The organism is Allobosea sp. 67-29, assembly GCF_001898115.1.
In the GTDB taxonomy this organism is placed as follows: Bacteria; Pseudomonadota; Alphaproteobacteria; order Rhizobiales; family Beijerinckiaceae; genus Allobosea.
Genome location: NZ_MKSQ01000014.1, coordinates 134,109 through 244,705, shown reverse-complemented (window position 1 = coordinate 244,705; position 110,597 = coordinate 134,109). Strand labels below are relative to the sequence as shown.

At 66.7% G+C, this 110,597-nt stretch carries 110 protein-coding genes, 3 tRNA genes, 1 pseudogene and 1 riboswitch (1 of these 115 only partly in view); of the genes and pseudogenes, 43 read left to right on the top strand and 71 right to left on the bottom strand.

Annotation, left to right across the window (positions count from 1 at the left end; all coding sequences use genetic code 11):
- The 6 genes from BGO20_RS12460 to BGO20_RS12435 form a co-directional block, all read left to right on the top strand.
- Window positions 1–850, top strand: the 3' portion of a protein-coding gene (locus BGO20_RS12460) for an aldehyde dehydrogenase family protein (protein ID WP_291663675.1). The gene continues 644 nt to the left of window position 1, outside the view; the window shows 850 of its 1,494 coding nt (coding positions 645–1,494); the start codon falls outside the window, past its left edge; it ends in the stop codon at window positions 848–850.
- A 21-nt stretch (window positions 851–871) separates the two neighbouring features.
- Window positions 872–2,170 carry an NAD(P)/FAD-dependent oxidoreductase gene (locus BGO20_RS12455; RefSeq protein WP_291663677.1) on the top strand — a complete coding sequence of 433 codons (1,299 nt, stop codon included), beginning with the start codon at window positions 872–874 and terminating at the stop codon, window positions 2,168–2,170.
- A 157-nt stretch (window positions 2,171–2,327) separates the two neighbouring features.
- On the top strand, window positions 2,328–3,389 hold the full coding sequence (locus BGO20_RS12450; RefSeq protein ID WP_291663678.1) for an ABC transporter substrate-binding protein: 1,062 nt from the start codon (window positions 2,328–2,330) through the stop codon (window positions 3,387–3,389).
- On the top strand, window positions 3,386–4,528 hold the full coding sequence (locus BGO20_RS12445; RefSeq protein ID WP_291663679.1) for an ABC transporter ATP-binding protein: 1,143 nt from the start codon (window positions 3,386–3,388) through the stop codon (window positions 4,526–4,528). The genes BGO20_RS12450 and BGO20_RS12445 overlap by 4 nt, the downstream gene beginning before the upstream one ends.
- Window positions 4,525–5,439 carry an ABC transporter permease gene (locus BGO20_RS12440; RefSeq protein WP_291663680.1) on the top strand — a complete coding sequence of 305 codons (915 nt, stop codon included), beginning with the start codon at window positions 4,525–4,527 and terminating at the stop codon, window positions 5,437–5,439. The genes BGO20_RS12445 and BGO20_RS12440 overlap by 4 nt, the downstream gene beginning before the upstream one ends.
- Window position 5,440: 1 nt before the next feature.
- Window positions 5,441–6,256, top strand: a complete 816-nt coding sequence (locus tag BGO20_RS12435) for an ABC transporter permease (RefSeq protein ID WP_291663681.1) — start codon at window positions 5,441–5,443, stop codon at window positions 6,254–6,256.
- 59 nt (window positions 6,257–6,315) lie between these two features.
- Here BGO20_RS12435 and ureG read toward each other — a convergent pair whose 3' ends face one another.
- From ureG to urtA, 13 genes are all read right to left on the bottom strand, one after another.
- Window positions 6,316–6,933 (bottom strand): urease accessory protein UreG, encoded by a 618-nt coding sequence (ureG, locus tag BGO20_RS12430; protein ID WP_291663682.1) that lies wholly within the window; start codon window positions 6,931–6,933, stop codon window positions 6,316–6,318.
- Window positions 6,930–7,640: an urease accessory protein UreF gene (locus BGO20_RS12425; protein ID WP_465246032.1), complete on the bottom strand. Its 711-nt coding sequence runs from the start codon at window positions 7,638–7,640 to the stop codon at window positions 6,930–6,932. The genes ureG and BGO20_RS12425 overlap by 4 nt, the downstream gene beginning before the upstream one ends.
- Window positions 7,585–8,085 (bottom strand): urease accessory protein UreE, encoded by a 501-nt coding sequence (locus BGO20_RS12420; RefSeq protein WP_291663683.1) that lies wholly within the window; start codon window positions 8,083–8,085, stop codon window positions 7,585–7,587. The genes BGO20_RS12425 and BGO20_RS12420 overlap by 56 nt, the downstream gene beginning before the upstream one ends.
- A gap of 8 nt (window positions 8,086–8,093) precedes the next feature.
- Window positions 8,094–9,806, bottom strand: a complete 1,713-nt coding sequence (ureC, locus tag BGO20_RS12415; RefSeq protein ID WP_291663684.1) for an urease subunit alpha — start codon at window positions 9,804–9,806, stop codon at window positions 8,094–8,096.
- Entirely contained in the window at window positions 9,806–10,111 is a 306-nt protein-coding gene (locus BGO20_RS12410; protein ID WP_291663686.1) for an urease subunit beta, read from the bottom strand. The genes ureC and BGO20_RS12410 overlap by 1 nt, the downstream gene beginning before the upstream one ends.
- A gap of 4 nt (window positions 10,112–10,115) precedes the next feature.
- A complete protein-coding gene (locus BGO20_RS12405; RefSeq protein WP_291663688.1) occupies window positions 10,116–10,697 on the bottom strand; it encodes a HupE/UreJ family protein in 582 nt (193 codons plus the stop codon).
- Between the two features lie 21 nt (window positions 10,698–10,718).
- Window positions 10,719–11,021, bottom strand: coding sequence for an urease subunit gamma (locus tag BGO20_RS12400; protein WP_047579581.1), 303 nt, complete (start codon window positions 11,019–11,021; stop codon window positions 10,719–10,721).
- An 11-nt stretch (window positions 11,022–11,032) separates the two neighbouring features.
- The gene (locus BGO20_RS12395; RefSeq protein ID WP_291663691.1) at window positions 11,033–11,869 is read right to left on the bottom strand and encodes an urease accessory protein UreD; all 837 of its coding nucleotides are present in this window, start codon (window positions 11,867–11,869) and stop codon (window positions 11,033–11,035) included.
- 47 nt (window positions 11,870–11,916) lie between these two features.
- Entirely contained in the window at window positions 11,917–12,612 is a 696-nt protein-coding gene (gene urtE, locus BGO20_RS12390; protein WP_291663692.1) for an urea ABC transporter ATP-binding subunit UrtE, read from the bottom strand.
- A 2-nt stretch (window positions 12,613–12,614) separates the two neighbouring features.
- The gene (gene urtD / locus BGO20_RS12385) at window positions 12,615–13,379 is read right to left on the bottom strand and encodes an urea ABC transporter ATP-binding protein UrtD (protein WP_291663694.1); all 765 of its coding nucleotides are present in this window, start codon (window positions 13,377–13,379) and stop codon (window positions 12,615–12,617) included.
- Window positions 13,380–13,384: 5 nt separating this feature from the next.
- Window positions 13,385–14,524, bottom strand: a complete 1,140-nt coding sequence (urtC, locus tag BGO20_RS12380) for an urea ABC transporter permease subunit UrtC (protein ID WP_291663695.1) — start codon at window positions 14,522–14,524, stop codon at window positions 13,385–13,387.
- On the bottom strand, window positions 14,521–16,122 hold the full coding sequence (urtB, locus tag BGO20_RS12375) for an urea ABC transporter permease subunit UrtB (RefSeq protein ID WP_291663697.1): 1,602 nt from the start codon (window positions 16,120–16,122) through the stop codon (window positions 14,521–14,523). The genes urtC and urtB overlap by 4 nt, the downstream gene beginning before the upstream one ends.
- Before the next feature lie 172 nt (window positions 16,123–16,294).
- Window positions 16,295–17,584, bottom strand: a complete 1,290-nt coding sequence (gene urtA / locus BGO20_RS12370) for an urea ABC transporter substrate-binding protein (RefSeq protein WP_465246031.1) — start codon at window positions 17,582–17,584, stop codon at window positions 16,295–16,297.
- A gap of 485 nt (window positions 17,585–18,069) precedes the next feature.
- Here urtA and ku point away from each other — a divergent pair, with 485 nt between their 5' ends.
- Together ku and ligD are read left to right on the top strand one after the other, a co-directional pair.
- Window positions 18,070–18,927: a non-homologous end joining protein Ku gene (gene ku, locus BGO20_RS12365; RefSeq protein WP_291663701.1), complete on the top strand. Its 858-nt coding sequence runs from the start codon at window positions 18,070–18,072 to the stop codon at window positions 18,925–18,927.
- A gap of 27 nt (window positions 18,928–18,954) precedes the next feature.
- Window positions 18,955–21,459 (top strand): DNA ligase D, encoded by a 2,505-nt coding sequence (ligD, locus tag BGO20_RS12360; RefSeq protein WP_291663703.1) that lies wholly within the window; start codon window positions 18,955–18,957, stop codon window positions 21,457–21,459.
- Between the two features lie 187 nt (window positions 21,460–21,646).
- Here the strand turns inward: ligD and BGO20_RS12355 are convergent.
- Together BGO20_RS12355 and BGO20_RS12350 are read right to left on the bottom strand one after the other, a co-directional pair.
- A tRNA-Asp gene (locus BGO20_RS12355) sits at window positions 21,647–21,723 on the bottom strand.
- A gap of 149 nt (window positions 21,724–21,872) precedes the next feature.
- Complete coding sequence (locus BGO20_RS12350; RefSeq protein ID WP_291663704.1) at window positions 21,873–22,340, bottom strand: hypothetical protein; 468 nt, start codon at window positions 22,338–22,340, stop codon at window positions 21,873–21,875.
- A gap of 74 nt (window positions 22,341–22,414) precedes the next feature.
- On the opposite strand from BGO20_RS12350, the gene BGO20_RS12345 reads away from it, so the two are divergent.
- Window positions 22,415–22,490: transfer RNA gene (locus BGO20_RS12345), tRNA-Val, on the top strand.
- Between the two features lie 212 nt (window positions 22,491–22,702).
- Here the strand turns inward: BGO20_RS12345 and lon are convergent.
- The 5 genes from lon to BGO20_RS12320 form a co-directional block, all read right to left on the bottom strand.
- Window positions 22,703–25,126, bottom strand: coding sequence for an endopeptidase La (gene lon / locus BGO20_RS12340; protein ID WP_291663705.1), 2,424 nt, complete (start codon window positions 25,124–25,126; stop codon window positions 22,703–22,705).
- Window positions 25,127–25,488: 362 nt separating this feature from the next.
- The gene (clpX, locus tag BGO20_RS12335; protein ID WP_291663707.1) at window positions 25,489–26,760 is read right to left on the bottom strand and encodes an ATP-dependent Clp protease ATP-binding subunit ClpX; all 1,272 of its coding nucleotides are present in this window, start codon (window positions 26,758–26,760) and stop codon (window positions 25,489–25,491) included.
- Window positions 26,761–27,032: 272 nt separating this feature from the next.
- On the bottom strand, window positions 27,033–27,656 hold the full coding sequence (locus tag BGO20_RS12330; protein ID WP_291663709.1) for an ATP-dependent Clp protease proteolytic subunit: 624 nt from the start codon (window positions 27,654–27,656) through the stop codon (window positions 27,033–27,035).
- A 163-nt stretch (window positions 27,657–27,819) separates the two neighbouring features.
- Window positions 27,820–29,265 carry a trigger factor gene (tig, locus tag BGO20_RS12325; RefSeq protein WP_291663711.1) on the bottom strand — a complete coding sequence of 482 codons (1,446 nt, stop codon included), beginning with the start codon at window positions 29,263–29,265 and terminating at the stop codon, window positions 27,820–27,822.
- Between the two features lie 196 nt (window positions 29,266–29,461).
- Window positions 29,462–29,546 (bottom strand) — tRNA-Leu (locus tag BGO20_RS12320).
- A gap of 188 nt (window positions 29,547–29,734) precedes the next feature.
- Between BGO20_RS12320 and BGO20_RS12315 the strand changes: the two genes are divergently transcribed.
- A complete protein-coding gene (locus tag BGO20_RS12315; RefSeq protein ID WP_291663712.1) occupies window positions 29,735–31,195 on the top strand; it encodes a multicopper oxidase family protein in 1,461 nt (486 codons plus the stop codon).
- 111 nt (window positions 31,196–31,306) lie between these two features.
- Here the strand turns inward: BGO20_RS12315 and BGO20_RS12310 are convergent, their stop codons facing one another.
- From BGO20_RS12310 to BGO20_RS12300, 3 genes are all read right to left on the bottom strand, one after another.
- Window positions 31,307–31,831 (bottom strand): gluconokinase, encoded by a 525-nt coding sequence (locus BGO20_RS12310; protein WP_291663714.1) that lies wholly within the window; start codon window positions 31,829–31,831, stop codon window positions 31,307–31,309.
- Between the two features lie 5 nt (window positions 31,832–31,836).
- Window positions 31,837–32,823, bottom strand: a complete 987-nt coding sequence (gene gnd / locus BGO20_RS12305; RefSeq protein ID WP_291663716.1) for a phosphogluconate dehydrogenase (NAD(+)-dependent, decarboxylating) — start codon at window positions 32,821–32,823, stop codon at window positions 31,837–31,839.
- 80 nt (window positions 32,824–32,903) lie between these two features.
- Window positions 32,904–33,782 (bottom strand): helix-turn-helix domain-containing protein, encoded by an 879-nt coding sequence (locus BGO20_RS12300; protein ID WP_291663718.1) that lies wholly within the window; start codon window positions 33,780–33,782, stop codon window positions 32,904–32,906.
- Here BGO20_RS12300 and BGO20_RS12295 point away from each other — a divergent pair.
- A complete protein-coding gene (locus tag BGO20_RS12295) occupies window positions 33,781–34,191 on the top strand; it encodes a DUF2000 domain-containing protein (RefSeq protein WP_291663720.1) in 411 nt (136 codons plus the stop codon). The two genes, BGO20_RS12300 and BGO20_RS12295, sit on opposite strands and share 2 nt — an antisense overlap.
- Window positions 34,192–34,600: 409 nt before the next feature.
- Here BGO20_RS12295 and BGO20_RS12290 read toward each other — a convergent pair whose 3' ends face one another.
- Window positions 34,601–35,251 carry a flavin reductase family protein gene (locus BGO20_RS12290; RefSeq protein ID WP_291663721.1) on the bottom strand — a complete coding sequence of 217 codons (651 nt, stop codon included), beginning with the start codon at window positions 35,249–35,251 and terminating at the stop codon, window positions 34,601–34,603.
- Between the two features lie 182 nt (window positions 35,252–35,433).
- Between BGO20_RS12290 and rnr the strand changes: the two genes are divergently transcribed.
- The 5 genes from rnr to BGO20_RS12265 all read left to right on the top strand — a co-directional run bounded on the left by rnr (window position 35,434) and on the right by BGO20_RS12265 (window position 39,701).
- The gene (rnr, locus tag BGO20_RS12285; protein ID WP_291663722.1) at window positions 35,434–37,788 is read left to right on the top strand and encodes a ribonuclease R; all 2,355 of its coding nucleotides are present in this window, start codon (window positions 35,434–35,436) and stop codon (window positions 37,786–37,788) included.
- Window positions 37,788–38,234 carry a DUF983 domain-containing protein gene (locus BGO20_RS12280; protein ID WP_299857923.1) on the top strand — a complete coding sequence of 149 codons (447 nt, stop codon included), beginning with the start codon at window positions 37,788–37,790 and terminating at the stop codon, window positions 38,232–38,234. Before rnr ends, BGO20_RS12280 begins: the two co-directional genes overlap by 1 nt.
- Window positions 38,231–38,965 (top strand): NUDIX hydrolase, encoded by a 735-nt coding sequence (locus BGO20_RS12275; protein ID WP_291663724.1) that lies wholly within the window; start codon window positions 38,231–38,233, stop codon window positions 38,963–38,965. The genes BGO20_RS12280 and BGO20_RS12275 overlap by 4 nt, the downstream gene beginning before the upstream one ends.
- Window positions 38,966–39,121: 156 nt before the next feature.
- Window positions 39,122–39,289: a 50S ribosomal protein L33 gene (gene rpmG / locus BGO20_RS12270; protein WP_038367996.1), complete on the top strand. Its 168-nt coding sequence runs from the start codon at window positions 39,122–39,124 to the stop codon at window positions 39,287–39,289.
- 208 nt (window positions 39,290–39,497) lie between these two features.
- Window positions 39,498–39,701: a hypothetical protein gene (locus tag BGO20_RS12265; protein WP_291663725.1), complete on the top strand. Its 204-nt coding sequence runs from the start codon at window positions 39,498–39,500 to the stop codon at window positions 39,699–39,701.
- A 330-nt stretch (window positions 39,702–40,031) separates the two neighbouring features.
- On the opposite strand, the gene BGO20_RS12260 is transcribed toward BGO20_RS12265, so the two are convergent.
- Window positions 40,032–41,408: a PleD family two-component system response regulator gene (locus tag BGO20_RS12260; protein WP_291663726.1), complete on the bottom strand. Its 1,377-nt coding sequence runs from the start codon at window positions 41,406–41,408 to the stop codon at window positions 40,032–40,034.
- Window positions 41,409–41,423: 15 nt separating this feature from the next.
- A complete protein-coding gene (locus BGO20_RS12255; RefSeq protein WP_291663727.1) occupies window positions 41,424–41,792 on the bottom strand; it encodes a response regulator in 369 nt (122 codons plus the stop codon).
- A 135-nt stretch (window positions 41,793–41,927) separates the two neighbouring features.
- Here BGO20_RS12255 and BGO20_RS12250 point away from each other — a divergent pair, with 135 nt between their 5' ends.
- Together BGO20_RS12250 and BGO20_RS12245 are read left to right on the top strand one after the other, a co-directional pair.
- Window positions 41,928–42,224, top strand: a complete 297-nt coding sequence (locus BGO20_RS12250) for a DUF3572 domain-containing protein (protein WP_291663728.1) — start codon at window positions 41,928–41,930, stop codon at window positions 42,222–42,224.
- A 19-nt stretch (window positions 42,225–42,243) separates the two neighbouring features.
- Window positions 42,244–43,572 (top strand): DNA polymerase IV, encoded by a 1,329-nt coding sequence (locus BGO20_RS12245; protein WP_291663729.1) that lies wholly within the window; start codon window positions 42,244–42,246, stop codon window positions 43,570–43,572.
- Here the strand turns inward: BGO20_RS12245 and BGO20_RS12240 are convergent.
- Window positions 43,529–44,377 (bottom strand): cell envelope integrity EipB family protein, encoded by an 849-nt coding sequence (locus tag BGO20_RS12240; protein WP_291663731.1) that lies wholly within the window; start codon window positions 44,375–44,377, stop codon window positions 43,529–43,531. The genes BGO20_RS12245 and BGO20_RS12240 overlap by 44 nt on opposite strands.
- A 193-nt stretch (window positions 44,378–44,570) precedes the next feature.
- On the opposite strand from BGO20_RS12240, the gene BGO20_RS12235 reads away from it, so the two are divergent.
- The 7 genes from BGO20_RS12235 (at window position 44,571) to BGO20_RS12205 (ending at window position 49,764) form a co-directional block, all read left to right on the top strand.
- Window positions 44,571–45,044: a RidA family protein gene (locus tag BGO20_RS12235; RefSeq protein ID WP_291663733.1), complete on the top strand. Its 474-nt coding sequence runs from the start codon at window positions 44,571–44,573 to the stop codon at window positions 45,042–45,044.
- On the top strand, window positions 45,044–45,796 hold the full coding sequence (locus BGO20_RS12230; protein ID WP_291663735.1) for a glycerophosphodiester phosphodiesterase family protein: 753 nt from the start codon (window positions 45,044–45,046) through the stop codon (window positions 45,794–45,796). The genes BGO20_RS12235 and BGO20_RS12230 overlap by 1 nt, the downstream gene beginning before the upstream one ends.
- A complete protein-coding gene (locus tag BGO20_RS12225; protein WP_291663737.1) occupies window positions 45,793–47,028 on the top strand; it encodes a GNAT family N-acetyltransferase in 1,236 nt (411 codons plus the stop codon). Before BGO20_RS12230 ends, BGO20_RS12225 begins: the two co-directional genes overlap by 4 nt.
- Complete coding sequence (locus BGO20_RS12220) at window positions 47,018–47,794, top strand: hypothetical protein (RefSeq protein WP_291663738.1); 777 nt, start codon at window positions 47,018–47,020, stop codon at window positions 47,792–47,794. The genes BGO20_RS12225 and BGO20_RS12220 overlap by 11 nt, the downstream gene beginning before the upstream one ends.
- Window positions 47,795–47,882: 88 nt before the next feature.
- A complete protein-coding gene (locus BGO20_RS12215) occupies window positions 47,883–48,311 on the top strand; it encodes an HIT family protein (RefSeq protein ID WP_291663739.1) in 429 nt (142 codons plus the stop codon).
- Window positions 48,312–48,372: 61 nt separating this feature from the next.
- On the top strand, window positions 48,373–48,840 hold the full coding sequence (locus BGO20_RS12210; protein ID WP_291663741.1) for a carboxymuconolactone decarboxylase family protein: 468 nt from the start codon (window positions 48,373–48,375) through the stop codon (window positions 48,838–48,840).
- A 27-nt stretch (window positions 48,841–48,867) separates the two neighbouring features.
- A complete protein-coding gene (locus BGO20_RS12205; RefSeq protein ID WP_291663742.1) occupies window positions 48,868–49,764 on the top strand; it encodes a sigma-70 family RNA polymerase sigma factor in 897 nt (298 codons plus the stop codon).
- Here BGO20_RS12205 and BGO20_RS12200 read toward each other — a convergent pair.
- The 5 genes from BGO20_RS12200 to clpS all read right to left on the bottom strand — a co-directional run bounded on the left by BGO20_RS12200 (window position 49,761) and on the right by clpS (window position 54,236).
- Window positions 49,761–50,123, bottom strand: coding sequence for an AzlD domain-containing protein (locus BGO20_RS12200; protein WP_291663744.1), 363 nt, complete (start codon window positions 50,121–50,123; stop codon window positions 49,761–49,763). The genes BGO20_RS12205 and BGO20_RS12200 overlap by 4 nt on opposite strands.
- On the bottom strand, window positions 50,120–50,842 hold the full coding sequence (locus tag BGO20_RS12195; protein ID WP_291663746.1) for an AzlC family ABC transporter permease: 723 nt from the start codon (window positions 50,840–50,842) through the stop codon (window positions 50,120–50,122). Before BGO20_RS12195 ends, BGO20_RS12200 begins: the two co-directional genes overlap by 4 nt.
- 152 nt (window positions 50,843–50,994) lie before the next feature.
- A complete protein-coding gene (locus BGO20_RS12190) occupies window positions 50,995–51,288 on the bottom strand; it encodes a hypothetical protein (protein WP_291663747.1) in 294 nt (97 codons plus the stop codon).
- A 7-nt stretch (window positions 51,289–51,295) separates the two neighbouring features.
- Entirely contained in the window at window positions 51,296–53,848 is a 2,553-nt protein-coding gene (gene clpA / locus BGO20_RS12185; protein WP_291663748.1) for an ATP-dependent Clp protease ATP-binding subunit ClpA, read from the bottom strand.
- Between the two features lie 46 nt (window positions 53,849–53,894).
- Complete coding sequence (clpS, locus tag BGO20_RS12180) at window positions 53,895–54,236, bottom strand: ATP-dependent Clp protease adapter ClpS (protein ID WP_158446059.1); 342 nt, start codon at window positions 54,234–54,236, stop codon at window positions 53,895–53,897.
- 323 nt (window positions 54,237–54,559) lie between these two features.
- Here clpS and kdsA point away from each other — a divergent pair, with 323 nt between their 5' ends.
- Together kdsA and BGO20_RS12170 are read left to right on the top strand one after the other, a co-directional pair.
- Window positions 54,560–55,429 (top strand): 3-deoxy-8-phosphooctulonate synthase, encoded by an 870-nt coding sequence (gene kdsA / locus BGO20_RS12175; protein WP_291663749.1) that lies wholly within the window; start codon window positions 54,560–54,562, stop codon window positions 55,427–55,429.
- A complete protein-coding gene (locus BGO20_RS12170) occupies window positions 55,422–56,618 on the top strand; it encodes an MFS transporter (protein ID WP_291663750.1) in 1,197 nt (398 codons plus the stop codon). The genes kdsA and BGO20_RS12170 overlap by 8 nt, the downstream gene beginning before the upstream one ends.
- A gap of 13 nt (window positions 56,619–56,631) precedes the next feature.
- Here BGO20_RS12170 and queF read toward each other — a convergent pair whose 3' ends face one another.
- Complete coding sequence (gene queF, locus BGO20_RS12165; RefSeq protein ID WP_291663751.1) at window positions 56,632–57,087, bottom strand: preQ(1) synthase; 456 nt, start codon at window positions 57,085–57,087, stop codon at window positions 56,632–56,634.
- A 242-nt stretch (window positions 57,088–57,329) separates the two neighbouring features.
- On the opposite strand from queF, the gene BGO20_RS12160 reads away from it, so the two are divergent.
- Complete coding sequence (locus tag BGO20_RS12160) at window positions 57,330–57,560, top strand: hypothetical protein (protein WP_291663752.1); 231 nt, start codon at window positions 57,330–57,332, stop codon at window positions 57,558–57,560.
- Here BGO20_RS12160 and BGO20_RS12155 read toward each other — a convergent pair whose 3' ends face one another.
- Complete coding sequence (locus BGO20_RS12155; RefSeq protein WP_291663753.1) at window positions 57,561–57,686, bottom strand: hypothetical protein; 126 nt, start codon at window positions 57,684–57,686, stop codon at window positions 57,561–57,563.
- Between the two features lie 183 nt (window positions 57,687–57,869).
- On the opposite strand from BGO20_RS12155, the gene eno reads away from it, so the two are divergent.
- The gene (gene eno / locus BGO20_RS12150) at window positions 57,870–59,153 is read left to right on the top strand and encodes a phosphopyruvate hydratase (protein WP_291663754.1); all 1,284 of its coding nucleotides are present in this window, start codon (window positions 57,870–57,872) and stop codon (window positions 59,151–59,153) included.
- 21 nt (window positions 59,154–59,174) lie between these two features.
- Here the strand turns inward: eno and BGO20_RS12145 are convergent, their stop codons facing one another.
- Complete coding sequence (locus BGO20_RS12145) at window positions 59,175–59,798, bottom strand: hypothetical protein (RefSeq protein ID WP_291663755.1); 624 nt, start codon at window positions 59,796–59,798, stop codon at window positions 59,175–59,177.
- Window positions 59,799–59,978: 180 nt separating this feature from the next.
- Between BGO20_RS12145 and BGO20_RS12140 the strand changes: the two genes are divergently transcribed.
- The gene (locus BGO20_RS12140) at window positions 59,979–60,968 is read left to right on the top strand and encodes a DMT family transporter (RefSeq protein WP_291663757.1); all 990 of its coding nucleotides are present in this window, start codon (window positions 59,979–59,981) and stop codon (window positions 60,966–60,968) included.
- On the opposite strand, the gene BGO20_RS12135 is transcribed toward BGO20_RS12140, so the two are convergent.
- The 3 genes from BGO20_RS12135 to BGO20_RS12125 form a co-directional block, all read right to left on the bottom strand.
- Window positions 60,882–61,670 (bottom strand): hypothetical protein, encoded by a 789-nt coding sequence (locus BGO20_RS12135; RefSeq protein ID WP_291663760.1) that lies wholly within the window; start codon window positions 61,668–61,670, stop codon window positions 60,882–60,884. The genes BGO20_RS12140 and BGO20_RS12135 overlap by 87 nt on opposite strands.
- On the bottom strand, window positions 61,667–62,842 hold the full coding sequence (gene tgt, locus BGO20_RS12130; protein WP_291663762.1) for a tRNA guanosine(34) transglycosylase Tgt: 1,176 nt from the start codon (window positions 62,840–62,842) through the stop codon (window positions 61,667–61,669). The genes BGO20_RS12135 and tgt overlap by 4 nt, the downstream gene beginning before the upstream one ends.
- A gap of 237 nt (window positions 62,843–63,079) precedes the next feature.
- Entirely contained in the window at window positions 63,080–63,433 is a 354-nt protein-coding gene (locus BGO20_RS12125) for an ArsC family reductase (protein ID WP_291663764.1), read from the bottom strand.
- A 124-nt stretch (window positions 63,434–63,557) separates the two neighbouring features.
- On the opposite strand from BGO20_RS12125, the gene BGO20_RS12120 reads away from it, so the two are divergent.
- Complete coding sequence (locus tag BGO20_RS12120) at window positions 63,558–64,142, top strand: phosphoribosyltransferase family protein (RefSeq protein ID WP_291663765.1); 585 nt, start codon at window positions 63,558–63,560, stop codon at window positions 64,140–64,142.
- A 17-nt stretch (window positions 64,143–64,159) separates the two neighbouring features.
- On the opposite strand, the gene BGO20_RS12115 is transcribed toward BGO20_RS12120, so the two are convergent.
- The 4 genes from BGO20_RS12115 to BGO20_RS12100 form a co-directional block, all read right to left on the bottom strand.
- Window positions 64,160–64,867, bottom strand: a complete 708-nt coding sequence (locus tag BGO20_RS12115) for a glutathione S-transferase N-terminal domain-containing protein (protein WP_291663767.1) — start codon at window positions 64,865–64,867, stop codon at window positions 64,160–64,162.
- 114 nt (window positions 64,868–64,981) lie between these two features.
- Window positions 64,982–65,626 carry a 2'-5' RNA ligase family protein gene (locus tag BGO20_RS12110; protein WP_291663768.1) on the bottom strand — a complete coding sequence of 215 codons (645 nt, stop codon included), beginning with the start codon at window positions 65,624–65,626 and terminating at the stop codon, window positions 64,982–64,984.
- A gap of 67 nt (window positions 65,627–65,693) precedes the next feature.
- Complete coding sequence (gene guaA / locus BGO20_RS12105) at window positions 65,694–67,262, bottom strand: glutamine-hydrolyzing GMP synthase (RefSeq protein WP_291663769.1); 1,569 nt, start codon at window positions 67,260–67,262, stop codon at window positions 65,694–65,696.
- Between the two features lie 49 nt (window positions 67,263–67,311).
- Window positions 67,312–68,610 (bottom strand): RsmB/NOP family class I SAM-dependent RNA methyltransferase, encoded by a 1,299-nt coding sequence (locus tag BGO20_RS12100; RefSeq protein WP_291663770.1) that lies wholly within the window; start codon window positions 68,608–68,610, stop codon window positions 67,312–67,314.
- A 230-nt stretch (window positions 68,611–68,840) separates the two neighbouring features.
- Here BGO20_RS12100 and BGO20_RS12095 point away from each other — a divergent pair, with 230 nt between their 5' ends.
- Window positions 68,841–68,981, top strand: coding sequence for a hypothetical protein (locus BGO20_RS12095; protein WP_260349755.1), 141 nt, complete (start codon window positions 68,841–68,843; stop codon window positions 68,979–68,981).
- A gap of 204 nt (window positions 68,982–69,185) precedes the next feature.
- Window positions 69,186–70,346, top strand: coding sequence for a glycerophosphodiester phosphodiesterase (locus tag BGO20_RS12090; RefSeq protein WP_291663771.1), 1,161 nt, complete (start codon window positions 69,186–69,188; stop codon window positions 70,344–70,346).
- A gap of 28 nt (window positions 70,347–70,374) precedes the next feature.
- Here BGO20_RS12090 and crcB read toward each other — a convergent pair whose 3' ends face one another.
- The 7 genes from crcB to BGO20_RS12055 form a co-directional block, all read right to left on the bottom strand.
- Complete coding sequence (gene crcB, locus BGO20_RS12085; protein ID WP_291663958.1) at window positions 70,375–70,803, bottom strand: fluoride efflux transporter CrcB; 429 nt, start codon at window positions 70,801–70,803, stop codon at window positions 70,375–70,377.
- A gap of 78 nt (window positions 70,804–70,881) precedes the next feature.
- A riboswitch (Fluoride riboswitch) is annotated at window positions 70,882–70,958 on the bottom strand.
- A gap of 121 nt (window positions 70,959–71,079) precedes the next feature.
- Complete coding sequence (locus tag BGO20_RS12080) at window positions 71,080–71,343, bottom strand: hypothetical protein (protein ID WP_291663772.1); 264 nt, start codon at window positions 71,341–71,343, stop codon at window positions 71,080–71,082.
- 168 nt (window positions 71,344–71,511) lie between these two features.
- Window positions 71,512–72,303, bottom strand: a complete 792-nt coding sequence (locus BGO20_RS12075; protein WP_440141072.1) for an amino acid ABC transporter ATP-binding protein — start codon at window positions 72,301–72,303, stop codon at window positions 71,512–71,514.
- A 20-nt stretch (window positions 72,304–72,323) separates the two neighbouring features.
- Window positions 72,324–73,700, bottom strand: a complete 1,377-nt coding sequence (locus tag BGO20_RS12070) for an amino acid ABC transporter permease (protein ID WP_291663773.1) — start codon at window positions 73,698–73,700, stop codon at window positions 72,324–72,326.
- 10 nt (window positions 73,701–73,710) lie between these two features.
- Window positions 73,711–74,904 (bottom strand): amino acid ABC transporter permease, encoded by a 1,194-nt coding sequence (locus tag BGO20_RS12065; protein ID WP_291663774.1) that lies wholly within the window; start codon window positions 74,902–74,904, stop codon window positions 73,711–73,713.
- 486 nt (window positions 74,905–75,390) lie between these two features.
- Window positions 75,391–76,452: an amino acid ABC transporter substrate-binding protein gene (locus BGO20_RS12060; protein WP_291663775.1), complete on the bottom strand. Its 1,062-nt coding sequence runs from the start codon at window positions 76,450–76,452 to the stop codon at window positions 75,391–75,393.
- Window positions 76,453–76,555: 103 nt separating this feature from the next.
- Complete coding sequence (locus BGO20_RS12055) at window positions 76,556–77,578, bottom strand: amino acid ABC transporter substrate-binding protein (protein WP_291663960.1); 1,023 nt, start codon at window positions 77,576–77,578, stop codon at window positions 76,556–76,558.
- A gap of 266 nt (window positions 77,579–77,844) precedes the next feature.
- Here BGO20_RS12055 and metC point away from each other — a divergent pair, with 266 nt between their 5' ends.
- Window positions 77,845–79,035, top strand: a complete 1,191-nt coding sequence (gene metC / locus BGO20_RS12050; protein WP_291663777.1) for a cystathionine beta-lyase — start codon at window positions 77,845–77,847, stop codon at window positions 79,033–79,035.
- Between the two features lie 83 nt (window positions 79,036–79,118).
- Here metC and ppx read toward each other — a convergent pair whose 3' ends face one another.
- From ppx to BGO20_RS12025, 5 genes are all read right to left on the bottom strand, one after another.
- Window positions 79,119–80,663: an exopolyphosphatase gene (ppx, locus tag BGO20_RS12045; protein ID WP_291663779.1), complete on the bottom strand. Its 1,545-nt coding sequence runs from the start codon at window positions 80,661–80,663 to the stop codon at window positions 79,119–79,121.
- Window positions 80,629–82,833 carry an RNA degradosome polyphosphate kinase gene (locus BGO20_RS12040; RefSeq protein WP_465246030.1) on the bottom strand — a complete coding sequence of 735 codons (2,205 nt, stop codon included), beginning with the start codon at window positions 82,831–82,833 and terminating at the stop codon, window positions 80,629–80,631. Before BGO20_RS12040 ends, ppx begins: the two co-directional genes overlap by 35 nt.
- A 121-nt stretch (window positions 82,834–82,954) precedes the next feature.
- Window positions 82,955–83,653, bottom strand: coding sequence for a P-loop NTPase family protein (locus tag BGO20_RS12035; protein WP_291663781.1), 699 nt, complete (start codon window positions 83,651–83,653; stop codon window positions 82,955–82,957).
- 7 nt (window positions 83,654–83,660) lie between these two features.
- Window positions 83,661–84,770, bottom strand: a complete 1,110-nt coding sequence (locus tag BGO20_RS12030; protein ID WP_291663782.1) for an AI-2E family transporter — start codon at window positions 84,768–84,770, stop codon at window positions 83,661–83,663.
- An 84-nt stretch (window positions 84,771–84,854) separates the two neighbouring features.
- Window positions 84,855–85,385: a CDP-alcohol phosphatidyltransferase family protein gene (locus BGO20_RS12025; RefSeq protein ID WP_291663784.1), complete on the bottom strand. Its 531-nt coding sequence runs from the start codon at window positions 85,383–85,385 to the stop codon at window positions 84,855–84,857.
- Window positions 85,386–85,562: 177 nt separating this feature from the next.
- Here BGO20_RS12025 and purM point away from each other — a divergent pair, with 177 nt between their 5' ends.
- Window positions 85,563–86,636, top strand: coding sequence for a phosphoribosylformylglycinamidine cyclo-ligase (gene purM, locus BGO20_RS12020; protein WP_291663786.1), 1,074 nt, complete (start codon window positions 85,563–85,565; stop codon window positions 86,634–86,636).
- A complete protein-coding gene (gene purN / locus BGO20_RS12015) occupies window positions 86,633–87,256 on the top strand; it encodes a phosphoribosylglycinamide formyltransferase (protein WP_465246029.1) in 624 nt (207 codons plus the stop codon). The genes purM and purN overlap by 4 nt, the downstream gene beginning before the upstream one ends.
- On the opposite strand, the gene BGO20_RS12010 is transcribed toward purN, so the two are convergent.
- Window positions 87,184–88,008: a helix-turn-helix transcriptional regulator gene (locus BGO20_RS12010; protein WP_465246028.1), complete on the bottom strand. Its 825-nt coding sequence runs from the start codon at window positions 88,006–88,008 to the stop codon at window positions 87,184–87,186. The genes purN and BGO20_RS12010 overlap by 73 nt on opposite strands.
- Before the next feature lie 264 nt (window positions 88,009–88,272).
- Window positions 88,273–88,635, bottom strand: a complete 363-nt coding sequence (locus tag BGO20_RS12005; RefSeq protein WP_291663789.1) for a hypothetical protein — start codon at window positions 88,633–88,635, stop codon at window positions 88,273–88,275.
- Window positions 88,636–88,931: 296 nt separating this feature from the next.
- Here BGO20_RS12005 and BGO20_RS12000 point away from each other — a divergent pair, with 296 nt between their 5' ends.
- Entirely contained in the window at window positions 88,932–89,774 is an 843-nt protein-coding gene (locus tag BGO20_RS12000; RefSeq protein WP_291663791.1) for a MipA/OmpV family protein, read from the top strand.
- Window positions 89,775–89,923: 149 nt separating this feature from the next.
- Here the strand turns inward: BGO20_RS12000 and ndk are convergent, their stop codons facing one another.
- A complete protein-coding gene (ndk, locus tag BGO20_RS11995) occupies window positions 89,924–90,346 on the bottom strand; it encodes a nucleoside-diphosphate kinase (RefSeq protein ID WP_291663792.1) in 423 nt (140 codons plus the stop codon).
- Between the two features lie 175 nt (window positions 90,347–90,521).
- Here ndk and BGO20_RS11990 point away from each other — a divergent pair, with 175 nt between their 5' ends.
- Window positions 90,522–90,656 carry a hypothetical protein gene (locus BGO20_RS11990; RefSeq protein WP_291663794.1) on the top strand — a complete coding sequence of 45 codons (135 nt, stop codon included), beginning with the start codon at window positions 90,522–90,524 and terminating at the stop codon, window positions 90,654–90,656.
- A gap of 43 nt (window positions 90,657–90,699) precedes the next feature.
- Here the strand turns inward: BGO20_RS11990 and BGO20_RS11985 are convergent, their stop codons facing one another.
- Entirely contained in the window at window positions 90,700–90,969 is a 270-nt protein-coding gene (locus BGO20_RS11985) for a sel1 repeat family protein (RefSeq protein ID WP_291663795.1), read from the bottom strand.
- A gap of 354 nt (window positions 90,970–91,323) precedes the next feature.
- Here BGO20_RS11985 and BGO20_RS11980 point away from each other — a divergent pair, with 354 nt between their 5' ends.
- Window positions 91,324–91,710 (top strand): DUF2147 domain-containing protein, encoded by a 387-nt coding sequence (locus BGO20_RS11980; protein ID WP_291663796.1) that lies wholly within the window; start codon window positions 91,324–91,326, stop codon window positions 91,708–91,710.
- Between the two features lie 258 nt (window positions 91,711–91,968).
- Here the strand turns inward: BGO20_RS11980 and BGO20_RS11975 are convergent, their stop codons facing one another.
- The 4 genes from BGO20_RS11975 to gatB form a co-directional block, all read right to left on the bottom strand.
- A complete protein-coding gene (locus tag BGO20_RS11975) occupies window positions 91,969–92,676 on the bottom strand; it encodes a glutathione S-transferase N-terminal domain-containing protein (RefSeq protein ID WP_291663797.1) in 708 nt (235 codons plus the stop codon).
- A gap of 127 nt (window positions 92,677–92,803) precedes the next feature.
- Window positions 92,804–93,292: a GNAT family N-acetyltransferase gene (locus BGO20_RS11970; protein ID WP_291663798.1), complete on the bottom strand. Its 489-nt coding sequence runs from the start codon at window positions 93,290–93,292 to the stop codon at window positions 92,804–92,806.
- 41 nt (window positions 93,293–93,333) lie between these two features.
- Window positions 93,334–93,840 carry a GNAT family N-acetyltransferase gene (locus BGO20_RS11965; protein ID WP_291663799.1) on the bottom strand — a complete coding sequence of 169 codons (507 nt, stop codon included), beginning with the start codon at window positions 93,838–93,840 and terminating at the stop codon, window positions 93,334–93,336.
- Between the two features lie 4 nt (window positions 93,841–93,844).
- Complete coding sequence (gene gatB / locus BGO20_RS11960) at window positions 93,845–95,326, bottom strand: Asp-tRNA(Asn)/Glu-tRNA(Gln) amidotransferase subunit GatB (protein WP_291663800.1); 1,482 nt, start codon at window positions 95,324–95,326, stop codon at window positions 93,845–93,847.
- A 274-nt stretch (window positions 95,327–95,600) separates the two neighbouring features.
- Between gatB and BGO20_RS11955 the strand changes: the two genes are divergently transcribed.
- Window positions 95,601–96,755 carry an efflux RND transporter periplasmic adaptor subunit gene (locus BGO20_RS11955; protein WP_291663801.1) on the top strand — a complete coding sequence of 385 codons (1,155 nt, stop codon included), beginning with the start codon at window positions 95,601–95,603 and terminating at the stop codon, window positions 96,753–96,755.
- Between the two features lie 88 nt (window positions 96,756–96,843).
- Window positions 96,844–100,044 (top strand): efflux RND transporter permease subunit, encoded by a 3,201-nt coding sequence (locus BGO20_RS11950; protein WP_291663802.1) that lies wholly within the window; start codon window positions 96,844–96,846, stop codon window positions 100,042–100,044.
- A 120-nt stretch (window positions 100,045–100,164) separates the two neighbouring features.
- Here BGO20_RS11950 and BGO20_RS11945 read toward each other — a convergent pair whose 3' ends face one another.
- The 5 genes from BGO20_RS11945 to BGO20_RS11925 all read right to left on the bottom strand — a co-directional run bounded on the left by BGO20_RS11945 (window position 100,165) and on the right by BGO20_RS11925 (window position 104,813).
- Entirely contained in the window at window positions 100,165–101,397 is a 1,233-nt protein-coding gene (locus BGO20_RS11945; protein ID WP_291663803.1) for an HlyD family secretion protein, read from the bottom strand.
- Window positions 101,390–101,818, bottom strand: coding sequence for a hypothetical protein (locus BGO20_RS11940; protein WP_291663804.1), 429 nt, complete (start codon window positions 101,816–101,818; stop codon window positions 101,390–101,392). Before BGO20_RS11940 ends, BGO20_RS11945 begins: the two co-directional genes overlap by 8 nt.
- 231 nt (window positions 101,819–102,049) lie before the next feature.
- On the bottom strand, window positions 102,050–103,564 hold the full coding sequence (gene gatA / locus BGO20_RS11935; RefSeq protein WP_291663805.1) for an Asp-tRNA(Asn)/Glu-tRNA(Gln) amidotransferase subunit GatA: 1,515 nt from the start codon (window positions 103,562–103,564) through the stop codon (window positions 102,050–102,052).
- Between the two features lie 82 nt (window positions 103,565–103,646).
- Window positions 103,647–103,934 carry an Asp-tRNA(Asn)/Glu-tRNA(Gln) amidotransferase subunit GatC gene (gene gatC / locus BGO20_RS11930; protein WP_291663806.1) on the bottom strand — a complete coding sequence of 96 codons (288 nt, stop codon included), beginning with the start codon at window positions 103,932–103,934 and terminating at the stop codon, window positions 103,647–103,649.
- A 180-nt stretch (window positions 103,935–104,114) separates the two neighbouring features.
- A complete protein-coding gene (locus BGO20_RS11925; RefSeq protein WP_291663807.1) occupies window positions 104,115–104,813 on the bottom strand; it encodes a metal-dependent hydrolase in 699 nt (232 codons plus the stop codon).
- A gap of 122 nt (window positions 104,814–104,935) precedes the next feature.
- Between BGO20_RS11925 and ade the strand changes: the two genes are divergently transcribed.
- Complete coding sequence (gene ade, locus BGO20_RS11920; protein ID WP_291663808.1) at window positions 104,936–106,651, top strand: adenine deaminase; 1,716 nt, start codon at window positions 104,936–104,938, stop codon at window positions 106,649–106,651.
- 914 nt (window positions 106,652–107,565) lie between these two features.
- Here the strand turns inward: ade and BGO20_RS11915 are convergent.
- Both BGO20_RS11915 and BGO20_RS11910 read right to left on the bottom strand, forming a co-directional pair.
- On the bottom strand, window positions 107,566–108,498 hold the full coding sequence (locus tag BGO20_RS11915) for a hydroxyacid dehydrogenase (protein WP_291663809.1): 933 nt from the start codon (window positions 108,496–108,498) through the stop codon (window positions 107,566–107,568).
- Window positions 108,495–109,079, bottom strand: a complete 585-nt coding sequence (locus BGO20_RS11910; RefSeq protein WP_291663810.1) for a GNAT family N-acetyltransferase — start codon at window positions 109,077–109,079, stop codon at window positions 108,495–108,497. The genes BGO20_RS11915 and BGO20_RS11910 overlap by 4 nt, the downstream gene beginning before the upstream one ends.
- Before the next feature lie 161 nt (window positions 109,080–109,240).
- Between BGO20_RS11910 and ruvX the strand changes: the two genes are divergently transcribed.
- On the top strand, window positions 109,241–109,744 hold the full coding sequence (gene ruvX / locus BGO20_RS11905; protein WP_291663811.1) for a Holliday junction resolvase RuvX: 504 nt from the start codon (window positions 109,241–109,243) through the stop codon (window positions 109,742–109,744).
- Window positions 109,745–109,870: 126 nt separating this feature from the next.
- On the opposite strand, the gene BGO20_RS11900 is transcribed toward ruvX, so the two are convergent.
- Together BGO20_RS11900 and BGO20_RS11895 are read right to left on the bottom strand one after the other, a co-directional pair.
- Window positions 109,871–110,224, bottom strand: a complete 354-nt coding sequence (locus BGO20_RS11900) for a hypothetical protein (RefSeq protein WP_291663812.1) — start codon at window positions 110,222–110,224, stop codon at window positions 109,871–109,873.
- Window positions 110,225–110,327: 103 nt separating this feature from the next.
- Window positions 110,328–110,597 (bottom strand): annotated as a pseudogene (locus BGO20_RS11895) (hypothetical protein); the annotation flags it as partial.

The following is a 110,597-nucleotide window of genomic DNA, read 5'->3' as shown; positions in this document are numbered from 1 at the left end:
AGGCGTGCTCAATGTCGTCGCCGGCACCGGCGCCGAGGCCGGAGCGGCGCTCGTCGCCCATCCGGGCATCGACCACATCACCTTCACCGGCTCGGTCGCCACCGGGCAGCGCGTGATGCGGGCCGCGGCCGAACATGTCACCCGGCTCGTGCTGGAACTTGGCGGCAAGTCGCCCCTCGTGGTGCTGGCGGATTGCGATCTCGACGCGGCGGTGGCCGGGATCATGGAAGCGATCTTCGAGAATGCCGGGCAGATCTGCTCGGCCGGCTCACGCCTGATCGTCGAGGAGGCGATCGCCGAGCCCTTGCTTGAGCGTCTCGTCGCCGGCGCGCAGGCGCTGCGGCCGGGCCATGGCCTCGGCGATGCCGGCATCGGGCCGATCAATTCCCCCGCGCAGCTCGCGCGGGTCGCAGCTCATGTCGATCGCGCCCGTGCCGCCGGCAACCGCATCCTGACTGGTGGTGCCGTCGTGCCGCCTGAGGATTGCGGCGGCGGCTGGTTCTATCAACCGACCATCGTGCTGGCTGCCGGGCCGGACGATCCGCTGGTGCAGGAGGAGATCTTCGGCCCGGTGCTGACAGTGCAGGTCATGCCCGATTTCGAGGCGGCAGTCGTCGCCGCGAACGCCACCTCCTACGCGCTTGTTGCCGGCATCTATACGCGCGATCACGCCAAGGCCTGGCGTTTCGCCCGGGCGGTCGATGCGGGGCAGGTCTACATCAACGAGTTCTTTGCGGGCGGCATCGCGATGCCCTTCGGCGGCAACCGCAAATCCGGCTTCGGCCGCGCCAAGGGCATGGCGGGCTTGCGCTCCTACTGCAAGCTTAAGAGTGTGGTGGCGCGGATCTGATCCGGGGGGACGACCAAGACGATGCCGAGCGATCTGTTCGCCAATGATTTCAAGGCCGCGCCCTATTGGTGGGACGCGGTGCCCCGGCCGGACCTGCCGCGCAATGATCCACCTCCGCAGGCTGAGGTTGTCGTCGTCGGCTCCGGCTATACCGGCCTGCAGGCGGCGCTGCAGACGGCGCGCGGTGGGCGCCATACCGTGGTCCTCGATGCCGAGGCGGCAGGCTTCGGCTGCAGCACCCGCAATGGCGGCCAGATCTCGACCAGCGTAAAGCCGGGCTTCGATGAGCTCGCCCGCCGCCATGGCCGCGAGAGCGCCTTCGCAATCATGCAGGAAGGCCGGAACTCGCTGCGCTACATCGGCGATTTCGTCCGCGACGAGCAGATCGACTGCGATTTCGGCGTCGTCGGCCGCTTCCACGCGGCGCATGCGCCGGGCAGATACGAGGAGCTGGCCCGCAGCGTCGGAACCCAGCCGAAGGGGCTGGAAGTCGCCTGCCATGTCGTGCCGCGTTCCCAGCAGCGCAGCGAGATCGGCTCCGATCTCTACCATGGCGGCGTCGTCTACGAGAGCCATGCCTCGATCAATCCCGCCCGTTACCATCAGGGCCTGTTGCAGCGCGTCGTTGCGGCCGGTGCGGAACTCGTGCCGCATTGCCCGGCGACGGGCATCGAGCGCATCGGGCAGGACTTTCTCGTCCAGATGCCGCGCGGCACGATCCGCACCCGCGACGTCGTCATCGCTACCAATGGCTACACCGGGCCGTTGACCGGCTGGCTGAGCCGCCGTGTCATCCCGATCGGCAGCTATGTCATCGCGACCGAGGCGCTGGAGCCGGAACTGGTCGACAGGCTGATCCCGAAGAACCGCATCGTCAGCGACACCCGCAAGGTGGTCTATTACTACCGCGCCTCGCCGGACCGGCGCCGCATCCTGTTCGGTGGTCGCGTCTCGCTGAGCGAGACCGATCCGCGCCGCAGCGGGCCGCTGCTGCACGCCGCGATGAGCCGGATCTTCCCGGAACTCGCAGGCCGCAAGATCAGCCATTCCTGGTGCGGCCTCGTCGCCTACAGCTTCGACGAGCTGATGCATGTCGGCCGGCACGACGGCATGCATTACGCCATGGGCTATTGCGGCTCGGGCGTCGGCATGGCGAGCTATCTCGGCATGCGGCTCGGCCAGCAGGTGCTCGGCCTCGCGGAAGGCAAGACAGCCTTCGATGGGCTGCCCTTCCAGACGCGGCCCTTCTACAGCGGCAACCCCTGGTTCCTCGCACCGTCGGTCCTCTACTACAGCTGGCGCGACCGGCTGGCGCGCTGACCTGTCGGATTGGTCGCCTCCAATTCTCAGAGTGGACCTTATGGCCAGACCAATTTCATCAAATTCTGCTTGAGGCGGGCAGCGCGGACGCCGGCAAGACCGGCCAACCGCACGGACATCGCCAAGGGAACGCATCGTCCGAACAGGAGTACCGAGAATGCCGAGCCAGCCGACCATGCCGACGAGACCGGCCCTTGCCCTGGTCATAGGCCTAGGCCTGTTGAGCGCCGCGCCCGCCTGGGCGCAGGAACTGACCGTCGTCTCCTTCGGCGGGTCCTATCAGGAGGGGCAGAGCAAGGCGCTCTTCCAGCCGGCCGCCAAGGCGCTGGGCATCAAGATCAAGGAAGAGACCTACAGCAGCATCGCGGATTTGCGCCTGAAGGTGAAGGCCGGTGCAGTGACCTGGGATGTTGTCGCCAGCGGTTCCGGCAGCGCGGCGCGAGCCGGAGCCGAGGGTATCCTCGAGAAGCTCGACTACAAGGTCATCGACACGTCCAGCTTCCTGCCGGGAACCGCGCAGGACTACTGCGTCGGAGGCGATGTCTTCTCGACCGTGATGGCCTGGAATACCAAGACATATGGCCAGAACGGCCCCCAGAGCTGGGCCGACTTCTGGGATGTGAAGAAATTTCCGGGCAAGCGTTCCTACCGCAAGAGCGTCGCGGGCGCCCTGGAACCCGCCCTGATGGCGGATGGCGTACCGGCCGACAAGGTCTACGAGGTGCTATCCCAGCCCGGCGGCATCGAGCGTGCGATCAAGAAGATCCGCGAGTTGAAGCCGAACATCGCGGTCTGGTGGAGCTCAGGCGCGCAGCACGCGCAGCTGATGAAGGACGGCGAGGTCGATATGATCACCGGCTGGAACGGTCGCTTCGACGTCGCCGCGAAGGATGGCGCCAAGGTCGCCTATACCTTCAATCAGGGGCTGCTCGACTATGACTGTTTCGCAGTGCCCAAGGGCGCGCCCCACAAGGATCTCGCGATGAAGTTCCTGGCGGAGATCAGCAAGCCGCAATACCAGGCCGAGTTCACCAAGTACATCACCTACGGCCCGACCAACAAGAAAGCCTATGACGGCGGCGCGATCGACGCGGCTTATGCCAAGACGCTGCCGTCCCACCCCGACAATGCCCGCAAGCAGCTGCCGATCGATCTGGACTGGTACATAAAATTCGAAGCCCAGGCTTCGGCCGCCTACCAGAACATGCTGACCGAATGAACCTGGCTGCCGATCACCAGCGGCCGGCGGCGTCGACCGCCGCCGCTGCCGGGACCGAGAAGGCGCTGCCGATCGCGATCCGGCAGCTGAGCAAGGCGTACGGCGCCCTGCCGGTGCTCGACGGAATCGACCTCGATGTGCGCCCCGGGGAGTTTCTGACCCTGTTGGGCCCTTCCGGCTCGGGCAAGACCACGCTGCTCATGGCGATCGCCGGCTTCCTGCGGCCCGACAGGGGCAGCATCCGCTTCGGCGACAGCGAGGTCGTCCGGCTGGCGCCGCACAAGCGCGAGATCGGCATGGTCTTCCAGAACTACGCGCTGTTCCCGCATATGGATGTCGCGAGCAATGTCGGCTTTCCGCTCAGGCTGCGGCGGGTGCCGGCCGGCGAGATCGCACGACGGGTCGAGGCGGCACTGGAGATGTTCCAGCTCGGCGGCTTCGGGCGCCGCCGCATCGACCAGCTCTCCGGCGGGCAGCGCCAGCGCGTCGCGCTTGCCCGCGCGATCGTCTTCGAACCGCGCATCATCCTGATGGATGAGCCGCTCTCGGCCCTCGACAAGCAATTGCGGGAGCGGATGCAGATCGAACTGCGCCAGCTTCACGAGCGCCTCGGCACCACGACGGTCTATGTCACGCATGACCAGCGCGAAGCGCTGACGATGTCGGACCGCATCGCCGTCCTCGACCGGGGCCGGATCGCCCGCATCGACACGCCGCGCGCGATCTATGACGAACCCGGCAGCCGGTTCGTCGCGGAATTCATCGGCGAATCCTCCTTTCTGGACGTCGAGGTGGCGGACGGCATCTGCCGCGCGGCCGGCGCGACGGTGATCTCCCCTCGCCTGCCACCGCCTCACGGCCGCCGCTGCACCCTGGTGTTGCGGCCGGAACGGCTGCGCCTGCTGGCTACGGGCGAAGGCGCGGGCATGAACTGCTTCGAAGGCCGCGTAACCGGCGTCATCTACCAGGGCGACACCTTGCTGCTTCAGGCCGTGCTGGACGATGGCAGCCCCGTGACGGTGCGGCAGACCACGCGCAGCGGCGATGCCGGAGCCATACGGCCGGGAGAGCCCGTCCGGATCGGCATCGCGATCGCCGACACGGTGCTCCTCGCCGACGAGCCGGGGCAGGTCCAATGACAGCCGGCAGCATTCACGCTGCGGCCGGCCCGGCGGGCGATTTCCACGCAGCCGCCCTGCGGCGTGACCACTGGCGCGAGCGCCTGGGCCTCGCCGGGCTTGCCGCACCCGCGCTCCTGCTGGTCGCCGTGACCATGCTGCTGCCCGTGGGTTGGCTGTTCAGCCTGTCGTTCCTGGACGACGGCGGAGCGCTCAGCCTGGCGAATTACCGGAGGATGCTCGCCGAGCCGTCCTATACCCGCACCTTCGTCACCACGTTCGAGATCAGCCTGGCGACCACCGCGATCTGCATCCTTCTCGGCTATCCGCTGGCCTATTTCCTGTCGCAGCTGCCGCGAAGAATCGCCAATCTCTGCATGATCGCGGTGCTCCTGCCGTTCTGGACCTCGCTGCTGGTGCGCACCTATGCATGGCTGGTGCTGCTCCAACGCAGCGGGCTGGTGAACAGCTGGGGCATGAAGCTCGGCCTGTGGAGCGAGCCGCTGCAACTCGTACACAATACCGGCGGAACGCTGGTCGGCATGGTTCACATCATGCTGCCCTTCCTGGTGCTGCCGCTCTACGGGACGATGCGCGCGATCGACCGCAACCTGCTGCGCGCCGCAGCGAGCCTCGGCTCGACGCCGGCACACGGCTTCCGGACGGTGTTCTTTCCGCTCTCCCTGCCCGGACTGACGGCCGGCGCCTCGCTGGTCTTCGTGCTTTGCCTCGGCTTCTACGTCACGCCTGCGATGCTCGGCGGCGGCAAGGTGACGATGGTCTCCAACCGCATCGCCAACGACATCGAGCTGTTCTTCAACTGGGGCGCAGCCAGTGCGCTCGGTGTCGTGCTGCTGGTGATCACGCTGGTCGTGCTGGTGCTGGCGGCGCGGCTGTCGCGCGGTGCCGACCTGTTCGGGACGGGGCACTGAGATGGGCTGGCTCGACCGTCCCGCGAGCGATACGCAGATCAGCCATCGCGCGCGGCTCTGGCTGTACGCGCTCGGCGTGCTGGTGCTCGCCTTCCTGGCGCTGCCGACGCTGATCGTCATCCCGATGTCGTTCTCCCAGTCGCAGTACCTGGAGTTCCCGCCGCGGGAATGGTCGCTGCGCTGGTACGAGGCCTATTTTGCGTCTCCGAGCTGGATGGCGGCGACGGCGACGTCCTTCAAGGCCGGCTTCTGCACGGCGCTGCTGGCGACACCGCTCGGGACCCTGGCGGCCTACGGGCTGCATGCCTCGCGGCTCCGCTTCGCCGGAATCGCGATCCTGGCTCTGCTGACCCCGACGATCGTACCGGTCATTCTCGTCGGCATCGCGCTGTTCTACGCCTATGTGCAACTGAAGATGGTGAATTCGTTTCTCGGCATCGTGCTGGCCCATACAATGCTGGCGGTGCCGATCGTGATGATGATCGTCGGCTCCGCGCTGAAGAGCTTCGATCTCGACCAGGAACGGGTTGCACGCAGCCTCGGCGCCACGCGTACGCAGGCGTTCCTGCGGGTAACGGTGCCGCAGATCGGCTTCGCGATCGTTACCTCCGCGGTGCTGGCCTTCCTGACCTCCTTCGACGAGGTGGTGATCGCCCTGTTCGTCTCCGGCGGCGACAACGCGACGCTGACCCGCATGATGTTCCTGGCGCTGCGGGACCAGATCGATCCGACCATCGCGGCGATCTCGACGATCATGATCGTGATGACGTCGCTGCTGCTGGCCGTTTCGCAGCTCCTCGGAAAACGCGACGATTGATCCTCAGCAGCCACCGAATGCGGCAGGCGTCACAGGTTCTGGCCCGGCGCCCGCCGGGGTCAGGCCGCGAGGCCGCCCTGCTTCTCGATGAATGCGACAATGTCCTCCAGCCCCGTGAGGCGGTTGAGGTCGCTGAACACAAAGGGGCGCCCCGCGCGCTGCTTCTGCGTATCCGAGCGCATCACGTCGAGATCGGCCCCGACATAGGGCGCAAGGTCGATCTTGTTGATGACCAAGAGGTCCGAGCGGGTGATGCCCGGCCCGCCCTTGCGCGGGATCTTCTCACCACCGGCGACGTCGATGACATAGAGCGTGATGTCGGCGAGATCAGGCGAGAAGGTCGCGGCGAGGTTATCGCCGCCGGATTCGATGAAGACGATGTCGAGATCGGGGAAGCGGCGGCGCATCTCGGCAATGGCCGCGAGATTGATCGAGGCGTCCTCGCGGATCGCGGTATGCGGGCAGCCGCCGGTCTCGACGCCGATGATGCGCTCCTCCGGCAGGGCCTGAAGCCGGTTGAGGATCAGCTCGTCCTCCTTGGTGAAGATATCGTTGGTGACGACGGCGACCGAGTAGCGGTCCCGCATCGCCTTGCAGAGCTTCTCGGTGAGCGTGGTCTTGCCGACGCCGACCGGGCCGCCGATGCCGACCCGGAGCGGGCCATGGGAGGATTTCACGAGCGAAAGACCCTTGAGTACTGTGTTTCGTGGTTCATCGACAGGATGTCGGCGCGGATGGTGCAGGAGCCGAGATCGTCGAGCGTCGAGTCGGCGGCACGCCGGGCCGTCCGCAGGACGACCGGCTCCAGCGCCGCGAGCGTCGCGACTCCGTCGCGCTGGCCGAGCGGTACCAGCCGCACGCAGGCCTGGACGAGATTCGAGGCGAAGGCGTGGAGATAGGCGGTGAGCGCATCTTCCAGCGCGACGCCATGGCGTGCAGCGGCCGCGCCGACGGCCGCGGGATAAGCGATCGGCCGCTCCTCCCCGCTTGACGGCTCTCCGCTCCAGGCCGACATCGCCTCGACGAAGGCACCGCCTTGCAGCGTCGTTTCCATGTGGCGCTCGCGCGAACCGGACATCGCTTCGGCCAGTTCCGCGACGCCTGCAATGTCATCGCCCGCGCTGGTCTTGCGCCAGGATTCGGCCAGCAAGACGGCGTCATTCCAGGCCGAGCCCTGCTCCAGCAGCGCCTCCAGCCATTCGCGCAAGTCTGAGCGAGTCCGGATCAGCCCGTCATGGATCGCCCGCTCCAGCCCATGGCTATAGGCGAAGGCGCCAACCGGAAAGGCCGGGGAGAGCCATGTCATCAGGCGCGCGAGAGTGGCAGCCTCAGTCATGGTGGTGGTGATGGCCGTGCCCATGGCTATGATCGTGATGATGAGCATGGCCGTGCCCGTGATCGTGCCCATGTGCGTGATAGGCGCCGTGCACCGGTTGGAAGCGCGCCACGACCTCGCGCACGGAGGCGCCGAGCCCTTCGAGCATCGCCCGGATGACGTGGTCGCGCTGGATCAGGATGCGGGTTTCGTCGATCTGCGCCGGCAGATGGCGGTTGCCGAGATGCCAGGCGAGATGGCGCAACGGGCATGTACCCGGCAGCACCTCGTAGAGCTCCTCCTCGGCAGCAACGATCGCGACGGCGCGGCCATCGTCGAGCACGAGCCTGTCCCCATCGGCGAAGAGCACGGGCTCGGGCAGATCGACCATGATCTCCTCACCCTGATCGGTGGTGACGAGCTTGCGACGCAGATGCCGGGCGGCATGGTCGAGCCGGAGCGTGCCGACGGGCTTGTCGCCTCCGCCGTGGCTATGGGAAATGGCGCGGAGCATGTGAGGCCTCAGAACAGGAAATAGCGCTGCGCCATCGGCAGCACGGTCGCGGGTTCGCAGGTCAGGAGCTCGCCATCGGCCCGCACCTCATAGGTCTCGGGGTCGACCTCCATATGCGGGGTGGCGTCGTTGAGGACCATCGAGGCCTTGGAGATGCCGCCACGCGTGTTCTCGACCGCGAGCATGCCCTTGGCGACGCCGAGCTTCTCCTTGAGGCCATTGGCGATCGCCGCCTGGCTGACGAAGGTGACGGAGGACATGGCCGGTGCGCGGCCCATGGTCCCGAACATCGGTCGGTAATGCATCGGCTGCGGCGTCGGGATCGAGGCGTTGGGGTCGCCCATCGGCGCGGCCGCGATCATGCCGCCGACCAGCACCATCTCGGGCTTCACGCCGAAGAATGCCGGATTCCAGAGCACCAGATCGGCGCGCTTGCCCACCTCGACCGAGCCGACATGCTTCGAAAGACCCTGCGCGATAGCCGGATTGATCGTGTATTTCGCGATGTAGCGGCGCACGCGCAGATTATCGTTGTCGCCGGTCTCCCCGGGCAGGCGCCCACGCTGGAGCTTCATCTTGTGCGCGGTCTGCCAGGTGCGGATCGCGACCTCGCCGACGCGACCCATGGCCTGGCTGTCCGACGAGATGATCGAGAAGGCGCCGATATCGTGCAGGATGTCCTCAGCTGCGATCGTTTCCTTGCGGATGCGGCTCTCGGCGAAGGCGATGTCCTCCGGGATGGAGGGGGAGAGGTGATGGCAGACCATCAGCATGTCGAGATGTTCGGCGATGGTGTTCTGCGTGTAGGGCCGCGTCGGATTGGTCGAGGACGGGATGACGTTACTCAACCCACAGACTTTGATGATATCCGGTGCGTGGCCGCCGCCGGCACCTTCCGTGTGGAAGGCGTGGATGGTGCGGCCCTTGAAGGCCGCGACCGTGTCCTCGACGAAGCCGCTCTCGTTCAGCGTGTCGGTGTGGATCATGACCTGAATGTCGTGATCGTCGGCAACGCTGAGGCAGTTGTCGATCGCGGCCGGCGTCGTGCCCCAGTCCTCGTGGAGCTTGAGCGCGCAGGCGCCGCCCTCGATCATCTCGATCAACGCCGCCGGCTTCGAGGTATTGCCCTTGCCGGAGAGGCCGAGATTGATCGGCACGGCGTCGAAGGACTGGATCATCCGGCCGAGATGCCAGGGGCCGGGCGTGCAGGTCGTCGCCAGCGTGCCATGGGCCGGGCCGGTGCCGCCGCCGAGCATGGTGGTGACGCCGGACATCAGCGCCTCGTCGATCTGCTGCGGGCAGATGAAATGGATATGCGCGTCGACGCCGCCGGCCGTGAGGATCTTGCCCTCGCCTGCTATGGCTTCCGTACCCGGGCCGATGACGATGGTGACACCGGGCTGCGTATCCGGGTTGCCGGCCTTGCCGATGGCGACGATCCGCCCGTCCTTCAACCCGACATCCGCCTTCACGATGCCCCAGTGGTCGACGATCAGCGCATTGGTGATGACGGTGTCGACCGCGCCCTCGGCGCGGCTCGCCTGGCTCTGACCCATGCCGTCGCGGATGACCTTGCCGCCGCCGAACTTCACCTCCTCGCCATAGACGGTGAAGTCCTTCTCGACCTCGATGATCAGGTCGGTATCGGCGAGCCGGACACGATCGCCGACCGTCGGTCCGTACATCTGCGCGTAAGCGGCGTGGGAGAGCTTGGCCGGCATCAGAGTTTCCCCATCACCTTCTGCTGGAAGCCGTAGACGGCGCGTGCCCCGCCGAACGGCACGAGGCGAACCTCGCGCTGTTGGCCGGGCTCGAACCGAACGGCCGTGCCGGCAGCGATGTCGAGCCGCATGCCGCGGGCGGCAGTGCGGTCGAAATCGAGCGCGTCGTTGGTCTCGAAGAAATGGTAGTGCGAGCCGACCTGGATCGGTCGGTCGCCGGTATTGGCGACGAGCAGCGTGACCTGCTGCGCGCCCTCGTTGAGGACGATGTCGCCTTCGGCGGGAAAGACCTCTCCGGGAATCATGCGATCAGGCTCCCGCGACCAGCCAAAGCCCGCCGAGCGCGGTCAGGCCACCGGCGATGCGCGCCGCGATCCGGCCGCGATGCGAGAGCGCGTTGCCGGCAAGGCCGATGCCGATGCCGACCGCATGCAGCAAGGCCGTCGCCATCGCGAATCCGATCATGAAGGACAGGCTCGTCGCCTCGCCCATCTCGCCCCCATGCGCATAGCCGTGGAACAGCGCGAAGAAGCCGACCACGGCCATACCGACGACGACCGGAACCTGAAGCGCGACCAGCGCCAGCAGGCCGAGAACCACGATCGAGGCCGCGATGGTCGGCTCCACGAAAGGCAGGCCGATGCCGGCGAGCGCCGCGGCGAAGCCGAGCATCATCGTGACGACGAAGGCGGTTGGAATCATCCAAATGGCGCGCCCGCCAACGAGGAAGGCCCAGAGGCCGACGCCGACCATCGCAAGGATATGGTCCGCGCCGAAGAGCGGATGCGAGAAGCCGGCGGCGAACGAGCCGTGCTCGGCCGGGTTGAGATGGGCGAAGGCCGGGCTCGCGGCGCCGACGCTCAGGATCAGGGCGAGGGACAGTCTCTTCATGGCAGCCTCCGGCTTGCGCGCTCAACGGATCGGTTCGTGGACGGTGACGAGCTTGGTGCCGTCTGGGAAAGTGGCCTCGACCTGCACGTCGTGGATCATCTCGGCAACGCCTTCCATGACCTGCGCGCGGCTGACGACATGGGCGCCGGCCTCCATCAGATCGGCGACGCTGCGGCCATCGCGCGCGCCTTCGACGACGAAATCGGAGATCAGGGCGATGGCCTCGGGATGGTTGAGCTTCACGCCGCGCTCGAGCCGGCGCCGGGCCACCATGGCTGCCATGGAGATCAGGAGCTTATCCTTCTCGCGCGGTGTCAGGTTCATGCCGTCAGTCCCTAGAGTTGCCAGACCTTGGGCAGCGGCCGGCCGCCCAGGAGAAGGGTGAGCAGCGGCTCCAGCCGCCGCCGGAGCGCGAGCCCGGTCTCCTCGACCAGCCGCGCGAGAAACTTGCCGTTCCAGGCGCTGGCGCCGCCGCCCGGCCCGATGATCGACCGGGCCTGATCCAGGAAGCGCTCGGGTGCCGGACCAGCGAACAGCACCGTCGCCATCGCGCGGCAGCCGGCCATGGCGGGCTGTGGCGCGAGCCGGGCGGCGATCTGGTCCTCGGCGCGCAGATCGTCGGCGAAGATCAGGCGGCCGTCGCGCCGGATGCGCCAGCGATCGTGCAGATGGCCGCTCTGCAAGGTCTCGCCCATAGCCTGCCGGCCGAACAGCACCGCCTCGACCGCGACCAGCTCGGAATCGCCGGCGAGATCGACGTCGAGCGTGCGGGACAGGCGCCCGCCATCGAACAGGATCGTCTCCTGCGGAAGCCAGGCGAGCCGGGCGCCGGGCGAGAGCCGCAGGCGGTTGGTGACGACGGCATCCGCCCCCGTCGAGCGGTAGACGCGCTCGCAGGCCTGGGTGGTGATGCAGGTTTGCGCCTTCTCCGCCAGCTTCACCTCCGTACCGAAGCGGTCGCCGCCGGTCAGACCGCCCGCGGTGTTGATGAGGATCGCCTGCGGCGCGTCGGTTCCGAGCGGGCGCGGAAAGCGCAGTTTGGCGCAGCCTTCCTGGAAGAGCCGATCGAGATGGGTCCGGCCTTCGCGGGCATGAAACGAGACGCTTGCCTGCCCGTAGGCGCGCTGCATTCGCGCCGGTGCGAGGTTCTGGAGATCGGTTATCGCCAGCATCGTCGGCGGTGCTTCCCGTCAGGCTCGGCACGGAGGCGTGAGGCTCATCAGACCTGAATCAGTCTTTGAACCTGCGCTCCGTCAAGCTCGCTCATCGGCCCCGACAGCACAACCTCGCCGCGGTCCATCACGAACATGGTGTCGGCGAGATCGCGGGCGAAGTCGAAATACTGCTCGACCAGCACGATCGCCATGCCGCCCTTCTGTCGCAGATAGTCGATGGCGCGCCCGATATCCTTGATGATCGAGGGCTGGATGCCCTCGGTTGGCTCGTCCAGCACCAGCAGCCTGGGTCGGGTCACCAGCGCCCGCGCGATCGCGAGCTGCTGCTGCTGGCCACCCGAGAGGTCTCCGCCGCGCCGGCCCAGCATGGTCTTCAGCACGGGGAACAGGTCGAAGAGCTCATCCGGGACGTAGCGGTCCTTCCGCTTCAGCGGCGCGAAGCCGGTCTCCAGATTCTCCTTCACCGTCAGCAGAGGGAAGATCTCCCGCCCCTGCGGCACATAGGCGATGCCGGCGCGAGCACGATCCTCGCTGCGCAGGCCCGAGATATCCTCGCCGTCAAAGCGGATATGCCCGCCGGAAATCGGCTGATGGCCGACGATGGCGCGCATCAGCGAGGTCTTGCCGACGCCGTTGCGGCCCATAACGCAGGTGACCTTGCCGGTTTCGGCCGCGATCGAGACATGGCGCAGCGCCTGGGCAGCACCGTAATGCAGGTCGATGGCGTCTACGGTCAGCATGATCACCGCCCCAAATAGACTTCGACGACGCGCTCGTTGGCGCTGACCTGGTCGAGCGGGCCCTCCGCCAGCACCGAGCCCTCGTGCAGCACCGTGACCTTCACGCCGAGCTCGCGGATGAAGCCCATGTCGTGCTCGACCACGATCACCGAATGATCCCTCGCGATCTCCTTGAGCAGCACCGCCGTCTGCGCCGTCTCGCCGTCCGTCATGCCGGCGGCGGGCTCGTCCACGAGCAGGAGCTTCGGGTCCTGAGCCAGCAGCATGCCGATCTCGAGCCACTGCTTCTGGCCGTGGGACAGCGAGCCGGCGAGCCGGTCGCGCCTGTCGGCGAGCTTCACAATGCCGAGGATCTCGTCGATGCGCTTCTGCTGGTCGGGTTCAGTCTTCCAGAACAGTGTCCTGCCGACGGTGCGTCTCGACTTCAGCGCGAGCAGGATATTGTCCTCGATCGTATGGAAATCGAAGACCGTCGGCTTCTGGAATTTGCGGCCGATGCCGAGATTGGCGATGGCGGCCTCGTCGAGCCTGGTCAGGTCGACTGTGCCGGCGAACATCACGGTCCCGACATCCGGCTTGGTCTTGCCGGTTATGATGTCCATCATCGTGGTCTTGCCGGCGCCGTTGGGGCCGATGATCGCGCGCATCTCGCCGGGTTCGATGGTGAGCGACAGTCCGCGGATGGCCTTGAAGCCGTCGAAGGAGACGCTGACGCCGTCGAGATAGAGCAGCGAAGAGGTGAGAGCGCCGGGCACGGGAGCGTTCATCACCGTTACTCCGCCGGGGCCGGCTCGGCCGCCGGGGTGCTGTCCGGCTTCCGACGGCGCGCCCAGAGTGCCTCCGCCGTGCCGAGGATACCCTTCGGCAGGAAGAGCGTGACGACGACGAAGAGCCCGCCGAGCGCGAAGAGCCAATAGGGCGCCATGAAGCCGGAGGTGAAGACGGTCTTCGCCCAGTTCACCACCACGGCGCCGAGCGCAGCGCCGACCAGCGTGCCGCGTCCGCCGACCGCGACCCAGATCACCGTCTCGATCGAATTGGCCGGCGCGAATTCGCTGGGGTTGATGATGCCGACCTGCGGCACGTAGAGCGCGCCGGCGACGCCCGCCATGCAGGCCGAGACGGTGAAGACGAAGAGCTTGAAGCGGTCGACCCGGTAGCCGAGGAAGCGGGTGCGCGATTCGGCGTCGCGGATCGCGATGACGACCTTGCCGAGCTTCGAGACGACGATGCCGCGCGCGATCAGGAAGCCGGCCGCCAGCATGACGCAGGTCATGGAAAACAGAGCAGCACGAGTCGCTTGCGCCTGGATGTTGAAGCCGAGGATGTCCTTGAAATCAGTCAGCCCGTTATTGCCGCCGAAGCCCATGTCGTTGCGGAAGAAGGCGAGCAACAGCGCATAGGTCAGGGCCTGCGTGATGATCGAGAGATAGACGCCGGTGACGCGCGAGCGGAAGGCGAACCAGCCGAAGACGAAGGCGAGCAGGCCGGGCACGGCCAGCACCATCAGCATCGCGAAGGGGAAGGAGGAGAAGCCCCACCAATACCAGGGCAGCTCCTGCCAGTTCAGGAAGACCATGAAATCGGGCAGGATGGGGTTGCCATAGACGCCGCGCGAGCCGATCTGGCGCATCAGGTACATGCCCATGGCGTAGCCGCCGAGCGCGAAGAAGGCACCATGCCCGAGCGAGAGGATGCCGCAATAGCCCCAGACCAGGTCGAGCGAGACCGCCAGCAGCGCGTAGCAGAGATATTTGCCCCAGAGCGACATCGTCGAGGTCGAGACATGGATGGCCGAGGTCGGCGGCAGCAGCAGGTTCGAGAGCGGCACCAGCACTGCCAGCGCGAGAAGGACGGCGAGGAAAACGCTGCCGCGCCGGTCCATGTTCTGCAGGAGGAAGCGGGTGATCATGCTTCCACCGCCCGGCCCTTGAGCGCGAACAGGCCGCGCGGGCGCTTCTGGATGAAGAGGATGATGCAGACGAGCAGCGCGATCTTGCCGAGCACGGCACCGGCATAGGGTTCGAGCAGTTTGTTGGCGACGCCGAGCGTCATGGCGCCGACGAGCGTGCCCCACAGATTCCCGACGCCGCCGAAGACCACGACCATGAACGAGTCGATGATGTAGCTCTGGCCGAGATTGGGGCTGACATTATCGATCTGCGAGAGCGCGACGCCGGCGAGCCCCGCCACGCCCGAACCCAGCCCGAAGGTCAGCGCGTCGATGCGGCCGGTGCGGATGCCCATGGCCGAGGCCATGCGCCGGTTCTGGGTGACGGCGCGCATCTGCAGGCCCATCGGAGTCAGCTTCAGGATGGCGAGCAGCGCGGCGAAAACCAGCGCGGCAAAGACGATGATCCAGAGTCGGTTATAGGTGATTGCCAGACCACCGAGTTCAAAGGCGCCCGACATGAAGGAGGGCGCACCGACCTCGCGATTGGTCGGGCCGAAAGCGGTGCGGACCGCCTGCTGCAGGATCAGGCTGATGCCCCAGGTCGCGAGCAGCGTCTCCAGCGGACGACCGTAAAGAAAGCGGATGACGCCGCGTTCGATGGCGATGCCGACCGCGCCGGCGACGATGAAGGCGGCCGGCAGCGCGATGGCGAGCGACCAGTCGAACAGCCAGGGCGCGTGGGCGCGGATCAGCTCCTGCACCACGAAGGTGGTGTAGGCGCCGAGCATGACCATCTCGCCATGGGCCATGTTGATCACGCCCATGACGCCGAAGGTGATGGCAAGACCGATGGCGGCGAGCAGCAGCACCGAGCCGAGCGACAGCCCGTACCAGAGATTCTGCGCGACGGCCCACAGCTTCAGCCGTCCCTCGATCCCGGCAATGGCCTTGGCCTGGGCCTCCCTGAGGGCCGGCGGGGCGTCCGGCGGAAGGGCTCGCAGGGTCGCGAGCGCATCCTGGTCGCCACGGTCCCGCAGCACCTCGATCGCGGCGAGCCGGTCCAGCGGCTGGACGTCCGGCCGGGCGATCAGAATCGCGGCCTGGGCCTGACGCAATGCGGCGCGGGCACGGGCATCGGTTTCCTTGGCAATCGCGCTCTCGACGATCGGCAGGAGGCCGGCGTCGCGCGATTTGAAGACGGCTTCGGCGGCCGCGAGCCGCCTCTCGGGATCTGGATCGAGCAGACCGAGCCCGCCGAGCGCCGCCTGCACCGCGCGACGCACTGCATTGTTGAGGCGGACCGGCTTCACCTCGGCCGGCAACGCTGCCAGTGCAGCGCCGGTCGCCGCGTCGACGAAGCCGCCTTCCGGCGTCTTGACAACGACGCCGCCCGCGCCCGCGAGCAAGCGCCCGTCGTTCAGCGCCTCGACAACCAGGGCTGCGCGGGGATTGGCGCTGGCGACGAGCAGCTCGACCGCCCGCGCCGTATCGGAGTAGGTCCCGGCAGCAAAGCGCTTGAACGCCTCGTCGGCGCTCTGCGCAAAGGAGGCGACGGACGCGGCGACCAGCGCGACGAGAATCACTCCGGCATGCAGCAGGCGGTGCAGAAAGGACATCAACCCGGCTCGTCTCCCGGTTCTACTTGATTTCCAGCCCTCACTCCGAGGCGCGGCACTAACGGGTGCCCTCGCTGCTCGGGATAGGGGCCCAACGGCGAAACCGCTCTGGCCGGCGGCGAAACGAGGGGCGGCCGGGATGTTTCCCGTCCCGCCCCTCCCCCTCACGATCTCATGCGCCGCCGCACTTGTTGGTCTTGACGTTGAAGTTGCCGCACTTCTTGTCGACCCAGTCGCCGATCAGGTCCTTGGAGCCGTCGAGTTCCTTCGACCAGGCGTCGCCCGGGACCAGGCCGGCCGTCTTCCAGACCACGTCGAACTGGCCGTCCTCCTTGATCTCGCCGATGAAGACCGGCTTGGTGATGTGGTGGTTCGGCAGCATCTTCGAGACGCCGCCGGTCAGGTTGGCTTGCTCGATGCCAGGCAGCGCGTCGATGACCTTGTCCGGATCGATGCTCTTGGCCTTCTCGACCGCCTTCACCCACATGTTGAAGCCGATGTAATGGGCCTCCATCGGATCGTTGGTGACGCGCTTCGGATTCTTGGTGAAGGCCTGCCACTGCTTGATGAAGGCCTTGTTCTCCGGCGTATCGATCGACTCGAAGTAGTTCCAGGCCGCGAGGTGGCCGACCAGCGGCTTGGTGTCGATGCCGGCCAATTCCTCCTCGCCAACCGAGAAGGCGACGACCGGGATATCGGTCGCCTTGATGCCCTGGTTGCCGAGCTCCTTGTAGAACGGCACGTTGGCGTCCCCGTTGATGGTCGAGACCACCGCCGTCTTCTTGCCGGCCGAGCCGAATTTCTTGATGTCGGAGACGATCGTCTGCCAGTCGGAATGGCCGAAGGGCGTGTAGTTGATCATGATGTCCTCGGGCTTCACGCCCTTGGACTTCAGATACGCCTCGAGGATCTTGTTGGTCGTGCGCGGATAGACATAGTCGGTGCCGGCCAGCACCCAGCGCTCGACCTTCTCCTCCTTGGCGAGATAGTCGACGGCGGGGATCGCCTGCTGGTTCGGCGCGGCGCCGGTGTAGAAGACGTTGCGCTCGCTCTCCTCGCCCTCGTATTGGACGGGGTAGAACAGGATGTTGTTGAGCTCCTTGAAGACCGGCAGCACCGATTTGCGCGACACGGAGGTCCAGCAGCCGAAGCAGGCCGCGACCTTGTCCTTGGTGATCAGCTCGCGGGCCTTCTCGGCGAAGAGCGGCCAGTTCGAGGCGGGGTCGACGACAACGGCCTCCAGCTTCTTGCCGAGAACGCCGCCCTTCTTGTTCTGCTCCTCGATGAGCATCAGCATGACGTCCTTCAGCGTCGTCTCGGAGATGGCCATCGTCCCCGACAGAGAGTGAAGGATGCCGACCTTGATGGTGTCCTGCTGCGCCGCTGCCGGCAGCCGGGAGGCCCCAAGGAAGGCGGCACCGGCAAGGGCCGTGCCTAGAAATTCGCGACGGTTGCTGTTCACGGACATCTCCCGAACGAAGACGGGTTGGCGGTGTCCCCTCGACACCGACGGGCCCCCAAGGCCCATGACCCCTGTCAACGCAAGCGATGTGCCAACCCTTGCCGGTGCTTTGAGACTGCGAAAATGCGCGCGCCGGCGCTGCATCAGGCCGCCGCAGCGCCGGCAAGGCAGCGCCGGATGCGAAGGCGCCACCGGCAATCTGCCTCTTTTGTAGCCGAGTTGACCTTGCGGAACTTTCGTGCCGCAATTTTAGTCAAATGGTTCCAGGCGAGGCAGGCCGGCGGGACAAGGTCGGTCACAGAATGGCTGAGCCGGGAGCATTTTCGATCCTGGCCCGAAGTGGCTTTGCGCGACACCATGTGGTTCGGGCGGGGGGCGCGCATCCACATCCGGAACCAGTTCGGCCGCCCGCTGGTTGAGCGACAGAGCCGGGATGTCTGCGCCGAGCGCGAGCCGGTTCGACCTGAGAACGAAGAGGCTGCGTCATGGCTCCGCGTCCCGCCTGGAAGGGCTATCTCAAGCTTTCGCTGGTGTCCTGCGCGATCGAACTGACCAGCGCGACCGATCGCAGCGAGAAGGTCTCCTTCCGCATCATCAATCGCAAGACCGGGCACACGGTGCGGCGCCAATATGTCGACAGCGTCACTGGCAAGCCGGTCGATGACGCCGACGAGGTCAAGGGCTACGAGATCGGCGACGACGAATATCTCCTCGTGGAAGAGGATGAGATCGACGCCGTCCAGGTCGAATCCTCGCACACGCTGTCGGTCGAGTCCTTCGTTGACCGCGCCGACATTCCGCCGATCTACTTCGATACGCCCTATTACGTCACGCCGGCGGACGAGGTTTCGGAGGAGGCCTTCGCGGTCATCCGCGCCGCAATGGCCAAGGAGCGCAAGGCCGGCATAGCCCGGATCGTGCTGTATCGGCGGGAACGGCCGGTGATGATCGAGCCGTTCGACAAAGGGCTGCTGCTGACGACCCTGCGCTACGACAAGATGGTGCGCAAGCCCGAGGAGATCTTCGAGGGTCTGCCGTCGCGCAAGCTCGACAGCGAACTGGTCTCCCTCGCCACGCACATCATCGACAAGAAGCTCGCCCCGTTCGACCCGTCGGGTTTCGACGACCGCTACGAGGACGCGCTGCTTGCGCTCATCGAGGCGAAACGGAAGGGGCGCAAGCCGCCGGTCGTCCAGGCCCCCGAACGACCGCCCAACGTCGTCAACCTGTTCGACGCGCTCAAGAAGAGCCTGGCCGCCGATTCCAAGACTGCCCAGCCCGCTGCCCGCAAGCCGCGCAAGACCACGCCGAAGTCAGCCTCCAAAAGCAAGAAGAGCGCCTGATCAACGCCGTCGCGAAGGAAGCCGTCGATGTCGAACCTCGATCTCTACCGCGCCAAGCGTGACTTCCGCAGGACCCGCGAGCCCGAGGGCTCCAGGACCCGACGGCGCCCCGCCGACGCCGGCGGCCTCTTCGTCGTGCACAAGCATGCGGCGAGGCGGCTGCACTACGATCTCAGGCTCGAGCATGGCGGCGTGCTGTGGTCCTGGGCGGTGACGCGCGGCCCCAGCCACGACCCCGACGACAAGCGCCTGGCCGTGCATGTCGAGGATCATCCGCTGGAATACGGCTCCTTCGAAGGGACTATCCCGAAGGGACAATATGGTGCCGGCTCCGTCATCGTCTGGGACGAAGGTAAATGGCTGCCGGAAGATGACCCGGCGGCCGGCATGGAGAAGGGCCACCTGACCTTCACGCTGGAAGGGCACAAGCTCACCGGCAAATGGCATCTCGTGAGAATGAAGCCGCGACGCGGTGAGAAGCGCGACAACTGGCTGCTGATCAAGGCCGACGATGCGGCGGCCAGGCGCGACGAGGACATTCTCGAAACGGAACCGGATTCGGTGAAGTCCGGTATGAGCGTCGAGGCGATTGGCCAGGCCGCGAGCGATGACGACCCACCGGCGAAGCGGACTGCCCGCAAGCCCCAGCAACGTGCCGCCTCCTCGCCAAAGAAGCCTGCCGACGGGGCGGCCATGCCGGCTTTCGTCGAGCCCTGCCTTGCGACCCTGCAGGCCAAGCCGCCGGAGGGCGAGGCCTGGCTGCACGAGGTCAAGTTCGACGGCTATCGCCTCCAGGCCCGCATCGCAAACGGCAGGGTGAAGCTGCTGACGCGCTCGGGTCTCGACTGGACCGACCGCTTCGGCAAGCGGCTCGTCGAGCAACTTGCGCAACTGCCCTGCGAATCCGCCCTGATCGACGGCGAGATCGTCGCTCTATCCGAGACCGGCTCGTCATTCCCGGCGCTTCAGGCGGCCTTGTCGGAGGGGAAGACCGAAGAACTCGTCTTCTTCGCCTTCGACCTGCTCTTTCTCGATGGCGAGGACTTGCGCAGCGACCCGCTCCTTGCCCGCAAGGAGCGGCTGGCGGGTCTGCTCTCCGGGGCACCGGACGAAGGACCGCTGCGCCTGAGCGAACATTTCCTCGCACCGGGCGAGGCGATGCTGCGCCATGCCTGCCGCATCGGCCTCGAAGGCGTCGTCTCCAAGCGCAGCGACGCGCCCTACAGGAGCGGGCGCGGACGCGACTGGATCAAGTCGAAATGCACCTTGCGACAGGAATTCGTGATCGCCGGCTACGTTCCCTCGTCAGCCTCCGGGCGAACACTGCGCTCGATCGTCACCAGCTATTACGAGAAGGGCACGCTCAAGCCGGCCGGGCGTGTGGGCACCGGCTTCACCCAGAAATCGGCCGCCGCGCTCAAGGCGCGGCTCGACAAGCTGAAGACCAACGCCTCGCCCTTCGACGGATCGGCAGGGCGCGAGCGCGGCATCGTCTGGGTCAAGCCGGAGCTCGTCGCGGAAGTCGAGTTCCGGGCCTGGACCGCATCGAAGACCTTGCGCCATGCTTCCTTCCTCGGCCTGCGCGAGGACAAGCCCGCACGAGAGGTGCAGGCTGAACGGCCCCCCGCGGAGCAGGGCGCGGCCAAGTTGCCGAAGGCGGCGAACCGCAGGCAGGCCGTGGAGCAGACAGCCATGACGGATGTGAAGCTGAGCAGCCCCGACAAGACGCTCTGGCCCGACACCGGCCTGACCAAGCAAGGGCTGCTCGACTACTACGCCCATGTCTGGCCGCTGATGAAGCCCTTCGTGCTGAACCGACCGCTCAGCCTGGTGCGCGCGCCGGACGGGATCGCGGGGCAGCGCTTCTTCCAGAAGCACGCCTCTCCCGGCATGCACGACGCCATCCGGACCCAGCGCGACAGCGATGGCGAGGAGTTGCTCTCGATCGGCGACTTCGACGGGCTTGCCGCGTTGGTTCAGCTCGGTACCGTCGAGATCCATGTCTGGGGTGCAACCGTCGATGCGATCGAGACGCCCGACCAGGTCATTTTCGACATGGACCCGGACAAGGGGATCGATCTGGAAGAGCTGCGCAGCGCCACGCTTGCGGTGCGCGACCGTCTGGCGGAGCTCGGCTTCTCCAGCTTCCTCAAGACCTCGGGCGGCAAGGGCTTCCACGTCGTCGTCCCGCTCGAGCCTCAGGCAGACTGGGCGCAGGTCAAGGGTTTCGCGCGCGACTTCGCCAAGGCGATGGAGCAGGCCGAACCGAAACGCTTCACGGCGACGCTGTCGATGGAGGCGCGCAAGGGGCGAATCTTCATCGACTACCTGCGCAACGGCCGCGGCGCCACCGCGATCGCGCCCTATTCGACGCGCGCACGAGCCGGGGCCGCCGTCGCGATGCCGATCCGATGGGAAGCCATCGAGCGAACGCAGCCGGACGGCTTCAAGGTCGCCGGTCTCGTTGGCGCCGCGCTCGAAGATGCCTGGCCCGATTTTCGCGCTCAGGCGCGGCCGCTGAAGAAGCGCTGATGCCTTGGGGCATCGCACGGCCGCCGTCGGCGCTCGAGGCCGGTCGGCGTCGGGGTGCACGCAGGCTTTGGCCTGCCAGCGCGCAGCGACCGCAACAGGAGATGGCAAAGGGGGCGGAGAGGCGGACGCCGGATCACCGCCTCAAGGAGGCGGCAAGCGAAAAGGGAACCTAAGTTCTTGATTTAAATGGCGCGGGCGACGGGGCTCGAACCCGCGACCTCCGGCGTGACAGGCCGGCACTCTAACCAACTGAGCTACGCCCGCGCAGGGCGGCTGGGGCATTCGCCGGCAGCGGGGTGGTGAGTATTGCCCCCGGCCGGAAGTGTCAAGCGCCCGATGCCGGCAAAATCACATCGGCGGGAAATTATCCCGGACCACGCGCAGCGGCAGTTGCCGCGAGGCCGGTCGAGGGCTCATTCGCGCGAGGCGAGGCAGGGATCGAGCATCACGTGGCGGGTATTCTGGCGGCTGTAGCCACCGCGCAGCACCGCAATGTCGCCCAGCTTGAGATCGCCCGCGCCGTAGGTCACGCAGAGCACGCGCACGCCCGGATCGGCACAGACCGCGACATACCAGACAGTACCGTCGCTCTGGATCAGCGTGACCGGCCCGGCGATCGCCATGTCGACACGGGAATCGGGCGGGACCGAATCGGGAAGCTGCGCGGCGATGCTCTCGCAGCTCGCGGGGACCCCCGGCTGCTCCGGTTGCGAAAAGGCCGGCCGCCCCGCGAAGAAGGAATCGGGCACCGCTGACTGCGCCATCGCAGGCTGCACGCCGGTGAGCGCCGTGACGAGAAGCAGGCGCGCGGCACTGCGTGAATGCGATGGTCCGATGGTCATCCCGGCATGAGTGCCGAGGAAGATGGCGGAATTCCGCAAGCGGCGCTTCGGCGGCGCAACTCGTTGCGAGGCGGCTTGCGATCAGGGCGACAAGGCCTTAAACGCGAGCGCAAGGGCGGTTAGCTCAGTTGGTAGAGCGTCTCGTTTACACCGAGAATGTCGGCGGTTCGAGCCCGTCACCGCCCACCATGTTCAAACCATTGCCGAGTGATCGGTTTTTGCGCCCGCTTATACGGACGCTCCGCCAAACGTCTCTTGGCGCCCAAGATATGCCCACGACTGCCCGCGCGCCAGGTCTGGACCGAGGTCCTCGCCGGGCAAACCGCGGCTGCCTGCCCAAACGACCCGCAAAAAAGCCGCCGGCGCTTGCGCGCCGGCGGCCCGGGTCGATGTAATCGCGGTCAGTGGGCGACGACGCCCGCCGGATCCTCGTCGCCGCCCTTGGGCAGCGGAGCCTTGAGATCCTCTTCCCAGACGATCGGAACCGGCTGGCGGGTCAACGCATGCTGGAGCACCTGCTCCATGCGCGCGACCGGGATGATCTCCATGCCGTCCTTCACCGACTTCGGCAGGTCGATCAGGTCCTTGGCGTTCTCCTCGGGGATCAGCACCTTCTTGATGCCGCCGCGCAGAGCCGCCAGGAGCTTCTCCTTCAGACCGCCGATCGGCAGCACCCTGCCCCGCAGCGTGACCTCGCCGGTCATGGCGACGTCGCGATTGGTCGGGATGCCGGTCAGGATCGAGACGATGGTGGTCGCCATCGCGATGCCGGCCGACGGGCCGTCCTTCGGGGTCGCGCCCTCGGGAACGTGGACGTGGATGTCACGCCGGTCGAAGAGCGGCGGCTCGATGCCGAAATCGACGGCCCGCGAGCGGACATAGGATGCCGCCGCCGAGATCGATTCCTTCATCACGTCGCGCAGGTTGCCGGTGACGGTCATGCGGCCCTTGCCGGGCACCATGACGCCCTCGATCGTCAGCAGTTCGCCGCCGACCTCGGTCCAGGCCAGGCCGGTGACGACACCGACCTGATTCTCCGTCTCCGCCATGCCGTAGCGATAGCGCGGCGGGCCGAGATACTCCTCGAGCAGCGGCTCGTCGACGACCACCTTCGCCTTCTTGCCGAGCACGATGTCCTTCACGCCCTTGCGGACCGTGTTGGAGATCTCGCGCTCCAGGTTACGGACGCCAGCCTCGCGGGTGTAACGCCGCACCAGCGTCTGCAGGGCCTGATCGGTGATCGACCACTCCTTGCCGTCGAGCCCGTGCTTCTTGATCGCATTCGCGATCAGGTGCTTGCGGGCGATCTCGGTCTTCTCTTCCTCGGTGTAGCCGGCGATGCGGATAACCTCCATGCGGTCCAGCAGGGCCGGCGGGATGTTCAGCGTGTTCGCCGTCGTCACGAACATCACGTTCGACAGGTCGTAATCGACCTCGAGGTAATGATCGTTGAAGGTCGAGTTCTGCTCGGGATCGAGCACCTCCAGCAGGGCCGCCGAGGGGTCGCCACGGAAGTCCTGGCCCATCTTGTCGATCTCGTCGAGCAGGATGAGCGGGTTCGAGGTCTTGGCCTTCTTCATCGACTGGATGATCTTGCCGGGCATCGAGCCGATATAGGTGCGGCGGTGACCGCGGATCTCGGCCTCGTCACGCACGCCGCCGAGCGACATGCGCACGAACTCGCGGCCGGTCGCCTTGGCGATCGACTTGCCGAGCGAGGTCTTGCCGACGCCCGGAGGGCCGACGAGGCACAGGATCGGACCGGCGAGCTTGTTGGCGCGCTGCTGCACGGCGAGATATTCGACGATGCGGTCCTTGACCTTGTCGAGGCCGAAATGATCGTCATCGAGCACCAGCTGGGCGGCGTTGAGGTCCTTCTTGATCTTCGACTTCTTGCCCCACGGGATCCCGAGCATCCAGTCCAGATAGTTGCGCACCACGGTCGCTTCCGCGGACATCGGCGACATCTGGCGCAGCTTCTTCAGCTCGGCCGTCGCCTTGTCGCGGGCTTCCTTGGTCAGCTTGGTCTGGGCGATGCGCTCTTCCAGCTCGGCCAGCTCGTCACGGCCTTCCTCGCCGTCGCCCAGCTCCTTCTGGATCGCCTTCATCTGTTCGTTGAGATAGTACTCGCGCTGGGTCTTCTCCATCTGGCGCTTGACGCGCGAGCGGATGCGCTTCTCGACCTGGAGCACGGACATCTCGCTCTCCATGAGCGACAGGACCTTCTCCAGACGATGGGCGACGTTGGTGATCTCCAGCACGGCCTGCCGATCGGCGATCTTGACCGCCAGATGCGAGGCGACCGTGTCGGCGAGCTTGGTGGGCTCGTCGATCTGCGAGACGGCTGCGACGATCTCGCCAGAGATCTTCTTGTTGAGCTTCACATAGCTCTCGAACTCCGAGACGACCGAGCGGGCCAGAGCCTCGATCTCGACCTTCTTGCCCTCCTCCTCGGCGAGGCCGGTGGCTTCCGCCTCATAGAAGGAGTCGCTGGCGGAATAGGACGAGGCCTTGGCGCGGCCGACGCCCTCGACCAGCACCTTCACGGTGGAGTCGGGCAGCTTCAGCAATTGCAACACGCGGGCGAGCGTGCCGATCTCATAAATCTCGTTGGGCTGCGGGTCATCGTCGCCGGCGTTCTTCTGCGTGGCCAGCAGGATGAGCCCGTCCGTCTTCACCACTTCCTCGAGCGCGCGGATGGACTTCTCACGGCCGACGAAGAGCGGGACGATCATATGGGGAAACACGACGATATCGCGCAGAGGCAGAACCGGGTAGGTGCCGGTTTCGCCAGAGACGAAGGGAGCGCGGGGCGTCGACGTCATTGACTTGTCCTTTGCAGTTGCGCCCGGCGAACCCCCAAGATGGGCGGAACGATCGGACGTATGCGGCCAGGGCGACCATTCACCCTTCCGCCCTCGCGTGCCGCACCCTCGACAGGCATGCGACTCTCGCAAGTGGACCTAAGGTGGAGACTTCCTCGCCGGCTTTCAAGCGAGGCAACCGGTTCATGCACCGCTGCCTTGCGTGGCCGGAAACCCTCGGTAAACCCACCTTCGGTTTGGTGCCGCGTGTTTTAGTTTCGAACCGGCCTGCCGCAATGCGGCACTGCGGCGCGGGCGTGTCGATCAAAACGCAAAACGCGCGCCAAGCGGCGCGCGTTCCGTCGTCGCGATGCGGACGCCGCTCAGGAGGCGGAGGCCGTCTTGGTCTCGTCCTCGCGCTCGGCATAGATGAAGAGCGGGCGGGCCTTGTTCTCCACCGCCTCTGGGCCGATGACGACCTGCTCGACGCCTTCCAGCCCCGGCAATTCGTACATGGTCTCGAGCAGGATGCCTTCCATGATCGAACGCAGGCCGCGCGCGCCGGTCTTGCGCTCGATGGCCTTGCGGGCGATCAGGCTCACGGCCTCGTCGGTGAAGGTCAGCTGGGTGTCCTCCATCTCGAACAGGCGCTGATACTGCTTCACCAGCGCGTTCTTCGGCTCGGTCAGGATGGTCTTCAGCGCAGCCTCGTCGAGATCCTCCAGCGTCGCCAGAACCGGCAGGCGGCCGACGAATTCGGGGATCAGGCCGAACTTCAGAAGATCCTCAGGCTCGACATCGCGGAAGATCGCGCCGGTGCGGCGCTCGTCCGGCGCCTGCACGGAGGCCCCGAAGCCGATCGAGGTTCCCTTGCCGCGGCCCGAGATGATCTTGTCCAGCCCGGCGAAGGCACCGCCGCAGATGAACAGGATGTTGGTCGTGTCCACCTGCAGGAACTCCTGCTGCGGATGCTTGCGCCCGCCCTGCGGCGGCACGGAGGCGACGGTGCCCTCCATGATCTTGAGCAGCGCCTGCTGGACGCCCTCGCCCGAGACGTCCCGGGTGATCGAGGGGTTGTCCGACTTGCGGCTGATCTTGTCGATCTCGTCGATATAGACGATGCCGCGCTGTGCCCGCTCGACATTGTAGTCGGAGGCCTGGAGCAGCTTGAGGATGATGTTCTCGACATCCTCGCCGACATAGCCGGCCTCGGTCAGCGTCGTCGCGTCGGCCATGGTGAAGGGCACGTCGAGGATGCGGGCCAGCGTCTGCGCGAGCAGCGTCTTGCCCGAGCCGGTCGGCCCAATCAGCAGGATGTTCGACTTCGCCAGCTCGACGTCGTTGTGCTTGGTCGCGTGGCTGAGGCGCTTGTAGTGGTTGTGGACCGCCACCGAGAGCACCTTCTTGGCGTGCTCCTGGCCGATGACATAGTCGTCCAGAACCTTGCGGATCTCCTTCGGGGTCGGCACGCCGTCCTTCGACTTCACCAGCGCGGATTTCGATTCCTCGCGGATGATGTCCATGCAGAGCTCGACGCATTCATCGCAGATGAACACCGTCGGCCCCGCGATCAGCTTGCGGACCTCGTGTTGGCTCTTTCCGCAGAAAGAGCAGTACAGCGTGCTCTTCGAGTCGCCGCCGGGCTTGTTAGCCATTGTCCATCTCCAGTTCCGGAGGCCCGCGCCGCATAGGCCGAAGCGAATGCGTACGTCGTCCCTCCGTCATAAATAAGCGCTCAGATCACGATGATTAGGTTAACGACCCGTTCCGATACATCCGGATACGCAGGGCCGCCCCAAACCGGTTCATGACGGAGCGCCTGTCCGCTCACCCCCGGCCCCATGCAAACACGAGGCCGATAGCCTTTCAATATGGGCATTCCAAGGCCGCGAGCCAACCCACAGGATCTGGCCTGCCCGCCGCAGCCTCACGCCGGCTCGTCGGCCCGCTTTTCGAGGACCTTGTCGATCAGCCCGAACTCCTTGGCCTGATCGGCCGTCATGAAGTTGTCGCGCTCGAGAGCGTTGTGGATCTCCTCGTAGCTGCGGCCGGTGTGCTTCACGTAGATCTCGTTCAGCCGCTTCTTCAGGCTCTCGACCTCCTTGGCGTGAATCAGGATGTCGGTGACCTGGCCCTGATAGCCGCCGGAGGGCTGGTGAACCATGATGCGGGCGTTCGGCAGGGCGAAGCGCATGTCCTTGGCGCCGGCCGTCAGCAGGAGCGAGCCCATCGAGGCGGCCTGGCCGACGCAGAGCGTCGTCACCGGGCAGCGGATGAACTGCATGGTGTCGTAGATCGACAGGCCGGAGGTGACCACGCCGCCGGGCGAGTTGATGTAGAAGGAGATTTCCTTCTTCGGGTTCTCGGCTTCCAGAAAGAGAAGCTGGGCGACGACGAGCGAGGCCGAGACGTCCTCGACCGGGCCGGTCAGGAAGATGATGCGCTCGCGCAGCAGGCGCGAATAGATGTCGAAGGCGCGCTCGCCGCGGCTCGACTGCTCGACCACCATCGGGACGAGATTGTTGTAGGTCTCGATCGGATCGCGAAGCATGGGGTCAATCCTCGGGTGAGAGCGCCGCGTCGCGGCGATTTATCGAATCAGCGGCTGTCAGGAAGACAACCACATAAGCACGGCAGGCGCGGCTGAAAAGGGAAGCGCCGCCGGTCGCGAAGGCCGGCGGCGCGAATGTTGGCGTTAAGGTTGCCGAGCGGCCTCAGGCGGAGGCGTCGTCGGCCGCCTTCTCCTCAGCCTTGGCATCGGCCTTCTTGGTCTTCTTCGCGGCGCCCTTCTTCGGCTTGGCGTCGGCCGCTTCCTCGGAGTCGTCGTCGGCGAAAAGCGCCTCGCGCGAGACGGTCTCGTCGGCGACCTTCACCTGGCCGAGCAGATGGTCGACGACCTTCTCCTCGAAGATCGGAGCGCGGATCTCGGCGAGCGCCTGCGGGTTCTTGCGATAGAACTCCCAGACCTGCTTTTCCTGGCCCGGGAACTGGCGGGCGCGCTCGATCAAAGCCTGCGTGACCTCGTCATCCGAGATCTGGACCTTGGCCTGCTCGCCGATCTCGGCCAGCACGAGGCCGAGGCGCACGCGACGCTCGGCGATCTTGCGGTAGTCGGCGCGGGCGGCGTCCTCGGTGGTGTCCTCGTCGGCGAAGGTCTTGCCGGCCTGCTTCATGTCGGCCTCGACCTGGCTCCAGACGGCGGAGAACTCCTGCTCGACCAGGGTCGGCGGCAGCTCGAAGGTGTACTTGCCATCCAGCGCGTCGAGCAGGCTCTTCTTGAGCTTGCGGCGCGATTGGGCGGTGAAGTCACGGCCGATCTGCTCACGCACGGCGGTCTTCAGCGCGTCGAGCGATTCCATCCCGAAAGCCTTGGCGAGCTCGTCGTCGATCTTGACCGCATCGGGGCCCTGGACGTCCGTGACGGTGACCTCGAATTCGGCCGGCTTGCCGGCGAGGTTCTCGGCCGCGTAGTTCTCCGGGAAGGTGACCTTGACGGTGCGCGTCTCGCCGGTCTTGGCACCCTCGAGCTGCTCCTCGAAGCCGGGAATGAACTGGCCGGCACCGAGGTCGAGCGGGATGCCCTCGCCCGTGCCGCCGTCGAACTTCTCGCCGTCCAAGGTGCCGACGAAGGAGATGATCAGGCGATCGCCCTTCTCGGCCTTGGCCTTCTCGCCCTTGGAGGAATAGCTGCGGTTGCCGGCGGCCATGCGCTCCAGCGCGGCATCGACATCGGCGTCCGGCACCTCGGCGACGGGCTTGACGAGCGCGACGTCGGAGATGTCGGCGAGCTCGATCTTCGGCAGCACCTCGAGCGCGACGGTGAAGGCGAGATCGCCCTTGGCCTCCATCGCGGCCTCGATCTCATCCTTGTTCTCGGGGAACCGGATCTGCGGCTCGAAGGCGAGCTTCAGGTTGTTGTCCGCGACGATCTTCTGGTTCGCTTCGTTGACGGCGCTCTGCAGCACGTCCGACATGACCGAGCGGCCATAGAGGCGGCGCAGATGCGCGACCGGCACCTTGCCGGGACGGAAGCCGTTGATCTTGGCCTTGCCCTGGAGATCCTGGAGGCTGTCGTCGAGCCTGGTCTTCAGGTCGGCGGCGTTCAGCACCACCTGGAATTCGCGCTTGAGGCCCTGGGACAGGGTTTCGGTCACGTTCATTTTTGTACCGCCAACAGCTCGTTTACGTCATCAATGTCCAAAGCGCGACGCCGGTTCCGACCGCCGTCGCGCTCGCGAAAAACTCTCTCACACCGAACCGAAAAGTGGGCTCCACCTCTCGGAATAATCCGATGCATCAACAAACTACCGATCATCGTTTGCGCGCCCTGACGGGCACGCGATGATCTTCGGCCAGTGGTGCGGGCGGAGGGACTCGAACCCCCACGACTTTCGCCGCTGGAACCTAAATCCAGTGCGTCTACCAGTTCCGCCACGCCCGCCGGCCCGATAGCGCTGCGCGCGAGCAAACGCAGCGCGGCCATCGTCAAGCCGCAGCGCTATACGCATTTCAGGCGGCGGTTGCAGCAAAAAAATGACGGTTCTGCGAAGAAGGGCCCGCCGCCGCTTTTCAGTCGCCGCCCCACGCAAGCCTCTCGCCAGCGCGAGGCCGCCGGATTATGCGGGAGCCATGACGCGCCCGCCGCCAGACCGCCCCACCCGCCTTCGGGCGAGCCGCCGCCAGATGCTGGCCGGGCTGGGCGGTGCCGCCCTGCTCACTCCCCCATTCGCCGCGCTGCCTGGCCGCGCCCTGAGCCAGACGCCACCCGAAGCCAACACTTCGTCGGGAGACGGGCCGCCGAGGACGCTGGTCGCCGGCCCGGCCAAGATCCGCTTGCGGCCGGCGCCGGCAGTCGAAAGCGACATCTGGGCCTTCGACGGCGCGACACCGGGACCGGTCCTGCGAATCAAGCAGGGCGAGACGCTGCGTTTCAAGCTGGAGAACAGGACGACGGCACTTCTCTCACTGCACTGGCAGGGCTTGCGCGGCGAGGCGTCGCAGGACGGGGTTGGCGGTTTCAGCCGACCTCCGATCGCGCCGGGCGAGAGCTTCGAATACCGGCTGACGCCGCCGGATTCGGGCACGATCCTCTATCGCCCGCTGGTACTGGGCGGCTCCTCCGAGCCGGCTGGCAGAGGCCTGGGCGGGCTGCTGATCGTCGAAGAGCAAGAGCCGCCGGCCGTCGATCTCGACCTGCCGATGCTCGTCACGGACTGGCTGATCGGCGACGATCAGGCGATCCAGCCCTTCGAGCCACATGGCGCGAGCGCGGCGGCAGCCGGACGGCTGGGGAGCTGGCTCACCGTCAATGGCAAGCCGCCGCCGCAGCCGGTCAAGCTGCGACCGGGCTCGCGCGTCCGGCTCCGGCTCGCCAATGGCTGCAACGCGCGGATCATGCGGCTGCGCTTCGACGGCGCGAAGGCGGCCGTGATCGCCGTCGATGGGCAGCCGACGGAAACCTTCGAACCGGTTCATGCGCAGCTGCCCTTCGCTCCGGGGACGCGCTACGATGTCGTGCTGGACCTGCCGGTCGAAGCCGGCGCCTCCGTCAACGTCACGGCGCTGATCGGCCCGGGGTTACCGCTGGTTCGCATCGTCACCGAGGGCGCGGCGAAGGTGCCGCCTGCGGCGGCGCCTGCACTCAAGCTCAACCCTGCCCTGCCCGCCGCCGTCCGGATGCAGGATGCGCTGCGGCCGGACATGGTGATCGAAGGCGGCGCCAGGCTGACGCCTGACAGAACGCTCGACTTCACCGGCCTCGACCTCGCCCGGCCCTGGCTGGTCAATGGCGGCACCGGCGCCCGGGATGGCAAGCCACTGTTCAGCGTCAAGCGCGGCACTCCGATCGTGATGGCGATCGACAACCGCACCACCTTCGTCCAGCCCCTGCACGTGCATGGCCACGCCTTCCGGCTGCTGCACCCGCTCGACGACGGCTGGGAGAACTATTTTCTCGACACGGTGCAGATCCCCGAAGGAAAGAAGCGGCACATCGCCTTCATCGCCGACAATCCCGGCCGCTGGCTGATCTCGTCGACGGTGCTGGAGCGCTTCGACCTTGGGCTGTGGAGCTGGTTCGAGGTGGTGTGAACAAATCCACCGTCGTTGCGAGGAGCCCGGCGACGAAGCAATCCTGGGGAAGGTCGAGCGCTGCCGCCCCTGGATTGCTTCGCTATGCTCGCAATGACGATCGTCGGCGGTTCAAAGCCCCAGCCGCTCCACCACATCCTGCACGATCGCGTCCTTGCTGTCCTCGACCGAGACCACGAGCGGCCGCTCGTCGGGCCCGGGCTCCTGCAGCGTGGCGAACTGACTGTCGAGCAGCGCCGGCGGCATGAAATGGTGCTGCCGGGCGGCCATGCGCCGGCCGATCAATTCGCGCGACCCTCTGAGATAGACCAGCCTCACATCCGGCCGATCGCCGATGATGACATCGCGATAGGCCTTCTTCAGCGCCGAGCAGGTGACGATGCCGTGCGCGCCCTTGCCTCGCAGATCGTCGATCCAGGCGGCGATCGCCGCGAGCCAGGGCTTGCGGTCCTCGTCGGTCAGCGGCGTGCCGCCGGCCATCTTGGCGACGTTCTCTGGGGGGTGGAAGGAATCCGCATCGCGGAAGGGCCAGCCGAGGCGCGCGGCAAGCCGTTCGCCGAGCGAGGTCTTGCCCGAGCTGGCGACGCCCATGATGACGATGACGGCCGGGCGGCCGTCCTTCATTTCCGTGCTCACGCGGCTCAGCCCTGCTTCTTCGGCTCGACATGGCCGCCGAAGCCGGCGCGCATGGCGGAAAGGATCTTCTCGCCGAAGGTGTGGTCGACGCGCGAGCGAAATCGGGCGAACAGTGCCGAGGTCAGCACCTCGGCCGGCGTCGCGGTCTCGACCGCGGCATCGACCGTCCAGCGACCCTCGCCCGAATCCGAGACGTTGCCCGTATAGGCGGAGAGTTCCTCATCGGCGGCCAGCGCCTCGGCGGTCAGGTCGAGCAGCCAGGAGGTGACGACCGAACCGCGGCGCCAGACCTCGGCGATCTCGGCAACGTCGAAGTCGAAGCCATAGTCGGCCGGCAGGCCTTCCTTGGCCGAGGCATTGCGCAGCAGGTCGAAGCCCTCTGCGAAGGCCTGCATCATGCCGTATTCGATGCCGTTATGGACCATCTTGACGAAATGGCCCGAGCCGGTTGGCCCGCAATGCAGGTAACCCTGCTCGGCGGTCGGGTTGCGTCCCTCGCGATGCCTGGTCGGCTCGACCTCGCCCTTGCCGGGCGCGAGCACCTTGAAGATCGGCTCCAGCCGGTCGAAGGCCTCCTTCGCGCCACCGATCATCAGGCAGTAGCCGCGCTCCAGCCCATGGACGCCGCCGGAGGTGCCGACATCCATGTAGTGGATTCCCTTGGCCGCCAGTTCCTTGCCGCGGCGGACGTCGTCCTTCCAGAAGGCGTTGCCGCCGTCGATCAGCACGTCGCCTTCGCCGACGAGCCCGGCGAGCTCGCCGAGCGTCCCTTCCGTGATGCTGCCGGCCGGCAGCATCACCCAGATCGCCCGTGGCGCCTTCAGCTTCGCCACCATGTCCCGGAGGTCCGAAGCCAGCACCGCGCCATCGGCGGCAAGCGCGTGACCCGGCTTCGGATCGCGATCATAGACCACGCATTCATGGCCGGCGCGCATCAGGCGGCGGACAATGTTGCCCCCCATCCGGCCGAGGCCGATCACTCCGAGCTGCATCTCACCTCACTCCTGCCGGAAAGCCGGTTTTCATGCCTGCTTGAAGCATGGCGGCGGCGGGCGGAGCAAGCGGTGCACCTTCATCCCGGGGCAGCAGGCCGGTTCTGCAGCGCCCGCCAGCGGCCGGGCGTCACGCCATAGGCGCGCCGGAACTGGCGGGTCAGGTGGCTCTGATCGGCGAAGCCGCAGGCGGCCGCGATCTCCGCAAGCGGCATGCCCTGCCTCAGCAGCACCCGCGCGCGGCCGAGACGTCTCATGACGTGGTAGTGGTAGGGGCTCGTCCCGAATGCAGCCCGGAACTGCCTAGCCAGGACGAACCGGTCGAGCCCGGTCTGCCGCTCCAGCGTCTCGGAAGAAACGGGATTCGCAGCACAGTGATCAAGATGGATCCGCGCGCGCTCCAGCGCCGGGCGGTCGAGCGTCGAACCAGGGCGACGGGCGACCGATCGGTCGACTGCGGCGAGAGCGTCCACGAGCCCGACGACGATGTCGTCGCGAGCCAGCCCATCGAACGGCGCTTCGAGATCCTTCAGCGCGGCAGCGATGGCGGCGACGAGCCTGGCGTCCTGCGAGACGGCAGCGGCGACGAACGGCAGCGCGTCGCGACCGTCGCCCATCGCGTCCCGGATCAGCCGTGGCTCGACATAGATCATCCGGTAGCGAAAGCCCTCTGCGAGGCCCGAGCGGCCGTTATGGATCTCGTCGGGGTGGATCACGATCGCTTGCCCGCTCAGGCTGTCGCGCCGGGCGCCACGGTAGTCGAAGGACTGAACGCCGGACAGCGTCAGACCGAAGGCATAGGTATCGTGGCGGTGGGGATCATAGGCATAGCCGCGGAAGAACGCCTCGATGCGTTCGATCCCGGCCGCGCCGGTGCCGATCCGGACCCAGTCCGCAGCGCCGGGCGCGCACGATCGTTCAAGACTGGCCTTTCCGGCCTCGGCTAACGCTCCGTCCATGCGTTACGATACCAAGATCGCCATCGTGGTGCGCGAAAATCTCGCGACCTGGCAGAAGCTCAACGTCGCGAGTTTTCTCGCAGGCGGCCTGGTCGGCGCCGCGCCCGAGTTGGCGGGCGAGCCCTACCAGGACGGTTCGGGCCGGTTCTACGGGCCCCTCATTCGCCAGCCCGTGCTGGTCTTCGCGGCCGCGGCGGAAGAGCTGAAGCAGGTCCTGCAGCGCGCGCAGGGGGGCGGTATCCGGGCCCATCTCTATACGACCGCGCTGTTTTCCACCGGCAACGACATCGACAACCGCGCTGCCGTGTCTGCCGTCGCGACGGCAGATCTCGATCTCGTCGGGCTCGGGCTCCATGCCGAACGCAAGGAAATCGACAAGATCGTCAAGGGGCTGGCCTTGCACGGCTGACGGCGATGGCGGCGCACGGGCCGATGCCCGCCAGGCCACCGCCACCAAAGCCCGGTTCGGCCTGGGCGGCGACGAGGCAGGCCCGGCCCTTCTGCCGCCGCGTTAGGCAGCGCCTGCCTTCCGCAATGGCAGGGCGGGTTGATTTTGCCATTTACGAGCAAGAGAGAATCGCCTTAGCTTCGTCCCTGTCGGCAACAACTGAAAGGAGGTGATCCAGTGTCTCATTGTCATCAACCGCTGGTGCAAGGCGGTCGGACCTGGGCCTCTTCTTGCTGGGGTTTCTGTTCCGCGTAAGTTTTCGCACCTTTGGCCTGGTTCGCTGGGTCGCGGTTCGACAATGGAAGGGCTGCCCGCAAGGGCGGCCCTTCTTGCTGTCCGGCTCGCTCTACGGTGGCGCCCGGTTGCGAGATCAGGTCTCGGCCCGGAAGGTCCTGCCCAGCTTCTCCGCGAAACCGAAATAATGTCGGAACACGTAGAGCAGCGGGTTCCAGTGCGCCGTATCGATATGGCTGGTCCCCGGGACGACAACCCGGCGATGGGCATGCACGCGCACCACATCGAGTTCCAATATCCGCATGGTCTGCTCGTTTGCCGCCTCGGGCTGCGCTCCATGCAGGGTGACGAGCCGGGCCTCCAGCTGCAGCGGGCAATCGCCGATGCGCGGCGGCCGGACGAGTTCGGACGCGCGCGGGCTGAAACCTCCGAGCGCGAACTTGTCACCCGCATGCACGAAGCCCCTCGCCGCCTTCTCCGCAGGAACCGGGGCCCGTCCAGTCGTATGGGCGATGGCTTCGACCTTGTACCAAAGCTCGGCCGCGGCGAGATTCAAGGTGCACTCGCCTTCGCGCAGCAGGTTTGCCACGCCGTGCCCCGTGCCCGCCAGGCCAATGACGATTCGCGTGCCCAGGGCCCAGGCCGAGGACATCGGGGTGATATTGGCCGAGCCGTCGACGTTTCGCGTGACGATGAGGACAACCGGGGTCCCGAAGTACAGAACGGAGGGCGTGATCGTAACCGTGTCCGGCGTGACGCCGTAAGATGGATCGCACAGGGACTGCATCGAATTCGGCGCTCCTGGTTTTCAGGGAGGCACCGATTTATCGCGGCCCGCACCTTGGTTGTTACGGCAATGGCCGAAGCATTGCCGGGCTCGGCATGCCATGGCGCTGGCGGCGAGCGCCATGGCATGCCAAAAGACCGGCGTGACCTCTTTCGCTTCCATGCCCAACCTGTCCGTCAGCCATGTCCGTGCCTGAGCCGAGCCGCGCGGCGATCCTCGACTTCATCGAGGAGGAACGCGCCGCCGGCCGCGAGGTCGGACGGCGCGAGATCGCGCGTGCCTTCGGGCTCGACCAGGGCGGCAAGATCTGGCTGAAGCGCCTGCTCCGCGAGATGGAGCGCGAGGGCGAGATCGGCGGCGACGGCTCGGAACGGCCTGTCCATCCACGCGGTGCCCTGCCCCCGGTCCTGCTCTGCGAGATCAAGTCGCGCGACCGCGACGGCGACCTCGTGGCCCAGCCGCTGGAATGGAACGAGGAGGATCAGGGGACGCCGCCGCGGATCCTGATCGAGGGCTCGCGGGAAGGCCGGCGGAAGGCGAAGGACGCGCGCCCTGCCCCCGGCGTCGGCGACCAGGCGCTTCTCAAGCTGACGCGGCTGCGCGGCGTCGACGGCTTCGCCTATTCCGGCCGCGTGCTCAAGGTGATGGGCAAGGCCAAGGCCGCCGTGCTCGGCATCTTCCGGGCGCTTCCCGACGGTTCCGGCCGGCTCGTGCCGATCGACAAGAAGGCGCAGGGGCGCGAAGCCCTCATCCCGAAGGGCCGCACCGGCGACGCGCAGGACGGCGACCTCGTCTCGGTCAGCCTGCGCCGCGAGAGCCGCTTCGGCCCGCCCGAGGCGCAGGTGCGCGAGCGGCTGGGATCGATCAAGTCCGAGCGTGCGGTCAGCCTGATCGCGATCCATGCCCATGGCATCCCGAACGAATTCCCGCCGGCGGCGCTCAGGGAAGCGGCCGAGGCGCCGCTCGCAACACTCAAGGGCCGCGAGGACTGGCGCGAGCTGCCGCTCGTCACCATCGACCCGGCCGATGCCAAGGACCATGACGACGCCGTCCATGCCGCGCCGGACGAGAACCCCGACAATCCCGGCGGCTTCGTCGTCACCGTCGCCATCGCCGATGTCGCCGCCTATGTCCGGCCGGGCTCGGCGCTCGACCGCGCGGCGCTGGAGCGCGGCAATTCGGTCTATTTTCCCGACCGCGTCGTGCCGATGCTGCCGGAGCGGATCTCGAACGATCTGTGCTCGCTTCGCGAGCACGAGGACCGTCCGGCCATGGCCGTTCGTCTCGTCCTCAAGGCCGATGGGTCGAAGAAGAGCCATTCCTTCCATCGCGTGCTGATGCGCTCGATGGCGAAGCTTTCCTACCAGCAGGCACAGGCCGCCATCGACGGCACGCCGGACGACAAGACCGGGCCGATTCGGGAGAGCGTGCTGATGCCGCTCTGGGCTGCCTATGGCGTGGCGGCGCGCGCCCGCGACCAGCGCCAGCCGCTCGAGCTCGACCTGCCCGAGCGCAAGCTGATCCTCAAAGCCGACGGTGCTGTCGAACGCGTGATCGTGCCTGAGCGGCTGGCGGCGCACCGGCTGATCGAGGAGTTCATGATCCTCGCCAACGTCGCAGCGGCCGAGACGCTGGAAAAGGCCGGGAATCTGCTGATCTATCGCTGCCATGACGAGCCGTCGCTGGAGAAGATGCGGGCGCTCGGCGAGGTGCTGGCCTCGATCGGCATCAAGCTTCCGAAGGACGGGGTACTCAGGCCGGTGCTGTTCAACCGCATCCTGGCGATGATCAAGGGCTCGGAGAACGAGACGCTGATCAACGAGGTCGTGCTGCGCACCCAGGCCCAGGCCGAATATGTCGCGGAGAATTACGGGCATTTCGGCCTCAACCTGCGGCGCTACGCCCATTTCACCTCGCCGATCCGGCGCTATGCCGACCTGATCGTGCATCGCGCGCTGATCACCGGGCTGAAGCTCGGCGACGACGGTCTGCCGAAGAGCGCCACGCTCGCCGAGCTCCGCGAGGTCGCGACGCGCATCTCGGCGGCCGAGCGGCGCGCGATGGCGGCCGAGCGCGAGACCACCGACCGATTGATCGCGCATTTCCTCGCCGACCAGATCGGCGCGAGCTTCGACGGCCGCATCGGCGGCGTGAACAAGGCGGGCTTGTTCGTGAAGTTGGACGGGACCGGCGCCGACGGCTTCATCCCCGCCTCCACGCTCGGCGGCGACTATTATCGCTATGATGAGGCGGCACATGCGCTGACCGGCGAGCGCACCGGCGAAAGCTGGCGGCTCGGCGACCGGGTGCACGTGAAGCTGGTCGAAGCCGCGCCCGTCGCCGGTGCCTTGCGCTTCGAACTGCTCTCCGCCGGCCGGACTGTGGCGACGGGCCGCGCTGGTCAGCGGCGCCGCGGTGCGCCATATGGGGAAAGCCGGCCGGCGGCCCCCTTCGGCCGCAAAAGCAAGGCCGGCAGCGGCAAGGCCGGCCCCGGCAGGACGAAGCCGGGCAGGAGCGGGCCTGGCAAGAGGCGATGATGGGCGTCCAGCTTCATGGCTCGACCGGTGGTTGCGCGGTACGCGACTGGCGCCGGGCGGTGGCGCGCGGCCTTCACGGCCGTTGCCCGCATTGCGGCGAGGGGCGGCTCTTTCGGGCCTTTCTCAAGCCGGTCGACCGTTGCGAGGCTTGCGGCGAGGACCTCCACCACCAGCGGGCGGACGACCTGCCGCCCTATATCGTGATCACCATCGTCGGCCATGTCGTGGTCGGGGGGCTACTGCTGGCCGAGAAATATGGCGACTGGCCGATGTGGTGGCACATGGCGCTGTGGCCGGCCCTGACGATCATCCTTTCCTTCGCCCTGATGCAGCCGGTCAAGGGTGGCGTCGTCGGGCTGCAATGGGCGCTGCGGATGCACGGCTTCGGCGGCGAAGCCGACCAGCCGGAGCGCCAGCCCCTGCCTCCTCGCGGAAGACTGCCATGACCGACCATACGGTGACATTGACACAGGCCGAGCGCACGCGCGTCGCGGCCAATCAGCGGCCGAAGGACGCGGCGACGATGCTGATCATCGACCGCACGAGCGCCCGGCCGAAGGTCCTGATGGGCAAGCGCCATGCGAGCCACAAGTTCATGCCGGGCAAATACGTGTTTCCGGGCGGCCGGCTCGACGAGGGCGACCGGCGCATGGTCGCGACTGGCGCGCTGCCGCAGATCTGCGAGGACCGGCTGCTGAAGCGGGCGGTTCGCCCGAGCATCGGAAAGGCCCGCGCGCTGGCGCTGGCGGCGATTCGCGAGACCTTCGAGGAAACCGGACTGCTCTTCGGCACCGACGAATTCGGCGCTCCCGAGACAGCGCCGGAAGGAAGCTGGAGCGATTTCGCCGGCCACGGCATCTTCCCGGATCTTTCGGCCCTCACCTTCGTCGCCCGCGCGATCACGCCACCACGCCGGCCCAAGCGCTTCGACACCCGCTTCTTCACCGTCGACGCCTCGGCGCTCGCCAAGAAGATCGACGGGGTGACCGGCCCGGATTCGGAGCTGACCGATCTGGTCTGGGTCGATTTCGAGGAAGCCAAGGCGCTCGACCTGCCGACCATCACCAAGGTCATCATCCAGGAGGTCGAGGCGAGGATCGAAACCGGCTTCGCGCCCTATCTGCCGGTGCCGTTCTACTGGGAGAAGCGCGGCAGCTTCGTGCGCGAGGAGCTTTGAGCCGCGCGCAGGCCGCGCCGCTCGCCGGCGGCGCTATTCTTCCTTGACTTCGCCGGCCCTTTGCGGCATCTCCCGCGCTGACGGTTTGCCGGGCCTCCCCGGCCATTTTCTTTTCTGAGGGTCCGCCAAGGCCCCGCATGGTTCGAGGATAAGCCCATGGCCAAGGCCGTGACGATCAAGATCAAGTTGCTTTCGACCGCCGACACCGGCTTCTTCTACGTGACGAAGAAGAACTCGCGCACGATGACCGAGAAGATGTCGAAGAAGAAGTACGACCCGGTCGCGCGCAAGCACGTCGAGTTCAAGGAAACCAAGATCAAGTAAGGCTCCCGCCTTCGCGATCGCGACGCCTTTTGCAAAGCCGCCCGCCCGGGCGGCTTTTGCGTTTGCGGCCCGGCGAGCCCCTTCCGACGGCTGGGAGGCGTCGCCGCCCCGGTCGTCCGCGGCGCAGGCCTGTCGATCCGGCGCAGGACGCTGTATGTGTTGGCGGGGGCCGGCGCCGGCTGGAGCGCTTTGGCGCGGAGGGCTGCTGTTGACCAAGGACGCGGATGAGAAGGCACCGCACGCACCGAGCGGCCTGGCGCGGCGCCTGCTGAAGCTGCTCGTCGAGATCGATTCGTCCCGCTTTCTCGGCAAGAGGTTCGCGGCTGCGCTGGGGCTCGTCGGCCTGCTCGGCTGTTTCGCGGCGGCCGGCTACTGGCTGCCCGCGCTGATCCACCATTACTTCCCGGGCTAGCCGGCCGGAAAAGGTGGCCGGCCGGCGGCGGCTCTGAGGAGGCCAGAATTCCGCTACCGGCCGGCCGAGCCCTTCGGTCGCCCAGGAGATGCGGCGGACCTGAGTTTCCGAGGGGCATTGCCGTGCAGCACCGTGCTGCGTTGCGGAAACCCTGACGATTTGAGCGAAACGAATCAATCGAATACGACCGATTCACCATTCTTCATCGTTCCTTAACCTTACCGGCTAAGCTTAAGCTTGAAGCGTCCTGACCTGACTCAAAGTCATATTCAGCCAATTCAGACAGGACCTTAAGCGAACTTCTTCGTTCGCGACGCGAGAAAGCGCCGCTCAGGCGGCGTTGGCGGCGATGACGCGGTTGCGGCCACCGGCCTTGGCCCGGTAGAGCGCATCATCGGCCCGCTTCATGATATCGGCCGAAGACGCATCGCCTGCCTTGCGGCTGGCTACGCCGATCGAAACGGTGACCGTGATGTCGCGGCTGTTGGCATAGATCGCGAAGGGCGTGTTCTCGACCTTCTCGCGAATCCGCTCCGCCACCGCATAGGCCGCCTTCGGACCGGTATCGGGCAGCACCACGACGACCTCCTCGCCCCCCATGCGGGCTACGAGGTCGATGCCTCGCGTACAGGCCCGCACCCGGTCGGCGAACTCCTTCAGCACTTCGTCGCCCGCGTCGTGGCCCCAGCTGTCGTTGACCGCCTTGAAGTGATCGACGTCCAGCACCAGCACCGAGAGCGCCCGCGCCCGCAGCGCGGATTCGTCGAACATCGCGACCAGCCGCGTATCCATGAAGCGACGGTTATGCAGGCCGGTGAGCTGGTCCAGCACCGCCATCTCCATGGAGGATTGCAGGCTGTCGCGCAGGCGATCGGTGAAGCGCTTGCGGCGAATCTGGGTACGGACCCGTGCCAGGAGCTCGTTGCGGTCGATCGGGCGGATCAGGAAGTCGTGGGCGCCGATCTCGAGCCCCCGCAGGATGCGGGCCCGGTTCTCGGCCTCGCCCATCAGCAGCACCGAGACGTCTCGGGTACGGTCGAGCGAGCGCAACTGGCTGCACAGGCGCAGGCCGTCCTGCTCCTGCAGGTCGAGACTGACCAGGACGCTGTCGAACTCGTCCTCGGCCACACGCAGCATCGCCTGCTGTGCGTCGGGCTCGACCTCGACGACATGGAAGGCCGACAGCGCGCTCTGCAGCCGGTCCGCGACGGAGGGCCGATCCTCGACCAGCAGCACCCGGCCGTTGAGCCCGGTTTCGGCGGCGGCGGCGGCCAGCGGATCGGCGATGCCGAGGCGCCGCGAGGCGACGGCGCGGTTGCGCAGCTCGTCGGTCATCGACTTCAGCCGCGCCAGGCTGCGCACGCGCGCGAATAACGCCACGTCGTCGAGCGGCTTGGTCAGGAAATCGTCCGCTCCGGCATCGAGCCCCTGCAGCCGGTCGCGCGGCTGGTCGAGCGCCGTCACGATCACCACCGGAATATGAGCGGTCGCCGGCGTGTTCTTCAGCCGCCGGCAGACTTCGAATCCGTTCATGCCCGGCATCATCACGTCGAGAAGCACGATATCGGGCTCGCCGCGCTCGCAGATCGCCAGCGCATCGGGACCGTTCGTCGCCGTCAACACGTCGAAGTACTCGGCCGAAAGCTTGGCCTCCAGCAGCTTCAGATTGGCTGGAACGTCATCGACGACGAGGACGCGCGCGGACATGGGCAGGCTTTCGGGTCAGGCGGCGCCGGCATAGGCGCGGACGGTCTCCAGGAACTTTGCCACCGAGATCGGCTTCGAGAGATAGGCCTCGCAGCCGCCCTCGCGGATCCGTTCCTCGTCGCCCTTCATGGCGAAGGCCGTGACGGCGATGACGGGAATGGCCTTGAGGTCGTCATCCTCCTTGATCCACTTCGTGACCTCCAGGCCCGAGACCTCGGGAAGCTGGATGTCCATCAGGATCAGGTCCGGATGATGGGTGCGTGCGAGCTCGATCGCCTCGATTCCGTCCGAGGTCTTCAGCGTGGCATAGCCATGCGCTTCGAGCAGATCGTTGAAGAGCTTCATGTTCAGCTCGTTGTCCTCGACGATCAGAACCGTCTTCATTCGGCCGCCCTTCGTTCCTGCGCCGCCGAGATCCGGATTGCGCCGGAGCTTCGGCCTGGCGGCTTCGTTCGCGAAATGTGCTAGCATGCCAGCAGTTGACGAAACGCAAATCCAATACGCGACACGAAGGCCCCGATGGCACCGCGACAGAGCTTCCAAGACGCCGAAACGCTGGCGGTCCAGGCGCTGGGCTTCCTCGCCTCGGAGCCGGAGCGAATCGGCCCCTTTCTGGCTACAACCGGGCTCGATCCGGCCAATCTGCGCGCCGCCGCCGGCGAGCCTGGCTTCCTCGCGGCGGTGCTCGAGCATATCGGGTCAAGCGATTCGCTGCTGCTCGAATTTGCCGGAAATTTAAGGCTGAATCCGGAAATCGTCGCCGAGGCGCGCCGCAGGCTCGCCGGCGAGGAGCCCGGCCCAGGCGATTTCACCTGAGCAAGCGGAGCGTGCCCGCGTGCGCAGCCTGTGCCGCGACTGCCTGAGCGACCATGACGCGACCGGTCCCCTGCGGCGCTGCCCCGCCTGCGGCTCGCCGCGCCTGATCTGCCATGCCGAGCGCGACAGCCTAAGCCTCGCCCATATCGACTGCGACGCCTTCTACGCAACGATCGAGAAGCGCGACGATCCGAGCCTGCAGGACAAGCCGGTGATCGTCGGCGGCGGCAAGCGCGGCGTGGTCTCGACCTGCTGCTACATCGCCCGCACCTATGGCGTGCGCTCGGCCATGCCGATGTTCAAGGCGCTGAAGGCCTGTCCGGACGCCGTCGTTATCAAGCCGAACATGGCGAAATACGTCACGGTCGGCCGCGAGGTCCGGCAGATGATGCGAGAGTTGACGCCGCTGGTCGAGCCGCTGTCGATCGACGAGGCCTTCCTCGACCTGTCTGGGACGGAACGGCTGCATCACGCCAGCCCCGCCGCGACGCTGGCGCGCTTCGCCCGCCGCGTCGAGGACACGCTCGGCATCACCGTCTCGGTCGGGCTGTCCTATGCCAAGTTCCTCGCCAAGGTCGCCTCCGACCTCGACAAGCCGCGCGGCTTTTCGATCATCGGCCGAGGGGATGCCGTCGCCTTCCTCGCCGACAAGCCGGTCGGGCTCATTCCCGGCATGGGGCCGGCGAGCGCCGCCCGCCTGGCCGAGGGCGGATTCAGGCTGATCGGCGACCTGCGCGAAGCGCCGCTCGACAAGCTCTTCCGCCTCGCCGGCAAGGACGGGCCGCGGCTCAAGAACCTCGCCAACGGCATCGATCCACGCCAGGTGACGCCCGAGCGCGAGACCAAGAGCGTCTCAAGCGAGACGACGCTAGACGTCGACCTCTCGGCCTTCGACGAGCTGGAGCCGATCCTGTGGCGGCTCTGCGAGAAGACATCGAAACGCCTCAAGGCCCAGGAGCTCGCGGGCCGGACCGTCACCCTGAAGCTCAAGACCGCGGACTTCCAGACCGTCAGCCGGGCGACGCGCCTGCCGGAGCCGACGCAGCTCGCCGCGCGGCTCTTCGCCGCGGGTCGGGATCTGTTGAAGCGCGAGTGCAAGGGCCCGCGCTACCGGCTGATCGGCATCGGCGCGAGCGACTTCAGCCCGCCCGCGGAGGCCGATCACGGCGATCTCGCCGACAGGGTCACCCCGCGGCTGAAGGCGATGGAAGGAGCGCTCGATGCGCTGCGCGCCCGCTTCGGCGACGATACGATCGGGCGCGGACTCAGCCTGCGCCTGCCGCAGCGGCCTTCGGCCGCGCCCGCTACTTCGCGCAGGCCTGCTGGGGAAGAAGATCCAGACGCGTGAGCGTGCCGGTCAGCGCGAAGCTGCCGTAATCGAGATGGATCGCCCCGGTGACGCCGTTCTCGTAGAGCTCGAAGGAGATGGTGTAGGACGGCGTCGATTCACCGGAGCCGACCTTGTAGTAGGAGATCGAGACGGGCCAGCGAGCGATCTTCTCGAATTCGGGCCGCTGCAGCGGCTTCTCGGAGGGCTCGGCCTCGATGCGCTTCCCGATGATCGAGAGCGTGTCGTAGACCTCCTTGCCGCTGTTGGCGCCGTCGTAGAGCCGCACGTTGAGCGTGGTCTGGCCCGCACGCGCCGCCTGGATGACCGCTTTCATCTGCGCGTTTGGAAAGAGCGCGTCCTTCGCTTCGCGATAGATCTCAGTCTTGGGCTGGCGCAGCTTGACCTCATAGCCGCTGCCGGCCTTTTCGGCCGTGCCGTCGACCGTCTCCGGCTTGGCGTTGCCCGAGGCGCTTTCGGTCTTGAAGCGATAGCTCGCGCCGTCTCCGGCCTCGAAGCTCGTCGTGCGGGCATCGACAACGCGCGGACCGGCTTCCGTACCGAGCTGCGTGACCTGCCGGAACGACAGCGCGTATCCCTCGCAAGCGTCTCCGGTGAACTCGAAAGCGATGCGCCCCTTGGCCGTTTCGATATTGCCCGACGGCTTGCTGCCGTCGAGGACGAGATCATAGACCGCGCGGTGCGGCGCCAGCACGACCCTGTCGACCGCCTTGTCCCGCGCGGCGTTCTGGGCCTGTGCCCCGCCTGCGAATACCAGCGCCACCACGCAAACCTGCCCCGCAAGGCCGAACCGTCTTCCGATCATGTCGTCGCTTGTCCGCTTCTCATCCGGGAAATCTAGGTGCATCGCGGCAATGGCGCAAACATGGCGAAGCCTCCCGGCTTCCGCGCGGTGGCCGCCCTGCCCGGCCGGCATGGCCTGCGGCTTGCGAGCCGTCCGGCCATCGGCCATGAAGAGGCCCTGCCTTCGCTCGCAGAGCAAGATGGAGCCAAGCACCATGAACGCCGTCGACACCAAGCTCGCCGAACTCGGCATCACACTTCCGACGCCGGCGGCTCCGATCGCCAACTATGTGCCCTATGTCATCACCGGCAACCTGCTGGTGATCTCCGGCCAGATCTGCTTCGGCCTCGACGGAAAACTGTCCGACAAGCACAAGGGAAAGCTCGGCGGCGAAATCTTCAACGAGGCGGGGCTGGAAGCGGCGCGGCTCTGCGCCATCAACCTCCTCGCCCAGGCCAAGGCTGCGCTCAATGGCGATCTCGGCCGGATCGTGCGCTGCGTGCGCCTCGGCGGCTTCATCAACGCCACGCCGCACTTCGCCGCGCTGCCGGCGATCATGAACGGCGCATCGGACCTGATGGTCGAGGTTCTCGGCGACAAGGGCCGCCATGCCCGCTCGACCGTGGGCGTCGCCGAGCTGCCGGCCGATGCCGCGGTCGAGGTCGAAGCGATGTTCGAGATCGCCTGATGAGAACCGATCTCAGCTGGCTGGTGGCGAAGCCGATCGCCCATCGCGGCCTGCACGACCTCGCTGCCGGCGTGATCGAGAACAGCCCCTCGGCAGCGAAGGCCGCCATTGCCGGGGGGTTCGGCATCGAATGCGACGTGCAGCTCACCGCCGATGGGGAGGCGGTGGTCTTCCACGATTTCGTGCTCGACCGGCTGACCGCCGAGACCGGCCCGGTGGCCGCCAGGACGGCGGCTGAGCTGGGCCGGATCACGCTCAAGGGGTCGAATGATCCGATCCCGACGCTGCCGGCCTTCCTCGACCTGATCGGTGGGTGCGTGCCCATCGTCATCGAGATCAAGAGCCGCTTCGATGGCAATCTCGCTCTGACGAAGCGCACGATCGAGGTTCTTGCCGGCTATGCCGGTCAGCCGATCGTGATCAAATCCTTCGATCCCGAGATCGTGACCGCCGTCCGCAGCCTCGCGCCTCAGATCCCCCGCGGAATCGTCGCGATGAACGCCTATGACTACGGCGACTACGACAAGCTCTCGCCCGAACGGAAGCATGCGCTCGCCAACCTGCTGCACTTCACCGAAAGCCGGCCGGACTTCCTCTCCTGGAAGGTCGCCGATCTCGAAAGCGCCGCGCCCTATCTCTGCCGGAACGTCATCGGGATGCCGCTGATGAGCTGGACGGTGCGCACGCCGGAGGAGCGTCAGCGTGCCGCGCGCTTTGCCGATCAGATGGTGTTCGAGGGCTTCCGTCCTTGAGCGACGGCCCTGAGGAAGGTCTCAGCGTCCGCGTTGCGACCTCGCTCAAGGCCGTCCCGGCCGGCGCCTGGAACGCCTGCGCCAACCCGCTCGCCTTGCAGGACGCCCTCGCGGCGCCCTGCCCGCCCGCCGACGGCAGCGGGGCCGACCGCGACAATCCGTTCGTCAGCCATGAATTCCTGCTGGCGCTGGAAGAGAGCCGCTGCATCGGCGGACGCAGCGGCTGGTCGCCAGCCTATCTCCTGGTCGAGGAGGGGAATGGGCAAATCCTCGCCGCGGCGCCCAGCTTCCTCAAGAGCCACAGCCAAGGCGAGTATGTCTTCGACCATGGCTGGGCCGATGCTTATGAACGCGCCGGCGGACGCTATTATCCGAAGCTGCAGGTGGCCGCTCCGTTCACGCCTGCCACCGGCCCGCGGCTGCTCGTGGCAGACACGCCGGGCGCCGACGAGGCACGGGTAGCGCTGATCGCCGGGCTGGAGGCGTTGCGGGCGCAGACGCAGTCCTCCTCGGTCCATGTCACCTTCGCGCAGGAACCCGATGTCGCGGCGCTCAAGCGGGCCGGCTATCTCGAGCGCAACGACCTCCAGTTCCATTGGCGCAACGAAGGCTTCCGCAGCTACGATGATTTCCTCGCGACCCTGGCCTCACGCAAGCGCAAGGCCCTGAAGCGCGAGCGGCGCGAGGCGCTCTCTGCCGGCATCACGGTCGAGGCCTTGTCGGGCCGCGAGCTGACGGAAGCGGTCTGGGACGACTTCTACGGCTTCTACCAGGACACCGGCTCGCGCAAATGGGGCCGCCCCTATCTCAACCGCGAGTTCTTCTCGCGGGTCGGTGAGGCGATGGGCGAGCGCATCGTGCTGATGATGGCGCGCCGCGCCGGGCGCTACATCGCCGGGGCGATCAATTTCCGCGGCGCCAACACGCTCTATGGCCGCAACTGGGGTTGCATCGAGGACCACCCCTTCCTGCATTTCGAAGTCTGCTACCACCAGGCTATCGACTACGCGATCGCGCATGGCCTTTCGCGCGTCGAGGCCGGCGCGCAGGGAGAGCACAAGCTGGCGCGCGGCTATCGGCCCGTCATCACCCGCTCGCTGCATCACATCGCCGATCCGGGCCTCAGCCGACCGGTGGCAGCCTATCTCGCCCAGGAGCGCGCGCAGATCGCCGACGCGCGAACAGCACTGGAAGCCGAAGGCCCGTTCCGGAGCACGGATAATGACGGCTGAGACGGCGCCCGCGACCCGGCCGGCAACCCCCGCCTTCTGCACCGACGCCGAACTCGGCTACCGACGCAGCCTGACCGATTTCTCCGAGCCTCTGGCGCTCGACGAGAGCTACCGGCTGGCGCATCTGCCGCTGGTGGCGCCGGAGCATCCGCGCGTGATCCCGCGGCGCGAGGGCAAGCCCTACGAGATGGGGCGGCATCCGCGCGTCTTCTCTCTGGTGTTGCCGGTGGAGGATGCGGCCTTGCGCGCTTCCTCCGCCTTCCGCGCGCTCGAGGCCGAGCTGAAGAATGCGCCCTTCGCCGGCAAGATCGCCTGGGAAATCCTGCCCGAACGCCGCGACAAGCTGCATGCGACGGTCTGCGGCTCGCTCGGCACCGGCAACGCGCCTTTCGTTTCGCCGGAGGTGCGGCACCGGCTGGCGCGGATCGGGACCTTCACGGTCGAACTGCGCGGATTATTCTCCGGCAACGTCAACCGTGGCCGGCTCTATCTCGCCGTCTATCCGGAAAGGCGCGGCGAAGCCAATCCGCTGCAGGCCATTCAGGCCGCTTTCGATCGGCCGTCCGGCGATCTCTGGCTCGTCGGGCTCTACAACCTGATCGACGACCTCGACGCGCCCGAGACGGCGGCGCTGGCCGCCCTCGTCCGGCGCTGGTGGAACGTGCCGCTGCTGCGCGTCACCCTGCGCGAACTCTGGCTGCTCGGCGCGGATGACGACCTCGTGCTGGATTCCGAGATCACCGAGCGTCTGCCGCTCGGCGGCTGACGCAAGGCTTCGGCCCGGCCCGCCACCTTGACGCCCCGGCGCCCGGGCCACAATTTGCCCCATCGCTTTCGAACCAGCCGGACCCGCCATGAGCGCCTACGACCCGTCGAACGTCTTCGCCAAGATCCTGCGTGGCGAATTGCCTTCCCAGACCGTCTACGAGGATGCCGATACGCTCGCGATCATGGATATCATGCCGCGCGCCGACGGCCATGTGCTGGTGATCCCGAAGGCACCCTGCCGCAATATCTTCGACGCCCCGCCCGAGGCACTGAAGGCGGTCGCGCTGACGACGCAGAAGCTCTCCCGCGCCGTCAAAGCCGCCTTCGCCGCCGACGGCCTGACGATCCAGCAGTTCAACGAGCCGGCCGGCGGGCAGGTGGTGTTCCACCTGCATGTCCATGTCATGCCGCGCTTCGAGGGCGTGGCGCTGCGGCCGCATACCGGCGCGATGGAACAGCCGGAGGTCCTCGCCGCCAACGCCGAAAAAATTCGCGCCGCGCTAAAAAATCTTTGAGGGCGGCGTCACAAGAGAGCAGGCTGGCTCGTCTCGTCATCGTCAACCCACGGAGATGACCATGACCAAGCGCCTCAACTACTACGCCATCGCGCCCGAAGCGCTGAAGCCGCTGCTCGCGCTCGAGGAATCCATCAAGAAGTCCAGCCTCGAGCATAGCCTGATCGAGCTGGTGAAGATGCGGGCGTCCCAGATCAATGGCTGCGCCTATTGCCTGCACATGCATTCCGCCGATGCGCGCAAGGCCGGCGAGAGCGAGGCACGGCTCTACCTGCTGAACGCCTGGCATGAATCGGCGCTCTACACCCCGCGCGAACGAGCGGCGCTGGCCTGGACGGAAGCGCTGACTCTGCTGCCGCAGACTCATGCGCCGGATGCCGACTACGAAGAGGCCATGCGCCATTTCAGCGAGCAAGAGATGGTCATGCTGACGCTCCTGATCGGCACGATCAACACCTGGAACCGGATCGCTGTCGCGTTCCGCTCGCACCATCCCAACGACAGGGCCCCGAAGGCCGAAGCGGCCTGACGCCCTGCCGGCGCCTGCCGGAGCCGTATGACGAACACGACGACCACCGGTTTCGAGGCCAACCGGGGCTATCTCGTGCGCCTCGCCTATCGCATGCTCGGCTCGCTCAGCGACGCCGAGGATGTGGTGCAGGACGCCTGGTTGCGCTGGCACGCGGCCGGCCCGGATCTCATTGTGCAGCCGCGCGCCTGGCTGGCGCAGGTGGTGACGCGACTGTGCCTCGACCTGATGAAATCGGCTCGCCATCGGCGCGAATCCTATGTCGGCGGCTGGCTGCCCGAGCCACTGATCGAGCAGATCGGCGCCGCCGAGACGAACGACGACCGGCTCGACCTGCCATATGCGCTGATGCTCGCGCTCGAACGTCTCTCACCGCTGGAGCGGGCCGCTTTCCTGCTGTACGACATCTTCGACCGGCCCTTCGCCGAGGTGGCCGAGACACTGGAGCGCAGCGAGGCCGCCTGCCGCCAGCTTGTCTCACGCGCTCGGCGGCATGTGCAGGAGGACGGCGCCCGCCACAAGCTTCCGCCGGAAGAGGCACGGCGCTATGCCACCGCCTTCTTCGAGGCTGCGCACAGCACCGACCCGACCGCGCTCAGGCAGCTTCTGGCCCGCGATGCCATCCTGCATACCGATGGCGGCGGCAAGGTTACCGCCACGCTGAATCCGATCTTCGGCGCCGAGAAGATCGGCCGCTTCTTCGCAGGGCTGGCGCGCAAGCTCCACCAGGCCGGGCAGGAAGCCGCATTCTTTCAGCCGGTGCTGATCGACGGCCTGCCAGGCTATCTCAGCCTGGAGCGAGGCGGCACCATTCAGGCGACCGCCCTCGACATCCGCGACAGCCACATCGTGGCCGTCTATGTCATACGCAACCCGGAAAAGCTCGGACGCGCGGCGGATATTTTGACCCGGGCTGCCGGCTAGGCCGATCCGAACAGCCAGACGCCGCCGATCAGGACCGCCTCCGCCATCAGCACCGCGAGCATCATGCGCCGCCGGCTCAGCGCCATCACCGCCACGGCCGCCGCCAGCGCGCCGATCCGCACCAGGATTGGCGCCTGCGCCAGCACGCCCGGCGGCGAGACGATCAGCTTCGCCACGATTCCCGCGAGCAGTGCGGTCGCCACCGCGCGTACCCAGTCGAGCAGCGCCGAATCGGCATCGAGCCCGCGCGCGAACACCACCGCGAGCCAGCGCCAGATCTCGGTCGGCAGCACGGCGAAGAGGATGAGCGCCAGATAGGGCCAGAGCGGCCCGTCGAGCCAGGCGATGGGCTGTGTCATGCGGGCTTGCGCCTTTGGCCGACGAAGACCGCGACGGTCCCGGCGATGAGGCCCGCGACGATGAGATCGAAGCCGCCGCCGATGAAGCGCTGGCAGATCGGCGCCAGGACGAGACCGAGAACGAGGGCCGTGACGTCGCCGCGATGGCGCAGCCCGGCCGTGAGCGAGACGAGGAAGAAGATCGGCGTCAGGCAAAGCAGGCCGGCGGCGAACGGCAGTGGGAGCTGGCCCAGCAGGTAGTATCCGCTGAAGGTGCCGATGGAGCTGAGCGCCATGCAGGTGTTGGCGAAGCCGAGGAAATAGACGACGCGCTGATGCACCGGGATGGACGGCAGTCGCCGCAGCCCCTCGGTCCAGGCGGTGACGGCGACGTAATGAGCGAGGAGCAACTGCAGCCAGACGCTCTGGCCCGGCCGGCGCAGCAGCGGCAGGATGGCGACCGTCATCGGCAGGAAACGCAGCGAAGCGAAGGCGACCGCTATGGCGATGGCGCTCCAGGCAGCGCCTGCCGCGATCGAGGCGAAGAACAGAACCTGCGACGGGCCGGCCCAGACCAGAATCGTCGACAGAACCGCACTGCCAACCGGATAGCCAACGTCATGCGCCAGCGAGCCGATGCCGACGAGGCCGAAGCCGACAATCCATGCCGGCAGCGACAGCGCATCGCGCACGCCGGCGAGCGCGACGCGCTGCCAGCCCCAGTCTGCGGATACGCTCATGCGATCATCGGCGGGGTGGTCTCGGACGGGAATACAGGCGCCGGCGCATCCGGAACCCTACCCTCTATCCTCCATGCACTTGACACTCGCCAAGACGGAAAGCCGACTGCCCGCCTTGCGACGGCCGCAGGGCGCAATCCGGCAGAACGACCTTATCCCTTGCCCTTCAACACCATGCCGATCAGCTCGTTGCCGAAATCGATCAGCTCCTTGGGGATTCCGCCGACGGCCCGGATGCCCAGATAGATCAGGTAGATGAAGGCCGGGACGAGAATCCAGCCCAGCGCCTCCTCGAAGAGGATGCGCCGCCGGCGGCGGCGGCTGCGCTTCTCGAACCAGCCGAGCTTTTCCTTCTGGTCCTTCTGCTTGCGCGTCGGGACGGCGGCGGGCTCGGTGGTGAGCTCGCCGCCTTGGGCGGCGAGCGTCGCTGTCTTGCGTTTGAACAACACGGTCTCAGGCCTTCGTCAGCGGAACCTTCGGCACGGTGCGCACGGCGCGGCCGGACGCCTTCGCCGGCTTGGCCGGGCCTTCGGACCCGCCGTTCGAGCCTGCCCCGCCGGAATCCGCGCCTCCCCTGGGCGCGCGTCGCGGCGGGCTGGACTTTGCTGGAGCGGAGCCCGCCGCCTTGGCGCGCGGCTTCGGCTGGCGCTTGGCGTTGGCGGCCTCGACATCCTTCTCGGGCTTTGGCTTGGCCGGCCCGTCCGGAAATTCCAGCCCGAGCACCTTGATGCCGGTCTCGGAGTGGACGACCACTACCTTCACGGCACCGCCGTTCTTGAGGCGCCCGAACAGCACCTCGTCGGCAAGCGGCGTCTTGATCGTCTGCTGGATCAGGCGGGCCATCGGGCGGGCGCCCATCGCCTCGTCATAGCCGTTCTCGACGAGCCATTCGCGGGCCTCGTCCGACAGCTCGATGGTGACGTTGCGGTCGGCGAGCTGGGCCTCGAGCTGGAGCACGAACTTGTCGACGACGCGGGCGACCACGGCCTTCGGCAGATGGCCGAAGGAGATGGTGGCGTCGAGCCGGTTGCGGAACTCCGGCGCGAACAGCTTGTTGATCGCCTCGGTGTCGTCACCCTCCCGCTTCTGGCGCGTGAAGCCATAGGCGTTGCGGGCCATGTCGGCAGCTCCGGCGTTGGTGGTCATGATCAGGATGACGTTCCTGAAATCGACCTGCTTCCCGTTGTTGTCGGTCAGCTTGCCGTGGTCCATCACCTGCAGGAGGATGTTGAACAGGTCGGGATGAGCCTTCTCGATCTCGTCGAGCAGCAGCACGCTGTGCGGATGCTGGTCGATCTGGTCGGTCAGCAGGCCGCCCTGGTCGAAGCCGACATAGCCGGGAGGCGCACCGATCAACCGCGAAACGGTGTGGCGCTCCATGTATTCCGACATGTCGAAGCGGATCAGCTCGACGCCGAGCGAGGAGGCGAGCTGGCGCGCGACCTCGGTCTTGCCGACGCCGGTGGGGCCGGCGAAGAGATAGCAGCCGATCGGCTTCTCGCCGTCGCGCAAGCCGGCGCGGGCGAGCTTGATCGAGGAGGACAGCGCCTCGATCGCCTTCTCCTGGCCGTAGACGGTGCGCTTGAGCGTCTGTTCCAGGTTGCGCAGCACCTCGGCATCGTCCTTCGAGACGGTCTTGGCCGGGATGCGGGCCATGGTCGACACCGCGGCCTCGACCTCCTTCACGCCGATGGTCTTCTTGCGCTTGCCCTCGGGCAGCAGCATCTGCGAGGCGCCGGTCTCATCGATGACGTCGATCGCCTTGTCCGGCAGCTTGCGGTCATGGATGTAGCGGGCCGAGAGCTCCACCGCCGCCTTGATGGCGTCGTTGGTGTAGCGCAGCTTGTGGAACTCCTCGAAATAGGGCTTCAGCCCCTTGAGGATCTCGATCGTGTCCGGGACCGACGGCTCGTTGACGTCGATCTTCTGGAAGCGACGCACCAGCGCCCGGTCCTTCTCGAAATACTGGCGGTATTCCTTGTAGGTGGTCGAGCCGATGCAGCGCAGCGAGCCCGAGGCCAGCGCTGGCTTGAGCAGGTTGGACGCGTCCATCGCGCCGCCCGAGGTCGCCCCCGCGCCGATCACCGTGTGGATCTCGTCGATGAACATGATCGCCTTAGGGTGCTGCTCGATCTCCTTCATCACCTGCTTGAGGCGCTCCTCGAAGTCGCCGCGATAGCGCGTGCCGGCGAGCAGCGTGCCCATGTCGAGCGAGAAGACGGTCGCGTCCTTCAGCACCTCCGGCACCTCGCCGCGGGTGATCTTGAGGGCGAGGCCCTCGGCGATCGCCGTCTTGCCGACGCCGGGGTCGCCGACCAGCAGCGGATTGTTCTTCTGACGGCGGCAGAGGATCTGGATGGTGCGCTGCACCTCGGCCTCGCGGCCGATCAGCGGATCGATGCGTCCGTCCTTCGCCTTCCGATTCAGGTTGACGCAGTAAGCCTCGAGCGCGCTTTCCTTTTTCTTCTTGTCCTTGTCAGGCTCGCTGGCCTGCTCCGAGCGCTGCTCGCGCTGCGGTTCGGCGTCGTCGTCCGCGCCGCGCACCGGCCGGCTTTCGCTGGATCCCGGGCGCTTGGCGATGCCGTGGCTGATGTAGTTGACCGCGTCGTAACGGGTCATGTCCTGCTCCTGCAGGAAATAGGCGGCATGGCTCTCGCGCTCGGCGAACATCGCGACGAGCACGTTCGCCCCGGTCACTTCCTCGCGGCCCGAGGACTGGACATGGATCACCGCACGCTGGATGACGCGCTGGAAGCCGGCCGTCGGCTTGGAATCGTCGCGCCCGTCGGTGACTAGGTTGGTCAGTTCGGCATCGATGTAATCGACGAGATTGCGCCTGAGCAGGTCGAGATCGACGCTGCAGGCGCGCATCACCGCAGCCGCGTCCTGGTCGTCGACCAGCGCCAGCAACAGGTGTTCCAGGGTGGCGTATTCGTGACGGCGCTCGTTGGCCAAGGCCAGAGCCCGGTGAAGCGCCTGTTCGAGACTGCGCGAGAAACTCGGCAAGGGGCGCGCTCCTATCTGTTTCGGGACTGTGCGGTCCGACCCAACGCTACTTCTTCTCCATCACGCATTGCAGCGGGTGCATGTGCTTGCGCGCGAGATCCATGACGAGGGTGACCTTGGTTTCGGCGACCTCATAGGTGAAGACACCGCATTCGCCGACGCCGTTCTGATGCACATGCATCATGATCCGCGTGGCTTCGGCGCGATCCTTGTTGAAGAACCGCTCCAGCACATGAACGACAAACTCCATCGGGGTGTAGTCGTCGTTCAGCAGCAGGACCCGGTAGAGATTGGGCTTGCGGGTGCGGGTGCGGGTCAGCACCGCCGTGCCCGTGCCCTCGCGCCCGCCATCGGCCGGCGGCCCGGCCCGCTTCGGACGATCGGCCATGCCGACCGTCTTCGCGTCTGCGCCCGGGCGCGCCGGCATTCCCGGCGACATTCCACTGCGCATCGCTTTGCCCTGGCCTGCCTCGATCATATCCGCCCGCGCCGTATCCAGTCGATCCTGCCTTCCCGCCCAAGATAGTACCTCGCCATCGAATTTACAGACCTCGCCGCCGCTTCGCCAGCCCGTTGCCGCACCGCCCCGACAAGTTCTCCACCGCTCCGCCGCGACTTGACCGGGAAGCCCGCGGCGCCATATGCCCGGCTGCCGCCCCGAAGTCTTGACCGCGGGGGCTCGGCCGCGAACCCTGCCGCGAAGGACCCGCCATGACCCCGAACGCCATCGTCACCATCGGCGAGGACCTTGCCCGGCCCGTGCGCTTCGGGAACGCCCTGCCCCTCTCCGTCATCGCCGGCCCTTGCCAGATGGAAAGCCGCGACCATGCGCTGGAATGCGCGCTGGCGCTCAAGGAAATCGCGACCGCGCTGAAAATCGGGCTGGTCTTCAAGACCTCCTTCGACAAGGCGAACCGCACGAGCGTGAAGGGCGCGCGGGGCATGGGGCTCGAGGCGGCGCTGCCGGTCTTCGCCGAGATCCGTGCGCGCACCGGCATGCCGGTCCTGACCGACGTGCATGACGCCAGCCAGTGCGCGCCGGTCGCCGAGGTGGTCGACGTGCTGCAGATCCCGGCCTTCCTTTGCCGCCAGACCGATCTCCTGGTTGCGGCGGCGAAGACCGGCCGGGTCGTCAACGTCAAGAAGGGTCAGTTCCTGGCGCCCTGGGACATGGTCAACGTCGCGGCGAAGGTCACGGAGAGCGGCAACGCCAATGTCATGCTGACGGAGCGCGGCGCCTCCTTCGGCTACAATACGCTGGTGACGGACATGCGGGCCTTCCCGATCATGGCAGAGATCGGCGCGCCGGTGATCTTCGACGCCACTCATTCCGTACAGCAGCCGGGCGGCAAGGGTTCCTCCACCGGCGGCCAGCGTGAGTTCGTGCCGGTGCTGGCGCGGGCCGCCGTTGCCGTCGGCGTCGCCGGCGTCTTCATCGAGACGCATCCCGACCCGGACAAGGCTCCCTCCGACGGCCCCAACATGGTGCCGCTCACCGAATTCCAGGGTCTGATCGCGCAGTTGCAGGCCTTCGACCGCCTGGCCAAGAACAATCCGGCGCCGAACGTCGCCTATGTCTGAGCCGAAGGCCGCGGCCGACGACAGTCTCGGCGCGCTCATCCCGGTCCTCGGGCTCTGCGGTTTCGCCTCGACCTTCACGATGCGGTTGATCGATCCGCTGGTGCCGACACTCGCCGCCGAATTCGGCCAGAGCGTCCACCAGATCGCCTTCCTGGTGACGGCGTTCTCTGGGTGCTATGCGCTCGGCCAGCCCTTTCTCGGGCCGATCGCGGATTCGGTGGGCAAGCTGCGCAGCATCTCGACCTGCCTGGCCCTGTTGTGCGTCCTTTCGGCGCTCGCGGCCTTCGCTACCGAATTCTGGATGCTGCTCGTGCTGCGCGCCGCCGGCGGCGTGATGGCCGGCGGTGTCATACCCGCCGCGATGGCGGCGATCGGCGACCGGGCACCGATGTCGGAGCGGCAGATCATGCTCGGGCGCTTCCTGGTCATCATGATCATCGGCCAGATGGCGGGGGCGGCCTTCTCGGGCATCATGGCCGACCATATCGGCTGGCGCGCGGTGATGCTGACGGCCGCAATCCTGGCAGCAGGCGGCGCCTTGCTGGTGAGGATCGTGTTGAAGCCGCGCGCGAACGCCGACCGGCCGCCGCTCAGCGTCGCCGGCGCGGCGGCGAGCTATCGCGCCGTCTTCGCCAACCCGCGCAGCAAGATGCTCTACCTGCTGGTGATGCTGGAAGGCGCGCTGATTTTCGGCATTCATCCCTTCGTCGCCGCGATCCTGCACGAGCGCTCCGGCGTCGGCTCGTCGGAGGCGGGTCTCGCGATCGGCGCGATGGGCCTCGGCGGGCTGCTCTACGGCGTGTTGACCCGCATCCTCGTCCAGCGCGTCGGGCCCAGGCAGATGATGCGGCTCGGCGGCCTCGCCATGGCCGCAGGCTACATTGCCTTCGCCGCCACGGCGCCCTGGTGGAGCGCGATGGCCGTCTTCCTTGCGGTCGGCTTCGGCTTCTTCCTCCTGCACGGCACTTTCCAGGCCCAGGCCACCGAGCTCGCCCCCACCGCTCGCGGCTCCGCCATGGCACTGTTCGCCTGCTTCTTCTTCATGGGCCACGCCACCGGCCCGCTCGTCATGGGCGCGCTTCTGCACGCGCTGGGCACCCATGGCGCCCTGCTGACGGCCGGGATCGGGATCGGCGTGCTCGGCCTCCTCTCGCCGAAGCTGCTGCCGCCGCTCGGCAGCCGGACCTGAGCGACCGGCCGCCTCAGCGCCCGCGATAGGGCGCCACGCCCTGATCCGGCAGCCAGAGCCCCCTGGGCGGCTCGCCCGTCTGCCAGAACACGTCGATCGGGATGCCGCCGCGGGGATACCAGTAACCGCCGATCCGGAACCATTCCGGCTCCAGCAGCTCGACCAGCCGCTTGCCGATGCCGACGGTGCAATCCTCGTGAAAGGCGCCGTGGTTGCGGAACGAGGCGAGATAGAGCTTCAGCGACTTCGATTCCACCAACCATTGGCCCGGCAGATAGTCGATGACGAGGATGCCGAAATCGGGCTGGCCCGTCACCGGGCAGATCGAGGTGAATTCCGGGCAGGTGAAGCGGGCGAGATAGCTCGTGCCGGCGTGCGGATTGGGCACACGGTCGAGGCGCGCCTCCTCCGGCGAGGCCGGCAAGGCGCTGGGCTGCCCGAGCTGCAAGGTCGAGGCGTCGAGGGACATCGGATGCTCCTGTGGTTGGCCCGCTTCTAGAGCATCTTGCGTGCGGGAGGGAACCGCCTGCTGCGGTTCCCGTTTCGGTGGGCGCTCGGACGTTTGGCGGGGTACTGCGGCCGAAGCGATGGCAAATATCCATTCGCCACAATCATTCGATATTTATTGATCTTCCACACGCATCCTTGCGACGCAGCCTATAAGACCATAGCACTTCCTAGCGCCCGAATGGATCTCATCCCGATAAATTTATGATAATTGCAGGTATTCTGTTTCTGCTCGGGATTTTGATCGGCCTGTCCTATGGCTATCCTGCCATCATCGTCACCAGCGCCGCGTTGACGGCCTTCTTCTTTCCGTTGTGGCTCATCCGCGGCGAACTCGGCGTCTTCAGCGTCTTCGTCTGGGTCGGCTTCCTGTTCGCGCTGCAGAGCGGCTTCCTGCTCGGCAGCTATCTCGCCACCCCCGAGGACGGCGACTGATCACCAGAACCAGACCGGTCGACCGGCATAGACGCACAGCCCCGTCCACCACGCGGCGGTGAGAGCGCACCAGAACAGGACAGTGAGGAAGCTGGGGCGACGGGGAGCCGACATTTTCTGAAACATGCTTGTTTTCCGATGGGGCGAAGCGCCGAAGCTGCCCCCCATCGCCGCAACCCCCGCGCCAAGCCTGCACCCGCGCCCGGCATCCGCGGTTCCGTCGCGAACCCACGATTGAGGCTTCCCGCAGCACGGCCGGTTGGGTAGAAGCGCGCTATTCCTCCCGCCCCGCTTCTCCCGGAGCCTGCCATGACCGCGATCATCGACATCATCGGACGCCAGATCCTCGATTCCCGCGGCAACCCGACGGTCGAGGTCGATGTGGTGCTGGAAGACGGCTCGATGGGCCGCGCCGCCGTGCCCTCCGGCGCCTCGACCGGCGCGCATGAGGCGGTGGAGCTGCGCGACGGCGACAAGTCGCGCTATCTCGGCAAGGGCGTTCTGAAGGCCGTCGAGTCGGTGAATGTCGCCATCGCCGAGGCGATCGTCGCCATGGACGCCGAGGACCAGACTGCGATCGACCAGACCATGATCGAGCTGGACGGCACGCCCAACAAGTCCAAGCTCGGCGCCAACGCCATCCTCGGGGTCTCGCTCGCCGTCGCCAAGGCGGCCGCCGAGGCGGCCGGCCTGCCGCTCTACCGCTATGTCGGCGGCACCTCGGCCCGCGTCCTGCCCGTGCCGATGATGAACATCGTCAATGGCGGCGCCCATGCCGACAACCCGATCGACTTCCAGGAATTCATGATCATGCCGGTGGGCGCGGACTCCTTCGCCGAGGGGCTGCGCATGGGCTCGGAGATCTTCCACACGCTGAAGAAGAAGCTGCACGACGCCGGCCACAACACCAATGTCGGCGACGAGGGCGGTTTCGCTCCCAACATCAAGTCTGCCGAGGCCGCGCTCGACTTCGTGATGCAGGCGATCGAAACGGCCGGGTATCGCCCGGGCGAGGACATCGCGCTGGCTCTCGACTGCGCCGCCACCGAGTTCTTCAAGGAAGGCGCCTATGTCTATGCCGGCGAGCGCAAGACGCGCGATCCCAAGGCCCAGGCCAAGTACCTGGCCAAGCTCGTCGGCAACTATCCGATCGTCTCGATCGAGGACGGCATGTCCGAGGATGACTGGGAGGGCTGGAAGGCGCTGACCGATCTCGTCGGCTCGAAGTGCCAGCTCGTCGGCGACGACCTGTTCGTCACCAATGTCGAGCGGCTGTCGCGTGGCATCAAGGGCAAGACGGCAAACTCGATCCTGGTCAAGGTCAACCAGATCGGCTCGCTGACCGAGACGCTGGCCGCGGTCGAGATGGCGCAGCGCGCAGGCTATACCGCGGTGATGTCGCACCGCTCGGGCGAGACCGAGGATTCGACCATCGCCGACCTCGCCGTCGCGACCAATTGCGGGCAGATCAAGACCGGCTCGCTCGCGCGCTCGGACCGGACGGCGAAGTACAACCAGTTGCTGCGCATCGAGGAAGAGCTCGGCACGCAGGCGATCTATGCCGGCCGCGGCGCGCTCAAGGCCCTGGCCTGATCCTGCCTTCTCCTGCCGCTCTCACCAGCGCGGCAGGAGGCTCGTCGCGCGGGACAGCGTCCAGGCTCCGGCAGCCTGGGCCACCTCCGCCGTACCGGACACCACATCGGCGACCTTTATCGCCGGAGCCGCGACGATCCGGCGCCAGCCGGCATCCGCGGCCGGTATTTCGGGCCCTGCCACCTGCACAGCGGGCATGATCTGGAGCGGAGCCCTGTCCGCGCGGCCGGCATCGGCCAGGTCGATGTCGCGCCGGGGAGGCACCGGCACCATCTCCACCGCGGCGGTACGGAGCTTGACCGGCGCAGTGCTCTGAACGCCCACGGCCATCGGTTCCGCCCAGGCGACCATCATCGGCATCGCGAGAGTGGCAGGGGTGAAGGGCTGCTCGGCCGGCCTGCCCTCGCCGGCGGCCAGGCTCAGCCGGTCGACGATCTTGCCTCCGCTGATGGTCGCGAGCGTTTCCGGCGATGCGTTGGCGACCGGCTGAATGCCGGCGCCCGCGGCTCCGCCATCCAGGACCCGCGGAAGGCTCGCCGCTCCGGCGAGCGCCAGCGCGATCCCCAGCGACATCGCCAGGTGGCTGCCGAGCCGGCCCAACATGGCGGCCGGCTCAGGGGTAATCGGTTTCGTCGACGTTGCCATCGCCTCGTTCCCAACAGCTTGCGATAGCCCAATCAAACCGGCGAGCCCGGCACCAAGAGGGCAGAAAGGCGGCGGAAAATTGGTGGGCATTTATCCCACGCGCTCGCCGCCGCGTTCACGCATCGGGCTCATGCGCAATTGCCTTATCGCACCGCACAAGCCGTGAGCTATGCAGTGACGATGGATCAGCTCGTCATGACGCAGGGCAAACCCCACGAAGCCGAGCGACGCAGACGCCGGCTCGCGATCGCGGGGATGCTGCTCAGTGTCCTGATCTTCGGCTCGAATTTCGTCATCAGCCGGCACGCCGTCCTTCACGGCATCGGCGCGCACGACCTGCTGGCCCTGCGCTTCGGAACGGCGGGTCTGCTGCTGATGCCGCTCTTCCTGCGCGCCGGCGGCTTCGCCGATTGCGGCGGCGTCGGCTGGAAGCGCGGCGTCTGGCTCGCCATGACCAGCGGTTTCCCGATGACCTTCCTGATGCTGACCGGCCTGACGATGGCTCCGGCCGCCCATGGTGCCACGATCGCCCCGGGCACGGTGACGGTGATCGGCATCGTCGGCAGCGTCATCCTGTTCGGCGCAAGGCTTTCCACGGCGCTGATCCTCGGCATCCTGGGCGTGATCTGCGGATTGGCCCTACTGGCCCTGGCGGGCGCTGCCGGAAACGGGGCGGACACCTTGCGCGGCGATCTCTGCTTCCTTGGGGTCGGGCTGCTCTGGGGCTTCTACCCGTTGCTGATCCAGCTCTGGAAGATCAATGGCCTGCGCGGCGCGATCATCGTCTCGGTGCTGTCGCTCGCCTATCTGCCGGTCTATTTCCTGTTCTTCTTTCGCGGCTTCGACATCGCGCCCTGGTGGGTGCTGCTGTTCCACGCAGCCTATCAGGGCGTGATCAACGTCATCCTGGGGCTGTGGCTCTGGGGCTGGGCCGCACATGTCCTCGGCGCCGCCGTCGTCGGGCGCTTTCCGCCGCTGATCCCCGTCACCGGCACGACGCTTGCCATCCCGGCGCTTGGAGAGGTCCCGGGCCCGTTGCAACTGGCCGGATTCGGACTGATCATCGGCGGGCTCTTCGTGGCATCATGGCGCCGGCCGGCGCGCAAGGCCGAGCAGGCCGGCATTCCAGCAGACCGAAACCAGAAGTCCGAGGACCAGGGCAGGCCCTGAGCCGAGCGGCACCGCTGCGAGGTACAGCACCGCCAGCCCGAGCCCGACACCGAGCAGGCCGAGCGCTCCGTTGCCGATCAGGGCCGCCGTCGCGGCGCCGCCGATGCGCGGCTGCAGGATCATGACAAGGCTCGACAGGACGAGCGGAAGGCCCGCGAGGACGCCCGACCAGCTCGCGCCGACATGATGGCTCGCGACCGTCACCCCACCGACGAGGGCAGCGACACAGGCAGCCCGCAGCGGCACGGCGAACCACGCCCGCCGCGACGCGACCGCGGGGCGTGCGGCCAGATATGGGCGCACGACGAGATGGATGGAGCCGAAGGCGACGACGGCGAGCAACGTCAGGAACAGGGCCGACGGCGCGAGGAAGCGCACGCCCAGGAGCGTGGCGACCCAGGCCGCCAGCGCCGACAACAGGCTGGGCAGCGTGGTAAACCGTTGCGCCACCAGGACGTAGGCGAGCACGAAGCCGGCATTGGCGATATTGGCGTTCATGGTCCCGCGTGCGCTTTCGGCGAGGAAGGCGGGCTCGTGCTCCAGCGAGAGGAAGAACAGGACAGGGCCGAGCGATATCGGCAGCGTCGCGATCATCGCCGCGATCTTCGGCCCGCTCCGCTCGGCGATGAGCGAGCATGTGACCACCACCGCCGCCGCGATTGCCATCTTCAGAAGCAGCAAGCCGGGATCGGGGACGCTCACGCGGGCGCGCCTCCATCCTCTCCCCTCGCCCAGCCCGCCTTCGTCTCGGCGATGAAATCAGCCAGGCGCCCGTCCGCGATCGCGGCCCGCAGGCCCGCCATCAGATCCTGGTAATAGGCGAGATTCGCCCAGGTCAGCAGCATCTTGCCGAGCATCTCTTCGGCCTTGACCAGATGGTGCAGATAAGCCCGCGACCAGCCGTTGGCGGCTGGGCATGAGGATCGCTCGTCGATCGGCCGCGGATCCTCGGCGAACTTCGCATTCTTCAGGTTCATCCGGCCGAAGCGGGTGAAGATCTGGCCATGGCGGCCGGCGCGCGTCGGCATCACGCAATCGAACATGTCGATGCCGCGCGCGACCGCCTGCACGATGTCGTCCGGCGTGCCGACGCCCATCAGATAGCGCGGCTTCGCCTGCGGCAGATGCGGCTCGACCGCCTCGAGCATCGCCAGCATCACCTCCTGCGGCTCGCCGACCGCGAGCCCGCCGACGGCGTAACCCTTGAGGTCCATGGCCGCGAGCTCACGCGCGCTTTCGACACGCAGACGCGGCACGTCGCCGCCCTGCACGATGCCGAATAGCGCACGCCCGGGATGATGGCCGAAGGCGGCCTTGCAGCGTTCGGCCCAGCGCAGCGACAGCCGCATCGCCTTCTCCGCGACCTTCTCCTCGCAGGGCAGCGCCACGCATTCGTCGAGCTGCATGACGATGTCGGAGCCAAGCAGGTTCTGGATCTCCACCGAGCGCTCCGGGGTCAGCACATGCTTCGAGCCGTCGATATGCGAACGGAACGTCACCCCCTCCTCGGTCAGTTTCCTGAGCTGCGACAGCGACATCACCTGAAAGCCGCCGGAATCGGTCAGGATCGGATGCGGCCAGTTCATGAAGCGGTGAAGCCCGCCGAGCCTGGCGACGCGCTCTGCACCCGGGCGCAGCATCAGGTGGTAGGTGTTGCCGAGCACCACGTCGGCACCAAGCGCCCTCACCTGCTCGGGATACATGCCCTTGACGGTTGCGGCCGTGCCGACCGGCATGAAGGCCGGGGTGCGGATGACGCCGCGCGGCATGCTGATCGCGCCGGTGCGCGCGGCGCCGTCGCGAGCGGCGACGTCGAAGGTGAATTCGGGAGTGGCAGCGAGCTCGGGCTGCAGGGCTTGGGGCTGAGCGGTCATGGCCTGCGAGGTAGAACAGCGCGCGGATTTAGGGAAGAGACCCGCGCGCCGGACGGGTCATACGTCAATCACCGGCGATCCGGATTGCGCTGCCGTCGCGAGTGACCGCGGGGCGCTGAAAGCGATGCCGCGCGCGATCGACAAAGCACAAGGCACGACACTCTACCGCCGCCTCACAGCCTGACAGGGAATGAAGCCGCGCCTTGAGGCGCGCCACGCCCTTGGCGGGCGGCGTCACTAATGCCCCGCCAGCGCAGCCTCATAGATATCCGGCTTGAAGCCGATGATGGTCCTGCCCTTGCCCAGGTCGAGCACCGGGCGCTTGATCATCGAAGGCTGGGCCAGCATCAGCGCGATCGCCTTTTCTGCGTCCAGCGCCTGCTTCTCGGCATCCGGCAGAGCGCGGAAGGTGGTCCCGGCCCGGTTCAGCACGGTTTCCCAGCCATGCTCCGCGACCCACGCCTGCAGAGCCGGCCTGTCTATGCCGCTCGCCTTGTAGTCATGGAAGGCGTAGGCCACGCCGCGGCCGTCGAGCCAGGCGCGTGCCTTCTTCATCGTGTCGCAATTCTTGATGCCGTAGATCGTCGTCATGCCTTCATCCGGACCGTGTGAACCTCGCCGCATCCGCCGCCCGCCCGTGATCGGCGTTTGTCAGCGGAACCGCAAGCGGGCATGACAGGCCATCCGGACTTATCGGGATGCAGGTGGCGCGATCATGGATACCATCTCGGATTCTGTACAGGAGGCACCGGCGGCGCCGGCCTTTCCGCATCGCCGCTGGCGAGACTATCCGGTCGCCGGCGTCGATTTTCCCGACGCCACCACCGTCACGCGCGACAGCGGATGGATGCAGATGGCCTGCACGGCGCTCGCATCGCATCTCGGCAGGGAAACCGAACTGATCGCCGGCATCGATATCGGCGGCATCGGCCTTGCGGGTGCGTTGGCGTTCCGGAGCAGGCTCGGCTTCATCGATATCCGGAAAGTCGGGTCGATCCGGGCCGACGTCGTGCGAAGCCTCGCTGCCAACTATGAGCTGGGCAACGGCGTCGCACTCTCGAAAGGGCACCAGCTGGCGGGACACCATGTCGCGCTCATCGACGACTGCCTGATGAGCGGCGGCACCGCACTGGCGGCGGCGGAGCTTCTGCGCCGGCTGGGCGCGCATTGCACGCGAGCCCTCTTCGTCTTCGAGCTGGAGGGGCTGGGAGGCCGCGAGCGCCTGGCCCAGGCCGGCATCGCCATGCAGGCCCTGGAAAGGCTTCCCGCGGCAGAGCCCAGGCTCGCGCCTGCCGGATAGGCCGCGGCGCCGGCTTTTCAGGCCGGGCGCTTGGGGCTGTCGAGGCCGCGCTGGACCGCCGGCCGCGCCAGGCAGCGCTCCAGCCAGATCGGCACATGGGTCAGGCTGGCATAATCGACGAGCTCTCCGGCGCCATAGAAGCCGACCAGGTTGCGCACCCAGCCCAGAATCGCGATGTCGGCAATGGTGTATTCGTCGCCCATGATCCAGGTGCGGCTGGCGAGCCGGTCCTCCAACACGCCGAGCAGCCGTTTGCTCTCATTGGCATAGCGGTCGCGCGGTCGCTTATCCTCGTATTCCCGGCCGGCGAACTTGTGGAAGAAGCCGAGCTGGCCGAACATCGGACCGATCGCCGCCATCTGGAAGAAAACCCACTGGATGGTCTCATAGCGGGCTGCGGGGTCCTTCGGCAGCAGCCTGCCGGTCTTCTCCGCGAGGTAGAGCAGGATCGCGCCCGACTCCCACAAGCCCAGCGGCCTTCCGCCCGGCCCGTCGGGATCGATGATCGCCGGGATCTTGCCGTTCGGATTGAGCGAGAGGAACTCGGGCCCCCAGGTCTCGTTCTTGCCGATGTCGATGGCGTGCGGTTCGTAGGGCAGTTCGAGTTCTTCCAGCGCGATCGAGACCTTCACGCCGTTCGGCGTCGGCAGCGAATAGAGCTGGATGCGGTCGGGCTGGCGGGCTGGCCAGCGCGAGGTGATCGGAAAGGCGGAGAGATCGGCCATCGGGGGCTCCGGTTGAATCGAACGGGCGTCGGAGCAAGACGATAGAGCCGACCGCGCCCAAGGCAACGGGGCACCCCCCGCCCCGCTGCAAAGAGCGCTTGCAACCTTGCACGATCAGGAGCCGGCCAGCGTCCAGCGCCCGAGAACGACATAGGGCTCTCGCGGAACGCTGCGCACCAGAACGAAATCCGTGACGCGCCAGCTCAATGGCCGGACGGAGAAGGGTTCCGTCCGCCAACGATCATAGAGCAGGGTCATGTGAGGCCAGCACGACGAACGCCCGCCGCGCAGACCATGCGCCCGGATGTCCCGGTCGAGGCTCTCATGAAGCCGTGCAGCTCCAATCACGCCGTCCCCACCCGTCATCACCAGAGCGCGTCGTTCCGCACCTTGAGCAAAGGTCGCGACCTCGTCGAAGCTCACTTTGAACGGTGCCTGGCTGATCCGCTCGGCAACGCGCCGGATCAACCGAATGCCATCGGCGCCGGGCCCTTCCCTCGCCGGCCAGCCCCAAAGCGACACGTGATACTTGCCGGTGCCGCGTGGCCGACCGGAAAGGCCAAGCCAGCTGCGCAGAGCATGGGCCTTGCGGTCGGCGGCGGCGGCCGCAGCGGCATCAGGCAGAAGCGCGAAGAAGTGGCTCGCGCTCCCGGGAAATCCAAGGCTCCGCTCCATGATCGCCTCCCTCGAGAACCGGCAGGAGCGCCATCCTAGAACAAAGGAAGAACAATTCAACAATGGCCACCCGCGGACGGCCATCGCAACTTGTCATGAAAAGCGATTGCCGCTGGCGCTCAGAGCCGGCGACCGGACCAGACTGCCTGAATCACTCCCACTCGATCGTGCCGGGCGGCTTGCTCGTCACGTCGTAGACGACGCGGTTGATGCCCTTGACCTCGTTGATGATCCGGGTCGCGGCGCGGCCGAGGAAGTTCATGTCGAAGGGATAGAAATCCGCCGTCATGCCATCGACCGAGGTCACGGCGCGCAGCGCGCAGACATGGTCGTAGGTGCGATAGTCGCCCATCACGCCGACGGTGCGGACCGGCAACAGCACGGCGAAAGCCTGCCAGATCACGTCGTAGAGCCCGGCCTTGCGGATCTCATCGAGATAGATCGCATCCGCCTTGCGCAGGATGTCGAGCTTCTCCTTGGTGATCTCGCCCGGGCAGCGGATGGCAAGTCCCGGCCCCGGGAAGGGATGACGGCCGACGAAGGCCTCGGGCAAGCCGAGCTCGCGGCCGAGCACGCGGACCTCATCCTTAAACAACTCGCGCAGCGGCTCGACGAGCTTCATCTTCATGCGCTCGGGCAGGCCGCCGACGTTGTGGTGGCTCTTGATCGTGACCGAGGGGCCGCCGGAGAAGGAGACGCTCTCGATCACGTCCGGATAGAGCGTGCCCTGAGCGAGAAAATCGGCACCGCCCAGCTTGGCGGCTTCGGCATCGAAGACCTCGATAAAGAGCCGGCCGATGGTCTTGCGCTTGGCCTCGGGATCGGCGCCGCATTTTGCCAGCTCGGAGAGGAAAAGCTCCTCAGCCTCAACATGCACCAGCGGGATGTTGTAGTGATCCCTGAACAGGGTCACGACCTGCTCGGCCTCGCCCAGCCGCATCAGGCCGTGGTCGACGAAGACGCAGGTGAGCTGGTCGCCGATCGCCTCATGGATCAGCACTGCCGCCACCGCCGAGTCGACGCCGCCGGAGAGCCCGCAGATGACGCGGCCCGTGCCGACCTGCTCGCGGATCTTCTTCTGCATCTCGGCACGATAGGCCGACATGCTCCAATCCGGCGCGCAGCCGCAGATCTCGACGACGAAATTGCGCAGCAGCTTTCCACCATCTGGCGTGTGGACCACCTCCGGATGGAACATCGTGGTGAAGAAGCGCCGGGCCTCGTCGCTCGCTACAGCGAAAGGGGCGTTCTCCGAGGTCGCCTTCACCGAAAAGCCGTGCGGCAGCTCGGTGACGCGGTCGCCATGGCTCATCCATACGGGATAGCGGCCGCCCTGCTCCCAGACCCCGGTGAAGAGCGCGGAAGGCGCGAGTATCTCGACATCGGCGCGGCCGAACTCGGCGGCATGCCCGCCCTCGACCCTGCCGCCGAGCTGATGCGCCATGGTCTGCTGACCGTAGCAGATGCCCATCAGCGGAATATTGGCGGTGAAGACGGCTTCGGGCGCGCGCGGGCTGCCCTCGTCCGGCACCGAAGCAGGGCCGCCTGAGAAGATGACGCCCTTGGGCTTCAGCCGCGCGAAGGCCTCGTCCGCCGACTGGAACGGAGCGATCTCGCAATAGACGCCGATCTCGCGAATGCGCCGCGCGATCAGTTGCGTCACCTGCGAGCCGAAATCGATGATGAGGATGGAGTCGTGATGGGGCTGAGCGCTCGTCATCGCGTTCCGTTAATGGATCGCGAAAGCGCGCGCAACGCCCGCGATACTCTCAATCCCCGCGCCGGAGGCAGGCCAGATAGAACCCGTCCGTGCCGGTGCGGCGCGGCGACAGCTGCAGGCCGAATTCAGTGACAAAGCGGGCGAGCAGGGAGAAGTCGCTTTCGGCTCCGGCCAGCACGTCGATCGGCGCCACCACCGCAAAGCCGGGGTGCTTGCCGAGGAAGGAGCGGATCGCCTCGTCGTTCTCCTCCGGCAGCATCGAGCAGGTGATATAGGCGACGCGCCCGCCGGGCTTGACCAACCTGGCGGCGCGGGCCAGCACTTCCGCCTGGTCCTTGATCCGTTCGGCCAGTGCGCCCGGGCGCACGCGCCATTTCGCATCCGGATTGCGCCGCCAGGTGCCGGAGCCGGTGCAGGGCGCATCGACCAGGACGAGATCGGCCTGGCCGGCGACGTCCGCCAGCGGCTCGTGGCCGCGCGAGCGCGGGATGCGGATATCGACGATGTCCGCGCCCGAGCGCGCCAGCCGGTCATGAAGCGGCGCGAGCCGCCGGCCGTCGAGGTCGGTGGCATAGAGGTTGCCGCGATTGGCCATCAGTGCGGCGAGCGCCAGCGTCTTTCCGCCAGCGCCGGCACAGAGGTCGATCACCGTCTCGCCGGGCTTCACCCCGGCCAGCAGCGTCACGAGCTGCGAGCCCTCGTCCTGGATCTCGAAGGCGCCGGCGAAGAAAGGGGTTTCGGTCTGCAGCGAGGGACCGCGTCCATCCTGTCCGGGTTGAAAGCGCAGCGCGTCCGGCGACCAGGCCCCTTCCTCCGGCTGGAGATGAGCAAGATCCTTCGCGACGGCCTCGCGGCTCGCCCTGAGGCGGTTGACGCGCAGATCGACCGGAGCGCGAGCGGCAAGCGCCTGCCCCTCCTCGATCGCCATGGCGCCGAAGGCGCGCTCGAAGGCGGGCCAGAGCCATTCCGGCACATCGGCCCGCACCCAGCTGGGCGCATCCTCGTCCGAGAAGGCGGTGAGGAGCGCCGTTTCGTCGGCGGAGAGCGGCGTGGGGGCATGGTTCTCGCCGGAGCAGAGCGCCGCGATCTCGCCAAGCGACAGGCCACGCAGCCCCCTCAGCATGCCGAGCACCAGCGCGCGCGGCTCCTCCGACGCCATGGCGTAGCCCGAGGAGGCCTTGCGGCGCAGCGCGTCGTAGACGAGCGAGGCGATCGCCGCGCGATCCTTCGATCCGGCGAAGCGGCGCGACAACCCCCAGTCCTTGAGGGCGTCGGCCGCCGGACGGCGGCGCTCGATGATATCCTGCAGCACCTCGATGGCGGCACTGATCCGGGCGGCTGGCGTCATGGTCGTTCGATCCTGACGCAAAGCGCCGAAGGCGCCGCGCCGCGAGGCAAGAGCCGGATCCGATCAGATTGCCTTGGCAATCTGATCGGCGCGAGCTCGGGGGCTTGTGTTTCAACCAGTTCGATCATGACGCAGCGGCATGGGCTTCGTCGCGCCATGTTCTTGACGCGGTCGTTCCATAAGCGGAAAGACGATGCAACCGCATGCCGCGGCCAATGGGACACGCCACCATGAAAAACGCCGCTCGCCTTGCCGTTCTCGGCTTCTTCGCCTTCGCCCTCGCCGCTTGCGCGACCCAGCCGCAGGCCGATCTGACGCCTCCGCCCGCCAAGCGCCTCGACGCCAAGACCACGCTCGAGAATCACCGCTGAGACCGAGCCGGCGGCCGCGTACCGGCCCGCGCCGGAGACCGGCCGCCGCTCTTTCCGCCCAGACCGGCAGGGCATCCGTGCTGACCGCCCGCCCCGTGCCTGTCCCCCATCCGGTCTCTGACCGGTGAGGACGGCATCACCTTTCATGGGGGTGTCACATCCCGCGGCCTAGTTTCGCGCGCCCTTTCGCGAGCCGAGGCCACCATGAACAAGATCCTGCTTTTCTCGACATCGCTTGTTGCCGCCCTGGCCCTGCAATCGCTGGCGGCCAGCGCCGAATCTGCGACCACGCTTTCGGGCCAGCGCCCGCTCGTGATCGCCCATCGCGGCGCCAGCGGCTATCTGCCCGAGCACACGCTGGAAGGCTATCGCCGCGCCATCGCGCTCGGCGCCGATTTCATCGAGCCGGACCTGGTCTCGACCAAGGACGGCGTTCTGGTCGTGCGTCACGAGCCGATGCTGAGCGGTACGACCGATGTCGCCGACCACCCCGAATTCGCCAGCCGCAAGACCACTCGCAAGCTCGACGGCATCGAGACCACCGACTGGTTCGCCAACGACTTCACCCTGGCCGAGATCAAGACGCTGCGGGCCAAGCAGGCTTTTGCCGATCGCGACCAGTCGCATAACGGCAAATACGAGATCCCGACCTTCCAGGAGGTGATCGACCTCGCCAAGGCGGAGAGCGCCCGCAGCGGCCGGACCATCGGCATCTATCCGGAAACCAAGCACCCGACCTATCACGCCTCGCTTGGCCTCGCCTTCGAGGACAAGCTCCTCGACATGCTCAAGGCGGCCGGCTGGACCGAGAAGAACTCGCCCGTCTTCATCCAGAGCTTCGAGACGGCGAACCTGAAATACCTGCGCAAGAAGACGCAGATCCGGCTCGTGCAGCTTGTCGATGGCGACGGCGTCGACAAGGACGGCAAGGTCACGCTCGCCGCGCCCTTCGACCGCCCCTATGACTTCGCCGTGCTCGGCGACAAGCGCAGCTTCCAGGACATGCTCTCGCCCGAGGGCCTCAGGGAGATCGCGACCTATGCCGACGGCGTCGGCCCGTGGAAGGTCTATCTGATCGGCGCCAGGCAGACGATCGGGCCGGACGGCAAGCCAAAGGACCTGAACGGCGACGGCAAGATCGACGAGCGCGACCGCACCGTCATCGCGCCGACCGATGTGGTGAAGGACGCGCATGCGGCGGGGCTACTGGTGCACCCTTGGGCCTATCGCAGCGAGGCGACCCGGCTCGCCGCCGACTACAACGGCGATCCCATCGCCGAGTACAAGGCCCATCTCGCGCTCGGCGTCGACGGCGTGTTCACCGACTTCACCGACCACGCCGTGAAGGCGCGCGACGGCAAGTAGACCGCAGGCCTTGCCCGAAGAGGAGGCCTCAAGCCTCCTCTTCCATGACCATCTGAGCGATCCGCGGATCGCCGTTGAACCGGCTTGCGACGGCGTGGCCGACCGCGACCGCCGTCACGCAGAGCGCCACGGACGCAACGATATTGATCGTGGCCCGCAGCGTCTCGCCGCTGCGCAGCAGGTCGAGCGTCTGCAGGCTGAAGGACGAGAAGGTGGTAAAGCCGCCGCAGAACCCGACCATCACGAAAAGGCGCACGGGTTCGGCCAACGGAAAGCGGCCGCTCGCCAGCGTCAGCGTGCCGAAGAAGCCGATGATGAACGAGCCGGCGATGTTGATGAGGATCGTCCCCCAGGGCAGGCTTCCGCTGATCGGCAGCGCGAGCACCGACAGAAGGTAGCGCGCCAGCGTACCCAGCGCGCCCCCGATCATGATGACGACGACGGTCGAGAAGGACATGCTCGCTTCGGCTCCCTGGTCGACGGGCATGAAAAACCCGCCTTGCGGCGGGTGCTGGATACACTCCTACCGCGGTTTCGTGCGGTAGGAGTCATCAGCCGACCGGAATGGCGACCGGCGGGCGGTTTCGGGGGAACTCCATCCCCATCGCCGAAAACGATAATGCGCGCGGGGTCTGCGCGCAACCGGAGATCGGCCTTCCCACGAGCGAGAGCGGGGCCGGTGCCGCCGACCCCGCTCAGGGACTCAGTCACTCTCACGCAACTCGCTACGCACTCAATCGCAGACGCGCGTCGTCCTGCGAACCATGCCGTGCCGGGTCTCCTCGCGGGTCGTGACGGTTCGGCAGCGCTCGCCGCGATAGCGCGCGCGCTCGTAGCGGTCGCGGCGCTCCTCGCGGCGGATCTCGCGATCCACGCGGCGCTCATGGGGTGTGCGCGGGTCGACGCTCACGCCCCCTGGGCCGATATTGATCGATTGAGCATAGGCGCTGCCGCTGACGAGAAGGGCAGCGGCGATGCCAAGGGCAAATCGCTTCATCGAGTTTCCTCCGTTCCCGCCAGTAACCGTCACGATCGGAATTCGTTCCCGAGGCCGGGATCGCAGGTCAGTTCGCGGCCGGACGACGCCGTCGCCGTTGCAGCGCCCAAACGGCAAGGCGCGCCGGTTGCCCGGCGCGCCTTAAACGGTGGGCGGAATACGATCGTCTCAGTGCAGGATCTGGGAGAGGAAGAGCTTGGTGCGCTCGTGTTGCGGGTTCTTGAAGAACTCGTCGGGGGTGTTCATCTCGACGATCTGGCCGGCGTCCATGAAGATGACACGGTCGGCGACCTGGCGGGCGAAGCCCATCTCATGGGTGACGCAGAGCATGGTCATGCCCTCGTCGGCCAGCGAGACCATGGTGTCCAGCACCTCCTTGACCATTTCCGGGTCGAGCGCCGAGGTCGGCTCGTCGAACAGCATGATCTTCGGGCTCATGCACAGCGAGCGGGCGATCGCCACGCGCTGCTGCTGGCCGCCCGAGAGCTGGCCGGGATACTTCGCGGCCTGCTCGGGAATCTTGACGCGCCGGAGATAGTGCATCGCGATCTCCTCGGCATCCTTCTTGGGCATCTTCTTCACCCAGATCGGCGCGAGCGTCAGGTTCTCGAGGATCGTCAGATGCGGAAACAGGTTGAAGTGCTGGAAGACCATGCCGACATCACGGCGGATCTCGTCGATCTTCTTGAGATCGTTGGTGAGCTCCGTTCCGTCGACGATGATCTGGCCTTTCTGGTGCTCCTCCAGCCGGTTGATGCAGCGGATCATCGTCGACTTGCCCGAGCCGGACGGGCCGCAGATGACAAGCTTCTCGCCGCGCTCGACCTTCAGGTTGATGTCGCGCAGCACGTGGAACTCACCGTACCACTTGTTGACGCCGATCATCTCCACCGCCGTCGCCGTCTTCAGCGAGGTCGGCTTCAACGCCGCGGGGCGGGTGCCGGTCGTGGTTTCTGCCATTGCCATGGTGATGGTTCCTCTCAACGTTTTTGGCCGGCAGCGAGGCGCTTCTCGACGGCGATCGAGTATCGCGACATGCCCCAGCAGCACAGGAAATAGAAAAGTGCGGCGAATGCATAGCCCGTCGTGCGGGTCGTAGGCGTCGCCCAGGTCGGGTCGACCAGCGTCGCCTGGATCGTGTTCAGGAAGTCGAAGATGCCGACGATGGTCACCAGCGTCGTGTCCTTGAACAGCCCGATGAAGGTGTTGACGATGCCGGGGATCACGATGCGCATCGCCTGCGGCAGGATGATGAGGCGCATCATCTGCCAGTAGCCGAGGCCGAGCGACATCGCGCCCTCGAACTGCCCCTTGGGGATGGCCTGCAGGCCGCCGCGGATGACCTCGGCCATATAGGCCGACGCGAACAGCGCGACGCCGATGAGCGGGCGCAGCAACCGGTCCGGCGAATACTCCTGCGGCACGAAGAGCGGCAGCATGGTGTTGGCCATGAACAGCACCGTGATCAGCGGCACGCCGCGGACGAACTCGATGAAGATCACAGACAGGAGCTGGATGATCGGCAGGCGCGAACGGCGTCCCAGGGCGAGGACCACGCCGAACGGCAGCGAGAAGACGATGCCGACCGCCGAGATGAGGAAGGTGACCATCATGCCGCCCCACAGACCGGTATCGACCCGCGGAAGTCCGATCTGCTCGTTCAGGACGCCGACCAGCCCGAAGATGACCAGCGCCATCAGGATCAGGATCTTGGGGCCGGCGAAGCGGCGCCACGGCGACAGGTCCTGTTCCGCCACCCGGCGCGGCGCCGAGGTCCAGACAGCCACGGACGGTACGAAGGAGGCAACGGCATAGACGACGGCCAGCGCGGCGCTGATCAACAGCAGCACGCGCAGCAGGCTTTCCGCCGTCGCGCCGCCAAGCAGCAGGATGAAGCCGCTGAGCGGGAGCATCACGAAGAAGAAGAAGGCTCCGAGCTTCTTCTGAGGCGCCTTGTTCCAGAGCAGCCAGGCCACGCCCAGCGCGAACATCACGAAGACGATATTGACACGCCAGCGCTCCGCCACCGGATAAGAGCCGTAGACGAAGTACTGAAAGCGGTCCGTCACATAGGGCCAGCAGGCTCCGACGGGCCGGCCGACCTTGTCGGCCAGGCAGGCCTCGCGGCTGGCGCCGGTCCAGACCGCGTCGATGATGTAGAACCGCACGAGGTCCTCCACCGCGACGACGACGATGTAGAGGCTGAGCAGCGTCAGGATCGTGCCGACCGGGCCGGAGAACAGGTTGGTACGGATCCAGGCGATCGGCCCCGCCACCGAGAGCGGCGCCGGCTGCTGCTGCAGGGTTTCGCGGCGAACAAAGCGGTTCGGAGCGTTTTCGAGAGTTGCATCGGTCATCGCTGCGCCCTCACCGTTCCACCAGCGCCATGCGCTTGTTGTAGATGTTCATCGCGAAGGAGGTGACGAGCGAGATCGTCAGGTAGACGGCCATGGTGATCGAGACCATCTCCACCGCCTGCCCGGTCTGGTTCAGAACCGTACCCATGAAGACCTGAGTGAGGTCCGGATAGCCGATAGCGACGGCCAGGGACGAATTCTTGACCAGGTTGAGGTATTGCGAGGTCAGGGGCGGGATGATCACGCGCATCGCCTGGGGGATGACGACCAGCTTGAGCGTCGGTCCCGAGCGCAGCCCGAGCGCATGGGCAGCCTCGGTCTGTCCGCGCGAGACGGCGAGGATGCCGGCGCGCACGACCTCGGCAATGAAGGCGGCGGTGTAGGTGGAGAGGCCGACCAGCAGCGCGACGAACTCGGGAAAGATCTGCACGCCGCCCGTCAGGTTGAAGCGGCCCTGCTGCGGATAGTCGAAGGACAGCGGCCGGCCGGTGGCGACGAAGACGATCAGCGGCAGGCCGACGACGAGGGCAAGCGCGATCCAGCCGTTGGGATACTGCTTGCCGGTCTTGGCCTGCTGGCCCCGCGCCCAGATGACGAAGGCGACCGCCGCCGCAATCCCGACGAGCAAGGCAATCACCACCGCCTCGAAGCCTGGCGCGAATTGCGGGCTGGGCAGAATGATGCCGCGGTTGTTCAGGTAGATGCTGCCCGGCAGATGGATCGAGTTGCGGGCATCGGGCAGCGGTTTGAGCACCGCATTGTACCAGAAGAACAACTGCAGCAGCAGCGGGATGTTGCGGATCAGCTCGACGTAGATCATCGCGAGCTTGGCGATGATCCAGTTGCCCGACAGCCGCGCCACGCCGACGGTGAAGCCGATGATCGTCGCCAGGACGATACCGATCGCAGCGACCAGCAGAGTGTTGAGCAGGCCCACGAAGAAGGCCTGACCATAGGTCGAGCCCGACGCGGAGAACGGAATAAGCTTCTGGTTGACGTCGAAACCTGCCGCGTTGTTCCAGAAGCCGAAGCCCGAGGCGATCTTCTGCGCACGCAGATTCTCGATCGCGTTCGAAGCCGCCGACCAGATCAGGAAGCCGACGACGGCCAGAAGGACGATCTGATAGACATAGCCGCGGATTTTCGGGTCGTAGAACAACGACGCCTTGCCCGGTGATACCGTTTCGGTCGGAATGCTCGACACCTGTTACGCCCTTCTGGTTTCGCTTGTTGAGGCCGGCGAGCCTGGGGCGGTGCGATTCCACCGAAGGCCGTTGAGTCCGGACCGATTGTCTGTTCTTGCCGTTTGCCGTCGATCATGCCGTGCCCCGCCGCGGCCACCGCGCGGGGCGACCATCACCCGAGCGGCGCCGGCTGCAACGGCGCTCGCCTCCGAGCCGGGCGCGGCTGCAGAGAATCCGGCCGCAACCGCAGCCATTCGCACGCGTGCTTCATCGTCATTCCCCTGTTGGAGCGGGTTCGTCCCGCTCTCGCTGCCTTCGTAGCAAATCGCGGACCACCCCTTCCGCGACCTGCCCCGTCGATCCTGCCGGGAAGCCCGCGGGCTCCCGGTCTTATTCTTTCGGTCTCGGCGCGCGCAGCATGCGCTCGCGCCGATCCCTATATGTCTTATCGCATCGGTTCTTTCCGAACAGCGGAATCCGCCTTCGGCCCGATGCCACACGGGATTTCAACGCACCGGCGGCGCGTAATGCAATCCCCCCTTGGTCCAGAGCGCGTTCAGGCCGCGCTCGAGCCCCAGCGCCGAACTCTTGCCGAGATTGCTCTCGAACGATTCCCCATAATTGCCGACATGGCTGACGATACGAAAGGCCCAATCGCGCGAAAGGCCCAGTGCTCCTCCGAAATCGCCTTCCGTCCCCATCAGGCGACGGGCTTCCGGATTTTCGGATGCGCGCATCGCCAGGGCGTTGTCGCGGCCGATGCCGAGTTCCTCGGCGTCCAGCATTGCGAAAAGCGTCCACTTGACCACGCCGAACCAGCGCTCGTCACCCTGCCTGACCACCGGCCCGAGCGGCTCCTTCGAGATCGTCTCGGGCAGGATCACATGCTCCTGCGGCTTAGCCAGCTTGGTTCGCTGGATCGCGAGCCCCGCCCGGTCATAGGCGTAGGCATCGCAACGGCCGGCGCCATAGGCGTCGACGGCCTCGTCGCCGCCGCGATAGGTGACGATCTCCCCCTGCAATCCGTGACGTCGGAAGAAATCCGCGACGTTCAGCTCCGTAGTGGTCCCCTGCTCGGCGCAGACCGTGGCGCCGCCCAGTTGCAAGGCCGACCCGATGCCGAGCGCCTTGCGCACCATGAAGCCCTCGCCGCCGTAGAAGTTGATCCCGGCGAAACGAAGCCCCAGCACCGTGTCGCGCGTCATCGACCAGGTCGAACTGCGTGACAGGAGATCGACCTCGCCCGTCTGCAAGGCGGTAAAACGGTCCTGCGAGGAAAGCGGCACGAAGGTCACCCGTGCCGGATCGTCGAAGATCGCGGCAGCGAGCGCCCGGCAGAGATCGACATCGAGCCCGGTCCAGTCGCCCCGGCTGTCGGGCATCGAGAAACCGGGCAGAGACGGAGCCACGCCGCAGCGGATCGTTCCCCGCTGCCTGACCTGCGTCAGCAGGTCGCCTCTTTCACCCGTCGCCATGGCCGCCGGGGCCAGCAGGGCCGAAACGGCCAGGGCAACGAACGAGGCTATCCCAGCAGTTCGCATGGCGAGACCGGCGGTTGCGACCGGCATGCGGTCGGCGTCGTCACGCCCTGCCCGCTGCGTCAGACCAGCCGCAAGGCGGGGCTCAGATGCGAGGAGGCGCCGGCGCGGCCGGCACCTCCTCCGGACCGGTTCAGCGAACCGGCGGAGCGTATTGCAGGCCGCCCTTGGTCCAGAGCGCGTTCTGGCCACGGGCGATCTTGAGCAGCGAGCCGGAGCCGACGTTGCGCTCGAAGGACTCGCCGTAATTGCCGACGAGCTTGACGATGCGGACGACCCAGTCGCCCGTCAGGCCGATCTGCTCGCCGAACTTGCCCTCGGTGCCGAGCAGGCGCTTGATCTCCGGGTTGTCCGACTTCACCTTCTCGTCGACATTCGCCTTGGTGACGCCGAGTTCCTCGGCGTTCAGCATCGCGAAGCCGACCCACTTCACCAGATTGAACCACTGCGGATCGTTGTTGCGGACGGAGGGGCCGAGCGGCTCCTTCGAGATGATCTCCGGCAGAACGATGTGATCGTCGGGGTTGGCGAGCTTCAGGCGCTCGGCATACAGGCCCGAAGCGTCCGTGGTGAAGGCGTCGCAGCGGCCGGCGTCGTAGGCCTTGATGGTCTCGTCGGCGGTGGCGAAGGCGACGACCTCGTACTTCAGGTTGTTGGCTCGGAAGTAGTCGGCGAGGTTGAGCTCGGTGGTGGTGCCCTGCTGCGTGCAGACCGAAGCGCCGTTGAGCTGCAGCGCCGAGTTCACGCCCAGCTTCTTGCGGACCATGAAGCCCTGGCCGTCATAGTAGTTGACGCCGGTGAAGGCGATGCCGAGCGAGGCGTCGCGGGTCATCGTCCAGGTCGAGTTGCGGACCAGCAGGTCGACTTCGCCCGACTGCAGCGCAGTGAAGCGGTCCTTGGCGGAAAGCGGGATGAACTTGACCTTGCTCGGATCGTTGAAGATCGCCGCGGCGACCGCGCGGCAATAGTCGACGTCGAGGCCCGTCCAGTTACCCTGCGCGTCCGGCACGCCGAAACCGGCGAGGCCGGGGTTCGAGCCGCAGTTCAGGATGCCGCGCTGCTTGACCTGCGCGAGCGTCGCCTGCGCCGATGCACCCGTGGCGGAAATCGCAAGACCGGCCGCAGCGAAGAGGCCGGCTGCCAGAATTTTCTTCATCATTACTCTCCCATCGAAACAAGCGCTCCGGACAAGCCCGGAAAGCGCGTCAATCCGGTTCGCCGCCGGCGGCTCCCAACCGCTCCGTCGTTCCCAGCAATGAAAACGGCGTCCCCTTGGCCGAGTCGATTGCCAGAGCGACCCATGAGCGTCAAGCAACGGCCATCCGCCGAAACCGCCTCTTGTTCGCCACATTCATCACATGCGAGTTTGCCGGAGTGGTCAAGTCTGGCCGCAGCCTGTCCCGCTCCAGTCCCGCCGGTTCCATGAAAAAGCTGCCTTCTTCCGAATTCGCCCGCCTCGGAACGCGGACCCGCCTCGCCCTCGCGGGCCGCGACCCCAGCGACAGCTACGGCTTTGTCAATCCTCCTATCGTACGGGGGTCGACAGTCATCTATCCGAACACCGAGGACTTCCTCGCCCGCAAGGCGCGCTACACCTACGGCACGCACGGCAACCCGACGCTCGACGCTCTGGAGGCCGCCGCCAACACCATCGAGGGCGGCGCGGGCGTCGTGGTGACGCCGTCGGGGCTCCTCGCCTGCACCCTGCCCTTCCTCGCCTTCCTGTCGGCGGGAGATCACGTCCTGGTGACCGACAGCGTCTACCGGCCGACGCGGAACTTCTGCGATTCCATGCTGACCCGCATGGGCGTCGAGGTCAGTTATTACGACCCGCTGGTCGGAGCCGACGTCGCCGAGCTGTTCAAGCCGAACACCAAGGCGGTCTGGACGGAGGCGCCGGGTTCGCAGACCTTCGAGATGCAGGACATCCCGGCCATCGCCAAGGCTGCGGCGGCGCGCGGAATCCTGACGATGATGGACAACACCTGGGCGACGCCGCTCTATTTCGACAGCCACGCATTCGGCGTCGACATCTCGGTGCAGGCCGGCACGAAGTACTATGCCGGCCACTCCGACGTGCTGATCGGCACGGTCTCGGCCCGCACGCCGGAGCTCTACCAGACGCTGCGCAAGGGCTGGGAGCAGCTTGGCATCATCGTGGCGCCGGAGGATGCCTTCCTGACGCTGCGCGGCATGCGGACCATGGCGATCCGCCTCAAGGAGCAGATGCCGGCCGGCATCGAGATGGCGAAGTGGCTGCAGGCCCGTCCGGAGATCGCCCGCGTGCTACATCCGGCGCTGCCGGAGGATCCGGGCCATGCGATCTGGAAGCGAGACTTTACCGGAGCCTCCTCGCTCTTCGCCGTCGAGTTCAAGCCGGTCTCGATGAAGGCGGTCGCCGCCATGCTGGACGGGCTTTCGCTGTTCGGCATGGGCGCCTCCTGGGGCGGCTATGAGAGCCTCGTCCTGCCCTTCGACTGCCGCGCCTACCGCACCGCGACCACGCCCGGCTTCAACGGCCCGACGGTGCGCATCCATATCGGCCTGGAGAACCTGGACGATCTCAAAGCCGACCTGGAGGCCGGCTTCGCCCGTCTGAAGGCAGCGGGCTGAATCGCAGCGCCGACGCATGGCGCCGCAAACGGGCAGGCCTCGACCGAGCGTTTGCCCGCAGCCACGCCTGGGCCTTCGCCTGCCTATGCGCGCGCTAGCTCGTAATCGCGCCCGAGCAGCTTGGCGAGCTGCTTCAGCCGGCCCTCGACGCGCTCGCTCGCCAATGCGGCGAGGTCCTCGGGCAGGCGCAGCACCAGCCGCCGGTCGACGCATTGCGCCGGGATGCGCGGCAGGATGCCGGCCATGCCGGCGGAGAGCAGATAGGCAACGCGGAAGATCGCGGCGATCAGCACCGCGCTCTCGAACAGGGACGGCTGCAGCAGCGTCCTGAGGGCGCCGGCCGCCGGCGAGGAGGCCTTGAGCCCGGCATAGCGGTGGAAGATCGCGATGGCGAGAAAGGCCCGGCTGACATGGTCGATGCCGGTAAAATAGGCGTGGGCGATGACGTTCATGCTCTGCTCGCCGCGATAGTCGGGATGGGCGCGCCAGCCGATGTCGGAGAGCAGGCAGACGGCTTCGATCAGCCGGTCCGACGGCCGCTCGCCGGCAAGCTCTGCGGTCTCCAGAATGCTCCGGGTCCAGGCGACCAACTCGGCGGCGTGGCGTGGATCGCGGGCGCGCAGCAGGTTGTAGTCGCGGGCCGATTGCAACAGCGGATCGGCCGCCCGCTCCTCCGCCGGGAGTTGCTCGTGCAACAAGCCCTCGCGCACACCCTGCGCCGAGATGACGATGTTGCCGGGCTTGCCGCGCTTGATCAGCTCGTCCAGCACCAGCGCGCCATAGGCCAGCAGTGGACGCCGCGCCGAGGAGACGGCGTCGATGGCGTCTAGCACGGAGGCGTCGGCGCGCTCCACGAGCTTGACGAAGTCGGCCGCGTCCTTCGGCGGGATCGTGTAGCCGTGCATGACGTTGAGCGGATAGTTCGCGCGGCGCTGGTGCAGGGTCGCAAGCGCGCGCCAGGTGCCGCCCACCGCGTAGAAGTCGCGCCCTTTCATGGCAGCGAGCTGGGGCAGCTTGTCGAGCTCGTCCCTGACGATTTTCTCGGCCGCCTTGAGCGAGCCCTTCGAGCGGTCGAGCAGGGCAAGACCGCCGAGCGGGACGCTGGCCCCGGGCCCGACCTCGCCATCCTTCACGGAAATCAGCTCGAGGCTGCCGCCACCAAGGTCGCCGACCACGCCGTCGGGGGCATCGAAGCCGGAGATCACGCCAAGACCGGAAAGTACTGCCTCGCGCCGGCCCGAGATCAGCTCGATCGGCTGGCCGATCGCCTCCTCGGCCCGGGCGATGAAGTCCGGCCCGTTCTCGGCGTAGCGCGCCGCCGCGGTGGCGATGACGCGGATCTCGCCGACATGCATCGCCTCGCAGAGGATGCGGAAGCGCACCAACGCGGCGATCGCCTTCCCGATGGCGTCGTCGGCCAGGCGGCCGGTGGTCGCGACCTGCCGGCCGAGACCGGCCATCTCCTTCTCGTTGAACACCTGCGAGGGCGCGCGCACCAGCATCTCGTAGACGACGAGACGAACCGAGTTCGAGCCGATGTCGACGATGGCGATGGTGTCGCCGAGCGCCAGCCGGCCCGGCGCGTGCTGCAGTTCAGGCCTTGCGGCCTCCCTTGCGGGAAAGGGCACGGGGGCTGGAGCTGGAGAGCGATTTTCCACGTCCGGACAGACTCGGGTTGGTCATGAAATAGTTATGCGCATTGAACGGTTCCTCGTTCGGCGCCGGGACGATGCGGCGGGAGCCGCCATCGGGCAGGATCGTCCAGCTCTGTTCGTTGTCGAGCAGGTTGGCGAGCATGATCTGATCCAGCAGTTGCTGATGCACGGTCGGGTTCAGGATCGGCGTCAGCGCCTCGACGCGGCGGTCGAGGTTGCGCGGCATCAGATCGGCGGAGGAGATGTAGACCTTGGCCTTGGCCGAAGGCAAGCCGTGCCCACCGCCGAAGGCATAGATCCTGGTATGCTCCAGAAAGCGGCCGATGATCGACTTGACCCGGATGTTCTCCGAAAGGCCGGGCACACCGGGCATCAGGCAGCAGATGCCGCGCACGACGAAGTCGATCTCGACGCCCGCCTGGCTGGCGTCATAGAGGGCGTCGATGATCTCGGGGTCAACGAGCGAATTGCACTTGCCCCAGATCGCGCCCTTGCGGCCCGCCTTCACATGGGCGACCTCCTCGGCGATGTCGGCGAGCAGCCGCTGCTTCAGGCTGGTCGGCGAGACCGCCATGCGTTCCAGGCCAGCGGGCTCGGCATAGCCGGTGATGAAGTTGAAGATGCGGGCGACGTCCTGCGCGATCACCGGATCGGCCGTGAAGAAGGACACGTCGGTATAGATGCGCGCCGTGATCGGATGGTAGTTGCCGGTCGCGATATGGCAGTAGCTGACGAGTTGGCAGGCCTCGCGCCGCACCACCAGCGATAGCTTGGCGTGGGTCTTGAGCTCGATGAAGCCGTAGACGACCTGGACGCCGGCGCGCTCCATCTCCTTGGCCCAGCGGATATTCGCCTCTTCGTCGAAGCGCGCCTTGAGCTCGACCAGTGCGGTAACCGACTTTCCCGCCTCTGCAGCCTCGGTCAGCGCCTTGACGATCGGCGAATTGGCCGAGGTCCGGTAGAGCGTCTGCTTGATCGCGACCACGTTGGGGTCGCGCGCCGCCTGCTGCAGGAACTGCACGACGACGTCGAAACTCTCATAGGGATGGTGGACGAGCAGGTCCTTCTGGCGGATCGCGGGGAAGCAGTCGCCGCCGTGCTCGCGGATGCGCTCGGGGAAGCGGGCGTTGTAGGGCTTGAACTTCAAATCCGGCCGGTCGACGCCGACGAGCTGCGAAAGCTCGTTCAGGCCAATCATGCCGTTGACCTCGACGACCTCGTCGCTGTCGACCTTAAGCTCGCGCACGATCAGGCGGCGCAGATGGTCGGGCATGCCGGTCGAGAGCTCGAGCCGGATGACGACGCCGAGCCGACGCTGCTTCAGCATCGTTTCGAAGACACGGACGAGGTCCTCCGCCTCCTCCTCGATATCGAGGTCGGAGTCACGGATGATCCGGAACGAACCGGCGCCCTTCACCTCGTAACCCGGGAAGAGCTTGGCGATGAACAGCGAGACCGCGTCGTCGAGCGCGATGAAGCGGTGCAGCCCTTCGCGCGCCAGATCCGGCAACTCGATGAAGCGATCGATCTTGGTCGGCACGCGGATCAGGGCGTCGAGCTGGCGGCCGTCGCTCTTGCGCTCCAGCGCGAGAGCCACGGTAAAGCCGAGATTCGGGATGAAGGGGAAAGGATGCGCCGGGTCGATCGCCAGCGGCGTCAGCACCGGGAAGATGTAGTTGAGGAAGTAGTCCTCCAGCCAGATCCGGTCCTGCGAACCGATATCGCCGGGCCCGAGCAGATGGATCCGGTTCTCGTGCAGGTCCCGCCGCAGCTCGACCCAGCGTGCCTGCTGGTCGTCGGTCAGGGCCGAGACCGCCTGACCGATCGCGACGAGCTGCTCCGCCGGCGTCAGACCATCCTGGCTGCGGGTGACGACGCCGGCCTTGAGCTGCTCGCGCAGGCCCGAGACGCGGACCATGAAGAATTCGTCGAGGTTGTTGGCGGAAATCGAGAGGAAGCGCAGCTGCTCGAGCAGAGGGTGGCTGCGGTTCGACGCCTCCTCCATGACGCGGCGATTGAACTGCAGCCAGGACAATTCGCGGTTGACGAAGCGCCCGGGCTGGCGGCGAAGCGGCAGGGCGTCCCCATCCGCCATCGCCCTCTCCGCCATGTCGGGCGTCTCGGCCGCGATCTCCGTGGTCATGCGCTTCGCCCGTGTCCTGCTCGTCCTGGTCATGGCTGGTGTTGAATCCATCCTAGCGTGACGGTTCGATGACAGTGACAGGTTTTCGTGCGACGTTTCCATGTTCGCGCCGGCGACGCATTCAGCCGGCCTCCTGCGGAAACAGCTCGGCGAGCACCTCCTGCACCAGCAGACGGGTGACGCGCCGGCCGCGCTCCAGCGCCAGCCGGTCGAGCCGGTCGACCACCTGCCGCGCCGCGGCGAAGGAACGCTCCATCCTCAGCGCGAGCGTTTCGATCACGGCGGTATCGACCACGAGCTGGCGGTCGATGAAGAGCTTGACCAGGACTGCGCGCAGCAGGCCGTCATCCGGGGGCTCGATGGTCGCGCTTGGCGCCAGCCGCAGGCGCGAGAGCAGATCCGGCACCGTCAGGCCCCAGAGATCGGGCGCGGTGCGTGCCGTCAGCAGCAGGTGGCCGCCTCGCGCCTTGACCGCGTTCATCAGGTGGAACAGGGCCGGCTCGTCGAAGCGACCGGCATCGCAATCTTCGATGACCAGCGCCCCGCCCGAGACGAGATGCGCGACCTTATCGTCCGCGAGCTCGCGGGCGGAGATTGTCCAGGCATGGGCCATCCGGGCCCAGATCGCGGCAAGATGGGTCTTGCCGGCGCCTTCCGGACCGGTCAGGCGCAGCCATGCCTCGGGCCAGCGCGGCCAACTCTCGACCAGCCCGTAGGCCGCTTCGTTGGAGGGACCGACGAGGAAGTCCTCGATGCCGTGGCGGCTGTCGAGCGGCAGGTCGAAGGCGAGCTGGCGCGGGCGCGAAGGCGCATCGGACATGAAAGGTTCAGCGCTCGAGGTCGATCTTCACTTCAATCCCCTTCGGCCGCGGCGGCTCGATGCCGCGGTAGAGGTTGCTTGCCAGATATTGCCGCAACGCAAACCGGCAGAGCACCCCGATGACCGCCGCGAGCGGCACCGCCAGCAGCAGCCCGACGAAGCCGAAGAGCGTGCCGAAGGCGAGCAGCGCGAACATCAGCCAGACCGGATGCACGCCGATCGAGTCGCCGACGAACTTCGGCTGGAAGATGTTGCCTTCGAGGAACTGGCCCACGAGGAAGACGCCCAAGGCCGCGAGGGGCCACGTCCAATCCGGCCAGAACTGCACGATCGCGACCCCGACCGACAGCACGAGGCCGGTGAGCGAGCCGACATAGGGAATGAAGGAGAGGAAGCCCGAGATGATGCCGATCAGGGCGCCGAAATTGACACCGACGACGCTGAGGCCGATGGCGTAGAAGGTGCCGAGCAGCAGGCAGACCAGCGCCTGGCCACGCAGGAAGCCGGCGATCGCGGTGTCCATTTCGCGCACCAGGCCGCGAATCGTCTCGCGGTGATCGCGCGGCAGCCAGGTATCGACGGTCGCGACCATGCGGTCCCAGTCGACCAGCAGATAGAAGGCGATGACCGGAGTCAGCACCAGCAGCGAGAAGACGCCGACGATCGCGGTGCCGCCGGTCCAAAGCGACTGCAGCAGGCCGCCGACCCATTTCGTCGCCTGGCCCACGAGGTCGCCGAGCGAGCTCTGGGCCTGCTTGGCGAGATCCCCGCCGCCGAAGCGCTCGAGCCAGGGAGCCCCCTTCTCGAGGACGAGCGTCTGGAGCTTCGCCGCATCCTCCGGCAGTCGCGCGACCAGGCCGGCGAGCTGCTGGCCGAGCAGCGGTACGAGCAGGATCAGCACCAGCGCGAAGATCAGGATCGCGACGACGAGGATGACGATGGTGGCGGCCAGCCGGCTCAGCCCCACGCGCTCGAGCCGGTCGGCGAGCGGGTCAAGCAGATAGGCCAGCGCCAGCGCCGCGATGAAAGGCAGCAGAATGTCCCTGAGCAGCACCAGGAACAGCACGAAGACGATCAGGGAACCCAGCCAAAAGCCGATCTGGCGCTGCAACGTCATTCATCAGCCTCTTCGCGTCTCCGACTGGGGACGCTCAACTCTATAGTTGGTCCGCCGGTTCCGGGCCAGCAATGGCGGAAGCGCTCATCCGGCCATGTGTCGCAGCCAGAAGGCGAGATAGGCCGCCATCGAGCCCAGCGTCAACACGGCCACGATCAGCTCGCCGACCGCGCCGGCCTGCCCCGGATCGACCCCGAAGGCGCGCGAACCCAGCGCCAGCGCGGCGAAGGCGATCTGGGCGGCGGTGTTGAGCTTGCTGACCGCGAAAGGCGCGATCGTCAGCGGGCGCGCGAGCAGCCAGGAGAGCAGCACCGCGGCCACGATCATGATGTCGCGCGCCGCGACCAGGACGACGAGCCAGATCGGGATCGCCCCGACGATGGCGAGCGTGATGTAGATCGAGACGATCAGGGCCTTGTCGGCGAGCGGGTCGAGCCAGGCGCCGAGCTCGCTCGCCATGCCGCAGCGCCTGGCCAGGAAACCGTCGACGGCGTCCGACACCCCGGCCACGACGAAGACGATGAAGGCGGCCTCCCAACGCGCATTGACGATCATGACGATGACGAGCGGCACCAGGAAAAGCCGCGCGATCGTGATCAGGTTCGGGATCGTCATGACGGAGAGCTTCGCTCAGAGCGAGATCGAGCGCCAGCGCCCGCGACGCAAGGGGGGCATCGACGGGAAACGCCGGTCGACCGGGGCATCATTACCCTGCAAAACCGCCCAAACGCCTTGCCACGGCGGGCGCGCTTGCCTATCGCTCGCGCGAGCAGGAACAAAGGCGAGACGGCAATGAGCAAGCCCGGCGCGAACGGACTGACCTATGCGCAGGCAGGCGTCGATATCGACGCCGGCAACGCCATGGTCGACCAGATCAAGCCGCTGGTGCGGGCCACCCGCCGGCCGGGGGCCGACGCGGAGATCGGCGGCTTCGGCGGGCTGTTCGACCTCAAGGCCGCCGGTTTCAATGACCCGATCCTCGTCGCCGCCAATGACGGCGTCGGCACCAAGGTGAAGATCGCGATCGAGAGCGGGCTGCATTCGACGATCGGCATCGACCTCGTCGCGATGTGCGTCAACGACCTCGTCGTGCAGGGCGCCGAGCCCCTGCTCTTCCTCGACTATTATGCGACCGGTAAGCTCGACCCGCAGGTCGGCGTCGAGATCGTGCGCGGCATCGCCGATGGCTGCCGCCAGGCCGGCTGCGCGCTGATCGGCGGCGAGACCGCCGAGATGCCCGGCATGTATGCCGATAAGGATTACGACCTCGCCGGCTTCGCCGTCGGCGCGGCCGAGCGCGGTACGCTGCTGCCGCGCGAAGACCTCAAGCCTGGCGACGTGGTGTTCGGCCTGCCCTCGTCCGGCGTGCATTCCAACGGCTACTCGCTGGTCCGCCGCATCGTGGCGCTCAGCGGGCTGAGCTGGGAGGCCCCCGCCCCCTTCGCCCCCGGCAAGACGCTGGCCGAGGCGCTGCTGGAGCCGACCCGGATCTATGTGAAGCCGCTGCTGCAGGCGCTGAAGGCAACCGACGGCATCAAGGCGCTGGCGCATATCACCGGCGGAGGCTTCCCCGACAACATCCCGCGCGTGCTGCCCGAAGGGCTCGGCGTCGCACTCGATCTGCCGGCGATCCCGGTTCCGTCCGTGTTCGGCTGGCTCGCGCAGGTCGGCGGCGTCGCCGAGCGCGAGATGCTGCGCACCTTCAATTGCGGCATCGGCATGGTCGTCGCCGCGCAAGCCGACAAGGCGGACGAGGTGCTCGCCGCGCTGAAGGCCGCCGGCGAGGCGCCGGTGAAGCTCGGCGAGATCGTGCCGGTCGCAGCCGGCGAGGAGCAGGTCAGCTACCGCGGCAAGCTCGCGCTGTGAGCATGACCGTCGCCCGCAAGCGCGTCGGGGTGCTGATCTCCGGGCGCGGCTCCAACATGGTCTCACTGGCGGAGGCAGCACGGGCGCCGGACTATCCGGCCGAGATCGCTCTGGTCGTTTCCAACATTCCCGATGTCGCGGGGCTGGAGCGGGCGCGCGGCTTCGGCATCGCCACGGCGACCGTCGACCATCGCCCCTTCGGCAAGGACCGCGAGGCCTTCGAGCGTGCCGTCGACGAACTCCTGCGCCTCAACCAGATCGACCTCGTCGTGCTCGCCGGCTTCATGCGTATCCTGACGCCCTGGTTCGTGGCGCGCTGGGAAGGGCGGATGATCAATATCCACCCGTCGCTGCTGCCCCTGTTCAAGGGCACGCATACGCACCGGCAGGCGCTTGAGGCCGGCGTCGCGGAGCATGGCTGCTCGGTGCATTTCGTCGTGCCGGAGCTCGATGCCGGGCCGGTGATCCTGCAGGCGAAGGTGCCGGTCCTGCCCGGCGACGACGAGGACAGGCTGGCGCAGCGCGTCCTTGCCGAGGAGCACAAGCTCTATCCGGCGGCGCTGGCGGAGGTCGCCTCCGGTCGCGCCAGGCTCGAGGCCGGCGCCGTCATCCGCGGCTGAGCGGAGCCGCGCTCGCCGCAGGGCTGCATCTGCCCTCCCTCGCGCTTGCAGCGCTCCCACTCCTCCTTGGCGCGCTCCTCCTCCTTCTGCCAGCGGCGGAAGAGATCGGCGCGGCGAGCGGGATAGCGCTCTTCCAGCGCGACCAGCCCGGTCATACGGTCGGTACGGAAATGGCGGAAGGCCTGCCTGAGCTCGCACCAGGCGATGACGATGCGCACCCGCTCGTAGAAGGTCATGCCGATCGGCCAGATCATGCGCTGCGTGGCATGGCCGCTCTCGTCGCTGTATTCGATCGAAAGCTTGCGGCCGTTGCGGATCGCCGCACGCACGGCCGCGACATCGACCTGATCGGCCGGCACGTCGCCGGGATAGGACGCCGCGAACAGCGCCCCGTCGAGCAGGATCGGCCGCAGATGCGGCGGCAGCACCGCCGCGACCTTGCTGACCACATCCTCGGCTGCGCGGGCGAGCACCGGGTCGGCCCGCTCGCTGAGCCAGCGCATCCCGACCAGCACCGCCTCGATCTCGTCCGGAGAGAGCATCAGGGGCGGCAGGTCGAAACCGGCGTCGAGCACATAGCCGATGCCGGCCTCGCCGCGCACGGGCACGCCCTGGCGCACAAGCGCGCCGATGTCGCGGTAGACCGTGCGCACGGAAACGTCGAGCTCGGAGGCCAGCGTCTCGGCTGTGACGGGGCGCCTGCGGCGACGCAGGCTCTGGATCATGTCGAGCAATCGTTCGGCGCGCTGCACGGCGACGTCCCCCTACCCGGATCGAAGCGGCTGACGGAGACCACGTATCCGATCAGATCGCGTCGCAATCCAACCAGCACGTGCTCGAGTGACCGCAGGATGGCCTCATCGGGTTGACAGTTTCTGTCAGGAGCGTGTCAGCAGCAAGGCGGGACGCAGGTGACGTCGTCGACATGGACGCCAATGATCCTGGTCGGCGCCGCTTGCGCGGCTCGTCCGGGATCACTCGGGAATTCCACAGAACGCGTAAAGCTGGCGGGCCGCTCAGAACGGCCGTTTCAGCTTGCACTTATCGATGAACTGCAGCCCCTTTTCGCGGGCCGAGTCGTTGAAGTAGCCAGTATCGCGGAAGGCCTGGATCTCGTCCTTGCTCATCGCATCGACCGTGCCGGACGCGTAGCAGCTGCAGGGAGAATGCACGGCCTCGCGCGTCGTGTTCATCAGCCGGGACTGGGTGACCAGGCAGGCGTCGAAGGCGCGCAGCTTGATCATGTAGGGCGTCAGGTTCTTCGCCGTCGGATCGGGCGGCGGCAGGGCCGTCGAGCTGCTCGCGGCATGAGCCGAGACACCCAACAGCACAGAGAACCCACCGGCCAGAACGACCGCACCCAACCGCCGCATCATCATGACTTGCCCGTCCTTCGCCAAGGGGCCGCCGCATGGCTCCCGGCACTGCCCCGTTCCCGCATGACACAGATGCCTGAAAGGTCAAGGGGTTCAAAAGACACGCCTTCCCGATTTGCATCGTCCCGTTGCGCAGCGCACCATCGGCGGGGACGTCAGGTGAGCGCCGGAGTCTCGGCCGGGTCCGGGGAGCGACAGGCCGCAAGGTCTCGTCAACGCTAACCCCCCCTTAACGGTCTTGTTTCAGATTGCCCGCATTCCTTCTGCCGGTGGCGCCGTCGCGTCGGAGTGTTTGGATCATGCGTTGCGTTGCGTACCTGGCTGGCCTTGCGGCCTGCCTTGCCCTGTCGTCTCCCGAGCGCGCTTTCGCGCAGTCGAACGACTACACCCAGCTCACCTCGCCGCAATCGGCACAGAACTGGTATCTGACGGTGGGCGCGGGGCTGCGCTACCAGCCGGACTATACCGGCTCGGACGACTATATCTTCCGGGCGCGGCCGATCATCTCGCTCGGCCGGGGGTTGAAGAGCACCTGGTGGAGCGCCGAAGACGACGCCATGCTCAGCATCGGCGTCTTCTCCGGACAGGGCTGGCGCATCGGCTTCTCGGGCGACCTGCTCTGGAAGCGCAGCGCCAAGGTCAACCCGGCGCTGGTCGCAGTGCCGGCGACGAAGTTCGGCGGCGAGGCTGGCGGGTTCGTCGAGTTCTATCCGACCTCCTGGCTGCGCGCCCGCGCCGATCTGCGCCGCGGCATCGTCGCGCATGACGGCGTCGTCGCCGACCTGAAGCTCGACGCCTTCACCAATCTCGGCTCCTGGACCTTCGGCATCGGCCCGCGCATGCGCATCGCCAGCGCCGACTATATCCGGACCTATTTCGGCACCAGCGGCGCCATGCCCGGAACCGGCGGGCTGCTGCAGCGCTTCAACGCCGGCCTGCACTCCTACGGCGCGCTGGCGCAGGCGACCTATCACTGGTCTGACCGGTTCCAGACCACGACCTATCTCGAGTACAAGCGCCTGACCGGCGATGCCGCCCGCTCGCCGATCGTGCGGCCCTTCGGCTCCCGCAATTCGCTCACGATCGGCATTTCGGCGAGCTACTCCTTCGACACCGGGTCGAACTACTCGCTGGGCTTCTGAGGATCGGCGGGGGCCGTCAGGCCCCGCATGGGCGGGACTCAGGGATCAGTGCAGCGGCTTCGCGGCCTGCCCGGAAAGACCACATCTCTCGTGAAACCAAAAAGGCGGGCCGATCGGCCCGCCTTTCTGCTTTTTCAGCGTGGCTGAACTCAGCCGACGATCTCGTTGCCCGCGAAGAACTGAGCGATCTCGACGACCGCAGTCTCTGGCGCATCCGAGCCGTGGACCGTGTTCTCGCCGACCGACTGGGCGAAGAGCTTGCGGATCGTGCCCTCGGCGGCGTTGGCCGGGTTGGTGGCGCCCATGACGTCGCGATATTTGGCGATGGCGTCCTCGCCTTCGAGCACCTGCACCACGACCGGGCCGGAGGTCATGAACTCGACGAGCTCGCCGAAGAACGGACGCGCGGAGTGGACCGCATAGAAGGTCTCGGCCTGGGCCTTGGTCATCTGGATGCGCTTCTGCGCGACGATGCGCAGGCCGGCCTTCTCGATGACCGCGTTGACCGCACCGGTCAGGTTGCGCTTCGTCGCGTCGGGCTTGAGGATGGAGAAGGTACGCTGGACAGCCATCGAAAGATCCTTGGAAGGGTCGAATAAGGAAACGCGGCGCGCTTATAGCCGCCGCCTTCGCCCCCCACAAGGCTTGCTCCGCGTGGCGCATATCGGGGGCAGCGGCAACCGGAAATGCCGAGCCAGCTGATCGATTTCGTGCTAGGATCATTTCTTGACGACAAGGAGCCGATCCATGGTTGCCATCACGCTCGTCTTCGCAGGTTGCCTCGCGCTGCTCTGCCAGTTGCTTCAGGTCACACCGGAATCCATCACCAAGGACCGCAGGGGCAACATGCCGCCGCCCTCCGGCGGCGTCGCGGCCTTCTGATCGGCGCATTCGCGCCGTCCTCCGGCACTTCCCAGCGCGGCGCTCAGTGCCGCGTCAGGAAAGCGCGGGCCTCGCGCAGCGCCTTAGCGATCTCGTCGCGATTCATCTCGAGCGCCAGCTCCTGCCGATGCGCCGCCGCCCGGGCGCTGCCGCGAGCGAAGGCGATGTTGAACCAGGTCTGCGCCTTGACCAGGTCGACGGCTCCCGCCCGCCCCGAAGCATGCATCAGCCCGAGCTCGCAATAGGCCTCGGCCGATACCTCCACTGGTGCAACCAGCGAAGCGGGGATCGCGCTCATCTCCATGCGTGCCATGATTGAACCCACCCTGTTTGTCGTTGCCGGCCGGCCACCCGTCCAAGGTCCCGACCGATGAGGCCAGAGTGGCCGCGACCATTAAAGCGCGAGCTAAATTTTGCGATGAATCGAGTCTCAACGAGACGTAATCGCCAAGTTAAGGCAACGCTGCGTTTACGACAAAAATCCGGAAACCCTTTTCTTTTCAATAGCCTGCCGGCCGCCGCCGAAACGCGGCGTTGAGAATGGATTCACCCTGGTCGGCGGAAGCCGCGGCAAGCGCTGCCGTTGCGGCATCTTGGACAGCGGCACGGATGAGGCTATGGTTCATATATAAACCATAACGGCCGGACGGCCGAGAAGGAGGACGGGATGGCAAGGAGAGTGGCTTTCGGCCTGGCAGGGATCACGGCTCTGGTTCTGGTCGGCGGCATCGCCGGCGCTTCGGCGCAGGAGGTGCTCGGCGTCTGGGAACGCGACACCGGCGCCTCGCGCGTGCGCTTCAGCAAATGTGGCGACGCCCTTTGCGGCACGATCTCCTGGCTCAAGGATCCGAACGGACCGGCGAAGGTGGGGCAACGCATCTTCTTCGACATGAAATCCGGCGGCGCCAACAAGTGGAACGGCAGCGCCTTCAACCCCGAAGACGGCAAGACCTATTCGGGCACCATGACGCTCTCCGGCACTTCGCTGACAACGGCGGGCTGCGTCCTGGGCGGGCTGATCTGCCGCTCGGTGAAGTGGTCCAGGACTGACTGAGGCAGGAGCGGGCCCTCCAGGCCTCTACCGGAGCTGTCCCCACCGCCGCGCCAGGTGCCTGCCCTGCCAGCGCTCCGCCCGACCAAGCGGCTGTCGCGAGGCATCGTGCGGCCCGGCGGGATGGCTCGACATGCGACATCGGAATTCGGCACGCGGCCGGAACCGCGCGCCGCCCGCCCAGCGCATCCCCTCGGTATCGCCGGACCGAACCCCGCAGGTGGAGCCTCGACGGGGCTTTCGGTCCGGCTTCGCAGCGCCTCAGCGTGCCTTCTGGCCGAAGAGAACAGCCTTCTGCTCCGGCGGGTTGATGCCGGCGGGCGTGCGCAACTCCTCGCCGACCTTGAGGCCGCGGGCGACGGCGGGACGAGCCTGCATCGTCTCGATCCAGCGGCCGACATGGGGGAACTGCTTGATGTCCTGACCCTGCCGTTCCCAGCCCCGGGCCCAGCCGATGCAGGCCATGTCGGCGATGGAATAGTCCCCGCAGATATACTCGCGCCCCTCGAGGCGCCTGTTCAGCACGCCGTACAGGCGGTTGGCCTCGTTGGTATAACGCTCGATGGCATAGGGTACCTGTTCGGGCGCATAGAGCCGGAAATGATGGGTCTGGCCGAGCATCGGGCCGAAGCCGCCCATCTGCCAGAACAGCCATTCGTCGACTTCGACGCGGCCGCGCTCGTCCTGCGGATAGAACTTGCCGGTCTTGCGACCGAGATACTGGAGAATGGCACCGGACTCGAAGACGGAGATCGGCTTGCCGTCCGGCCCGTCGGGATCGACGATCGCCGGCATCCGGTTGTTCGGCGAGATGGCGAGGAAGTCCGGCTTGAACTGATCACCCTTGCCGATATTCACCGGGACGATGGTGTAGGGCAGCCCGCATTCCTCGAGCATGATGGTGATCTTGGTGCCGTTCGGCGTCGGCCAGAAATACAGGTCGATCGGCTTGGCGGGGGCTTGCGACATCGTTCGCTTCCTTTCAGGCGCAGCGTTTCGCCGGGAAACCTAAGCAGCAAGCAGAGCGGCAGGAAGAGGCCAGGCCCGCCCTCAGCGGAACCGCGCCATGTCCTGCCCGCGTGTAACCTTTCGCGCTTCAGAGCTGCTTCTTGAAACCCTCGTGGCTCTGGTCGAAGCCGAGATTGCGGTAAAAGCGATGCGCGTCGATGCGGGCCTTGTTCGAGCTCAGCTCGACCAGGCCGACGCCGTTCTCGCCCGCGAAGGCGAGCGCATGGCGGATCATCAGAGCGCCGATGCCGAGGCCGCGGCTTTCCGGCGCGACATGCACGCTCTCGATCTTGCCGCGTTTGCGTCCGCGCGCGACGAGACCCGGGATCAGCGTGACCTGGAAAGTGCCGACAACCTCCCCTGCCCGCTCCGCGACGAAGAGGGCATTGTCCCTGCTGGCGTCGATCTCGGCGAAGGCCTCGGCATAGCCTGGATGGCGGGCCTCGGTGGCGATTTCGTCCTGCGTCATCGTCTGCGTCGCGGCGCCGAGCATGATGAGCTCGGCGATGCGCGCGACATCGCCGGCCTGCGCACGACGGATGGTGATCTCGGTGGTAGTGACGGGCGTCCGGGTCATCGCTTCGGCTTTCGCGTGGGGCAGGAATCAGCGACGGCGGTTTACGCGACGAAGAGGCGCTTCGCCATCAGCAGCGTGTTGGGGGTGTCCTCGCGGCCGTCGAAACGGGCCTGACGCTGCAGGAAGAACCCCATGCGCTCGTAGAAGGCGATCGCCGGCTCGTTCTGGCTCTCGACCTCGAGCCGGGCGACCGGCGCCTGCGGGAAGCAGGCGAGCGCGACCTGCAGCAGGGTGCGCCCGATACCGACGCCCTGCCGGGCCGGCAGGACATAGAGCCGCGTCAGCAGGGCCGCGCCGTCGCGCTCCGGCCGCGCGGAGGCGGTCGCGACGATCTCCTCCCCTACCAGCCCGACGAGGAAGACGCCTTCCTCGCGGCCGAGCTGGCTGTGGAGGTTTTCCAGCGAATGCCAGGCATTGGTGATCTCGGCGACGCGCTGCCAGCCATAGATGCCGTCATAGGTGGCATGCCAGGTCTCGACCAAAAGCGCCCTCACCGCCGGGAGATCGGCGGCTTCGGCGTCGCGGATGACGAGATCGGCGGGCGTCACATGATCACTCGATGCCGAGCTTCTTCTTCAGGATCTCGTTGAGAGCCTGCGGGTTGGCCTTGCCGCCCGAGGCCTTCATCGCCTGGCCGACGAACCAGCCGAGCATGGTCGGCTTGGCCTTGACCTGCTCGACCTTGTCCGGGTTCGCCGCGATAATCTCGTCGACCGCCTTCTCGATGGCGCCGGTGTCCGTGACCTGCTTCATGCCGCGGGCCTCGACGATCTCGCGCGGATCGCCGCCTTCGGTCCAGAGGATCTCGAACAGGTCCTTGGCGATCTTGCCGGAGATGACGTTCTCGCCGATCAGGTCGACGAGGCCGCCGAGCTGCGTGGCCGAGACCGGCGAGGACGTCACGTCCTTGCCTTCCTTGTTGAGGCGGCCGAACAGCTCGTTGATCACCCAGTTCGCCGCGGCCTTGCCGTCCCGCCCCTTGGCTACGGCCTCGAAATAGTCGGCCTGGTCGCGCTCGGCGACGAGCACCGAGGCGTCATAGGGCGAAAGCCCGTAGGTCGCGATGAAGCGGGCCTTCTTGGCGTCCGGCAGTTCCGGCAGCGCGCCCTTCAGGCCCTCGACGAAGGCATCGTCGAATTCGAGCGGCAGCAGGTCCGGGTCTGGGAAGTAGCGGTAGTCGTGCGCCTCTTCCTTGGAGCGCATCGAGCGCGTCTCGCCCTTGCCGGGATCGTAGAGGCGGGTCTCCTGGTCGATGGTGCCGCCATCCTCGATGATGCCGATCTGGCGGCGCGCCTCGGCCTCCACGGCCTGGCCGATGAAGCGGATCGAGTTGACGTTCTTGATCTCGCAGCGCGTGCCGAGCGCATCGCCGGGCTTGCGCACGGAGACGTTCACGTCGGCGCGCAGGTTGCCCTTCTCCATGTCGCCGTCGCAGGTGCCGAGATAGCGCAGGATGGTGCGCAGCTTCGAGACATAGGCCTTCGCCTCCTCCGAGGAGCGCAGGTCCGGCTTCGAGACGATCTCCATCAGCGCCACGCCCGAGCGATTGAGGTCGACGAAGCTCATGGTGGGATGCTGATCGTGGATCGACTTGCCGGCATCCTGCTCCAGGTGCAGCCGCTCGATGCCGATGGTAATCTGCTCGGTCGGGGACAGATCGACGACGATCTCGCCCTCGCCCACGATCGGGCTCTTGTACTGGCTGATCTGGTAGCCCTGCGGCAGATCGGGGTAGAAATAGTTCTTGCGGTCGAAGACCGAACGGTTGTTGATCTGCGCATTGAGGCCCAGCCCCGTGCGCACCGCCTGGCGGATGCATTCGGCATTGATCACCGGCAGCATGCCCGGCATCGCGGCATCGACGAGACTGACATGTGCGTTCGGCTCGGCGCCGAAACCGGTCGAGGCACCGGAGAACAGCTTGGCGTTGGAGGTGACCTGGGCGTGGATCTCCATGCCGATCACGACTTCCCAATCCCCGGTCGCGCCCTTGATCAGCTTCTTGGGGTCGGCGGGGCGGACATGCGCGTTCATCTGGTCTCTTCCGGCTGAAATGGTCGTTTACGCGTTACGATGTCGGCGCGCATGCGGCAAGCATCCGTTGCTGCACGGAGGCATGTGCTACCGCTTCGATGGCGCGTGCCCCGTTGCGCTCCTGCAACCGGATGGCGGGAATGTGGCTTATCTGGCGCAATAAGACGCCAAATGACGGGTGATGGATCTTGACATTCGTCACTCCCACACCCTTCTTGCGCCCAAGGCCGCAAAACCGCCATGGTTGCGCCGGCCAGCTATTCGGAGTTTCCCCATGTCACGCAGCCGTTTCATCGGTCTGGTGCTCGCTGCCATCGCCGCCTCGGCCAGCCTTCCCGCGTTCGACGCCTCGGCCCAGGGCGCGCCCCCCGCCCCGCCGGTCCAGGTCGCGACCCCGCTTGCGAAGCGCGTCACCAACTGGGACGAGTACACCGGCCGCTTCGAGGCCAGCGAACAGGTCGAGGTCCGCGCCCGCGTCTCCGGCTTCATCGAGAGCGTTCACTTCCGTGACGGCGCCCTCGTCCAGAAGGGCGACCTTCTCTTTACCATCGATCAGCGGCCTTACAAACTGGCGGTCGACGTGGCGCAGGCCGACGTCGCCCGGGCCAAGGCCCAGGTCGAGCTGGCCCAGAACGAGGTCGAGCGCGCCGAGGGTCTGACGCAGAACCGCACGATCACCGCGCGCGACGTCGATCAGCGCCGCGCCAACCTGAACAGCGCGATCGGCACCCTGCAGGGAGCCGAGGCCACGCTGAAGAATGCGCAGCTCAACCTCGAATGGACCGAGGTGCGCGCGCCGCTCGCGGGCCGCATCTCGAACCGCCGCGTCGACCCGGGCAACCTGATCGCGGGCGGCCAGTCGGGCGCGACGCTGCTGACGACGATCGTGGCGGTCGATCCGGTCTACTTCACCTTCGACGTCTCCGAGGCCGATTTCCTGCGCTATGCGCGGATGGCCAACATGCGCGACAACGCCAGCCGCGATGCCGGCACGCTCGTCGAAGTCCGGCTGTCGGACGAGACGAAGTGGACGCGTAAAGGCAAGGTCAACTTCATCGACAACGCGGTGAACGCCCGCTCGGCCACCATTCGCGGACGCGCCGTCTTCGACAACAAGGATCAGTTCCTGACCCCCGGCGTGTTCGGGCGGCTGCGGCTCTTCGCGGGCGAGGCCGATGCGCTCCTGGTGCCGGATACGGTGATCTCCTCCGACCAGGCCCACAAGGTGGTGTTGACGATTGGCCCCGAGAACAAGGTCGTGCCGAAGATCGTCGAGCTCGGCCCGCTCAGCGAGGGCCTGCGCGTGATCCGCGCCGGGCTGACCGCACAGGACAAGGTCATCGTCGGCGGCAATGCCAACCCGATGGTCCGCCCGGGCGTCGCGGTCACGCCGCAGCCCGGCCAGATCAAGGTCGCGACCACGAACTGAACGGCCTCAGGGTCGCCCTGCCGGCCCGGCCACCGCACTTCGGGCGCCTGCGGGCGCCCGCCCGCCTTTTTCCGGACAGGAAGCTTCCATGTTCCGCTTCACCCATTTCTTCATCGACCGGCCGATCTTCGCCACCGTGCTCTCGGTGCTGCTGACGATCGCCGGCGCCATCGCGCTGCGCACGCTGCCGATCGCGGAGTATCCGGAGATCGCGCCACCCACGGTGTCGATCCGCGCCACCTATCCCGGCGCCTCGGCCGAGACGGTCGCCGCTACGGTGGCGACGCCGATCGAGCAGGAGGTGAACGGCGTCGACGACATGCTCTACATCACCTCGCAGTCGACCGGCGACGGCGTGGTGACGATCAACGTCGTGTTCAAGGCCGGCACCGACATCGACCAGGCGCAGGTGCTGGTGCAGAACCGCGTGTCGCAGGCCGAGCCGCGCCTGCCGCAGGATGTGCGTGCGCTCGGCGTCCAGGTGCGCAAGGCCTCGCCCGACTTCCTGATGGTCATCAACATGATCTCGCCGGACGGCTCGCGCGACCCGCAATACATCTCGAACTACGCCTCGCTCTATGTGAAGGACGTGCTCACCCGCGTCGACGGCGTCGGCGACGTCCAGGTCTTCGGCGCGCGCGACTTCTCGATGCGCATCTGGCTCGACCCGGCCAAGGTCGCGGCGCGCAACCTCACGGCCAGCGACGTGGTGGCCGCGCTGAGGGCAGCGAACGTGCAGGTCGCCGCCGGCGCGCTCAACCAGCCGCCGGCCAAGTCGAACGAGGCCTTCCAGCTCGCCGTCAACACGCTCGGTCGGCTCACCGACGTCTCGGAGTTCGAGAACATCGTCGTGCGCTCCGACGCCGATGGCGGCACGATCCGCGTGCGCGACATCGCGCGCGTCGAGCTCGGCTCGCAGGACTACACCACGAACGCCTATCTCGATAACAACAACACGGTCGCCATCGGCGTCTTCCAGCGCCCGGGCTCGAACGCGCTCGCGACGTCGGACGCGCTGATCTCGACCATGAACACCATGGCGAAGGATTTCCCGCCCGGGCTCGAACACCGCATCATCTACAATCCCACCGAGTTCATCGCGGAATCGGTCAATGCCGTGGTGCACACGCTGCTTGAGGCGATCATCCTCGTCGTCGTCGTGGTGATCCTGTTCCTGCAGACCTGGCGCGCCGCGCTTATCCCGATCGTCGCGATCCCGGTCTCGCTCGTCGGCACCTTCCTGATCATGAGCGGCGTCGGCATCTCGTTCAACACGATCTCGCTGCTGGCGCTGGTGCTGGCGATCGGCATCGTCGTCGACGACGCGATCGTCGTGGTCGAAAACGTCGAGCGCTACCTCGCCCAGGGCATGACGCCGGCCGAGGCCGCGCACAAGACCATGGACGAGGTCGGCGGCGCGCTTCTCGCCATCGCTCTCGTGCTCTGTGCCGTGTTCATCCCGACCGCCTTCATCAGCGGGCTTCAGGGCACGTTCTACCAGCAGTTCGCGGTCACCATCGCGGCCTCGACGGCGATCTCCTGCTTCGTCTCGCTGACGCTGTCGCCGGCGATGTCGGCGATTCTGCTGAAGCCCCACAAGCAGCATGACCCCAACGAGCGGCACGGTCTGGTCTACAGGCTCGGCGCGCCGGTCCGCTGGTTCTTCCACTATTTCAACGCCGGCTTCGACTGGCTGTCGCGGACCTATGGCCGCGTTACCTCACGGCTGATCCGGCTCGCTGTGATCCTGCTGATCGTCTATGCCGGCCTGATCGCGCTCACCGCGCAGCGCCTGATGCAGACGCCGACCGGCCTCGTGCCGCAACTCGACCGAGGCTACTTCATCGTCGCGATGCAGCTGCCGCCCGGCGCCTCCCTGCAGCGTACCGATGCGGTGCTGCGCAGGGCCAACGAGCTGCTGCAGTCGCGCCCCGGCGTGGCCCACACCGTGGCCTTCGCCGGCCTCGACGGCGCGACCTTCACCATCGCGCCGAATGCCGGCGTCGCCTTCGTCACGCTGTCGCCGTTCAAGGACCGCGAGAAGGAAGGGCTGACGACGCAGGGCATCCTGGCCGATCTGCGCCAGCAGATGTTCACGATCCCCGAGGCCTTCACCCTGGTGATCGAGCCGCCGGCGATTTCCGGCATCGGCAATGGCGGCGGCCTCAAAGGCTATGTGCAGGACCGCGGCGGGCGCGGGCTCGCCGCGCTCGAAGGCGCCGCCTGGACCGTTGCCGGCTCCGCCGCGCAGCTGCCCTTCATCGAGCAGCCCTTCACGCTGTTCTCGACGAAGACGCCGCAGATCTACGCCGATATCGACCGCACCAAGGCGGAAATGCTCGGCGTGCCGATCACCCGCATCTTCGAGACGCTGTCGATCTATATGGGCTCGGCCTACATCAACGACTTCAACCTGTTGGGCCGCACCTTCCGGGTCACGGCGCAGGCGGACAACCCCTTCCGCCTGACCACGCGCGACGTCGCCAGTCTCAAGACCCGCAACGCGGATGGCGAGATGGTGCCGATCGGTTCGGTCGCCGCCTTCCGCGACACGACCGGTGCCTATCGCGTGCCGCGCTACAACCTCTACCCGGCAGCGGAGGTGCAGCTCTCGATGAAGCACGGCTACTCGACCGGACAGGGCATCGCGGCGGTGGAGAAGATCGCGGCCGAGCGGCTGCCGGCGGGCTTCGGCTTCGAGTGGACCGAGATCGCGCTGCAGGAGAAGCTGGCGGGCAACACGGCGATCATCGCGTTCGGCCTTGCAGTGGTGTTCGTCTTCCTGCTGCTGGCAGCGCTCTACGAGAGCTGGCTGTTGCCGCTTGCGGTCATCCTGATCGTGCCGATGTGTATTCTGGCGGCGATGTTCGGGGTGAACTACGCCAATCTCGACCGCAACATCCTGGTCGATATCGGCCTGGTGGTGCTCGTGGGCCTGGCGGCGAAGAACGCGATCCTGATCGTCGAGTTCGCCAAGCAGGCGGAGGAGGAAGGCATGCACCGGCGCGATGCGGCCATCGCCGCGGCGCGGACCCGCCTGCGGCCGATTCTGATGACCTCGATGGCCTTCATTCTCGGCGTGTTGCCACTGACCATCTCGGTCGGCGCCGGCGCCGAGATGCGTCAGGCGATGGGCATCGCGGTGTTCTCGGGCATGCTCGGCGTCACCGTCTTCGGCCTGATCTTCACGCCGGTCTTCTACGTGATGGTGCGCTGGCTGGCGGAGCTGCGCGGCGGGCGTCGGAAGGCGGCCTCGGCGCCGGGCGATGCATCCGGCGCGCATGGCTGACCCGATCGCCGGGCGTCTCTCTCCATCCCGTCGGTGGGCATGGAATGGAAGGCCCCCCGACGAAGCCGAACAAGTAGAAGGGGCCGCGCAAGCGGCCCTTTTCCGTTTCGATCGTCGCTCTCAATGCCCGCTGAAGACGAGCAGCTTGATCGGCAGCACCGTCGCCTGGACCCGCAGCAGCAGCGCATGCACGAGGCCCACGGCATCGACGCCATGCAGCGCCATCTTCCGGAAGAAGCCGAGCTTTCCCGATTCGATCAGATCATGATTGTTGGAATAGGCGTTGGCGATGCAGCTGCTGCCGGGAACGACACCAACGAGGCCACCCTCGTAGAGCGGCTCCAGATAAGCGAGGATCGTTCCGGGCTGCCTCACCTGCTGGGCATCGACCAGCAATTCTCCGCCGCGGAACTGCCCGGCGGCGATGAAGTCCTGCACGTCGGTCACCACCATCGGGATGATCGTCCAGGGCTTCGACAGGCAGGTGACCTCGGCGATCATGCCGACCTTGAGCACCTGCGCCTCGACCTGGTTGAAGCCGGCCTGCAGAGCCCGGCGACCCGCATCTTCGGGGATAAGGACGCCAGCCGGGCGCATGAAGGGATTCACGACATCGCCGACGCGCAGTGCGAACTGTTCGATATGACCGGCGACGCCCGCCCTGACCAGGGTCTTGGACAGCTCGACCTCGGCCTGGGCCAGCGCCGCCTGGGCGCTCGCCTTCTCGGCGGGAAACAGCGTTGAGATCCGCGTCTGCGCCGCCTCCCGCGCCGCGGTCGCGGCACTCACCGCCGCCTGGCGGCCATCGGCCAGGTTCTGCAGGCGCTCGATCTCGCGTTCGGCGACGACACCGGCATTGCGGCTCCTCAGTTCCTGCTTGGTCCGCAACTCGTCCAGAGCCTGCTGATAGCCGCTCCTGGCTTCCGCGATCTTGGCCTCGTTGGTCTGGATGTCGACCCCCGCGACCACGACCGCCGCATCGATCTCGGCGATCTTGCGGCGCGCCGTCTCGACGGCGGCCTGCTGCTGGGAATTATCGAGCCTGAAGATCGGGGCACCCTGCGCGATCTTCTCACCCTGCCGGACATAGATCTCCGCCACCCGCCCGTTCATCTCCGGCACGATCGGCACCGTCCGGAAGAACAGCGCCGCATTGGTGGTGGAGGGGTGATTGTAGAAGATCACCGTGATCAGCCCGACCGCGAGCATCAGGCAGGTGACGAGGCCCCAGCGCAGCTCGAACCACACGGAGTAGAGCGTGATCTCATGGCCGAGGCGCTTGCCCTGGCCGTAGCGGCGATAGAGATAGTCGGGCAGGATCGTCAGCAGCGAGCATAGAAGGATCTCAAGCATGGCCGGGTTCTCCGTCCTGCTCGCCCTTCGCCTCCGCTACGTCCGGCTCCGGATCCCGCGCTCCTTCGCCAGGCGCCAGGCCGGCGAGCTTCTCCAGCGAGCCAGCCATCCGGCGCAGCGTTCCGAAGACATCCGGGACCTCGATCAGGGCGAGCAGCAAGCCCGCCACCCAGAACAGATGAATATGGGTGAAGAGCGCGAGCAGGCCGAGCACCGCGACGATCTCGAGCTGCAGCTTGTGGGCCTTGTGCGCCATCCGCTCCGGCAGCGTGTGCAGGCGCAGGAACAACAGGCCCACCGCGAGCACGGCACCAATGACGGTCGCGATCGCCACCATCAGCAGGATATCGGTCTCGCCGGGCGGCGTGATGAAGGATGGCAGATGCGGCGTGGCCGCAGGATGGATCGGACTTGTTGTCACAGGAGCCCCCAGCCTTGCGCTCGGGGCGGCTCCTTCTCCTCAGCACGCCTTTCGCGCATCAGCCCGCGCGCGAAACCATGCATCGAATGCCGGTTGCCCAAGCGTCAACCGATGTGACGCCCGCGCCGACGAAGAGTCAACAGGTCTTGCTGGCGAATGCCGAAGCGGCGCGCCCATCGTCAGCCAAGGCCTCGCGAGCCCTGGCCATCGCACAGGGCTCCCACAGAGCGCTCAGCCCCACCAGCGCTCGGCGACCGGAAAGCGACCCGCCGCCTGCTCGATCACCTCGCCGAGCGAGAACAGTGTCTCCTCGTCGAAAGGCCGGCCGATGAGCTGCAGGCCAAGCGGCAGGCCCTGACCGTCCACTCCCGCCGGCACAGCGATGCCAGGCAAGCCCGCCATGTTCACCGTCACCGTGAAGATGTCGTTCAGATACATCTCGACCGGGTCGGCCGAGCCCTTCTCGCCGATGCCGAAGGCGGCCGAGGGCGTCGCCGGCGTCAGCACGGCGTCGATGCCGTCGGCATAGACTGTCTCGAAATCGCGCTTGATCAGCGTGCGGACCTTCTGGGCACGCAGGTAGTAGGCATCGTAATAGCCGGCCGAGAGCACATAGGTGCCGATCATGATGCGACGCTTGACCTCGGGACCGAAGCCGGCGGCACGGGTCTTCTCGTACATCTCGACGATATCCCTGCCCTGCTCGCGCAGGCCGTAGCGGACGCCGTCATAGCGGGCGAGGTTCGAGGAGGCTTCGGCCGGGGCGACGATGTAATAGGCCGGCAGGGCGTATTTGGTATGCGGCAGGGAGATCTCGACGATCTCGGCGCCCGCCGCCTTCAGCCAGTCGATGCCCTTCTGCCAGAGCGCGTCGATCTCGGGGTTGAGCCCCTCCAGCCTGTACTCCCTCGGGATGCCGATCCGGCGGCCCTTCACCGAGCGGCCGACCGCGTATTCATAGTCCGGCACCGGCGCATCGACCGAGGTCGTGTCCTTCGGATCGTGCCCGGCCATGGAACGCAGCATCGCCGCGCAATCACGCACGGTCTTGCCGATCGGGCCGGCCTGATCGAGCGAGGACGCAAAGGCGACGATGCCCCAGCGCGAGCAGCGGCCATAGGTCGGTTTGATGCCCACCGTGCCGGTGAACGCGGCTGGCTGGCGGATCGAGCCGCCGGTGTCCGTCGCCGTGGCTGCAAGGCAGAGATCGGCAGCGACGGCGGCGGCCGAGCCGCCCGAGGAGCCGCCCGGCACGAGATGGTTGCCCTCGACGGCGCCCCCCTGCCCCGCGCCGACATTGGAACCTTTGCGGCGCCACGGATTGACGACACTGCCGAAAGCCGAGGTCTCGTTCGAAGAGCCCATGGCGAATTCGTCGTTGTTGAGCTTGCCGAGCATCACGGCGCCGTCGCGCCAGAGCTGGCTCGACACCGTCGATTCGTAGGGCGGCACGAAATTACCAAGGATCTTCGAGCAGGCGGTGGTGCGCACCCCCTCGGTGGCGAAGAGATCCTTGATGCCAAGCGGCAGGCCCTCCAGCGGGCGCGCCTCGCCCTTCGCCAGGTTCTCGTCGGAGGCGGCGGCCTGCTTCAGGGCGTGCTCCGGCGTCTCGAGCACATAGGCGTTGAGGGCCCGCCCCTTCTCGACGGCGGCGATATGGGCCTGGGTCAGTTCGGTGGCGGAGAAACGCTTGGCCTTGAGGCCGTCGCGGGCCTCGGTGAGCGTCAGGCGGGTGAGATCGGTCACGGGAATATTCCGGAGTTGGCTGGTCAAGGGTCCCTGGTCGGCGCTTCCCGCCTCCGGGGTGTTCGAAGGGCGCGGGCAGCGCCTACTCGATCACCTTCGGGACCATGAAGTAGTTGTCCTCGGAAGCCGGGGCATTGGCGACGATCTTGTCCGCGATCTCGCCGTCGTTGACCACGTCCTCGCGCTGCTTCATCGCCATGGGCGTCACCGAGGTCATCGGCTCGACGCCATCCACGTTCACCTCGTTGAGCTGCTCGACAAAGCCGAGGATGGCGTTGAGCTCGCCTTGCAGCTTGGGCAGATCGGCCTCCGGCACGGCGATGCGCGCGAGATGCGCGACGCGTTTGACGGTGGCGAGATCGACCGACATGGCGGGCTCCTGAATGGGGCGCGGATCGCGCCGGAAAACGGTTCGCCGCGCTATAGCAGATGGCGGCGCGTAAGTAAGGGCCAAGACGAAGCACGTCATGGTCGGGCTCGAGCCGACCATCCCCGCGTCATGCGATTCCCCGACCTTTCGCGGCGCGCCGGCCGAGGATGACCGCCGAGCTCAGATCGCGAAGGCCTCGCCCTTGCGGGGCAGGATGACCTCGATGCCGGTGCCTTGCATCCCGGCGACGAAGGCGTCGGCGTTCTGGTCGATGATCGGGAAGGTGCCGTAATGGGCGGGGATCGCGACCTTCGGCTTGACGAAGCGGCTCATCGCCAGGGCCGCGACCTTGCCGCCCATGGTGAAACGGTCGCCGATCGGGCAGATGCAGGCCTCGACGCCATGAATCTCGCTCAGCAGCGCCATGTCGGAGAAGATGTCCGTATCGCCCATGTGCCAGAGCGTCTTCTCGCCCTTCGCCTTGAGGATCGCGCCATTGGCGTTGCCGACCGGCACGCTGACACCGGCCTCGCCCATTCCCGCCGAATGATCGGCGCGGACGAGCGTAACGCTGAACGGGCCGAGATCGACAGTGCCACCGGTGTTCATCGGCTGAAACTTCTTCAACCCCTGCGAGGCGAGATGCATCGCGAGGTCGTAATTGGTGATGACCGTCGCGCCGGTCTTCCCGGCGATATCGAGGGTATCGCCGACATGGTCGCCATGGCCGTGGGTGACGACGATGTAGTTCACGCCCTTCGTGCACTCGATGGGATCGGCCTCGAAGGCTGGGTTCCCGGTGAAGAACGGGTCGATCAGGATGGCGGCGCCGTCGATATCGACGCGGAAAGCGGAATGGCCGTACCAGGTGAGCTTCATGCGCGGGTCTCCAGGCTTCCCAGGTTCGGCCTCTATCTAGGCCGATCCGCGCAAGCGACCAAGTCGACAATGCAGCCCGGGCCGTGCAGGCTTGCGCCATGACCCCAGAACGGAACCCCGCCATGACCGATGCCGCCCGAGTCGCACGCCAAGAGCTCGCCCGCCGGATCGCTCAGGGCCATGGCGACGAGCCGGCCGACCTGGTCGTCAGGGGAGCGCGGCTCTTCGATCTCGTTACCGGAGCGCTGGTCGAGACCGACATCGCCATCTGCGGCGACACCGTCGTCGGAACCTATGGCCGCTATGAGGGCAAAAACGTCATCGATGCGACCGGCCTGGTCGCCGTGCCGGGCTTCATCGACACGCATCTGCATATCGAATCCTCCCTGGTGACGCCGCTCGAGTTCGAGCGCTGCGTGCTGCCGCATGGCGTGACCACCGCAATCTGCGACCCGCACGAGATTGCCAACGTGCTGGGAACGGCGGGCATCCGCTATTTCCTCGCCTGCGCCGAGACGATGCGGATGGATCTGCGCGTCAACCTGTCGAGCTGCGTGCCCGCGACGCATCTGGAAACGGCGGGCGCCGCGCTCGAAGCGCTCGACCTGACGGCCCTGATGGACCACCCCAAGGTCATCGGCCTCGCCGAATTCATGAACTTTCCGGGCGTGATCCATCGCGATCCCGGCTGCCTCGCCAAGCTCGAAGCCTTCGCCGGCCGCCATATCGACGGCCATGCGCCGCTGGTGCGCGGCATGGACCTCAACGCCTATCTCGCCGCCGGCATCCGCACCGACCATGAGACGACGACCGCCGGCGAGGCCCGCGAAAAGCTCGCCAAGGGCATGGCGATCCTGATCCGCGAGGGCTCGGTCTCGAAGGATTTGCATCAGCTGATCCCGCTGATCTCGCGCGACGCCTCGCCCTTCCTCGCCTTCTGCACCGATGATCGCAACCCGCTCGATATCGGCGAGGAAGGCCATCTCGACTACATGATCCGCACGGCGATCGCCGAGGGCGCCGATGTGCTGGCGACCTATCGCATCGCCTCGCTCTCGGCGGCGCGGAATTTCGGACTGTTCGATCGCGGCTTCATCGGGCCGGGCAAGCGCGCCGATATCGTACTGGTCGAGGATCTCGCCGCCTGCTCGGTGAAGCAGGTTCTGACAGGAGGCCGGCTGGTCGAGGAGGCGCTGTTCGCGGACCGGGCGGTGATCGCACCGGTCGGACTCGGCAGCGTGAAGAGCCGCAAGCTCGCCCCTGCCGATTTCGCGGTGAAGGCTCGCGACGGCGAGACGCCGGTGATCGGCGTCGTGCCGGGGCGGATCATCACCGAGCGCTTGGCGATGGCCCTGCCCGCGCGCGACGGCGAGGCCCTGCCCGACCTGGCGCAGGATGCAATCAAGGTCACCGTGATCGAGCGCCACGAGAAGAATGGCGGCATCGCTGGCGGCTTCGTCCATGGCTTCGGCATGAAGCGTGGTGCCATCGCCTCCTCGGTCGGGCATGACAGCCACAATCTCTGCATCGTCGGCGTCGACGAGGCCTCGATGGCGGCAGCGGCCAACCGCCTGATCGAGATCGGCGGCGGCTTCGCCGTGGCCGATGGTGGCAAGGTCACGGCGGAGCTGGCACTGCCGGTCGCCGGGCTGATGAGCGAACAGCCCTTCGAAGCGGTGCGGCACGATCTGGAACGCTTGCGCGCCGCGGCGAAGGCGCTTGGCGTCGTGCTGGCCGAGCCCTTCCTGCAGGTCGCCTTCCTGACCCTGCCGGTGATCCCGCATCTCAAGATCACCGACAAGGGGCTGGTCGATGTCGATCGGTTTGATTTCGTGTGAGTGCCGGCGACAAACTAGCGCTTGTAAAGGGTCGAAAGCGGAAGTTGTCGACGGGCCGCTCTGATTTATTCTGCGCGTGGAATGGCTCACGCGAGGACAAACACTCAATGTCACTTCAGCGTTTCGACCATACGGAAGTACGCGAACGTCAATTTTACGTAGATTCCAGTCAACATCGATTCAGATTCAACCATCCGTCGATTAAGTTTCTCGCAACTTTGCGATAACGCACTTTGCAAAATCAGGGTGATCTGCAATAGTTTTAGAAAGTCTCTCTAACTGATTTAACTCGTTAGAATTCATCCTATCTTTAGCGTCATTAAAATATTTCATATCGATTTCCGAAGCTTTAGAAATAATCTTCTCCTTCGAAAGGTCGCCATTAAAATTAAGAAATATGATTTTATGCAGAGCGTCCGTAGCCAGTTTCTTTGCAGCGGGTATTACCGTATTCGAGTACCCGCGGAGAATTTCATGGTGCTTTAGGCATTCATCAACCATTCTGCTGACTGATTGCCGAAGAGCATTCTGATCTCCGCGCCCGAGCTGTACCAGCTTGCCGTTAGCGGGCGGCTCGGCTGATTGCGGCGGGATCAAATTCGCTATACTTATAGCAATAACAAATATAAAGAAAATAACGCTAATCGATCGATTTACCATCTCACGCCTACCTGATTCATCGCCTTTCGGATTGAGGGAACCTCAAAATGTTAATTCTCGATGAGAATAATGTAGAAAATTCCGAAAATTCAAACTGATTACCTAGAGCCTAGATCATGGGCCACCCCGTTGGGGCGGTCGCTAGATTTGGCTGCATCCGGCGCCACGGCAAACTGATCGGCATTTTCAGCGAGATCTCACCCAACATCAGAGATGGGTCGAAATCGGTCGCTCTCGATCGACCAACCTGCGCCCTAAATCCGCTCCTCCAACGCCGCCATGACCTTCTCCGCCACGAGCCCTGACACGCGCCCGTTCGACTCCACCGTGTTGCCGGCGATATGTGGCGTCAGGATCAAGTTCGGCGCGCCGGCAAAAACCTTGGCGGCGTCCTTGCCGAGCGGCTCCTGCTCGTAGACGTCGATCGCGGCGCCGCCGAGCTTGCCGGCCTTGAGCGCCTTGACCAATGCCGCTTCGTCCATGATTCCGCCGCGCGCCGTGTTGATCAGGATCGCGTCCGGCTTCATCCGGGCGATGGCCTTCGCGTCGATCATGCCGCGGGTCTCCGAGGTCAGCGGGACATGCAGGCTGATGACGTCGGCTTGCGCCAGCAATTCGTTGAACTCCAGCCGCCGCACGCCGCTCCAGGCGGGATCATCGACGGCCAAGCGCGGATGGTAGGCCGCCACCTCCATGCCGAGAGCGCGGGCATGATGGGCGACGTCGCGGGCGATCGAGCCGAAGCCGACGAGACCCATCAGCTTGCCGGCGATCTCGCGGCCGATCAGCTTGGTCTTGGGGAATTCGCCGGCGACCATCGCGGCATTGGCGAAATAGGCGCCGCGCAGCAGGGTCATCGTCGTGCCGATGACGTATTCGACGACGGAGAGGCTGTTGGCCCCGGTCGCCGGGAAGACGCGGATGCCGCGGGCAGCGCAGGCCTCCATGTCGAGATTGTCGAGGCCGACGCCGAGGCGGCCGATCACCCTGAGCCGCTTCGCCGCCGCCAGCACCTTGCCACGGACCTGCGTCTGGTTGCGCACGATCACGGCCGGCACATCGGCGAAGAGCCGCGCCATCTCGTCCGGGTTGGCATAGAGCTCGGGGTCGTAATGGACCGAAAAGCGCGCCTTGAGATTGGCAACGGCGGTGTCGTCCATGAATTCGGTGATGACGATATCGGTCATGGGGCGGTGCTGACGACGAACAGAAGGCGTTGATCGGGGCCGTAGAGCGGCGCGACGAAGGTCTCGATGAGTCGCCCGCCATTCTTCTCGATGATGCGGCGCGAGGCGTGATTGGTCGCGTCGCAGGTGATGGTGATCTCGGGCAAGCCAGCCTCGTGCGCCACGTCGAGCATCGCCGCGAGCGCGGCCGTGGCATAGCCGTGGCCGGCGAAGGCCGGCAGGATGGTGTAGCCGACATGGCCCAGCACGTGCTCCGGCAAGGCCAGCACCGGCCGGCCCGCGGCATCCTCCTGCCAGCGCAGGTTGATCGAGCCGATGAAAGGGCGTTCCGGCCGATCCTCGGCGAAGATCCAGCGTGTCGGTCCGGGCATGCGATCGACCTCACGGCCGTCCGGCAGGCGGATGCGGCCGGGGCCGCCGCGGATTTCGGCGAGGAAGGCGTCGGGATCGGCGGCGATGGCGGCGAGATGCTCGGGCGCAACGTCGCGCGTCGTATTCGGCGACCAGCCGCCGCGCAGCGCCGCTTGATAGGCACCGAGCAGGGATTTGTCGGGGGTCTGGAGCGAGATGCGCGCCGGCACGGGATATCCTTCCATGGCGGCGGCGACGATAGGGCGATCGGGCAGCCTGTGCGAGCGATCAGGCCCGATATCGGCGCGGCGACGGCCATTCCCGCCGCGCAACGCCCGCTCGCCGGGCGCGAACGCTCGCAAGCGCCGGCCGGGCGTGGTACCGCGCAGGAATGACCAGCGCCATCGTCCCGCTCGAAAGCTTCCTCGACCTGCCGGCGCATGCACGGCTGCTCGGGCTCGATCTCGGCACCAAGACGATCGGGCTCGCCCTGTCGGACGTCGAGCGCCGCATCGCGACGCCGCTCGAGACGATCCAGCGTGTCAAATTCGGGGTCGATGCTGCCGCCCTGCTCAAGATCGCGGCAAAATACAGCGTGGCAGGGCTGGTGATCGGCCTGCCGCTCAACATGGACGGCAGCGAAGGGCCGCGGGTGCAATCGACGCGGGCCTTCGTGCGCAATCTTTCGCCTCTGACCGACCAGCCGATCGTGTTCTGGGACGAGCGGATGTCGACGCTGGCGGTAACGCGCACCCTGCTCGATGCCGATGCCTCGCGCGCCAAGCGGGCGGCGGTGGTCGACAAGATGGCGGCGGCCTATATCCTGCAAGGTGCGCTGGATCGGCTCGCCCGCCTCGCCCCGGCGCCCGAAGGCGACGAAGAGTTCGAAGCGTGACGGCCGCCAACCCCGCGATCCTGCGACCGCCCCAGCGCGGCGGCTGCAGCCACCGCGTCGGCCCGGATCCCGCCGGGGAAACGGTCCTGCGAACGTCCCGGCTGATCCAAGCCTAGCGAAACGGGCCTAGCGATTGAAGAGGAGGCCCTTCTTGAAGGCCTTCTTCTGCGCCTCGCGCTGGTTCTTGATGGCGCGCTTCTGTTCCTCGATCGTCATCCCCGCCATCGGATTGGCGGGGCGCCGATCGCCATAGCTCTCACGCCGGCCATAATCGCGGCGATCATAGCCGTCCCGCCGGTAGCCGTCGCGGCGATCGAACTCGCGGCGGTCGTCGCGGCCATACCCCCTGCGCGCACCGCCGTCGTCCCAGCCGCGCTCATGACCGCCACCGTAATACTGGGCCGAGGCGGGTTGCAGTGTGGCCAAGCCGACAACGGCCAGCCCCAGCCCCGCCAGCAATACGGATCGAAACATCGTCATTTCGGTGGTGTCCCCCAACCTGCAGGAACCGCGAACGCGGTGAGAATCGGCCCGCACCATGGCGCGGGCCGATGACATATATCAGGCGCGATGACGCCGCAGCTCAGCGATAGCGGTCGTCGCGGAAGTCGTAGGGCGCAGCGTAGTAGCCATAAGGCGCGTAACGCGGCGCGACATAGACCGGCGGCGGAGCGGCATAGTAGCCGTCGTAGTAGGGATCATAGGAGCGAGCGCTCGCCGCAGCAGCGGCCGCACCCAGAATGCCCAGGCCGATGCCGGCCGCGATCGCGCCGCCGCGCGACGGCCCGCGCCATCCGCCCCGATAATGGCGGTGACGATACTGGCTGTATGCGGCCTGCGCCTTGTCGAGCCT

What these genes read in the sequence shown, in the direction of transcription:
- BGO20_RS11980 (WP_291663796.1), top strand. Translation starts at nt 91,324, where the DNA reads ATGGCAAGGAGAGTGGCTTTCGGCCTGGCAGGGATCACGGCTCTGGTT.
- ligD (WP_291663703.1), top strand. Translation starts at nt 18,955, where the DNA reads ATGTCGAACCTCGATCTCTACCGCGCCAAGCGTGACTTCCGCAGGACC.
- BGO20_RS11900 (WP_291663812.1), bottom strand. Translation starts at nt 110,224, where the DNA reads ATGACGATGTTTCGATCCGTATTGCTGGCGGGGCTGGGGCTGGCCGTT.
- ade (WP_291663808.1), top strand. Translation starts at nt 104,936, where the DNA reads ATGACCGATGCCGCCCGAGTCGCACGCCAAGAGCTCGCCCGCCGGATC.
- metC (WP_291663777.1), top strand. Translation starts at nt 77,845, where the DNA reads ATGAAAAAGCTGCCTTCTTCCGAATTCGCCCGCCTCGGAACGCGGACC.
- clpX (WP_291663707.1), bottom strand. Translation starts at nt 26,760, where the DNA reads ATGGCTAACAAGCCCGGCGGCGACTCGAAGAGCACGCTGTACTGCTCT.
- BGO20_RS11990 (WP_291663794.1), top strand. Translation starts at nt 90,522, where the DNA reads ATGGTTGCCATCACGCTCGTCTTCGCAGGTTGCCTCGCGCTGCTCTGC.
- BGO20_RS12295 (WP_291663720.1), top strand. Translation starts at nt 33,781, where the DNA reads ATGCGTTACGATACCAAGATCGCCATCGTGGTGCGCGAAAATCTCGCG.
- BGO20_RS12155 (WP_291663753.1), bottom strand. Translation starts at nt 57,686, where the DNA reads ATGTTTCAGAAAATGTCGGCTCCCCGTCGCCCCAGCTTCCTCACTGTC.
- BGO20_RS12230 (WP_291663735.1), top strand. Translation starts at nt 45,044, where the DNA reads ATGAGAACCGATCTCAGCTGGCTGGTGGCGAAGCCGATCGCCCATCGC.
- BGO20_RS12070 (WP_291663773.1), bottom strand. Translation starts at nt 73,700, where the DNA reads ATGACCGATGCAACTCTCGAAAACGCTCCGAACCGCTTTGTTCGCCGC.
- BGO20_RS12410 (WP_291663686.1), bottom strand. Translation starts at nt 10,111, where the DNA reads ATGATTCCCGGAGAGGTCTTTCCCGCCGAAGGCGACATCGTCCTCAAC.
- BGO20_RS12395 (WP_291663691.1), bottom strand. Translation starts at nt 11,869, where the DNA reads ATGCTGGCGATAACCGATCTCCAGAACCTCGCACCGGCGCGAATGCAG.
- BGO20_RS12000 (WP_291663791.1), top strand. Translation starts at nt 88,932, where the DNA reads ATGCGTTGCGTTGCGTACCTGGCTGGCCTTGCGGCCTGCCTTGCCCTG.
- BGO20_RS12060 (WP_291663775.1), bottom strand. Translation starts at nt 76,452, where the DNA reads ATGCCGGTCGCAACCGCCGGTCTCGCCATGCGAACTGCTGGGATAGCC.
- BGO20_RS11915 (WP_291663809.1), bottom strand. Translation starts at nt 108,498, where the DNA reads ATGACCGATATCGTCATCACCGAATTCATGGACGACACCGCCGTTGCC.
- guaA (WP_291663769.1), bottom strand. Translation starts at nt 67,262, where the DNA reads ATGACGAGCGCTCAGCCCCATCACGACTCCATCCTCATCATCGATTTC.
- BGO20_RS11925 (WP_291663807.1), bottom strand. Translation starts at nt 104,813, where the DNA reads ATGAAGCTCACCTGGTACGGCCATTCCGCTTTCCGCGTCGATATCGAC.
- BGO20_RS12250 (WP_291663728.1), top strand. Translation starts at nt 41,928, where the DNA reads ATGGCACCGCGACAGAGCTTCCAAGACGCCGAAACGCTGGCGGTCCAG.
- BGO20_RS12145 (WP_291663755.1), bottom strand. Translation starts at nt 59,798, where the DNA reads ATGGCAACGTCGACGAAACCGATTACCCCTGAGCCGGCCGCCATGTTG.
- BGO20_RS12300 (WP_291663718.1), bottom strand. Translation starts at nt 33,782, where the DNA reads ATGGACGGAGCGTTAGCCGAGGCCGGAAAGGCCAGTCTTGAACGATCG.
- BGO20_RS12025 (WP_291663784.1), bottom strand. Translation starts at nt 85,385, where the DNA reads ATGACGATCCCGAACCTGATCACGATCGCGCGGCTTTTCCTGGTGCCG.
- purM (WP_291663786.1), top strand. Translation starts at nt 85,563, where the DNA reads ATGAGCAAGCCCGGCGCGAACGGACTGACCTATGCGCAGGCAGGCGTC.
- BGO20_RS12160 (WP_291663752.1), top strand. Translation starts at nt 57,330, where the DNA reads ATGATAATTGCAGGTATTCTGTTTCTGCTCGGGATTTTGATCGGCCTG.
- BGO20_RS11975 (WP_291663797.1), bottom strand. Translation starts at nt 92,676, where the DNA reads ATGTCGCAAGCCCCCGCCAAGCCGATCGACCTGTATTTCTGGCCGACG.
- BGO20_RS11955 (WP_291663801.1), top strand. Translation starts at nt 95,601, where the DNA reads ATGTCACGCAGCCGTTTCATCGGTCTGGTGCTCGCTGCCATCGCCGCC.
- BGO20_RS12110 (WP_291663768.1), bottom strand. Translation starts at nt 65,626, where the DNA reads ATGGCCGTCCGCGGGTGGCCATTGTTGAATTGTTCTTCCTTTGTTCTA.
- BGO20_RS12275 (WP_291663724.1), top strand. Translation starts at nt 38,231, where the DNA reads ATGACCGACCATACGGTGACATTGACACAGGCCGAGCGCACGCGCGTC.
- BGO20_RS12115 (WP_291663767.1), bottom strand. Translation starts at nt 64,867, where the DNA reads ATGGCCGATCTCTCCGCCTTTCCGATCACCTCGCGCTGGCCAGCCCGC.
- BGO20_RS12030 (WP_291663782.1), bottom strand. Translation starts at nt 84,770, where the DNA reads ATGACGTTGCAGCGCCAGATCGGCTTTTGGCTGGGTTCCCTGATCGTC.
- BGO20_RS12100 (WP_291663770.1), bottom strand. Translation starts at nt 68,610, where the DNA reads ATGACGCCAGCCGCCCGGATCAGTGCCGCCATCGAGGTGCTGCAGGAT.
- gatC (WP_291663806.1), bottom strand. Translation starts at nt 103,934, where the DNA reads ATGTCGGTCGATCTCGCCACCGTCAAACGCGTCGCGCATCTCGCGCGC.
- ureC (WP_291663684.1), bottom strand. Translation starts at nt 9,806, where the DNA reads ATGCCGGCCAAGCTCTCCCACGCCGCTTACGCGCAGATGTACGGACCG.
- BGO20_RS12195 (WP_291663746.1), bottom strand. Translation starts at nt 50,842, where the DNA reads ATGAGCGTATCCGCAGACTGGGGCTGGCAGCGCGTCGCGCTCGCCGGC.
- lon (WP_291663705.1), bottom strand. Translation starts at nt 25,126, where the DNA reads ATGACGTCGACGCCCCGCGCTCCCTTCGTCTCTGGCGAAACCGGCACC.
- BGO20_RS12315 (WP_291663712.1), top strand. Translation starts at nt 29,735, where the DNA reads ATGACGCGCCCGCCGCCAGACCGCCCCACCCGCCTTCGGGCGAGCCGC.
- BGO20_RS12240 (WP_291663731.1), bottom strand. Translation starts at nt 44,377, where the DNA reads ATGATCGGAAGACGGTTCGGCCTTGCGGGGCAGGTTTGCGTGGTGGCG.
- ku (WP_291663701.1), top strand. Translation starts at nt 18,070, where the DNA reads ATGGCTCCGCGTCCCGCCTGGAAGGGCTATCTCAAGCTTTCGCTGGTG.
- BGO20_RS12090 (WP_291663771.1), top strand. Translation starts at nt 69,186, where the DNA reads ATGAACAAGATCCTGCTTTTCTCGACATCGCTTGTTGCCGCCCTGGCC.
- BGO20_RS12450 (WP_291663678.1), top strand. Translation starts at nt 2,328, where the DNA reads ATGCCGAGCCAGCCGACCATGCCGACGAGACCGGCCCTTGCCCTGGTC.
- gatB (WP_291663800.1), bottom strand. Translation starts at nt 95,326, where the DNA reads ATGAACGCGCATGTCCGCCCCGCCGACCCCAAGAAGCTGATCAAGGGC.
- gnd (WP_291663716.1), bottom strand. Translation starts at nt 32,823, where the DNA reads ATGCAGCTCGGAGTGATCGGCCTCGGCCGGATGGGGGGCAACATTGTC.
- BGO20_RS12205 (WP_291663742.1), top strand. Translation starts at nt 48,868, where the DNA reads ATGACGAACACGACGACCACCGGTTTCGAGGCCAACCGGGGCTATCTC.
- rpmG (WP_038367996.1), top strand. Translation starts at nt 39,122, where the DNA reads ATGGCCAAGGCCGTGACGATCAAGATCAAGTTGCTTTCGACCGCCGAC.
- BGO20_RS12005 (WP_291663789.1), bottom strand. Translation starts at nt 88,635, where the DNA reads ATGATGATGCGGCGGTTGGGTGCGGTCGTTCTGGCCGGTGGGTTCTCT.
- rnr (WP_291663722.1), top strand. Translation starts at nt 35,434, where the DNA reads ATGTCCGTGCCTGAGCCGAGCCGCGCGGCGATCCTCGACTTCATCGAG.
- BGO20_RS12435 (WP_291663681.1), top strand. Translation starts at nt 5,441, where the DNA reads ATGGGCTGGCTCGACCGTCCCGCGAGCGATACGCAGATCAGCCATCGC.
- BGO20_RS12330 (WP_291663709.1), bottom strand. Translation starts at nt 27,656, where the DNA reads ATGCTTCGCGATCCGATCGAGACCTACAACAATCTCGTCCCGATGGTG.
- BGO20_RS12200 (WP_291663744.1), bottom strand. Translation starts at nt 50,123, where the DNA reads ATGACACAGCCCATCGCCTGGCTCGACGGGCCGCTCTGGCCCTATCTG.
- BGO20_RS12400 (WP_047579581.1), bottom strand. Translation starts at nt 11,021, where the DNA reads ATGAACCTGACACCGCGCGAGAAGGATAAGCTCCTGATCTCCATGGCA.
- BGO20_RS12440 (WP_291663680.1), top strand. Translation starts at nt 4,525, where the DNA reads ATGACAGCCGGCAGCATTCACGCTGCGGCCGGCCCGGCGGGCGATTTC.
- BGO20_RS11970 (WP_291663798.1), bottom strand. Translation starts at nt 93,292, where the DNA reads ATGACCCGGACGCCCGTCACTACCACCGAGATCACCATCCGTCGTGCG.
- BGO20_RS12420 (WP_291663683.1), bottom strand. Translation starts at nt 8,085, where the DNA reads ATGCTCCGCGCCATTTCCCATAGCCACGGCGGAGGCGACAAGCCCGTC.
- BGO20_RS12235 (WP_291663733.1), top strand. Translation starts at nt 44,571, where the DNA reads ATGAACGCCGTCGACACCAAGCTCGCCGAACTCGGCATCACACTTCCG.
- clpS (WP_158446059.1), bottom strand. Translation starts at nt 54,236, where the DNA reads ATGGCCGATCGTCCGAAGCGGGCCGGGCCGCCGGCCGATGGCGGGCGC.
- tgt (WP_291663762.1), bottom strand. Translation starts at nt 62,842, where the DNA reads ATGACCGCTCAGCCCCAAGCCCTGCAGCCCGAGCTCGCTGCCACTCCC.
- BGO20_RS12455 (WP_291663677.1), top strand. Translation starts at nt 872, where the DNA reads ATGCCGAGCGATCTGTTCGCCAATGATTTCAAGGCCGCGCCCTATTGG.
- urtE (WP_291663692.1), bottom strand. Translation starts at nt 12,612, where the DNA reads ATGCTGACCGTAGACGCCATCGACCTGCATTACGGTGCTGCCCAGGCG.
- BGO20_RS12405 (WP_291663688.1), bottom strand. Translation starts at nt 10,697, where the DNA reads ATGAAGAGACTGTCCCTCGCCCTGATCCTGAGCGTCGGCGCCGCGAGC.
- BGO20_RS12080 (WP_291663772.1), bottom strand. Translation starts at nt 71,343, where the DNA reads ATGAAGCGATTTGCCCTTGGCATCGCCGCTGCCCTTCTCGTCAGCGGC.
- ruvX (WP_291663811.1), top strand. Translation starts at nt 109,241, where the DNA reads ATGACCAGCGCCATCGTCCCGCTCGAAAGCTTCCTCGACCTGCCGGCG.
- BGO20_RS12260 (WP_291663726.1), bottom strand. Translation starts at nt 41,408, where the DNA reads ATGTCCGCGCGCGTCCTCGTCGTCGATGACGTTCCAGCCAATCTGAAG.
- eno (WP_291663754.1), top strand. Translation starts at nt 57,870, where the DNA reads ATGACCGCGATCATCGACATCATCGGACGCCAGATCCTCGATTCCCGC.
- BGO20_RS12445 (WP_291663679.1), top strand. Translation starts at nt 3,386, where the DNA reads ATGAACCTGGCTGCCGATCACCAGCGGCCGGCGGCGTCGACCGCCGCC.
- ndk (WP_291663792.1), bottom strand. Translation starts at nt 90,346, where the DNA reads ATGGCTGTCCAGCGTACCTTCTCCATCCTCAAGCCCGACGCGACGAAG.
- tig (WP_291663711.1), bottom strand. Translation starts at nt 29,265, where the DNA reads ATGAACGTGACCGAAACCCTGTCCCAGGGCCTCAAGCGCGAATTCCAG.
- crcB (WP_291663958.1), bottom strand. Translation starts at nt 70,803, where the DNA reads ATGTCCTTCTCGACCGTCGTCGTCATCATGATCGGGGGCGCGCTGGGT.
- BGO20_RS11950 (WP_291663802.1), top strand. Translation starts at nt 96,844, where the DNA reads ATGTTCCGCTTCACCCATTTCTTCATCGACCGGCCGATCTTCGCCACC.
- BGO20_RS12120 (WP_291663765.1), top strand. Translation starts at nt 63,558, where the DNA reads ATGGATACCATCTCGGATTCTGTACAGGAGGCACCGGCGGCGCCGGCC.
- BGO20_RS11985 (WP_291663795.1), bottom strand. Translation starts at nt 90,969, where the DNA reads ATGGCACGCATGGAGATGAGCGCGATCCCCGCTTCGCTGGTTGCACCA.
- BGO20_RS12125 (WP_291663764.1), bottom strand. Translation starts at nt 63,433, where the DNA reads ATGACGACGATCTACGGCATCAAGAATTGCGACACGATGAAGAAGGCA.
- BGO20_RS12220 (WP_291663738.1), top strand. Translation starts at nt 47,018, where the DNA reads ATGACGGCTGAGACGGCGCCCGCGACCCGGCCGGCAACCCCCGCCTTC.
- BGO20_RS12215 (WP_291663739.1), top strand. Translation starts at nt 47,883, where the DNA reads ATGAGCGCCTACGACCCGTCGAACGTCTTCGCCAAGATCCTGCGTGGC.
- urtC (WP_291663695.1), bottom strand. Translation starts at nt 14,524, where the DNA reads ATGATCACCCGCTTCCTCCTGCAGAACATGGACCGGCGCGGCAGCGTT.
- BGO20_RS12095 (WP_260349755.1), top strand. Translation starts at nt 68,841, where the DNA reads ATGAAAAACGCCGCTCGCCTTGCCGTTCTCGGCTTCTTCGCCTTCGCC.
- BGO20_RS12255 (WP_291663727.1), bottom strand. Translation starts at nt 41,792, where the DNA reads ATGAAGACGGTTCTGATCGTCGAGGACAACGAGCTGAACATGAAGCTC.
- BGO20_RS12290 (WP_291663721.1), bottom strand. Translation starts at nt 35,251, where the DNA reads ATGCAGTCCCTGTGCGATCCATCTTACGGCGTCACGCCGGACACGGTT.
- BGO20_RS12035 (WP_291663781.1), bottom strand. Translation starts at nt 83,653, where the DNA reads ATGTCCGATGCGCCTTCGCGCCCGCGCCAGCTCGCCTTCGACCTGCCG.
- urtB (WP_291663697.1), bottom strand. Translation starts at nt 16,122, where the DNA reads ATGTCCTTTCTGCACCGCCTGCTGCATGCCGGAGTGATTCTCGTCGCG.
- BGO20_RS12040 (WP_465246030.1), bottom strand. Translation starts at nt 82,833, where the DNA reads ATGACCACGGAGATCGCGGCCGAGACGCCCGACATGGCGGAGAGGGCG.
- queF (WP_291663751.1), bottom strand. Translation starts at nt 57,087, where the DNA reads ATGTCCCTCGACGCCTCGACCTTGCAGCTCGGGCAGCCCAGCGCCTTG.
- BGO20_RS12170 (WP_291663750.1), top strand. Translation starts at nt 55,422, where the DNA reads ATGTCTGAGCCGAAGGCCGCGGCCGACGACAGTCTCGGCGCGCTCATC.
- BGO20_RS12055 (WP_291663960.1), bottom strand. Translation starts at nt 77,578, where the DNA reads ATGAAGAAAATTCTGGCAGCCGGCCTCTTCGCTGCGGCCGGTCTTGCG.
- BGO20_RS12210 (WP_291663741.1), top strand. Translation starts at nt 48,373, where the DNA reads ATGACCAAGCGCCTCAACTACTACGCCATCGCGCCCGAAGCGCTGAAG.
- BGO20_RS12140 (WP_291663757.1), top strand. Translation starts at nt 59,979, where the DNA reads ATGGATCAGCTCGTCATGACGCAGGGCAAACCCCACGAAGCCGAGCGA.
- BGO20_RS12075 (WP_440141072.1), bottom strand. Translation starts at nt 72,303, where the DNA reads ATGGCAGAAACCACGACCGGCACCCGCCCCGCGGCGTTGAAGCCGACC.
- kdsA (WP_291663749.1), top strand. Translation starts at nt 54,560, where the DNA reads ATGACCCCGAACGCCATCGTCACCATCGGCGAGGACCTTGCCCGGCCC.
- BGO20_RS12280 (WP_299857923.1), top strand. Translation starts at nt 37,788, where the DNA reads ATGGGCGTCCAGCTTCATGGCTCGACCGGTGGTTGCGCGGTACGCGAC.
- BGO20_RS11945 (WP_291663803.1), bottom strand. Translation starts at nt 101,397, where the DNA reads ATGCTTGAGATCCTTCTATGCTCGCTGCTGACGATCCTGCCCGACTAT.
- urtD (WP_291663694.1), bottom strand. Translation starts at nt 13,379, where the DNA reads ATGAACGCTCCCGTGCCCGGCGCTCTCACCTCTTCGCTGCTCTATCTC.
- BGO20_RS12425 (WP_465246032.1), bottom strand. Translation starts at nt 7,640, where the DNA reads ATGCTCATCATCACGATCATAGCCATGGGCACGGCCATCACCACCACC.